General features: G+C 42.5%; 94 protein-coding genes and 1 tRNA gene (1 of these 95 running past the window's edge). 44 read left to right on the top strand and 51 right to left on the bottom strand.

The genetic code is table 11. From position 1 onward, the window contains the following. Positions 1-178, top strand: the 3' end of a protein-coding gene (locus tag JMX96_RS06080) for a type III PLP-dependent enzyme (protein WP_191115316.1). The gene continues 998 nt to the left of window position 1, outside the view; 178 of the gene's 1176 nt are visible here — the last part of the coding sequence; its start codon lies off the left edge, out of view; the stop codon is at positions 176-178. 82 nt (positions 179-260) lie between these two features. Here JMX96_RS06080 and JMX96_RS06075 read toward each other — a convergent pair whose 3' ends face one another. The 3 genes from JMX96_RS06075 to dnaJ form a co-directional block, all read right to left on the bottom strand. After that, positions 261-1187 (bottom strand): hypothetical protein, encoded by a 927-nt coding sequence (locus JMX96_RS06075; RefSeq protein WP_227676953.1) that lies wholly within the window; start codon positions 1185-1187, stop codon positions 261-263. 70 nt (positions 1188-1257) lie between these two features. Continuing rightward, positions 1258-2088, bottom strand: coding sequence for a 4-hydroxy-tetrahydrodipicolinate reductase (gene dapB, locus JMX96_RS06070; RefSeq protein WP_201568115.1), 831 nt, complete (start codon positions 2086-2088; stop codon positions 1258-1260). 173 nt (positions 2089-2261) lie between these two features. Further along, positions 2262-3398 carry a molecular chaperone DnaJ gene (gene dnaJ, locus JMX96_RS06065; protein ID WP_057757637.1) on the bottom strand — a complete coding sequence of 379 codons (1137 nt, stop codon included), beginning with the start codon at positions 3396-3398 and terminating at the stop codon, positions 2262-2264. Positions 3399-3653: 255 nt separating this feature from the next. Here dnaJ and JMX96_RS06060 point away from each other — a divergent pair, with 255 nt between their 5' ends. Next, a complete protein-coding gene (locus tag JMX96_RS06060) occupies positions 3654-4472 on the top strand; it encodes a DUF2939 domain-containing protein (protein ID WP_227676952.1) in 819 nt (272 codons plus the stop codon). A 154-nt stretch (positions 4473-4626) separates the two neighbouring features. On the opposite strand, the gene JMX96_RS06055 is transcribed toward JMX96_RS06060, so the two are convergent. Together JMX96_RS06055 and JMX96_RS06050 are read right to left on the bottom strand one after the other, a co-directional pair. Next, positions 4627-5691: a disulfide isomerase DsbC N-terminal domain-containing protein gene (locus tag JMX96_RS06055; RefSeq protein ID WP_201568114.1), complete on the bottom strand. Its 1065-nt coding sequence runs from the start codon at positions 5689-5691 to the stop codon at positions 4627-4629. A 392-nt stretch (positions 5692-6083) separates the two neighbouring features. Then, positions 6084-6788, bottom strand: a complete 705-nt coding sequence (locus tag JMX96_RS06050; RefSeq protein WP_057757631.1) for a pseudouridine synthase — start codon at positions 6786-6788, stop codon at positions 6084-6086. A gap of 197 nt (positions 6789-6985) precedes the next feature. On the opposite strand from JMX96_RS06050, the gene JMX96_RS06045 reads away from it, so the two are divergent. The 4 genes from JMX96_RS06045 (at position 6986) to JMX96_RS06030 (ending at position 10067) form a co-directional block, all read left to right on the top strand. Beyond that, positions 6986-7588 (top strand): YigZ family protein, encoded by a 603-nt coding sequence (locus JMX96_RS06045; protein ID WP_201568113.1) that lies wholly within the window; start codon positions 6986-6988, stop codon positions 7586-7588. A gap of 215 nt (positions 7589-7803) precedes the next feature. Next, positions 7804-8901, top strand: a complete 1098-nt coding sequence (locus JMX96_RS06040; RefSeq protein ID WP_201568112.1) for a YheT family hydrolase — start codon at positions 7804-7806, stop codon at positions 8899-8901. A 59-nt stretch (positions 8902-8960) separates the two neighbouring features. Continuing rightward, entirely contained in the window at positions 8961-9512 is a 552-nt protein-coding gene (locus JMX96_RS06035) for an acyl-CoA thioesterase (protein WP_057757622.1), read from the top strand. A 177-nt stretch (positions 9513-9689) separates the two neighbouring features. Next, a complete protein-coding gene (locus tag JMX96_RS06030) occupies positions 9690-10067 on the top strand; it encodes a DsrE family protein (RefSeq protein ID WP_201568111.1) in 378 nt (125 codons plus the stop codon). A 154-nt stretch (positions 10068-10221) separates the two neighbouring features. Here JMX96_RS06030 and JMX96_RS06025 read toward each other — a convergent pair whose 3' ends face one another. Next, complete coding sequence (locus JMX96_RS06025) at positions 10222-10833, bottom strand: hypothetical protein (RefSeq protein WP_134292834.1); 612 nt, start codon at positions 10831-10833, stop codon at positions 10222-10224. Positions 10834-11168: 335 nt separating this feature from the next. Here JMX96_RS06025 and JMX96_RS06020 point away from each other — a divergent pair, with 335 nt between their 5' ends. Continuing rightward, the gene (locus tag JMX96_RS06020; RefSeq protein WP_201568110.1) at positions 11169-12212 is read left to right on the top strand and encodes an NAD(P)H-dependent flavin oxidoreductase; all 1044 of its coding nucleotides are present in this window, start codon (positions 11169-11171) and stop codon (positions 12210-12212) included. A gap of 25 nt (positions 12213-12237) precedes the next feature. Here JMX96_RS06020 and JMX96_RS06015 read toward each other — a convergent pair whose 3' ends face one another. After that, positions 12238-12957 carry an aspartate/glutamate racemase family protein gene (locus JMX96_RS06015; protein WP_201568560.1) on the bottom strand — a complete coding sequence of 240 codons (720 nt, stop codon included), beginning with the start codon at positions 12955-12957 and terminating at the stop codon, positions 12238-12240. A 340-nt stretch (positions 12958-13297) separates the two neighbouring features. Between JMX96_RS06015 and JMX96_RS06010 the strand changes: the two genes are divergently transcribed. Then, positions 13298-13552, top strand: coding sequence for a DUF2798 domain-containing protein (locus JMX96_RS06010; RefSeq protein WP_102078218.1), 255 nt, complete (start codon positions 13298-13300; stop codon positions 13550-13552). A gap of 110 nt (positions 13553-13662) precedes the next feature. On the opposite strand, the gene oppF is transcribed toward JMX96_RS06010, so the two are convergent. From oppF to JMX96_RS05985, 5 genes are all read right to left on the bottom strand, one after another. Then, positions 13663-14685 carry a murein tripeptide/oligopeptide ABC transporter ATP binding protein OppF gene (gene oppF / locus JMX96_RS06005; RefSeq protein WP_227676951.1) on the bottom strand — a complete coding sequence of 341 codons (1023 nt, stop codon included), beginning with the start codon at positions 14683-14685 and terminating at the stop codon, positions 13663-13665. Positions 14686-14688: 3 nt separating this feature from the next. Further along, complete coding sequence (gene oppD, locus JMX96_RS06000) at positions 14689-15861, bottom strand: oligopeptide ABC transporter ATP-binding protein OppD (RefSeq protein ID WP_201568109.1); 1173 nt, start codon at positions 15859-15861, stop codon at positions 14689-14691. Positions 15862-15888: 27 nt separating this feature from the next. Continuing rightward, the gene (oppC, locus tag JMX96_RS05995) at positions 15889-16794 is read right to left on the bottom strand and encodes an oligopeptide ABC transporter permease OppC (RefSeq protein ID WP_201568108.1); all 906 of its coding nucleotides are present in this window, start codon (positions 16792-16794) and stop codon (positions 15889-15891) included. A gap of 93 nt (positions 16795-16887) precedes the next feature. After that, positions 16888-17808: an oligopeptide ABC transporter permease OppB gene (oppB, locus tag JMX96_RS05990; RefSeq protein WP_201568107.1), complete on the bottom strand. Its 921-nt coding sequence runs from the start codon at positions 17806-17808 to the stop codon at positions 16888-16890. A gap of 203 nt (positions 17809-18011) precedes the next feature. Next, the gene (locus JMX96_RS05985; protein ID WP_201568106.1) at positions 18012-19682 is read right to left on the bottom strand and encodes an ABC transporter substrate-binding protein; all 1671 of its coding nucleotides are present in this window, start codon (positions 19680-19682) and stop codon (positions 18012-18014) included. A gap of 902 nt (positions 19683-20584) precedes the next feature. Between JMX96_RS05985 and JMX96_RS05980 the strand changes: the two genes are divergently transcribed. Continuing rightward, positions 20585-21562 carry a zinc-binding dehydrogenase gene (locus tag JMX96_RS05980; RefSeq protein WP_201568105.1) on the top strand — a complete coding sequence of 326 codons (978 nt, stop codon included), beginning with the start codon at positions 20585-20587 and terminating at the stop codon, positions 21560-21562. Between the two features lie 174 nt (positions 21563-21736). After that, complete coding sequence (locus JMX96_RS05975; RefSeq protein ID WP_201568104.1) at positions 21737-22741, top strand: YhdH/YhfP family quinone oxidoreductase; 1005 nt, start codon at positions 21737-21739, stop codon at positions 22739-22741. Positions 22742-22820: 79 nt separating this feature from the next. Here JMX96_RS05975 and JMX96_RS05970 read toward each other — a convergent pair whose 3' ends face one another. Together JMX96_RS05970 and guaA are read right to left on the bottom strand one after the other, a co-directional pair. Further along, on the bottom strand, positions 22821-23813 hold the full coding sequence (locus JMX96_RS05970) for a hypothetical protein (RefSeq protein ID WP_201568103.1): 993 nt from the start codon (positions 23811-23813) through the stop codon (positions 22821-22823). A gap of 269 nt (positions 23814-24082) precedes the next feature. Then, a complete protein-coding gene (gene guaA / locus JMX96_RS05965; protein ID WP_201568102.1) occupies positions 24083-25693 on the bottom strand; it encodes a glutamine-hydrolyzing GMP synthase in 1611 nt (536 codons plus the stop codon). A gap of 504 nt (positions 25694-26197) precedes the next feature. Here guaA and JMX96_RS05960 point away from each other — a divergent pair. Continuing rightward, positions 26198-28066: a BCCT family transporter gene (locus JMX96_RS05960; RefSeq protein WP_265088982.1), complete on the top strand. Its 1869-nt coding sequence runs from the start codon at positions 26198-26200 to the stop codon at positions 28064-28066. A gap of 133 nt (positions 28067-28199) precedes the next feature. On the opposite strand, the gene JMX96_RS05955 is transcribed toward JMX96_RS05960, so the two are convergent. From JMX96_RS05955 to JMX96_RS05940, 4 genes are all read right to left on the bottom strand, one after another. Further along, positions 28200-29363 (bottom strand): MalY/PatB family protein, encoded by a 1164-nt coding sequence (locus JMX96_RS05955; protein ID WP_201568101.1) that lies wholly within the window; start codon positions 29361-29363, stop codon positions 28200-28202. A 355-nt stretch (positions 29364-29718) separates the two neighbouring features. Next, entirely contained in the window at positions 29719-31131 is a 1413-nt protein-coding gene (locus JMX96_RS05950) for an McrC family protein (RefSeq protein ID WP_201568100.1), read from the bottom strand. Continuing rightward, positions 31109-33259 (bottom strand): McrB family protein, encoded by a 2151-nt coding sequence (locus JMX96_RS05945; protein WP_201568099.1) that lies wholly within the window; start codon positions 33257-33259, stop codon positions 31109-31111. The genes JMX96_RS05950 and JMX96_RS05945 overlap by 23 nt, the downstream gene beginning before the upstream one ends. An 86-nt stretch (positions 33260-33345) precedes the next feature. Further along, positions 33346-34146, bottom strand: a complete 801-nt coding sequence (locus JMX96_RS05940) for a crotonase/enoyl-CoA hydratase family protein (RefSeq protein ID WP_201568098.1) — start codon at positions 34144-34146, stop codon at positions 33346-33348. A 254-nt stretch (positions 34147-34400) separates the two neighbouring features. Between JMX96_RS05940 and JMX96_RS05935 the strand changes: the two genes are divergently transcribed. Together JMX96_RS05935 and rlmF are read left to right on the top strand one after the other, a co-directional pair. After that, the gene (locus tag JMX96_RS05935) at positions 34401-35156 is read left to right on the top strand and encodes a LysE family translocator (protein ID WP_201568097.1); all 756 of its coding nucleotides are present in this window, start codon (positions 34401-34403) and stop codon (positions 35154-35156) included. 29 nt (positions 35157-35185) lie between these two features. Beyond that, entirely contained in the window at positions 35186-36244 is a 1059-nt protein-coding gene (rlmF, locus tag JMX96_RS05930) for a 23S rRNA (adenine(1618)-N(6))-methyltransferase RlmF (RefSeq protein ID WP_201568553.1), read from the top strand. Between the two features lie 106 nt (positions 36245-36350). Here the strand turns inward: rlmF and JMX96_RS05925 are convergent, their stop codons facing one another. The 5 genes from JMX96_RS05925 to dnaA all read right to left on the bottom strand — a co-directional run bounded on the left by JMX96_RS05925 (position 36351) and on the right by dnaA (position 44352). After that, entirely contained in the window at positions 36351-36974 is a 624-nt protein-coding gene (locus tag JMX96_RS05925) for a manganese efflux pump MntP family protein (protein WP_201568096.1), read from the bottom strand. A 126-nt stretch (positions 36975-37100) separates the two neighbouring features. Next, positions 37101-39716, bottom strand: a complete 2616-nt coding sequence (gene gyrB / locus JMX96_RS05920; RefSeq protein WP_201568095.1) for a DNA topoisomerase (ATP-hydrolyzing) subunit B — start codon at positions 39714-39716, stop codon at positions 37101-37103. A 510-nt stretch (positions 39717-40226) separates the two neighbouring features. After that, the gene (gene recF / locus JMX96_RS05915; RefSeq protein ID WP_201568094.1) at positions 40227-41438 is read right to left on the bottom strand and encodes a DNA replication/repair protein RecF; all 1212 of its coding nucleotides are present in this window, start codon (positions 41436-41438) and stop codon (positions 40227-40229) included. Positions 41439-41576: 138 nt separating this feature from the next. Then, complete coding sequence (dnaN, locus tag JMX96_RS05910; protein ID WP_101204766.1) at positions 41577-42752, bottom strand: DNA polymerase III subunit beta; 1176 nt, start codon at positions 42750-42752, stop codon at positions 41577-41579. 160 nt (positions 42753-42912) lie between these two features. Next, entirely contained in the window at positions 42913-44352 is a 1440-nt protein-coding gene (gene dnaA / locus JMX96_RS05905; RefSeq protein WP_201568093.1) for a chromosomal replication initiator protein DnaA, read from the bottom strand. Positions 44353-44942: 590 nt separating this feature from the next. Here dnaA and rpmH point away from each other — a divergent pair. The 8 genes from rpmH (at position 44943) to JMX96_RS05865 (ending at position 52410) form a co-directional block, all read left to right on the top strand. After that, on the top strand, positions 44943-45077 hold the full coding sequence (gene rpmH, locus JMX96_RS05900) for a 50S ribosomal protein L34 (protein ID WP_007394757.1): 135 nt from the start codon (positions 44943-44945) through the stop codon (positions 45075-45077). Positions 45078-45256: 179 nt separating this feature from the next. After that, positions 45257-45628: a ribonuclease P protein component gene (gene rnpA, locus JMX96_RS05895; RefSeq protein WP_201568092.1), complete on the top strand. Its 372-nt coding sequence runs from the start codon at positions 45257-45259 to the stop codon at positions 45626-45628. 1 nt (position 45629) lies between these two features. Further along, entirely contained in the window at positions 45630-46010 is a 381-nt protein-coding gene (gene yidD, locus JMX96_RS05890) for a membrane protein insertion efficiency factor YidD (protein WP_201568091.1), read from the top strand. Between the two features lie 215 nt (positions 46011-46225). Then, positions 46226-47908, top strand: coding sequence for a membrane protein insertase YidC (gene yidC / locus JMX96_RS05885; protein WP_160021025.1), 1683 nt, complete (start codon positions 46226-46228; stop codon positions 47906-47908). A 280-nt stretch (positions 47909-48188) separates the two neighbouring features. Further along, positions 48189-49577: a tRNA uridine-5-carboxymethylaminomethyl(34) synthesis GTPase MnmE gene (gene mnmE, locus JMX96_RS05880; protein WP_201568552.1), complete on the top strand. Its 1389-nt coding sequence runs from the start codon at positions 48189-48191 to the stop codon at positions 49575-49577. A gap of 86 nt (positions 49578-49663) precedes the next feature. Further along, on the top strand, positions 49664-50122 hold the full coding sequence (nrdR, locus tag JMX96_RS05875; protein ID WP_057762240.1) for a transcriptional regulator NrdR: 459 nt from the start codon (positions 49664-49666) through the stop codon (positions 50120-50122). A gap of 126 nt (positions 50123-50248) precedes the next feature. After that, complete coding sequence (ribD, locus tag JMX96_RS05870; protein ID WP_201568090.1) at positions 50249-51304, top strand: bifunctional diaminohydroxyphosphoribosylaminopyrimidine deaminase/5-amino-6-(5-phosphoribosylamino)uracil reductase RibD; 1056 nt, start codon at positions 50249-50251, stop codon at positions 51302-51304. 431 nt (positions 51305-51735) lie between these two features. Beyond that, positions 51736-52410, top strand: coding sequence for a riboflavin synthase (locus JMX96_RS05865; RefSeq protein ID WP_201568089.1), 675 nt, complete (start codon positions 51736-51738; stop codon positions 52408-52410). A gap of 105 nt (positions 52411-52515) precedes the next feature. Here JMX96_RS05865 and JMX96_RS05860 read toward each other — a convergent pair whose 3' ends face one another. After that, positions 52516-55281 (bottom strand): hybrid sensor histidine kinase/response regulator, encoded by a 2766-nt coding sequence (locus tag JMX96_RS05860; protein WP_201568088.1) that lies wholly within the window; start codon positions 55279-55281, stop codon positions 52516-52518. Between the two features lie 327 nt (positions 55282-55608). Here JMX96_RS05860 and fmt point away from each other — a divergent pair, with 327 nt between their 5' ends. The 8 genes from fmt (at position 55609) to JMX96_RS05820 (ending at position 65848) form a co-directional block, all read left to right on the top strand. Next, positions 55609-56679, top strand: coding sequence for a methionyl-tRNA formyltransferase (fmt, locus tag JMX96_RS05855; RefSeq protein WP_201568087.1), 1071 nt, complete (start codon positions 55609-55611; stop codon positions 56677-56679). Positions 56680-56744: 65 nt separating this feature from the next. Beyond that, positions 56745-58331 (top strand): transcription antitermination factor NusB, encoded by a 1587-nt coding sequence (locus JMX96_RS05850; protein WP_201568086.1) that lies wholly within the window; start codon positions 56745-56747, stop codon positions 58329-58331. 46 nt (positions 58332-58377) lie between these two features. Next, the gene (thrC, locus tag JMX96_RS05845) at positions 58378-59799 is read left to right on the top strand and encodes a threonine synthase (RefSeq protein ID WP_201568085.1); all 1422 of its coding nucleotides are present in this window, start codon (positions 58378-58380) and stop codon (positions 59797-59799) included. A 325-nt stretch (positions 59800-60124) separates the two neighbouring features. After that, positions 60125-61222, top strand: coding sequence for a LysM peptidoglycan-binding domain-containing protein (locus tag JMX96_RS05840; protein ID WP_413786738.1), 1098 nt, complete (start codon positions 60125-60127; stop codon positions 61220-61222). 75 nt (positions 61223-61297) lie between these two features. After that, positions 61298-62548 (top strand): DNA-processing protein DprA, encoded by a 1251-nt coding sequence (dprA, locus tag JMX96_RS05835; protein WP_201568551.1) that lies wholly within the window; start codon positions 61298-61300, stop codon positions 62546-62548. 117 nt (positions 62549-62665) lie between these two features. Then, on the top strand, positions 62666-63295 hold the full coding sequence (locus JMX96_RS05830; RefSeq protein ID WP_201568083.1) for an L-threonylcarbamoyladenylate synthase: 630 nt from the start codon (positions 62666-62668) through the stop codon (positions 63293-63295). Positions 63296-63617: 322 nt separating this feature from the next. Next, the gene (locus JMX96_RS05825) at positions 63618-64628 is read left to right on the top strand and encodes a TIGR01777 family oxidoreductase (RefSeq protein WP_201568082.1); all 1011 of its coding nucleotides are present in this window, start codon (positions 63618-63620) and stop codon (positions 64626-64628) included. Positions 64629-64714: 86 nt separating this feature from the next. Beyond that, positions 64715-65848 carry a metallophosphoesterase gene (locus tag JMX96_RS05820; RefSeq protein ID WP_201568081.1) on the top strand — a complete coding sequence of 378 codons (1134 nt, stop codon included), beginning with the start codon at positions 64715-64717 and terminating at the stop codon, positions 65846-65848. A 32-nt stretch (positions 65849-65880) separates the two neighbouring features. Here JMX96_RS05820 and JMX96_RS05815 read toward each other — a convergent pair whose 3' ends face one another. Further along, entirely contained in the window at positions 65881-67293 is a 1413-nt protein-coding gene (locus JMX96_RS05815; protein ID WP_201568080.1) for an alpha/beta hydrolase, read from the bottom strand. Positions 67294-67726: 433 nt separating this feature from the next. On the opposite strand from JMX96_RS05815, the gene grpE reads away from it, so the two are divergent. Together grpE and dnaK are read left to right on the top strand one after the other, a co-directional pair. Next, the gene (gene grpE / locus JMX96_RS05810; RefSeq protein WP_057762215.1) at positions 67727-68326 is read left to right on the top strand and encodes a nucleotide exchange factor GrpE; all 600 of its coding nucleotides are present in this window, start codon (positions 67727-67729) and stop codon (positions 68324-68326) included. A 183-nt stretch (positions 68327-68509) separates the two neighbouring features. Beyond that, positions 68510-70450: a molecular chaperone DnaK gene (gene dnaK / locus JMX96_RS05805; protein WP_057762214.1), complete on the top strand. Its 1941-nt coding sequence runs from the start codon at positions 68510-68512 to the stop codon at positions 70448-70450. Between the two features lie 228 nt (positions 70451-70678). Here the strand turns inward: dnaK and JMX96_RS05800 are convergent, their stop codons facing one another. Together JMX96_RS05800 and JMX96_RS05795 are read right to left on the bottom strand one after the other, a co-directional pair. After that, a complete protein-coding gene (locus tag JMX96_RS05800; protein ID WP_201568079.1) occupies positions 70679-71488 on the bottom strand; it encodes a methyltransferase domain-containing protein in 810 nt (269 codons plus the stop codon). Positions 71489-71559: 71 nt separating this feature from the next. Then, positions 71560-72792, bottom strand: a complete 1233-nt coding sequence (locus JMX96_RS05795) for an 8-amino-7-oxononanoate synthase (RefSeq protein ID WP_201568078.1) — start codon at positions 72790-72792, stop codon at positions 71560-71562. Between the two features lie 304 nt (positions 72793-73096). Between JMX96_RS05795 and JMX96_RS05790 the strand changes: the two genes are divergently transcribed. From JMX96_RS05790 to JMX96_RS05775, 4 genes are all read left to right on the top strand, one after another. Continuing rightward, positions 73097-73636 carry a porin family protein gene (locus JMX96_RS05790; RefSeq protein ID WP_201547565.1) on the top strand — a complete coding sequence of 180 codons (540 nt, stop codon included), beginning with the start codon at positions 73097-73099 and terminating at the stop codon, positions 73634-73636. Positions 73637-73849: 213 nt separating this feature from the next. Next, a complete protein-coding gene (locus tag JMX96_RS05785; protein WP_201568077.1) occupies positions 73850-74434 on the top strand; it encodes a porin family protein in 585 nt (194 codons plus the stop codon). Between the two features lie 211 nt (positions 74435-74645). Next, positions 74646-75125, top strand: coding sequence for an NfeD family protein (locus JMX96_RS05780; protein ID WP_227676950.1), 480 nt, complete (start codon positions 74646-74648; stop codon positions 75123-75125). A gap of 16 nt (positions 75126-75141) precedes the next feature. Beyond that, positions 75142-76002 (top strand): SPFH domain-containing protein, encoded by an 861-nt coding sequence (locus JMX96_RS05775; protein ID WP_057762202.1) that lies wholly within the window; start codon positions 75142-75144, stop codon positions 76000-76002. Between the two features lie 77 nt (positions 76003-76079). Here JMX96_RS05775 and hemN read toward each other — a convergent pair whose 3' ends face one another. Continuing rightward, entirely contained in the window at positions 76080-77573 is a 1494-nt protein-coding gene (gene hemN / locus JMX96_RS05770) for an oxygen-independent coproporphyrinogen III oxidase (protein ID WP_413786737.1), read from the bottom strand. 431 nt (positions 77574-78004) lie between these two features. On the opposite strand from hemN, the gene JMX96_RS05765 reads away from it, so the two are divergent. Next, on the top strand, positions 78005-79585 hold the full coding sequence (locus JMX96_RS05765) for a YifB family Mg chelatase-like AAA ATPase (RefSeq protein WP_201568074.1): 1581 nt from the start codon (positions 78005-78007) through the stop codon (positions 79583-79585). A 50-nt stretch (positions 79586-79635) separates the two neighbouring features. Here the strand turns inward: JMX96_RS05765 and JMX96_RS05760 are convergent, their stop codons facing one another. Both JMX96_RS05760 and JMX96_RS05755 read right to left on the bottom strand, forming a co-directional pair. Further along, the gene (locus JMX96_RS05760) at positions 79636-80319 is read right to left on the bottom strand and encodes a phosphoglycolate phosphatase (protein WP_201568073.1); all 684 of its coding nucleotides are present in this window, start codon (positions 80317-80319) and stop codon (positions 79636-79638) included. 117 nt (positions 80320-80436) lie between these two features. Next, positions 80437-80937, bottom strand: coding sequence for a DUF4385 domain-containing protein (locus tag JMX96_RS05755; protein WP_201568072.1), 501 nt, complete (start codon positions 80935-80937; stop codon positions 80437-80439). A gap of 206 nt (positions 80938-81143) precedes the next feature. Between JMX96_RS05755 and JMX96_RS05750 the strand changes: the two genes are divergently transcribed. Beyond that, on the top strand, positions 81144-81500 hold the full coding sequence (locus JMX96_RS05750) for a hypothetical protein (RefSeq protein WP_201568071.1): 357 nt from the start codon (positions 81144-81146) through the stop codon (positions 81498-81500). 124 nt (positions 81501-81624) lie between these two features. Here JMX96_RS05750 and JMX96_RS05745 read toward each other — a convergent pair. Together JMX96_RS05745 and JMX96_RS05740 are read right to left on the bottom strand one after the other, a co-directional pair. Continuing rightward, a tRNA-Phe gene (locus JMX96_RS05745) sits at positions 81625-81700 on the bottom strand. A gap of 123 nt (positions 81701-81823) precedes the next feature. After that, positions 81824-82246: a hypothetical protein gene (locus tag JMX96_RS05740; protein WP_102091078.1), complete on the bottom strand. Its 423-nt coding sequence runs from the start codon at positions 82244-82246 to the stop codon at positions 81824-81826. A gap of 387 nt (positions 82247-82633) precedes the next feature. Between JMX96_RS05740 and hisB the strand changes: the two genes are divergently transcribed. The 3 genes from hisB to JMX96_RS05725 all read left to right on the top strand — a co-directional run bounded on the left by hisB (position 82634) and on the right by JMX96_RS05725 (position 84683). Further along, complete coding sequence (hisB, locus tag JMX96_RS05735) at positions 82634-83299, top strand: imidazoleglycerol-phosphate dehydratase HisB (RefSeq protein WP_057762189.1); 666 nt, start codon at positions 82634-82636, stop codon at positions 83297-83299. Between the two features lie 175 nt (positions 83300-83474). Continuing rightward, entirely contained in the window at positions 83475-84110 is a 636-nt protein-coding gene (hisH, locus tag JMX96_RS05730; protein ID WP_057762687.1) for an imidazole glycerol phosphate synthase subunit HisH, read from the top strand. A gap of 204 nt (positions 84111-84314) precedes the next feature. Then, entirely contained in the window at positions 84315-84683 is a 369-nt protein-coding gene (locus JMX96_RS05725; protein WP_224738026.1) for a hypothetical protein, read from the top strand. A gap of 52 nt (positions 84684-84735) precedes the next feature. On the opposite strand, the gene JMX96_RS05720 is transcribed toward JMX96_RS05725, so the two are convergent. Further along, positions 84736-86058 carry a valine--pyruvate transaminase gene (locus JMX96_RS05720; RefSeq protein WP_201568070.1) on the bottom strand — a complete coding sequence of 441 codons (1323 nt, stop codon included), beginning with the start codon at positions 86056-86058 and terminating at the stop codon, positions 84736-84738. 400 nt (positions 86059-86458) lie between these two features. Here JMX96_RS05720 and JMX96_RS05715 point away from each other — a divergent pair, with 400 nt between their 5' ends. Beyond that, on the top strand, positions 86459-87604 hold the full coding sequence (locus tag JMX96_RS05715; protein ID WP_201568069.1) for a DUF3800 domain-containing protein: 1146 nt from the start codon (positions 86459-86461) through the stop codon (positions 87602-87604). Between the two features lie 114 nt (positions 87605-87718). Here JMX96_RS05715 and JMX96_RS05710 read toward each other — a convergent pair whose 3' ends face one another. The 14 genes from JMX96_RS05710 to JMX96_RS05645 form a co-directional block, all read right to left on the bottom strand. Further along, positions 87719-88426, bottom strand: coding sequence for an HNH endonuclease signature motif containing protein (locus JMX96_RS05710; RefSeq protein ID WP_201568068.1), 708 nt, complete (start codon positions 88424-88426; stop codon positions 87719-87721). A 194-nt stretch (positions 88427-88620) separates the two neighbouring features. Continuing rightward, the gene (locus JMX96_RS05705) at positions 88621-91263 is read right to left on the bottom strand and encodes an ABC transporter permease (RefSeq protein ID WP_201568067.1); all 2643 of its coding nucleotides are present in this window, start codon (positions 91261-91263) and stop codon (positions 88621-88623) included. A gap of 19 nt (positions 91264-91282) precedes the next feature. After that, entirely contained in the window at positions 91283-92002 is a 720-nt protein-coding gene (locus tag JMX96_RS05700) for an ABC transporter ATP-binding protein (RefSeq protein ID WP_201568066.1), read from the bottom strand. A gap of 12 nt (positions 92003-92014) precedes the next feature. Further along, positions 92015-92869 (bottom strand): arylesterase, encoded by an 855-nt coding sequence (locus JMX96_RS05695; protein WP_201568065.1) that lies wholly within the window; start codon positions 92867-92869, stop codon positions 92015-92017. A gap of 311 nt (positions 92870-93180) precedes the next feature. Beyond that, positions 93181-94413, bottom strand: coding sequence for a CynX/NimT family MFS transporter (locus tag JMX96_RS05690; protein ID WP_201568064.1), 1233 nt, complete (start codon positions 94411-94413; stop codon positions 93181-93183). A gap of 396 nt (positions 94414-94809) precedes the next feature. Next, positions 94810-95055: a (Na+)-NQR maturation NqrM gene (gene nqrM, locus JMX96_RS05685; RefSeq protein WP_057762175.1), complete on the bottom strand. Its 246-nt coding sequence runs from the start codon at positions 95053-95055 to the stop codon at positions 94810-94812. 200 nt (positions 95056-95255) lie between these two features. Beyond that, positions 95256-96410 (bottom strand): FAD:protein FMN transferase, encoded by a 1155-nt coding sequence (locus JMX96_RS05680; RefSeq protein WP_201568063.1) that lies wholly within the window; start codon positions 96408-96410, stop codon positions 95256-95258. 123 nt (positions 96411-96533) lie between these two features. Continuing rightward, on the bottom strand, positions 96534-97334 hold the full coding sequence (locus JMX96_RS05675) for an SDR family oxidoreductase (protein ID WP_201568062.1): 801 nt from the start codon (positions 97332-97334) through the stop codon (positions 96534-96536). A gap of 175 nt (positions 97335-97509) precedes the next feature. Beyond that, positions 97510-98745, bottom strand: coding sequence for an NADH:ubiquinone reductase (Na(+)-transporting) subunit F (gene nqrF, locus JMX96_RS05670; protein WP_102078341.1), 1236 nt, complete (start codon positions 98743-98745; stop codon positions 97510-97512). Between the two features lie 122 nt (positions 98746-98867). Further along, entirely contained in the window at positions 98868-99476 is a 609-nt protein-coding gene (gene nqrE, locus JMX96_RS05665; protein WP_011281361.1) for an NADH:ubiquinone reductase (Na(+)-transporting) subunit E, read from the bottom strand. Further along, positions 99476-100147: an NADH:ubiquinone reductase (Na(+)-transporting) subunit D gene (locus JMX96_RS05660; RefSeq protein ID WP_057762168.1), complete on the bottom strand. Its 672-nt coding sequence runs from the start codon at positions 100145-100147 to the stop codon at positions 99476-99478. Before JMX96_RS05660 ends, nqrE begins: the two co-directional genes overlap by 1 nt. A 1-nt stretch (position 100148) precedes the next feature. After that, complete coding sequence (locus JMX96_RS05655) at positions 100149-101051, bottom strand: Na(+)-translocating NADH-quinone reductase subunit C (RefSeq protein ID WP_201568061.1); 903 nt, start codon at positions 101049-101051, stop codon at positions 100149-100151. Further along, on the bottom strand, positions 101032-102267 hold the full coding sequence (locus JMX96_RS05650; RefSeq protein WP_057762164.1) for an NADH:ubiquinone reductase (Na(+)-transporting) subunit B: 1236 nt from the start codon (positions 102265-102267) through the stop codon (positions 101032-101034). The genes JMX96_RS05655 and JMX96_RS05650 overlap by 20 nt, the downstream gene beginning before the upstream one ends. A 5-nt stretch (positions 102268-102272) precedes the next feature. Then, entirely contained in the window at positions 102273-103625 is a 1353-nt protein-coding gene (locus tag JMX96_RS05645; RefSeq protein ID WP_201568060.1) for a Na(+)-translocating NADH-quinone reductase subunit A, read from the bottom strand. A 1095-nt stretch (positions 103626-104720) separates the two neighbouring features. Between JMX96_RS05645 and hisA the strand changes: the two genes are divergently transcribed. The 3 genes from hisA to JMX96_RS05630 all read left to right on the top strand — a co-directional run bounded on the left by hisA (position 104721) and on the right by JMX96_RS05630 (position 107578). Beyond that, positions 104721-105458 (top strand): 1-(5-phosphoribosyl)-5-[(5-phosphoribosylamino)methylideneamino]imidazole-4-carboxamide isomerase, encoded by a 738-nt coding sequence (gene hisA, locus JMX96_RS05640; protein ID WP_201568059.1) that lies wholly within the window; start codon positions 104721-104723, stop codon positions 105456-105458. An 83-nt stretch (positions 105459-105541) separates the two neighbouring features. Beyond that, on the top strand, positions 105542-107215 hold the full coding sequence (locus JMX96_RS05635) for a mechanosensitive ion channel family protein (RefSeq protein WP_201568058.1): 1674 nt from the start codon (positions 105542-105544) through the stop codon (positions 107213-107215). Between the two features lie 81 nt (positions 107216-107296). Then, on the top strand, positions 107297-107578 hold the full coding sequence (locus tag JMX96_RS05630) for a hypothetical protein (RefSeq protein ID WP_201568057.1): 282 nt from the start codon (positions 107297-107299) through the stop codon (positions 107576-107578). Positions 107579-107695: 117 nt separating this feature from the next. On the opposite strand, the gene rnr is transcribed toward JMX96_RS05630, so the two are convergent. From rnr to thrS, 4 genes are all read right to left on the bottom strand, one after another. Further along, positions 107696-109972: a ribonuclease R gene (gene rnr, locus JMX96_RS05625; protein ID WP_201568056.1), complete on the bottom strand. Its 2277-nt coding sequence runs from the start codon at positions 109970-109972 to the stop codon at positions 107696-107698. Positions 109973-110111: 139 nt separating this feature from the next. Beyond that, on the bottom strand, positions 110112-111356 hold the full coding sequence (locus JMX96_RS05620) for a toxic anion resistance protein (RefSeq protein ID WP_201568055.1): 1245 nt from the start codon (positions 111354-111356) through the stop codon (positions 110112-110114). A 406-nt stretch (positions 111357-111762) separates the two neighbouring features. Further along, the gene (gene infC / locus JMX96_RS05615) at positions 111763-112266 is read right to left on the bottom strand and encodes a translation initiation factor IF-3 (RefSeq protein ID WP_057762155.1); all 504 of its coding nucleotides are present in this window, start codon (positions 112264-112266) and stop codon (positions 111763-111765) included. Positions 112267-112289: 23 nt separating this feature from the next. Continuing rightward, complete coding sequence (gene thrS, locus JMX96_RS05610) at positions 112290-114224, bottom strand: threonine--tRNA ligase (RefSeq protein WP_201568054.1); 1935 nt, start codon at positions 114222-114224, stop codon at positions 112290-112292. Positions 114225-115343 lie beyond the last annotated feature (1119 nt).

The raw sequence follows: 115343 nt of genomic DNA, 5'->3' as shown, positions 1-115343 counted from the left end.
GGCAGGTCCAACTTGTGACTCAACCGATATTATGTATGAAGAAGCAGGCTATCAGCTACCCGAAGAGCTTGAGATTGGTGATAAAATCTACTGGCTGACTACTGGTGCTTATACCAACTCTTACTCATCGGTAGAGTTCAATGGCTTCCCACCGCTCGAAGTGGTTTATATTGACTAGTATTTGTAATGTTTCACAAAAAAGCGCGGCACGGTTAATACCCGTATCGCGCTTTTTTGTTCTTAATGATTTGCTTGGTGAACTAGTCAACTCGCAAAGAAATAGGCACGCTATTATTGTTATCAATAGTTCGGCTACTGTTACTGCTGCTACTGGTTGAGTTTTGTGAAATCTGTCCAATCGTTACCCACTGTCCACGTGGCACGATCATCGTACTGTTCAATCTTTGACCTCGAATAGCATTGCTAGCATTACCAGTAGAATTTTCAGCAGAACTCATTTGATTATAAGGTGAATTCAGCTGCACTAACCTTTCTTCTACTTGGGAGAGTTGTACTTCCACCTGTCCATTGGGCAGCAGTCTTGGTGTGACGGCAATGCCTTGTATCGTTGGCAATAGCATTTGCTGCTGAATCACAATCTGTGGTCTTAGGTTATCGTTAGCTGAACGATGATAAGTTGAATAGTTATTAGCATTATAGGTTTGAGTTAGCGAATAAAGCGTACCTGTGCTGATACTCGCCGCACTGCCAGATAATGTTTGTACTTGATATAGATTACTACCCTGCTGCTGGCTGCTACGCTGACTAATAACCCCTACACCTTGGATACCGCGATTGGTAATAATGACTTGACCCTGCTGAATACTACCTTGCTCGCTACTACTATTGCCAACACGTACAGCGACCGTCAATGCCTGTGGCTGACGGTCAATCTGAGACAATAACTGCTGTACCGCCTGATAATTACGTGCCGTCGTTCGCAGTACCAATTTATCTTGATACGTAGTCACCGTACCACCGTCTGCGCTACTATTTAATTGCTGCCTAACTGCAGGTAACAAACTAGCCCCACCATAAGTATGGATAACATAGGTTTGAGCAGTGCCAGCTTGTACGGTAATTGGTAGAACCGCTAGACTCAGTGCAAAGGCTGATAGGCTTGCAAGGTTGATGGTACAAACAGCACCAATCAGTCTATGACTAACATAACGTTCGATACTATTCATACCCGCTCCCTTGCTGCTATTAGGTCATCGAGCCATCAGACACAATGCTATAGTCAATCATCAATAGTCGTTAGTCACTTAATCCAAGTACATCTTGCATGTTGTACTGACCTACTTCCTGCTCAACAACCCAAGTTGCGGCACGTACGGCGCCAGCGGCAAATGTCATGCGCGCACGCGCACGATGGGTAATCTCGACCACTTCGCCATCTGCGATAAACATCACAGTATGATCACCTACGATTTCGCCACCACGTACTGCGTGAATACCAATTGTCCCCGATTCGCGCTCGCCAGTTTGTCCTTCGCGGCCATAGATAGCGACGTCTTTTAGGTTTTGTCCGCGCGCTTCTGCGACGGCTTCAGCCATCATATACGCCGTACCAGAAGGCGCATCGATTTTGTGCTTATGATGGGCTTCGATGATTTCTACATCAGCATCATTACCAAACGCTTTGGCAGCCATCCCGAGTAGCTTCAATGATAAATTAACGCCTGTCGAATAGTTGCCCGCATATACGATAGTGATTTGCTCACTTGCTTTTGCCAGTACTTGTTCTTGCTGTTCATTGAATCCTGTCGTACCGATGACCATAGCGACATTATGCTCAGCACAAACTTGCATGTTTTTTTCAGTAGCGTCAGGCAAGCTAAAATCAATCAGCACATCGATATCATTAATCACAGCGGCTAAGTCATCAACGATTTGTACATTTAAATGACCGATAGCAGCAACTTCGCCTGCATCAGCACCGACTAGGCTAGAGCCTTGACGCTCAATCGCTGCTTTTAATATAGTTTGTGGATTGTTCTGTACTGCCTCGATAAGCATACGACCCATACGCCCGCCTGCACCGATTACCCCAACGTTGATAGATTTATTATTCGATTGTTCGCTCATGTTTTTACCTTAAATGTTTTATATTTGGTGAAATTATTTTTGACTATCATTTATCGTAAGTTTAGCAAATATCATCACATGAATGGCTTTTTATATCATCAATAAAAAGCCCAAAGGTTTCATGTGAAACTTTCGGGCTTAGTTTAATACTAGCTACTTAGTTAAACTATTTCTTAATCGAACAAGTCACCGATTTTTTTGAAGAATGACTTCTTATGTGGCGACTGTTGATGCTTGCTGTCGTCATCCAACGTGTCTTGGAATTGACGTAACAAGTCTTTTTGCTCACGAGTCAGATTCACTGGTGTTTCGATAACCACACGGCAAATCAAATCACCTTTCATGGTAGTACGGACTGGCGTTACGCCTTTGCCGCGTACACGCAGTAACTTACCGCTTTGCGTACCTTCTGCCACTTTGATTTTTACTTTGCCATCTAAGGTTGGGATTTCTACTTCTTTACCCAATGCTGCATCAGTGATGCTTACGGGTACATCCATATATAGGTCAGCACCTTGACGGGTGAATACATTGTGCTGTTTGACGCGTACTTCGACATATAGATCGCCGTTTTGTACGCCAGCGCCGCCCGCTTCGCCTTCGCCTGCTAGACGAACACGATCACCATCATCGACGCCTGCAGGGATAGAGACTTCTAACGTGCGTGATTTGTCTTTTACGCCGTTGCCATGACAGTCCGAACAAGGGTTTTTGATCTGTTTACCAGTACCGCCGCAATGAGGACAAGCTTGCTGTACCGCAAAGAAACCTTGCTGCATACGTACTTGACCTTGGCCATGACAAGTCTGACAGGTAACCACATCAGAAGCATTTTTTGCCCCTTTACCATCACAGGTATCACAAGGCGCAGGAGCCGTGAAACTGATTTCTTTTTTGCAGCCACGTACGGCTTCTTCTAATGTCAGCTCAATCACATAACGCAAGTCAGAGCCGCGACGCGAACGCCCACCGCCGCCGCCACGCTGCTGACCGAAGATATCACCGAAGTTACCAAAGATATCGCCAAAGATATCTTGGAAGTTACCGCCACCTGCGCCGCCGAAGCCGCCGCCACCCATGCCGTTTTCAAAGGCTGCATGGCCCATGCGGTCGTAGGCTGAACGTTTCTCTTCGTCGCTCAATACTTCATAAGCCATTGAAGCTTCTTTGAATTTGTCTTCCGAATCAGGATCATCAGAGTTGCGATCTGGATGGTATTTCATGGCAAGCTTACGGTAGGCTCGCTTAATTTCTTTGCTGTCAGCGGTCTTGCTGACACCTAATATTTCATAAAAATCGCGCTTACTCATGCTCTCTCCTATCGTCTTTACAGCCACACCGGTTCGTCAAATCATCAGCTCAATTGATAGTTGTCTTAATCTTATTCGTGATTCTTAGCTGATGGATATGTATAACGTTTCACATGAAACACAATAATTCACCATGCTATAGAACCATAATGCTTAGACTTAACCAACAAATACGGTGAAGGCTGCTTAGCCAAATCAATTATAAAAAGTTTGCGCTATTTATGGAGATGGTCTGCTGATTTATCAAGCTCTTAAATGATGAAATTAGCAGTTGGCATCGCTGTGGCAAAAGCCAAACGATTCATTAAGGTTACTGCAAAGCTTTTCGTACCTGAGCGGTGCCCAGTCGTGCTAATATTTACCGCCACATCTACGGTCATTTATACTCATAGTGATGACGATTGCGACAAGGTATCAAGTCTTATGAAAAAGCTGGTTATTCTATTAATCATAATTGCGGTAGCAGTGTATGCAGGCTCGCCTTATTACAGCGCTTATCAGCTCAAAAACGCTTATGATGATAAAGACGGTGCCACTATCGCAGCGGCTATTGATTATGAGCAAGTGCGACCAAGCGTCCAAAATCAGCTAACCAGCCAATTTGCGACGACAATGACTAAGTATCCATTAATTTCTGAATTGGGCGGTGAGCCGTTGACCGAAGCCGCGAATAGTTTTATCGCGCAGGCAGTTGAAGGTGCCATCACTCCGCAGAATATCGAAAAGGTAATTAATACTCAAGGTCAAGCCAATACAGCAACTAAAGAACTAGCTGCAGCATGGGCCATCGCTAGCGATCAAGTTGACTTGAAAAACCTAATTCAGAGCTTAATCATTCAGCGCGGTGATGTCGATGCCGTGGTTAAAAGCCAAATGCAGCAAGTCATGAAAAAACAAGCTGCCGAACTTGAGCAGCAAGTCGCCCAAGGCAATGACAGTGAAAAGCCAACGCTTAGCTACTGCGGTATTAATTGTTTTAGTATTAGTGGCCAGGTAAAAGGCTATCCTCTCACTATCGAGATGCAGCGTGAAGGGCTTATCAATTGGAAAATCGTTGATATCGTCTTACCATAAATTATTTAAGACAGCTTTTGAGATGCAAAAATATCTGAATAGAACCATAAAAAACCGCCTTATGAATCAGTTCATAAGGCGGTTTTTTTACTTTGACTAGCAGTCCAATATCTTAAATTTTTGAATTACTGAAGCACTTAACCCTACCAATTAATTATTCAACACCCAAGAATTCTAAAAATTCTGGACTCTCAAAACTCGCCTGATATAGCACGCCATCTTCACGATAGATGGCAGGCGTCGCCATTACCGCAAGTCCAGCTGCTTTTTCACGATTAGGTGTCACATGGTCAACCGTACAACTTGCTGATGCAGGTGTCATTTCACCTGTCAGCATCGCCTTATCAAATGCCTGACGACGACTGTCCTCATTCGCTTGGCACCAAATACCACGCATCTGCTTCGGTGACGCCTCATATATCGGATAGCCGATGACATTGACCGTCACGCCTTTTGCATTGAGTGATGGCACTTGCTGATGTAGTCGGCGGCAGTAAGGGCAGTTCACATCATCTGCCACATAGATAACGGCTCTTTCAGTAGTGGTCGCTGGATAAGTAATCAGCTGGCTTTTGTCCAATGACGCAAACACAGACTGGTTTTTGCGTTTTTCAAAGTTCTCATCAAGGCCGATAAATTGACCGTTTTCGATGACTGATATTTCACCATCGGTAATGTACTGCGCATCGTCCGATAGTAAAAACGGCACGCCTTCTAGCGTTGCACCCCAGATGACACCCGGTACTGCGGTATAAAAGAATGGTGTTTTCGCGCTCATGTTCTTAAGCGCAGCCATATTTGCTAGCATGTCAGACTTGACACTCGTATTGACAGGTTCGCCTACCTGTGCACTTGTGCTACGTACTGGTGTTTTAGTGACAACTTGCTTGCTTGGGTTTTTCTGTAGCTCACCCTGTATGACGTAACGACCATCTTCGGTGATGTGCAGCGGCAACTGGCCGGCCAAATTTACTTGGTACATATTAGGCAGTTTGGACGGCACAATAGAAGTAATCTGTGTTTTGATGCCTGCTTGGGTCAATATTTGACGCAATCGCTTATCAACAGTCGCACTCACTGCTTGAGCTACTTGTGAATTTGTAGTGCTTTGCGTTACGTTATTACTGTTGGCATCCGCTGAACTTGGCTGAGCGCAAGCAGTGGTTGCTAATAGTATGACGCTGATTAGACTAGCGGACTTTAATACAGGTAATGTCACAGAGAAATTCCTATCTGGTTTTTAATAATGGCAGTTTTTAATAATGGCAGTTTTCGATATTAAGACCAATTCCAAAGCTACCACCAACTGAAAGATAGCAACTATTTTCTGATTAGTCAGATTTTTAGAGTTGGTTTAAGGGTTGTCTGTCATAAAAATATAGATAAAAAAGACTGTAGCATATGAGATAGTTTTGCAAAGCAAAAAATGGCTAATGTCGCAAAACTGCTACTTAGCTTTAAGAGATAGGCAACACAGGTAGGTAGTAGACATAAATACAATATAGCAGACCGCAAAAAGCAGCACACTGGGTAGCGGCTGCTAATGGGTTTAAAACGGTAATTTCAAGACAAATACTAATGCCAAAGCTTAATAGTTTCAGTGCTTATTTCTTAAAACTTGGCAACTTCTTCTGGCGTTAAGAAACGGCTATCGCCTTTTTCTAGGCCTTCTAGATTGATATGACCGATACTAGCGCGGTGCAGCTCAGTTACTCGATTACCGAAGTAACCCATCATACGTTTGACCTGATGGTATTTGCCCTGTTCTAATGTCAGACGTGCATGTTTTTCATCAATGAACTCAAGAACAGCAGGCTTGGTTGGCTCGTAATCCCCTTCAAGCAAGATGCCTTCAGCCACTTTCTTAACGGCTTTTTCTTGTGCATCACTATCCATTGCATCTGCCAAAGTCAGCTCGTACACCTTTGCATGCTCGTGCTTAGGACTGGTGACACGGTGCAGCCAGCCGCCATCATCACTCATGAGCAATGCGCCAGTGGTATCGACATCGAGACGCCCAGCGATACGCAAGCTGCCCAATTCTGGTACAGCAATCAGTTCGGTGACAATTGGATACTCTTTAACTTTTAGCGTGCACTCGAAGCCTTCAGGCTTATACAATAAGATATAGCGATTGCCCGCAGCGACCGACAACGGCTCGCCTGCCCACATCACATCATCATTGACCACATCGACATGTAGGCCAGGATCTTTAACCACTTGATCGTTTACGGTGATTTCGCCGGCGTGCATGATCTTTTTTGACTCTTTACGCGACAGCTCGGTGGCTTTACTAATGAATTTATCTAAACGCATACTATTTACTACCATCGGTTTTATTATACCAGCCCTAAATCAGAAACTAACGACGCCAGCACTCAGCCGTGAGCGGCTCGTTATCTTCGATGGTTAGAAATGGTACTATAATGAAAAATTAAATGAACACTGTGCTTAATACAAAAGCCAGTGAAAGTCAGACCAGTTTAACATATCCAACCTAAGCCTGATGAAATATGAGCTATCAAACGCTAAAACGTGCCGTTACCACGCGACTCGAAATTAAAAAATCTGAGTTTATCGCTTACGCCTATCCGGTGACCTCTCGCGAGCAAGCAATGTTTCACGTGGAACAACTGCGCGAGCAATACCCCGATGCACGCCATTTCTGCTGGGGATACATCATCGGTGATCCAGATAATACCACTAGTGCTGGTTTCGATGATGATGGCGAGCCTAGCGGTACGGCTGGTCGACCGATACTGAATGTACTGCAGCATAAGTCGATCGGCAATGTGATTATCATCGTGGTACGTTACTTCGGTGGTATTAAATTGGGTGCTGGCGGTCTCACCCGTGCTTATGCGGGCTCTGCTCAAGCGGCCGTCGACGAGATGATACTAAACCCTTATGTACCGATGACCCAGATTCAAATACTGGCAGAATTTGCGACCGAAGCGCAATGCCGCTATATGATAGAGAGCCTTGGCGGTCACATCGACGATGTCGCCTATAGCAAGCAAGTAACCCTAACCGCCACACTTGCTGAAGCAGATGTCGAAAATTTAAAAGCGCGTTTAGCAATGGATGGTCGAGTATTGGACAATTCAGAAGATTAAAAATTTCTGATTAACTACTTATCGGCCGTTTTAGATAGTTTTCTTTTCAATATGCTTATTTGTTAGATTTTTTCAGTAGCTGTTTTCAATAACTGTTTTCAGTAATCATGCGTTCACTGAAAATTATTGGTTTTCACAGGTACTGGCGTTATGATAAAAAACCCTTATCACACTACTCTATTTATTTTTTCACGATCATTAAATAAGACCAAAATATGTCAACTTCAACCAAACCTTTTTCTCCAGCCCCTTTTAAGCCGCCCTTTTGGCTAACCAATCCACACTTGCAAAGCATCTTGCCTAAGTTTTTTGCGCCAAAGGCACCGACCTACCGCCGTGTGGTCGAAAAGGACTCACTGGACGAGAGCGATATTGCCTATGACTTTTATGATGCGCATCCTGTAGAAGCATCAAAAGATGGCGAGCTTGAGCAAACCCCATTGATTGTTCTCTTCCACGGTATGGAAGGTAGTAGTGACAGTCATTACGCACGCGCACTAGCGTACCAAATGCACACGCAAGGCTGGCATTTTGTGGTGGCACATTTCCGCAGTTGCGGTGGTATTCCTGCTAGTGGTACAGTATTTTATAATGCCGGCGACACTGATGAAGTGCATCATGCGCTACAGAATTTGCATGAGCAGTATGCCAATATCTATGCCGTTGGCGTCTCATTAGGTGGTAATGCACTGGCCAAATACATGGGCGAATATGAGGACAAAGTCCTTTGTAAAGGTGCCGTTGTTATCTCCGCGCCAGTCGATATGTCTTCAGCTGCCATTACTATGCACAGCTTCTTGAGTCATCGTATCTATACGCCTTATCTGCTTAACCCAATTATCAAAAAAGCATTGGCAAACGATCTCACTCAAGATGAAATCAACTCTATCAAAGCTGCCAATCGTATCAGTGATTTCGATGATATCTTTACCGCGCCGCGTCACGGATATCGCTCCAAAAACGACTATTATCATACCGCATCCGCCATGCCGTATTTGCGCAACGTCACTCACCCTCTGCTATTAATCAGTGCAAAGGACGACCCTTTTATCGGCTTTACCGCTACCCCAAATGATGTCTCTGAGAGTGTCACTATCTTAGATACTGCGCACGGTGGACACATCGGTTATCTGCGCTATCGCTCAGACAATGGTCAGTCCAAAAGCAAATCGTCTGTCACCGATGATAAAAAGTCCAAGACTTCAAAATTCGATATCAACTGGATACCTGAAACTGTCAGCGCTTATTTTAATTGGATTGGTGTGGCTTCTACTAGCGAACCTTCTCAAGGTGTGATCTCTGACAATAAATAATCACTGTCATCAATGACAAAATAATAACGCCAACGTTCATAACTTTTTGAGAGTGTTTTATGTACCCATTTATCCGTTATGCTAGCACCATCGCTCATGCTGCCCTAAAAGCAAAAAAAGGCGACACACTGACGTTTAAGGACACCAGTGAAATTCAGTTTCGCTGCCGCTTATCCGATATAGATAATTTTTTGGAGATGAATAACGGCCGCGTATTTACGCTGTATGATTTGGGTCGTATGGACTTTGCAGTACGGACTGGGCTTGGCAAGCAGTTGTTAAAACAACGCTGGGGTTTGGTCATCGCTGGCAGCACTATCCAATACCGTAAGCGTATTCGCGCCTTTCAAAAAGTCACGCTCAAAACCAAAATCGTCGGTATCGACGCGCGCTGGCTGTATATTGAGCAATCAATGTGGGTCAAAGGACAGCCTTGCTCATCTGGACTACTGCGTACGGGTGTGACCAAAGGTGGCAGAGTAATTGACACGGCACAAGTACTCGCTGCGTTGGGTCAATCTGATTGGGATCTACCACCAACGGGTTACGTAGCTGAATGGATCAAAAGTGATGCTGATCGTCCGTGGCCGCCTGTCGATACAGCTGACTAACTTAACTTTATAAGCTAAAAATCCATTACTTTTATCTTGTTTAACAGATAGTACAAGCAAGCAACCTTATAGCTACTATTTCATAACAACTCATTATATAAATACATATAATAAATGTTACGATAGTGGTGAGTACATACTCAGATAAAACAAATATAGTCTTATAAGGAGAATAATATGGCTAATACAACAGATTATGTCGGCACGTTATTTGATAATAGCGAATCAAACCCAAGCAAAATCACCTTAGCGTTTACCATGGCAGGCGTGGCACTGAAAAAAGGCCATTCTGCTACTGTGATATTAATGGTGGATGCCGTACATCTAGCAAAACCAAACGCGCTAAACCATGTAGATATCGGCGATCCGTTTGAGCCAGCTGGTGAGTTACTAGAAGCCTTTATCGAAAAAGGTGGTCAAGTATTGGTCTGCGGCGCTTGTATGAAACACAACGGTGTAGAAGAGTCAGATATCGACAAGCGCTTTGAAGTAATTAGTGGTGATGATGTGGTTGAGCTATTGATGAATGCAAAGGGATCTTTGCAGTTGAATTAGTAACAAATTTTAAGTAACAAAGTTATAAGAACGGGTCAGTTTCTTAGTCATCGTTTTGGCGGCTTGGATACTGATCTTTTTTTGAGAATCTTAGTAAGAATTAATATCTTACAAAGAATTAAAACTGAGTGGTAGAGAAGCCGTTAGAACCTATTTAATTATTTTTATAACTAGGTGGGAACTTCTCTTTTCCATATATCCATAAGAACTTATCAATATCTTTCGCATTTTTCCCGTTAAGATTATAATACGTAATAAAATCTAAAATCACTTGGTGAAATTTTTTAAAACTCTTTAAATCTTTCTTCTTAAAGTCTGAAAAACTATCTCTTTCCTTGTAGGCGATGAGTGTCTTTTCTACGAAGCTGTCATATATAGAATAATCTATTTGGTTATGCCAATTGCAATACTTAGTAGCAAAAGAATAAAAATTGATTTCTTTATTATTCTTTTTAGTACGAATGTTATGTCCAGTAGCGATTTGATGTACAAGCTCCGGATTTCCTGCCTTTATGTTTTCATCGACATCACACTCTAATATATGCTGAGCCACCTTAAAAACACTATAAATGCTAGTGCTATATAGCTCATTAATCACACTGACCTTTAAAATAATATCTTCAAGAGAAGTGTTATTTGGAAAAGCTTCGAACAGTTTTATTATTGCACTATCTCCATACTTGTACCTTTCATCTAATTCGAATTTATCTATATACTGCTTTATTAAATCTTCAGTAGGCTCATCTAGAAAATCATTATTTTTCATATTCTTTCTCATATCATTTGAATTTTTGAATCATAGGACTTTTTAAGTTACAAATACGGACTTACCATAATTATTGCACTTAGCCTAATATTATTCTACAAGAGTCTAGAAGTTTTTCATTTAATTCAATTTCCTTTGGTTGGATACCTTAATCACATCAAGTATATGCATTAATGAATTTTAACGACAGTTTTATAGTCAACTATTTTAACTACAAAACTGTAGCCGAAACCCACCTCTCCTATTTCCTAACTAAATAAACACTATCTCACGTACTGTTCGCCCTGTTCTGTTAAAGTAAGTCATGCAAACACCTTAATAAAAGTCTACCCGTCATGACCTTACTTGATACTCTAAACTTAACCTATCCGATCGTTCAAGCACCAATGGCAGGAGCAACCACACCTGAACTAGCAGTAACGGTGAGTAAATTTGGTGGACTGGGCTCATTAGGATCTGGCATGACTGCGCCAAATGTTTTGACCAGCCAAATTGATACCATTAAATCGCTCACCGACCGTCCTTTTATGATTAATCTAATGGTGTTATCTGAGTATGAGTCGAGCACCTTTGATACCGCAATTCCCGCTTGGCTGAGTGAGTACTACCAAGACAATAATATCGAATTTGCACTAGCTGAATGTCCCGCTCAGAGCTTCGCAGAGCAGCTACAAGTGCTCTATGACAACCCTGTGCCTGTTGCCAGTTTTACCTTTGGCATTATCAGTGCTGAGCAAGTTCAGCGTCTGCAAAGTCTCGGCACGCGCGTCATCGGCACCGCCAATCATCCACTAGAAGCGAAAGAATGGGCAGATATTGGCGCAGATGCGGTATGTGTACAAGGGGTCGAAGCGGGAGGTCATCGCGGTGGTTGGTTACCGCAAAGTGAAAGCGATCCATTGGGATTATTGACTTTGATTGGCCAAACCCGCGCCTGTACTGATATTCCTTTGATTGCAGCAGGTGGCATTATGACAGGACAGGATATCAAAGCAGTACAAGCGGCAGGTGCTGAGCTTGCACAAATGGGAACGGCGTTCTTGACCACCGACCAATGCGGTATCAATAATATTTATAAACAAGCTTTACTCGATACTAGTCACAATAGACGCAGCTCAGAAACGCGCTTAACTCGATTGTTTTCAGGTAAACTCGCTCGTGGTTTATTGAATAATTATCTACGTGACTTTGCCAAATTTGAAAGCGCTAATGAGCTACCGCCCTATCCTCAATTAAATGCCATGACCAAATTTATGCGAGCTAATGCGTCTCAGAACAGAGATGCAGAACATCAATCCTTATGGGCAGGACAAGGGGTAACTTTGGTCAAACGAGAGAGCACGTTTGAACTGCTTGAGCGACTGGTAAAAACGTTATAGGTTTAAATGTTTTTATCAGTCCGCACTACTCTAACAAAAAATCCACCGCCGCAGCTGCATGAATAGCTGTGGTATCAAATACAGGTATAGGGCTATCAGCCTGTTTGATAAGTAGACCAATCTCTGTGCAGCCCAAGATCACACCCTCTGCCCCTTGCGCTGCCAAATCTTTAATCACTTGACGATAATACTCTCGTGAGCTGTCTTTAAACTCACCGACACACAGCTCTTTTTTGATAATGCGGTGCACTTCTGCTCTTGCCTCATCTTCTGGTATCAATACTTGTAAACCCGCATCCATAAGACGCTGCTTATAAAAATCTTGAGTCATCGTAAACTGAGTACCAAGTAAGGCTATTTTGGTAAGATTTTGTTTTTTGATAGCATCAGTAGTCGCATCAGCGATGTGAGTCAATGGCAAGTCTGTGGCGGAGCGCACGTCATCGACCAGTTTGTGCATCGTGTTAGAGGCAATCATGATTCCTTGTACGCCAGCTGCTTGTAGACGCTGAGCACTGTTAACCATTATCACACCTAGCTCGTCCCATCTGCCTTGCTCCTGTAACGTATTGATCAACGCAAAATCCACACTATGAATCAATAAATCTGCGGAATGTAGTCCGCCAAGCTGATGCTTGACACCTTCATTAATCAGACGATAATAGCTCTCGGTACTCTCCCAGCTCATACCACCGATGATTCCTAATGTTTTTTGTTGAGAGCCTCGTTGTTCTTGAACTGCGATACTATACTCCTAGTTGTTTTTGGTCTTAGTTATAGTAAGTTATCGTAGCAAAATCGACTGTTGAGAACGTGCTGTTTTTAGAGATATTCCTTTTAGCAATAACCTCTTCAAAAAGCTTTAAAATGCTGCCTTAAAGACAATAATCATATTAATAACATATCGCAAACCCTACCATTGATAATAACGATTTTACCCGTTTGACCTCACGGAGTATGATGAACACTGGTAGCCAATACCTTATCCATTTATTATGCCTGCTCACCACCTAACTATTAACTTACAACGTATGCCCGCATCATAGGCTGGGCATAGCTAACACTATGTAGGACAACCGAATACTATGGCCAACTTCCCCACTATCAGAATACGTACGCGCCGCAAATATTACCGCCTTATCTTTACAGGCCTGATGGCAATGATGATGTCACTGATTATCTCAACAGCCCTGTTGGTGGTCAAACAAGGCTTCATCGACGGGTTTTTTATGGAGTTGATGCATTCGTGGGGACTGGCTTTTATGTTTGCGTGGCCAAGTGCCTACATCTGTGCCTATCTAGTACAAGAGCATGTACTGAGTAGAATAGAGTTTTATTAAAATATACTCTACCGCAGCTAAAACCACTACATAGTGGACATCACTGACTACGCTGATGAATTATCTATACTAGTGTTCTTTATACCGATAGCATCATGGATGTAAGTTAATTAAAGCCCAACCTTATTCTTCAGACAAGCGACTCTGTGATTCAAAGTGCCTTCTAACACAGGTTTGATTTGGGCACACTCGCTATCCGCTATTGGACAGCGAGTACGGAATACACAGCCTGATGGTGGGTTGATTGGACTTGGTAAGTCGCCCTCTAATAACTGAATGACCTTATTACGTTCGGCAATAGGATCAGGTAATGGTACCGCTGACATTAGTGCTTGTGTATAGGGATGCGTCGGATTTCCATATACAGCTTCGTTTATACCTAGCTCAACGGCATGGCCCAGATACATGACCAGTACCCGATCGGCGATATGCTTAATCACGGACAGATCATGAGCGATAAAAATCAGCGCTAAGCCCATTTCTTGCTGTATGTCTTGCAATAAGTTGATGACCTGCGCTTGAATGGAGACATCAAGCGCGGATACTGGCTCATCACAGATGATGATTTTGGGCTTTAGTATCAGTGCGCGGGCAATACCAATGCGCTGACACTGACCACCAGAAAACTCATGCGGATAACGGTTAATCTGATTGGACAGCAGCCCAACTTTTTTCATCAGGGCACGTACTTCATCCTGCACTGCCGCTTTTTTCATTTCTGGATAATACGTACGTAGTGGTTCTGCGATGATATCGCCTACTGTCATGCGCGGATTAAGCGACGCTAGCGGATCTTGGAATATCATTTGAATGTCTTTGCGCTTCATTCTCATGGTTTTTTTGGAAGCGCCTACGATCTCTTCATCACCAAATTTAATACTGCCAGCATTGGCTCTCACTAGGCCGATAATCGTTCTTGCCAGCGTTGATTTACCGCAGCCCGACTCACCTACCACGCCTAAAGTCTCGCCAGCGAATAGCTCAAACGAGACGCCATTGACGGCTTTTAAGGTGTCCGGTTTTTGCCAAAAGTACGTCCCTTTTTGTTTAATATTAAATGTCGTATGCACATCTTGCACTTGTAGTAACGGGGCTTGGCTGTTTTTAACCATGTCTACATTGGGTAACGTCATGCCCTAGCCCTCCAGCGTTGATAGATGATTGGTATCAGTATCAGTATTAGTATTAGTATTGATATTAGTGTCAATATCTGTTGCCATGTCTGCCGAATCATCAATTGGCCTGTCAGGATGCCAATGGCAAGCACGTTGGCGCTCATGCGGCAAAAACTCAAGCGGCGGCGGTACATCACGGCAGATATCCATGGCATGTGTACAACGCTCATGAAAAGGACAGCCAGTCGGTAGATTGAGTAGGTTCGGTGGACTACCAGGAATGGTCTCAAGCTTGCCTTTGTCATCATCTAGACGCGGAATGGCTTTTAATAGCCCGATAGTATAGGGGTGCGTGGGTGTATAAAAAATCTCTTCCGTTTCGCCATATGCCATGGTACGACCAGCGTACATCACGAGTACCCGATCACAGATACCGGCTACCACGCCCAAATCATGCGTAATCATAATAATAGTCGTACCAAAATCACGCTTTAGCTCATTTAACAGCACCATAATCTGTGCTTGTACGGTCACATCAAGCGCCGTCGTTGGCTCATCGGCAATCAGCAACTTCGGGCGACAAAGCAGTGCCATCGCAATCATGACCCGCTGACGCATACCACCTGAGAACTCATGCGGATACATACCAATACGGTTTTTTGCCTCAGGGATTTTGACCGCATCTAGCATACGTATCGACTCCGCCCATGCGTCTTTTTTGCTCATGCCTTTGTGCAAAATCAACACTTCGGCAAGCTGATCGCCTATTTTCATATAGGGATTTAGGGAGGTCATTGGATCTTGGAAGATCATAGCCACTTGCTCAGCGCGGATTTTATTCAGTGCTCTTTGCGATAAGCCCAGCAGCTCTTTGCCTTCAAATTTTACTGAGCCTTTGGTACGGCCGTTCTTTGCCAGCAGACCCATGATAGCGAAGGCCGTCTGCGACTTGCCAGATCCTGACTCACCGACGATACCCAGCGTCTCACCGTCATGCAGATTAAAATTCAAACCATTCACGGCGGTCACGAGTCCATCTTCGGTCGTAAATTGCACGGATAAATCTTTGACTGCTAATAAGCTGCTTTCTTGATTCGCCTGATTGGCTTGGTTATTGAGCACTGAGTCAGCCCCTACTTTACGGACAGTAGTGTCTATCTTCTCAGGTGCGCTATTGATATCTTGCGTTGCCATGATGTTGTTCTCCTAGCGAGCTTGAGCCTAGCGGTCTTTGGGGTCAAACGCATCACGCAGACCATCGCCAATAAAGTTAAAGCAAAATAAAGTAATGACCAAAAAAACCGAGGGAATCAAAATCTGCCAAGGAGCGACTTGCATCGTTTGCGAGCCTTCCTGTAGTAGCGCACCCCAGCTGGTCATTGGCTCTTGTACACCAAGCCCTAAAAAGCTCAAAAATGACTCAAATAAAATCATCGTCGGCACCAGTAAAGAGGCATAGACCACCACCACGCCAAGCACGTTGGGCACGATATGACGCAGGATAATGTTAAACCCTGACACCCCGCCGACGTGGGCGGCCTCAATAAACTCTTTACTCTTTAGACTGAGCGTTTGACCACGGACGATACGAGCGACATCCAGCCAAGAGACCAATCCGATAGCGACGAAAATCAAAATAAGGTTACGACCAAATATCGTCACGAGTAAGATCACAAAAAACATAAAAGGAAAGGCGCTCAGAATCTCTAAAAAGCGCATCATAATCATGTCGACTTTGCCGCCCAGATAGCCTGACGTTGCGCCATACACCGTACCGACCAATACCGCCACCGTTGCGCCAGCGATACCCACCAATAACGATATACGCCCGCCAACTGCTGTGCGCACGAGCAAATCTCGACCAAGCGAGTCAGTACCAAAATAATGCTTGTTTTCAATCGACGGCGCAGACTGCATAAAGTTCCAGTCGGTCTCTGCATAACCGAAAGGCGCTAGCATGGGCACAAAGATGACAAACATACCGACGAGCAATAAGATAAAAAAGCTCGTCACTGCTGCCTTGTTTTGATAAAAACGGCGCCAAGCATCTTGCCAAAGGCTGCGACCTTTAATCTCTTTTACAGGCAGATTTATATGCTCGGCTGGCTGGTCTACGGTAAGGCTCATAGTCGTCCTCTTAGTCATCTGATTCAGAATCTGATATTTATTTTTAAGCAATGATTGGCAGTTAAACAAACGATGATTCGTGTTAAGTGCCCATCAATACTGAATTTTTGGATCAATAATGGCGTATAAAATATCGACAATGGCGTTAAAGGCTATCGTCAATACACCAACCAAAATGGTCAAACTAAGCACGACGCCATAATCACGATTGAGCGCCCCATTCACAAATAACTGCCCGATACCTGGTAAACCAAAAATAGTCTCGATCACGATAGAGCCAGTAATAATACCGACAAAGGCAGGGCCCAGATAAGAGATGACAGGTAACAAAGCAGGTCTGAGTGCGTGTTTCATCACGATTTGACGCATCGGTAAGCCTTTAGACTTAGCCGTGCGGATGTATTGACTGTTCATCACCTCGATCATGGAGCCGCGCATAATCCGCGCGATACTGGCAACGTAAGCCAGTGCTAAGGCGGTGACGGGCAATATCAAGTTTTTTACTGCACCATCGTTCCAGCCACCTGCTGGCAACCACTGCAAAAGAATGGCAAACACGAGTACCAACAAGGGGGCTTTCACAAAGCTTGGAATCACCACGCCTGTCATGGCAAACGCCATCAGTACATAATCCATCCACGAGTTTTGCTTCAGTGCCGCTATCACACCCAAGATAAGCCCTAACACCAGTGCCAATATAAACGCGTACATACCGAGTTCCATAGACACTGGAAACGATTGCGCCAATAGCTCATTGACCGTGTAGTCTTTATATTTAAAAGACGGGCCAAAATCGCCTAATGCCAGCTGTTTTAGATAATTGATATATTGCAGCCACATGGGATCGTTAAGATTGTATTTGGCTTCGATATTGGCCAATACCGCTGGTGACAAGCTGCGCTCGCTACTAAAAGGACTGCCCGGTGCCAAGCGCATCATAAAAAAGGACACGGTTATCAAAACAAACATGGTCGGAATGGCTTCTAAAATCCGCCGAAAAATAAGTTTTAGCATAATGCCTCTTTATAAGATTACCTGTACAACGCTACGTGATTTTAAAAGGCGCGCTTTGAGTGTTTACGCCGCTTTCAGGTTTTCTCTGATCCATAGCAGACCGACGCTATCAATCGGAATCTCTCCGTTTCATAGCGCCTGCTGATAAGACGATTGGATGGTTAGTGCTTAATGATCAGTGCTTGATGGTCAGTGCTTAATGATCAGTGCTTGGCGATAGAGATATCTTTACCTTGCCAATTATCTAGAGGGTCACTCTTTGAAAAGCCAATGACGTAAGGCTTCACCAAACGAGGGCTGACGTAATGATAGATATTAAGCAGCCCCATATCTTGATCGAGTTGTGCTTCAGCTTTTTGATACAAGCTTGCACGTTGCTCAGGTGTGACACCCGCTTTTAACGTTTGAGCCATCAAGCTATCAAAATTGGCATTGGCGTACTTACCGTAGTTACCGCTATTGTCAGATTTGACGATATTCAAAAAGGCTGAAGGTTCGTTATAATCGGCACACCAGCCAGCACGAGCGATTTGATAGTTACCGTTGCGGCGCGTATCAAGATAGGTTTTCCATTCTTTGTTGGTCAACGTCACATCGACAAAACCAAGCGCTTGCGTCCATAACGAAGTGGCGGCAACCGCAACCTTTTTATGATTGTCATTGGTGTTGTACAGCAGCTCAAACGCGAGTGGATTACTCTCGTTGTAACCAGCCTCATTCAACAGTTTTTTGGCCTCAGCAATACGCTTCTCTTTGTCCCAAGTGGACCACTCTGGATTATTCGTTACCTTGCCATTAGCCGCTGTAGGCGTGAGCTGATAAGCGGCCGTCTGTCCTTGACCCATAACTTTGTCTGCAATGGTGTCACGGTCCAATGCCAAGGCTAAGGCGCGTCGTACTTTTGGATTATCAAAAGGTGGTTTGACGGTATTAAATTCATAGTAATACGTACAAAGATAAGGAGAAACTCTGAGCTCATCGCCATTGGTTTCTTTTAAAGAAGCAAACTGCTCGGTTGGAATCTCGTTATGAGTGACATCAATTTCACCAGCCTGATAGCGCGCTACATCGGTCGTACTAGAAGGAATCGGTAGTATGGTGATGGTATTCAGCGTCGTATTGGCATCGTCATAATAGGAAGGATTGCGTGTCAAAACGAGTTCATCGTTGATCTTCCATTTGCTGACTTTGTAAGGACCATTAACGACAATATTGGCAGGATCTGTCCATTTATCACCGAACGCTTCGATGGTTTTTTGATGGACAGGCTTGACGGAGTTGTGAATCAACATGTCTGGAAAATAAGGTACGGGCTCTGACAACGTCACTTGCAATGTTTTATCATCAATGGCTTTTACCCCGAGCGTCTCGATGCCAGCAGCACCTTCAACGATTTTATCAGCACCAACTACTTTAGCATCAACCAAATAGCTTGAGTAAGGTGATGCAGTCTCTGGATCGACCAATCGGCGCATACTGTATACAAAGTCTTGCGCCGTGACTGGATCGCCATTTGACCACTTCGCGTCGCGCAATGTGAACGTCCATACTTTGTTGTCTGGACTCTCCCACTCGGTTGCGATTCCTGGAATGGTTTTGCCATCTGCATCGGTATTGGTCAACCCTTCGAATAATTGACGACCAATATTAGACTCAGGTACACCAGACACTTTATGAGGATCGAGCGACTCAGGTTCGGTCATATTATTGATGACCAGCTCTTGAGTATCCGCCAGTACATTGGGATCAATATTGGCTGATGAGCTGGCATTATTGCTTGCCGTATTGTCACTACAGCCAGTTATAAACATAGCCAGTACAAGAGCAGTAGGTAAAAATACAGCAGTACGAGGGGAGAGAATGTTGTGGGTCATATAGCATCCTAGCGGGCAGATTGATAATCTGTTAATAAGTCCATTTAAGTTTGATATTTATCGTTTTCATATCCATTATTGACGTCATTGAGGGATATGACCTGTCATGACGAACTTTAGAAAACTATTGGTAATATTAATAGTAAAAAAAAGTGTTAATGTCAACAATTTTTCAGTTCATAGAAAGAACGTAAATTTAGTCAAACATCTGCATATACTATTAGTGAGTAAAAATGAACAAAAAACATACTAATTTACGGAATTTTACAAGAATTTAACCGATTTTTTTATGAAAAACCCATCACTCGTCAAAATGCTACTCCTATGTTATAAATTGTAGCTGACATCTGTTTGACATTTTATAGTGCTTACGAACTAATACTTGGAATAATGTTCTATTATTAAGCGTAAGACATTTAATAATTTAGATAATCATATGGAAGAGAATTCATGTGATACGTTCTAATGCGACCTTGAGTAGCACGGTGATTAATTAAGATATTCTCTGTAATTCATTGAATATGTCACCAATGATTTTTCTTTTTAGTTTCTCTCTAAAAAGCCCTATTCATTAGAGAATCCTGCTGAATCCCACAAATCAAATAATAAGAACAGCTCTAGATCAGTGTGAGCAGTAACACAAAGAATATTACCGATGTAAGCCAAGCTTTCTATAACAAAATCCCGTTAGCGCAAATGTATCCAACGTCTAGACGACCAGTCTATTTTTAAGTATAGTGTCTTTGTTAGTCGATAACCTATAAGCATCATTATCATGGTATCGTTTCTACTATAAGAAAAAATACATTGGTGAATGACCTTGATGAGATGATGCTTATAGTCGGTTATTCATACTCTTAATACACTTATAAATAAACCAAATCATAAATAAAGGAATCATCATGCGTAGTGCTATTCATAACAGCTTTGGCAAACCTTCTGACGTATTGAACGTGGGCGACAGTCCGATGCCGCAGCCTGCTGCCAACGAAGTCCGTATCAAAACCATCCTCTCCCCTATTCACAACCATGACATGCTGACAGTGAGTGGACAATATGGCTATAAGCCTGAGATGCCAGCCATCGGTGGTAGTGAAGCGCTAGGCATTATCGATGTAGTAGGCGCTGACGTGACAGAGTTCAGTGTTGGTCAACGTGTGGCGTGTGCCAGTGTGCACGAAACGTGGGCAGAGTATTTTGTCGCTCCTGCCAGCATGGTATTTAACATGCCTGATAGCATCGAAGACGAGTTGGCTGCCCAGCTGATCGCTATGCCGCTGTCTGCCCTAATGCTATTAGAGTTCCTAGAAGTAGATAAAGGTCAATGGATTATTCATAACGCGGCAAACGGCGCGGTGGGTAAAACGCTTGCGATGCTAGCAGCAGCACGCGGTGTAAATACAATCAATCTCGTACGTAGTAAAGATGCGATAGAAGAGCTGACCTCACTCGGTATCAAAAACAATGTCGTCACTGCTGATGACGACTGGAAAGACCAAGTTCGCGCCATCATCGGCGATGACAAGATCACAGCAGCCGTTGATTCAGTCGGTGGTGAGTCGAGCAATGAGCTGCTATCGCTACTGGGTAGCAAAGGAACGCTGGTCTCATTTGGTATCATGTCAGGCAAGCCAATGGCACTGGACGCTGGTAGCTTGATCTTTAAGCAAGCGACTGTGAAAGGATTCTGGGGCAGCAAAACCAGCCAAGAAATGGATCTAGACAACAAACAACGCCTGATCACTGAGTTATTAGAACGCGCGTCGAATGGCGATTTGAAGCTACCGATCGAAGCTGTTTATAGCTTGGACGATATCTCAACAGCGGTCTCTGGAAAAGTACAATCAAGTAAAAAAGGCAAAGTTCTTTTAAAACCTTAATTCCTATACTCGCCTCGTAATTTCGTAATAAGGGCAAAAACCAGCGGTATTAGCAAATATAAGAAAGCCCATGTGTATTAGTGATAAGGTACGGTGGGCTTTTTTAACCATTCTGCTGTAATAGTATCGCTAAGCCAATCAGCGCAAATAATAAGATTTAATAAGGATATAACCATGTCAAACGATACAACATTCAAAGCATTAGTCGTTGAAGAAACCAGCGATGGTGAATTCAAAAAAAGCATTCAAGAGCGCAAAGTTAGTGACTTACCAGAAAATGACTTGCTCATCGAAGTACATTATTCGTCGTTAAACTTTAAAGATGCGATGTCGGCATCGGGTAATAAAAGAATCACCAAACAGTACCCACATACCCCTGGTATCGATGCAGCAGGTGTCGTCGTCAGTGACAAATCAGGCACGTTTAGCGTAGGGCAAGAAGTATTGGTATTCGGCTATGATCTCGGTATGGATACAGATGGCGGTCTCGGTCAAATGATATCAATCCCCGCAGAGTGGGCGCTGGCGTGTCCAGAAACGCTCACCCTAAAAGAAGCGATGACATACGGCACGGGCGGCTTAACCGCAGCGCTAAGTGTTCAAAAGCTAGAAAAAATGGGCGCAAAGCCAAGTGATGGTCCAGTCGCTGTAACAGGCGCAACAGGTGGCGTGGGTACAATCAGTATTGCTATCTTAAAGCAGCTCGGCTATGACGTGATTGCATTCTCAGGTAAGCCAGAGCAAAGCGAGCATCTAAAAGAGCTTGGCGCGAGCGAAGTACGTCATCGCGATACCATCAATGAAATCGGTAATAAGCCTGTCGGCCGTGAGCTATGGGCAAACGCCATTGATACCATCGGCGGCGACTACCTATCTAACTTGCTCAAACAAACCAAAGCAGGCGGCGCGGTGACGAGCTGTGGTCTAGCGGGTGGTGCTGAGTTTTCGATGACGGTCATGCCGTTTATCACCCGCGCGGTGTCGCTATTGGGTATCGACTCGGTCTATATTCCACTGGCTGACAAAGAAGCCATTTGGAAGCGTGTTGCCACTGATATGAAACTGCCTAATCTTGAGAGCTATGGCGAAGAGATTACGTTAGAGCAAACACCAGAATATTTAGATCGTTTTATGTCGAGCAAAGTGGTTGGCCGTTATGTAGTGAATGTGAAAGGATAGGATGTTTAGCTTAGCAGTTGAACATTATAAAAAGGCAGCATCTCCGTTGAGGTGCTGCCTTTTTTCAGGTCTGAACAACTTATAAAGACACATTCACACCTTTGTATGCTTTGCTTGCACCAAATACGTGTTCATGACAGAGAAACACTGTATGTTTATTATAAATTTCTAGTACAGCTAGGTCGTTGTGCCTGCTCTCAACACTAATAGATTTAGGCATCGATTTGAAAAATTCTATAGTTTCTTTTGTTATAAAATCTGGTATATAAGCATTTAAATCCTCAAAAATATATCTTATAAATGCATAAGAACATAAATTAAACTCCCACACCATTTCACCACCTTCTCCTACATATGTATTATATCCACGGTCAGAAAGAAGGCAGTTTTCATCATCGTAGGTATATACACATACTCGAACTAAGCGGTTCGGGTTCTCATAAATCCTCTTTATAAGTCGATCTAGAAAGTTTGGTTGATCTGTTCCCATAGAGTTTAATAGAAAGAAGATAGTCGCAAGCCAGTATTCATAATCGTTTTTTGTTATACCTAGCTGTTCGCATAAATAATCCTGCTGTGGCTTGTTTCCATTGAGCACGCGATTGAAGTTTGCAAAATGTATAGGATCGGTTGGAATCACACCCTTAAGCTCAGAGAAGGTGTTTAAAATCTTTTTTATAGAATAAGGATTTCTAATAAAATTTAGAAATTTAGACCTGAAGATGTTAAAAATTTCTAATTTAACATCAGTTTTAGGTGAATGTATTTTAGATAGTAAGCTTTCAGTATTAGCCTGTATTATTACTTCATAGGAATGGAATAGTTTTTCGAAATTGTACTTACTAGCTTCTTTTCCTAATACATCAAAGCTAAATAAATCATTCAAGCTTAGATTTTTGCAAATACTAACACCTATTTCTGAGTCTATGCTGACAGTGCATGAATCACGATTTTTTATGCTAAACGAGTAAATCTTTTGATTTTTACTTTTAGCTTGAGGATTAATTGCATTAAGCCTTTGCTCTACTTGAGGTAAAAAATGCTGATTTTTAGTTACATCACGCAAGTCCATTTTCAACTCTCTGTTAGGTTATATCTCATCATTCTAGCTTATCTAAAAAACTATGGAAATTTTGCATTCAAACCAAAAAAAACACCCAACCAAGTTGAGTGTTTTTTTATTGATGACAAGCTCTATATCAATTCAAAAAATCTGAGTTGAAAAGCTGTTTAGATAAGTTTACGTAGTCTAAGATGGTAACAAGGCAACCGAGCGCAGATAATACGTGTTTGTATATCTAGCGAGGTTAACGCCGTTACCGTTTAGAATACGTAAACGAATTATTCCCACTCAATAGTGGCAGGTGGCTTACTCGAAACGTCATAAGTCACACGTGATACTTCAGCGATTTCATTCATAATGCGATTTGATACGGTCTCGATCAAATCATATGGCAGATGCGCAAAGCGAGCCGTCATAAAGTCTACAGTCTCAACTGCACGTAGCGCAATTACCCACGCATAGCGACGGCCATCGCCGACCACGCCGACAGATTTGATTGGTTGGAATACCGCAAATGCTTGTGCCGTCTTGTCATACCAGCCTGAGCGCTCAAGCTCTTGCATAAAGATAGCATCTGCCAAACGCAGGATATCAGCGTATTCTTTTTTAACTTCACCAAGGATACGCACGCCCAAACCTGGACCTGGGAACGGATGACGATAGATCATTTTGGCTGGTAGACCTAGCGTAATACCAAGCTTGCGCACTTCGTCTTTGAACAAATCACGTAACGGCTCAATCAGTTTAAATGCCAAATCATCTGGCAAACCACCTACGTTATGGTGGCTCTTAATCACGTGTGCTTTACCTTGATGTGATTTAGCAGATTCGATCACGTCAGGATAGATCGTACCCTGTGCTAAGAACTCAACGACTTTACCATCGCTCTGCTCGCTCACTTGACGCGCGCTATCAGCGAATACGTCGATGAAGGTTTTACCGATGATTTTACGTTTTTTCTCTGGATCAGACTCGCCTGCTAGCGCATCTAAGAACAAATCTTCAGCATCAACACGGACAACTTTTACGCCCATGTTTTCTGCAAAGATTTGCATCACTTGGTCGCCTTCGTGCAGACGCAATAGACCGTTATCAACGAACACACAAGTCAGCTGGTCGCCAATTGCTTTGTGCAATAGCGCGGCAACGACTGAACTATCCACACCGCCCGATAGACCTAGCAATACTTGCTTGTCACCGATTTGCTCTTTCAACTGTGCGATACGCATATCAGCGATGTTGTCTGGCGTCCACTCACCTGCACATTCGCAGATTTGATGCACGAAACGACCAAGCAGCGCTTGACCTTGTAGCGTATGCGTGACTTCTGGGTGGAACTGAAGGCCGTAGTATTGCTTGTCATCATTGGCCATAATCGCGATTGGGCAGCTTGGCGTACTAGCGATGATGTCAAAGCCTTCAGGTACTTCGATGACCTTGTCACCATGACTCATCCAAACGTTTAGCTTGGCAGCCGCGCCGTCAGTCTTGCTGTCTTCGATACCGTCAGTCAGCTGCGAGTGACCATTTACTTCGATGGTCGCCGCACCAAACTCATGAATATCACTGGCATGAACTTGCCCGCCAAAACGATCTGCCATCGCTTGCATACCGTAGCAGATACCTAGTACTGGCACGCCTAGATCAAATACCGCATCGTTGATACGTGGGCTGTTTTCTGCGTGGACGCTCTCAGGGCCACCTGACAAGATGACGCCTTTTGCGCCAAAATCGATGATGCGCTGAGTGTCGATATCATAAGGAAACATCTCACAAAACACCCCAGAATCGCGCACACGGCGGGCGATTAACTGGCTATATTGCGAGCCAAAATCGAGGATTAAGATGCGATCTTCTTTGATTGCAGGAGTGGCAGCAGCAGTGGTCATAAATCGATATCCATCAATAGATAAATTGGTGCCCTATTTTAACAAGTTTACGCCCTCTATTGGCTATTAGATGTTCGATTATTAACAGTTATGCATAAATATTTGAATTTTTAGAAGGTAAGTGCTCGAAAACAACCCGACCTAAAGTAAATAATAAAGAAAACCAAAACCAGTTCATTACGGGGGTATTGCAACTAAACAAACAAAACCATGTATTTACCGCTACTATGCTCATAGTGATTATGGTCGTAGTGGTTATGCTCATAGAAGGTAGGCTTATATCTACCATGCTGACCATTACCATAAAATATGATACACATAGTAGTAATCAAGATGAAGGCTATCTAGTGAGTAGTCTTGGAAAATTAATTAGTACTTTAGAATATCCAAACATTATTTGCAGGAAATATATCAACCACGAGAAAAAGGAGTTCTAGTCTTAAAAACTGAATAAGTGATAGACAGTAGTGTCAAATACAAAGAGCAATATAAAGAGACAATGAAATGAGTAACTTTGATAACGAGCAAAATCGTCAGAAACCAGATAAGGGCACGAGTAAATCTTCAAAAGAATACCTTCCAGATTATGTAAAAGCACGATCAAAGCACCACAAGCCTCCACATCTAGGCACCTTTGATGTAGGGATGTCAGTACCCCAATGGCGACCCGACCATGTACCTGATACCCGTATCGACAAATTTACGTTTTTTATGGTGCTAGCCATCCTTTTCAGTATCGCCATACCTTTGATACTATTCCCCGAACAAGGCAAAGCTTGGGTAGGAATAGCACGTAGCTTTGTGGTTGATAACTTTGGCTTCGCTTATCTAGCGTTCGGTGTTCTCGCCATGATGTTTGTCATTTACATCGTAATATCTGACATCGGTAAGATCAAACTAGGCCGCCCAGAAGAAACTCCTGAGTTTTCAGATTCTTCTTGGGCGTCCATGTTATTTTGTGGCGGTATTGGTGCCAGCATCCTGTATTGGGGGCTGATTGAGTGGGCTTATTATTATCAAGGCCCTCCTTTTAATCTACCGGGCGGCTCACCTGATGCTATTCGCTGGGCAACCACCTACGGTATCTTTCACTGGGGTCCTGTCGCTTGGTCTATCTACTTAGTACCTGCTGTGCCTATCGCTTATTTTTACTATGTGCGTCAGACACCCATACTCAAAGTTAGCCAAACGCTCATGCCATTGTTGGGTGAAAAACTGGCTGGCAGTAACTGGGCCAAGATGCTTGATGTACTATTTGTCTTCGGTATGGTTGGTGGCGGCGCGACGACGCTAGGTCTGGCCTCTCCGCTTATCAATGAAGGCCTACACAACCTGTTTGGTTTGCCACGTAACACCACGATGCAGATTGTGGTCTTATTAATCACTACCATGATATTTGCTTACAGTGCCTATCAAGGATTAAAAGGCGGCATTCAAAAACTTTCCAATATTAATTTTTACTTAGCGGTCGCCTTCTTATTATTTATTCTGATTGTCGGACCAACTGTCTTTATTTTGAATACAGGCTTAGAAGCGCTAGGGCGTTCTATCACCGAAATGCCGCGCATGATGACGTATATCGAACCCTTTAAAGACTTCCAAGAGTTCGGCTTTGAACACACAACCTTTCCACAAGATTGGACTGTTTTTTATTGGGCATGGTGGCTAGTATTTGCACCAACTATCGGTCTGTTTATTGCCAAAATCTCTAGAGGACGTACCATACGTAATATGGTCTTGGGATCCATGTTCTATGGCTCGCTTGGCTGTGCCATGTTTATGATTATCTTAGGCAACTATGGCTTGTATTTGCAATTAACAGGTACGGTCGATGTGGTTGCCGTACTTAATAATGAGTCACCAACGGCTGCCATCTTTGCGATATTAAATAGCTTGCCGATGTCATATGTAGTCATCTCTGTGTTTACCTTTTTGGCCATTATCTTTACCGCCACAACCTTTGACTCAATCTCTTATATCTTGGCATCTGTCGTACAGGTAGAAGTAGACGATGAGCCGCATCGTTGGAATCGCCTGTTTTGGGCATTTACTTTATGTTTATTACCCGCCATTTTGATGTTCTTAGGAGATCTACAAACCTTGCAGACGGCTTCTATTATCGCGGGTGCACCGCTTATTGTTATTCTGTGTATGATGATGATGTCTGTGATTAAAGCCGCTAGATATGATCTGGCTTATCAGCCTGATTACGGTCTAAAAACCATTCATATCGAAGAGCTACCTGACAATGCACCGTGGGAAGTAGGCGAAACATCAGAATCTCTAGAAGGCTCAGTCATGCATCAACATGAAGAGTGGGAGCAAATGCGTGAGGATACTGAAAATGCTGAGAACGCGAAGAATGATAATTAATTATTACTAATAAAAATCACTATTAACGTTGTTTTAAAGCAGTCAAAAGGCTGGACTACATTGGTAGACTAGCCTTTTTTATTATTTAGATTTTTTGTTATATAGCCACTTTATAACATCTTGACGCTATCACTCAGGGTTTAACAACATCACCCAACGCTGCATGCATACGAGTCAACCCTTCTAATAGCAATGCTCTAGGACATGCGACATTAATACGCATTTTCAGATGACCTTCCTGACCATATTTGAATCCCGCACTCAGCTCAACTTTGGCAGCTCGAAGGGTGTCATAAAGTGCTTGATCGTCTTCAGCATACGCTGAGCAATCTACCCAAATTAAATACGAGGCTTCTGGGCGCATGACCTTAATCTTCGGCAAATGCGCTTCTAAAAACTGCACCGTTAAATCAATATTGGCGTCGATATAAGCAAGCGCCTGCGCCAACCACTCATCGCCTTTCTCATAAGCACTACGCATGGCTGTATACGCAAATAAATTCAGCTCGTACTCATCATTTAACTGCTGCTGCTGACCGATTTTTTTGATTAGCGCCTTATCTTTAGCAAATATCATAGAGCCTTTGATACCTGCAATATTAAAGGTTTTGGTCATTGATGTCAGGCTAACCACGTTATGCTCATAGCCTTCTGCCAGCGTCAGAAATGGCGTAAACGTATGACCAGTCAAGGTCAAATCTTGATGAATCTCATCACTAACAATCGCCACATTGTGCTTTTTGCAAATGGCCAGTAGCGCTTCCAGCTCGTCCCTCATCCATACACGCCCACCAGGATTGTGTGGATTGCATAGTAGATAAAGCTTAACGTCATGTTCGATGATTTTGGCTTCGATATCGGCCAAGTCCAGATGATACTTGCCCTCGATTTCCTGTAATGCAGAGAGCACAAGCTTGCGGCCATTTTGCTCAACCTTGGTCATAAACGGTGTATAAATAGGATCATTGACCAGTACCGCGTCGCCTACTTCGGTAAAGACGTTCATCATCAGCACCAAGCTCGGCACGACACCAGGGGAAAATAAAATATCCTGCTTTTCCAACCACAAGTCATAACGACGGCCATGCCAGTTAATAATCGAGTCATACAAAGCCTCGGTGGGATTGGTATAGCCCAATATGCCATGCTGCACGACTTGCTCAATCGCGTTTAAGATAGGCTCAGCAGCCTTAAAATCCATATCCGCGACCCATAGCGCAATCGTGTCATCGGTATAGTGCCACTTGAGCGACCCTGTATCACGCCTGTCGATTATTTCATCAAAGTTGTACGACATTGGCACTCTCCTAAAGTAAAAAAATAATGGTTTAGGGTACAACATGAATGCCATAGCCGCCAATCGCTTTATGGTGGTTGTATCGATACGCGATGTGGGTAAAGTGTGATTGAGGCGGTGAAATACTAAAAAGGTGGGTTAACAGTTGGGTTGGCGTTGAGGGGAGTAGCAGCCAATCCTGCCATCCGCTATTATCTGCTTATCTAGGCGTGGCGCGGCCACGGTTTGGGGCATTCCTGTTTGGTCACGAGACTGCCCCAAAACCTAGCCTTCGCAACACGCCTATTCAAGCAGGATAGCCGCTACTGTCAGGGCTAAACCGCGCCTCAAGGCGACTATTGAATGATAACTAACTTTAGATAGTTGAAAAAGATTCATCGACACTTTGCTTAAAAGATAGTTCTTTAATAGATGCAATTAACTTTGTCTCATTCTCAGCAATAGCTCTTTTAAACACTTGATAGCTTGTGACTTTTTGCGGAATGGAGAGCTTAAATTTGTGGATACTGCCACCAAAACCATTAAGCAATCCCATATTTAGCGCCAAGTCATCCTCTTCTGTAGGGGCAATATAACCTCCGATATCTGCTCTATACAAAAACAAGTATGACAGGACTTGATTAAGGTCATCTCTATCGATTTTGTTATCTTTCATGCGCTTATATTTAGCGTCTAAAATAATACGACTGTCTTTCACAAAGTCAGGATAACGACGGACGTTATTACCTGAAAATTTTTGAGCATAGACCTTGATACCACCTTGTCGGTTATTATTAGTGGGATGGTCATATCCGATAGGACGTAGTAGTGTGTTGAGGTACTCCTCCCATAACCACGCTCCATCAAACAAAATGCCGTGAGCCTTATCATCATTGTTAGCGTACTTCAAACCTTCATAACGTAAGATTTGCAGACAGATTTTTTGTAGGCCACTGTATTCCGTAAAGTAAGGGTGTACAAAAGGCTTACGGTTAGTATTGATAATAGTATGCCGGTCACGTACATGATATGACGGAGTATGTTGGACAATCAGATTGACGAAATCAAGTGTTTCGCTGTCGCTATGCAACACATCTCTCAGATTAGGTTTTTGTTTGATAAGCTCTATGGCGTGACGAATGAGTTGGGAAATTGGATTATCAAAACTATGTTCACGCACACTGTAGGCAACGTTGCCTCGAAAAGGCAGATTCTGTCGCAGATGGGCTTTGACATCGATAGCCCCTTTGAGACGACTGTCGTTATAGCTTTGCTTTTGATACTCTTTATACAGGCTTTGTGAGAGCGCTTTTTTAAGAAAATAAGGAAATAGATATACTAAATAATCAAATAAGTTGGTTTGATTTCGACTGTGCTTTAAATCAAACAGGTTAATACACAATACTTTTTGCAGCATATAATGTAGAAAATAATCTTCTTCAATAGCCTCTTCTTGATTGGCTTGGTCATCACTATCTACAACAGAAGCCCGAGCAAAACGGGACTGGATTTTCAACTGTGTATCTTTTACACCAATAAAGCCCATGACATTGCCTGTCTCTAAAACGGTCTGAGACTCACTAACCTTTAATTCAAAGATTGGCTTACTGGCAATATCATCTTCGTTATCTTCAAAATGTGCGGGGAAAATCAGTAAATTGGGGTGTGTGGTCACTAGCTCGCCAATATTTTTACTAGCGAGTAGTGATAAATCATCTATAACTTTATTAACGTTTGGCTCATTAGAGCCTAAAATTAATGAGGTATTATCCGTCGTTACGATCATCATTAAACCCTAACTGTAGATTATAGGCATCTTTTAATCCTTGAATCTGTTGCTCAGCATCAGGATAACCACGCAGATATTCAAAAAGTAGCGACTCTAAATGATATGTCCATAACTTATCAAAATCGCCATCATAGTTGGCAAGCTTTAAGAAGTAAGATGGGCCAACATGATAAGCTGAATTCAATCCTTGCACAGATTCGATAGCCTTGTTTAAATCCATTAGGCGTTGTTTAGCTTCCTCTGCCCAATCATCAATTTGACCTTCCCACATAGATAGTCGATCTGCTGATTTTATTTCTTTCCATGCGAAACGGCGACGCATAGCAAAATCAAAAGACTCAACACTGCGATCGATATCATTCATAGTGCCGATGATATAGACGTTATCTGGTATATAAAAACCTTCTTTAAATACATCTTCATCCGTTTGCAAATTGGCATACTGAGTAGTGACTCTACCACTCTCCCCTCGATAGCCAGGGTCAATAGAGAAGAACAGCTCACCCAATACTTTAGAGATTTCAGCACGATTAATCTCATCCAAGATAATAATGAATTTTTTGCTTTTATCGCCCGTATCAGACATTCTGAGGTCATAACTTTCTTCGATATAATCGCATACTGAAGTTAAATACGGTTTCCAGCGTAATGATTTACCTGTTTCTAAATAATTTTGTATTAAAGGCTTGGTTAAAGTGATTTGCCGCTGTGTTTCGCTCGAAAGAACTGCTGTGATATTTTCGCGTGAATTGACAATAATACTAAACGGACTTTCGCGACTTGGCGTTGTCAGGTCTGTAGAGCTTTCGGATATATCATCTATAAACCTTTGGTAAACTTCTTCAAAATTACTTAACTGTTGATTATTTTGATACTTTAGGGCTTCTTTACAGAACTTCTTAAAGCTTCCATCTCGTAGCTCAAAACCAACTTCTCCGTTTACATTTTGAATAGGACGTAAGCCTTCTACAAAGTCAGTATAGTCATAAGATGGATGAAACTGAATGAGTTCATATTTTGCACCCCATTCCTCAGCCAACGTTTTAGCTAAATAGGTTTTACCTGTTCCTGGTGCACCTGTAAGTATGAGATTTTTATTAGCAAGTAACAACTTGCTTATATCTTGCAGCAAGGGACTGGTAATCGGTTGCTGGACATCTTGTGCAACTTCATCACTGTTCACTCTTAATTTATTGGTCAACTCATAAACCTTTTTATAAACTTCAAACAAACCTCCTTTGAGGTCATTAATGATGCTGTAGTAGTCAATCAAAGAAAGATATTTGCCATTCATTTTTATCTGACGACCGTATAAATAATACTTTCCTTTCTCAAAATCGTTTATGTCTGTAATATCATTATCTAGACTGAACCCTCTATCCTCAAGCTTAGTTATCTCATCGCTCTCTCTTAAAGATATAAAAGCTTCCATATAAGGTTTTATATATTCAAAATTAGGTCTTCGTTCACTTTCTACGTAACGAGTGTTAAACCCTAGTCCATAACCAACTACACCATCTCGTAAATAGATACGATATTGCACTTCATCAGAACCACCAACGTTGACTGCCCAATCCCTATCCTTACTCTCATAAGTGAAAAATTGCTTTGCACTATTCGGACGTTTCAGATCAGCTAAATGTTGTCTTGTTTTCACAAAGCGTGTTGCAAAGTCATAAATATCATTATTAACATATTTGATCAATGCCTCTATATCGTGAATTTGAAGCATGCTTTTTTGAACATAATTTAGTTCAAAAATAGCCTCTATAAGCTCATCACGTAAACGCCACTCAAACAAACCACCAGCTATTTTTTTACCTGTCATAGTAACTAGCCACCAATTTGGCGATCCATCCTCCCTGATTATCTCAAAGCGATCTAACTTACCTTGCAAGCGAGCACTAAACTGAGTAATAAACCCACTTATTGAAGTAGGATGAGTATGATATTTCTCAGCCAAATACTTACAGGTAGCTTTATGTTCTGGTTCTAAATAAAAGATACTCAGTGCAAATTTGTAGTTGTTAGACATAAAACTATCATCCGACAGTATATCTATCCAATCTTGTTTAGTGACTTGAGGTGGGCAGTTATAATCGCCATCCTTTACAATAATTTGTTGCACTGAAGCATCCTTTTAACAAAATTTTCGCTATGACTATAAAGTAATAGCGTTCAAAATAGTGAAAACTTGGTTCACATTGATTAAAACTAACGCCCCTTAAACTCAGCCTCACGTCTCTCAACCATTGCCATTACACCTTCTTTGGCATCTTCTGAATGAAACAGCGGCGGTAGATAGCTATGGATATTAGCCAGTGCAGTCGCTGCACCATTTCGACTGGCATCTTGTGCTGAAGACAATGCCCCTCTCACACCCAAAGGTGCAGCTTTACAGATCTCTTGCGCCAGCGTCAATGCCCGCTCGTATTCAGTCCCATTTGCTACTACTTCGCTGACCAAATTCAGTCGATCAGCCGTTTGCGCATCGAACGCCTTACCCGTGAGTAGATACGGCATGGCTTTTTGCCAACCTGCCGCTGCGACAAAACGTACCGTCGCCCCACCAAAGGGCATAATGCCGCGCTGGACTTCCATTTGTGCAAAGTTGCAGTTATCACTGGCGATGACCACATCGCTGTTTAGCATCAGCTCAATAGCCACAGTGAAGCATGTGCCTTTGACCGCTACGACCACAGGTTTGGTACGCAGTTTTCCACCAATGCCCCACGGGTCGATTTGATCATCATTAAACTCAAACACGCCATCGCTTAGCTTGTCTTGTAGCTCTACCAAATCCAGCCCAGCGGTAAAATGATCACCATGCGCAAATATCAGCGCACAGCGTAAATTGTCATCTTGCTCGTAGCGTGTCATCGCATCAGACAGTTGACCAATCATATGGCTGTCAAAGGCGTTGCGTTTATTGGCGCGATTGAGCCCGACAAGGCAAACATGGCCTTGGGTGTTATAAGTGATGCGGTTTTCTGTGGCGTTACTGTCCGTAGTCATGGTGCTGTCCTTGTTGAAATAATCATTGTTATATAATGAGTGGTTATATAATAGGTTGTCATACAATAGGTATAGTCGAATCTCGGTACTTCATTCGTAGAGATTTGTCGATAAACCCACTTTTAATATAGACACCCTCGCGCGATAACACAAGCAATAGAACTGACTCGAATAAAGCGTAAATCGATAAAATTTGACCTCATTTGCGATAAGTGCAACTATGATGCAGGTCTAGATATTGTTTAGAGTATTTTATGGAATTTTGGCACGGCTTTTTACTCATCACCAGCGTTCATCTATTGGCTGCAGCCTCACCTGGTCCTGATTTTGTCTTGGTATCACAGCAGACGTTGGCGAAAGGTCGACGCACTGGTTTGATCTGTAGTTTCGGTATTACCTTGGGTCTTGCCGTACATATTATCTATTCGGTATTGGGACTGGCGACGGTCATCGCCCATTCGCAGCCGCTACTGACAGCCATCAAATGGCTGGGCGGTGGCTATCTGATTTATCTCGGTTGGCAAGGCATCCAAGCCAAGCCTAAAAAACCAGCAGATTTAGACACAGCTCACCTCTTAGAAAAAACACATGCTTTAGAAAAAGCAGATCCACAAGTAAGTTTAAGTGCTCACGTTCCACAAGATTTGCTTACTAGCCAAACCACACCTACAACCAAAGAAACCACTATCGAAAAATTGCCTAGTAATGGCGAATCTACCTTTGCTACGTTGCGTCGCGGATTTCTTTGTAATGTCTTTAATCCAAAAGCCCCTATCTATTTTGTAGCTATTTTTACTCTTGTATTGTCGCCTGACATACCGCTTTGGCAATTGGCTATTTATGGCGTATGGATGATGGTCTTACAGATGGCTTGGTTCAGTACGGTCGTGATGCTGCTTTCTATCCCTGCGATTCATCGCCGCTTTCAGCGTTTTGAACATTGGATAGACCGCGTATTGGGTACAGCGATGATAGTATTGGGATTAAATCTGATTTTACGTAGTCGATAAGACATTCGTTACTCGTGAAATCTGATAAAATGGTCGATTATATTCAAACATCAAAGCCACACACTATGACCCGTATTCCAGCAAATAGTAAACACAGAAACAGATCTCCTGCGACCGCGAAAAAACTCGGTCAGCTGCATCCACGTAACCCGCACCAAGGTCGTTATGACTTTGCGGTATTGACTCGTGCCTTACCCGAGCTTGCTGACCACACCATTACCAACCCTAAAGGTGAGTCGACGATTAACTTCTCGGATCATCAGGCTGTTCGCGTGCTGAATAAAGCACTGTTGGCGAACTATTACGGGGTTAAATTTTGGGACATTCCTGAAGGTTATCTATGTCCGCCTATTCCTGGACGTGCCGATTATATTCACTATATCGCGGATTTACTGGCGCAAACCACTCACGTAAACACCGATAACACACCGCCAACAGGTAAAGAAATTCACGCCCTTGATATCGGTACTGGTGCCAGTGCTATCTACCCTATCGTTGGTAGTCAGAGCTATGGCTGGCGCTTTACAGCAAGTGACATTGACCCTATCTCGGTCAATACCGCAGCGCTGATTTGTGAAGCCAACCCAAAACTAAAGAGTGCGGTCAAAGTAAAGCTGCAGCCTGAGCCTAAATTTATCTTTAAAAACATCATTGGTCGTCAAGATTATTTTGACGTCGTGGTTTGTAACCCTCCGTTTCATGCTTCATTAGAAGAAGCGATGGAAGCCAATAGTCGCAAGCAACATAACTTGCAGCGCCATCGTGGTAAGAATGAAAGCGAGCAAATCAGCCGCAGTTCAACCAAATCAGGCAACGCTGCGCAAAACCTAAACTTCGGCGGTCAGCACAAAGAGCTATGGAGTGAAGGTGGCGAAATTGCCTTCTTGACTAAGATGGCAAAAGAAAGTCAGAGCTTTGCAGAACACGTTGGTTGGTTTACTACTTTAGTGTCGAAATCTGAAAACGTTAAGCCATTGCAATTATTATTAAAGCAGTTAAACGTCGCTCAAATGCGTATTATCGAAATGAGCCAAGGTCAAAAAAGTACTCGTGTACTAGCTTGGCGCTTTGACAGTGACGAAGAGTAACCACTAAGCAAAATTGCCAATTTTAGTTTCACGTGAAACAGAAAAGCACCGTTTTAATATTCAAAGCGGTGCTTTTTTATAAATACTCAGTAAAAATCTAAATTAGCTAAAAAAACATTACTTTTATACCAATCGCAATAAGCACGATACCGCCCAATGCTTCCGCTTTATCCTTTAACCATGTGCCAGATCGCCAGCCCAAATAAACACCAAACAAGCCAAATATGGCAGTGACTACCGCGATAATTAAACACGCTAGCCACGCATTTAATTCTAATAAATTGAGTGTAAACCCTGCCGCCATTGCATCAATACTGGTTGCAACCGCTAACGTAAACATGGTGTGATGATTAATATGTCCATGCTTACTCGTGGCTATTACTGTTTCGCTACCAGTGTTAGTAGCATCATCATTGACGTCCAGATCATCACTGTCAGTATCTGACTCATCAGCAGTAAACACTTCATAAAGCATTTTCCCACCTAGAGCAATCAATATAGTGCCGCCAATCCAAGGTGCAGCAGCGGCCAACCAACCCAACATTGCCGCACCCAATAAGTATCCAATAAGCGGCATGACACCTTGAGCAATACCAAAGTAAAGCGCAGCATAGATAGCCAAGCGCAGTACATATTGATGACTATATTTTTGAGCCTTAGCACCCAACCCTATCGACACTGCAAACGCATCCATCGCTAAAGCAATAGCGAGTAAAATTACTTCAACCATTTGATTCCCACAAATTATAATTATTAAGTAATAGCAACGCTAACAAATGAGTTTCACGTGAAACAAAAATACCGCCTTGAATATCAAAGCGGTATTTTTATAAATTGTCAGTAACCAATTTCAAATTTAGATATCTAAGTTCGATACTGTTAGCGCATTCTCTTCAATAAAGATACGACGCGGCTCAACGTGATCACCCATCAAGCAAGTAAACATATGGTCAGCGGCGATAGCATCTTCGATAGTAACGCGTAGCATACGACGATTTTCAGGGTCCATCGTTGTATCCCATAGCTGGTCGGCGTTCATCTCGCCTAGACCTTTGTAACGCTGGATAGCTAGACCACGACGCGCATCCAGCATCATTTGTTGCCATAGATAATCGAAGTCACGTACTGGGATGTCTTTCGTTGTTCCCGCAGACGCTTCACGGCGGATAAAAGCATCGCTCTCAAGTAATGTATTCCATTCACTTGATAAACGTAGCAGTTTGCCATACTCACCCGAGTTAATAAAGCTAGCATCTAACAGATAATGGTGTGCTAGTTGATGCACATATACTGTGACGCGTGGCAGCCACTGAGCCTTGGTAGATAAAGCCTCACTATCTGACGCTTCGCCTTCTTCAGTACCTACTACTGGCGTCATACCCAATAAATCTGCTGCGGCTGCATCCATATTTTTCGGCTGCGGCGCATGGATATTAACCAATTCAATCTCAGGGCTTAGATCGCTACCGAAGTAATCCAGCTTAGTCTGCATTGCTGCTTTCCAATCCTGCATAGCAGACTCATCATAAGTCATATCAGTGCTAAGTTTTGGCGTATGCGTCAATGCGTCCAAAATCACCGCTGGGAAGCGAATCTGCAGACGCGCCTTGATCAACTGTGTCTGGTTGTAGTCGTTAAGCAATGTCTCAAGCGCTTGACCAGTAATCGCAGGCGCATCAGCACTGATATGTAGCTTGGTATTGTCAATTGTTGAAGACAATAGATACGCTTTAAGCGCTTCGTCATCTTTTAGATATAACTCTTGACGACCTTTTTTTACTTTGTATAGCGGTGGCTGAGCAATATATACATACCCGCGCTCGATTAATTCAGGCGTTTGACGGAAGAAGAACGTCAATAACAACGTACGAATATGCGATCCATCAACATCGGCATCGGTCATGATGATGATTTTGTGATAGCGTACTTTGTCAGGATTATACTCATCAGGACCAATACCACAACCTAATGCAGTAATCAGGTTACCCACTTCAGCAGACGATAGCATCTTGTCAAAACGAGCACGCTCGACGTTTAGAATCTTACCTTTTAGTGGCAAAATTGCTTGTGTTTTACGGCTACGACCCTGTTTAGCTGAGCCACCTGCAGAGTCACCCTCCACAATGTATAGTTCAGATAATACTGGATCTTTTTCTTGGCAATCGGCTAACTTACCAGGCAGACCTGCAATATCCAAAGTGGTCTTGCGACGTGTCATTTCACGCGCTTTACGAGCCGCATCACGTGCACGCGCTGCATCGATAATCTTATTGGCAATGGCTTTACCAGCACCTGGATTCTCTAACAGATAGTCATTGAACTTGTCATGCATCGCTGATTCAACAGCAGATTTCACTTCGCTTGATACTAGCTTATCTTTGGTCTGACTTGAGAATTTTGGATCTGGTACTTTTACAGAGACAATTGCAGTCAACCCTTCACGAGCATCATCACCCGTTGCAGCTACTTTCTCTTTCTTGAATAGGTTTTCGCGATCCATGTAACTGTTCAGGCAACGCGTCAATGCTGAACGGAAACCAGATAAGTGAGTACCACCATCTTTTTGCGGAATATTGTTGGTGAAGCACAATACTTTTTCGTTATACGTATCTGTCCACTGTAGCGCGACTTCTACGCTGATACCATCATCTTGCTGACTGGTAAAATGGAATACTTCATTGATACCGTCTTTACCAGCATTGATATAGCTAACAAACTCTAGCAAGCCACCTTTATGCTCAAACTCATGACGCTTATCAATACGCTCATCAGTCAAAACAATACGCACACCAGAGTTCAAAAATGATAGCTCACGTAAGCGTTTTGCTAAGATGTCGTACTCAAAGATCGTACCGGTGAACACATCACTGCTAGGATAAAAACGGATTTGTGTACCTGTTTGATCGGTTGCTTCCATCTGTTGGATATCGCTATCAGGTACGCCATCAGTATAAGTCTGATGATAATGATAGCCTTCACGCCAGATATTCATCTCAAGCTTTTGAGACAGAGCGTTAACGACTGATACACCTACACCGTGCAAGCCACCTGACACTTTATAGCTATTGTCATCAAACTTACCGCCCGCATGCAATACAGTCATAATAACCTGAGCCGCTGATACACCCTCTTCTGGGTGGATATCAACAGGCACACCGCGACCGTTATCCATCACACTGACAGACTCATCCTCGTGAATAACGATATCAATCTGATCACAGTGACCAGCCAGCGCCTCATCGATAGAGTTATCCACTACCTCAAAGACCATATGATGCAAGCCTGTGCCATCATCGGTATCACCGATATACATACCAGGACGCACACGTACGGCCTCTAACCCACGCAATACGCGAATATCTTTAGAACTATAATCAGAAGGCAATACTTCTGAAACTACAGTAGGCACAGCGGCTTCAGTAGCACTGTCGTCTATCAATTGCTCGTGGTCAATAGGTAATGAATCACTCATGTACATTCCTTAATCTAGCCATAATCAGCCATTTATAGTTAGCGCACTTGTAAAAAGTCCACTTCATAATGGCATCTTAAAATTAACGTCTATTATTCATAATCTAGAGTGCATATGAGCAGCTAAACCACTAACCACCGTTAGCCTCAAAAAAGGCTGCACAGAGATAAAATTAGTAAATTATTTATTAGTAATAGTCTTTGTTTTTCTAGACATTGTCAAAACTATTGAAATAAATAAAATACATAATTATCAAATACTTATAGATAATTGAAAAATAGAAATCTTTTCTATGATGCTATCAAATAAATTGCTGAGCACAGGACAAAAATAAAGGGTTATTTTAACATTTTTTTGCTTCTAAGTCACTGTTTACTGAGAGTTTTACGGTCTGTGAAAGGTCGTCTTAACACAGTAACTGTCAGGACAGATAGTAGTGGCTAGTGTCTGAGTAATGAGAGGTAAAAGTAGATGGGTAATCATCAAAAGTATAAGCAGAAAAATGAAATATTAGTTAATAACTAAGATTTTTCCTTGTTTCACGTGAAACACATTTGGTTGTAACCAGAGTTCATTAACTAAAGGTAAAATATCATCTGTCAGACTGGTCATAAATACTTGGCAAGGGAGTTGAGCTAGGGTCGATAGCAGTATTTCTATAGCTCTATCATCCAATTCTGCAGTGATATCATCTAGGAGCACAACAGGTGTCGCTCTCGATGATAAATCATCATTGAGTGAGTCACTGCGCTCTTTATCGTTTAGCAACAGTGGTAGTTGCGATAGGCGCAGTGCAGTAATGAGCAGTTTCTTTTCACCGCGAGACAATACATTTGCTGCCTGCTCTTTTAAAATCGGTAATTTGGTTTGAACACTATGTGCTGAAGCTGCTGTTCTGGCATCTGTCGTTTGATCGTTCACAGACTCATCAGAACGCCAATACACATGAATATCAGCGCGATGATTGCCTATACGGGTATATCCCAATTGCAAATCCTGCTCTAACCGCTCATTAAGCTGCACATCTAGCGCGACACTGGTGTCATAACCAGCGTTATAGCTCAGGCTCAGTTGCTCAGCGTAAGAAGGCAATAGCTGTACGATACTTTTGGCAAAATAAGGCTGCCATTCAGTAAATACTTGTTCGCGATAATGATGAATCAAGGCAGCATGGTTACTCAGTCCTTTATCCCATGATTTCAGCTCAGCAAGCTGTACTTGGGTTAAATGACGAGCACTTTTTAGCAAACTATTGCGCTGTTTTAGGAGGCGTTGATAAGCCATCCATTGTGGATGAAACCCTTGTTTCATGTGAAACACTAACCAATCTAGCAGCTGTCGACGGCTCGCACTTCCCTGCTCCAACATATCCATTGTCGATGGATCTATCAGTAACGTAGGTAGCTGCTCTGTCAAGATACTTTGATTGTAAACAGTGGTTTGATTGAGGCGTAGTATAGTCGTAGCATCGGCTTGCTTTTGAATAGCTAAAGTACGACTATCATTGATCCTAGCATGAACAGTCGTATTATTCTGATGATGCTGGATATAACGTTTAGGCTGGTGATGGCGAAAGCTTTTACCTCTTGATAACAAGAATATAGCTTCGAGCAACGAGGTTTTACCACTACCATTTGCACCGATAATAACGTTGCAAGCAGCAGGCTCTAAACTAATTTGAGAAAGGTTTCTAAGATGGGATATTTGTAGACGTTCAATCATGGTATCGATAGCCGCCCATTAAAGCCTGCTAGTTTAGCAGGCAAAAGTTTATTAAAAATCAATATTTAGTATTAAAAACAAAGCTCTTTGAAACGTACTATCTCTATTCGATTTTATTTATTTCCAAAGAAAAACTCACTATATACGCATTGGCATAATGACATACTGATGGAACTCATCATTTAGTTGATTGACCAATACAGAGGCATTCGATTGGCTCATATGCATTTGTAAATCGCCTTGGATGACACCTAATACATCTTGCAGATAAGCAGCGTTAAACGACAGCTCCATCGGCTCACCTTGATACTTAGCTTGTATCATCTCTACTGCTTCATCCTGCTCAGCATTATTAGCACGTACTTCGACCATACCATCGCTAGCAAAATTGAAGACCACACCACGAGATTTTTCATTACTCAAGATGGCAACACGACGTAGTACGTCTGTCATTTTTTCCTGACTGAATAAAGCCAATTTATCAGTATTGCTTGGCATCACACGGCGATAATCAGGGAACTTGCCATCAATCAAACGTGCGGTAAATGTTACCATTAGATCTTGGCTGACCTGCCCTGCACTATCTACATCACCAAACGGTAAGCTTACTTGTAAAAACTCTCGACCGAAGCTCAGAGTAACTACGTTATCCTGATCACCCAACATTTTACCAAGCTCAGAAGCTAAACGCTCAAGCTCAATCACTGCCTTACGTGGCAAGATAGCCTGCATATTGAGATCTGCGCTTACATTGATCACACTACGGGCTAATGCCAATCTATGGCCATCTGTTGCTACCGTTGTCAGTTGCTGTTGTGAAACGTCAAATAACATACCTGTTAAGTAGTAGCGTACATCTTGAATCGCCATTGCAAACTGTGTTTTGTGAATCAAATCTGTCAGACGATTACGGCTAATAGTCAGAGGGGTGATATTTTCAGGGTTACCCAAACTCGGATAGTCTTCGCTTGGTAATGTTCCTAATGTAAAACGACTCTTACCACTAGTTAACAAACAACGCTCATTTGCTTGAGTTGCTAGATTAACTTGCGCCTGTGCAGGTAGCGATTTACAAATATCTTTTAGCTTGGTTGCAGGAAGCGTCGTTGTACCTGCTTCTACACAAGCACCAGCAGGCAATTTCAATGTCGATGTCAGCTCTACCTCTAAATCTGACGCTGTTAAGATAAGCTCAGAATCTGATAGCTGTAGCTTGATATTACCCAATATAACCATATTGTGGCGTTTATCAGCGGCTTTGGCGATCAAGTTGATAGCTTTTAGTAACGATTCTCGATTGATCGATAATTGCATGCTTAGTTACTCTTATTTGAATGATTCTTTTATAAAAATTTGTCGTAATGACTCAATAATACCTTGTCTGCTGACGATAATCTACAGAGCATCTGTGCACTTATATTTTCGATATTATAAACCATCTGTCGTTACTAAAACACAATGATATCTGGCGCTTTTATCCTGCCTGTAACATTAGAGCTAGGGTTTTATAGTCCTTATCAAATGCAGGATCTGCTGCTCTTAACTCATTTACTTTATCGCAAGCGTGCATCACCGTCGTATGGTCGCGTCCACCGAACGACTGACCAATTTCAGGGAAGCTATCGCCTGTTAATTCACGCGACAAAGCCATCGCTATTTGACGTGGTCTTGCAATACTACGCGTACGTTTACGCCCTATAATATCTTTGACCGTGACATCATAGTACTCAGCAACTATCTTACGGATGTTATCCATATTCACTGCCTGCACACGCATCGCAACGATATCTTTTAGTGCGTATTGCACCATCTCAAGAGTAATCTGTGCTCCTGTTAAGTTAGCATTGGCAAACACCTGATTTAGGGCACCTTCTAAACGTCTGACATTAGACACCACATTTTGTGCAATGAATAGCGCACATTCCTTTGGTAATACCATCCCGTAGGAGGCTGCTTTTTTCTGCAGAATTTGTACTCGAGTATCAATTTCAGGAGGATCAACAGCGACTGTCAACCCCCAAGAAAACCGTGATCTAAATCGTTCATCAAATTCCGTCATTTGGGAGGGGTGTCGATCAGAGGCTAAAATAAGTTGTTTATCACCACTAGTAAAATCTGCAAATAATGTTAGAAACTCATTACTACTTTTAGTCTTTCCTGCCAATACATGAATATCATCTACAATTAATAAATCTACTTTTTTTATTTTCTTTTTAAAATCTTCTATTTTATTATTTCTTAATGAATAAACTAATTGATTTATAAATTTTTCAGAAGTGAAATAATAAAAACTTTGATTATTTTTTAAATAGCGATGAGCTACAGAATGCATTAAATGCGTTTTTCCCAATCCAGAAGGGCCGTATATAAATAAAGGATTGTGACGATTTTTTGATTGGCGCTTACCAAGCTCATAACAAGCCTTGTAAGCCAAGTTATTGGACTTACCTGTAACAAAGGTTTCAAAAGTAAATTCGGGGTTCAGATAGCTTAATGATTTTGTATCAGCAGACTCAACTGGCTCATTATGAAGCATGTTCGCGTCGATATCTGCTTTTGCGTTGTTATGATGAATAGATTCAAATTTATGTTCGGATGGGGTAGGGGAGACGTCGTCTTCTACAAACAAAGAACCTGATTGACTGTTATCTTTTGCATTGCGGCCAGCATTATCAACACGTACGACGACCTCTTCAATACTACCTTGACTGTGTTTGGTCACCAATTGCTGAATATCTTGAAGATGATTCTTCTTGATATACGTCACAAAATAATCATTGGGAGCAAGAATAATCAAAGTTTGTGCTTCTTGATGAGCTGACAGAGGTCTCAGCCACATAGTAAACACGTTGTCTTTGACGTTATAACGCAAATCGTTTAGACATTTATCCCAAATATTTGCTGTGTCTATCATGAAAAGTACTGACCTTGTAATCTGAAATAATAATTATTTTTTAGCAATATAAATTGCTACCTAAGCCTCGATATTACACGTAACAACTAACCAAAGAGTTCGTACTGATATCCTATACGAAGGTGTATATCAAGTAGCGCCTAATTTAACACAGATACCCTGTGGATAAAACCTTGTTTTTTGTGGATAAGACTGTGGACAGTTTTGTGCATAACTTTCACAAGCTAGTTATCCATATTTAACCCACAGTTTATCCACAGGCTTACCCATAGCCTAGTAAATTGATAATAAAAAGGAAAATAGACTTAACCACAGATAATCATGGTCCCAATAATAACAATACTATACTTATATTAATTAATTATTATTATAGTGTTTAAACCAAACTGTGGATAACTTTGCAAATTATAGAATATATAACTATAAAATTTGGTTAACTAGAAATAGGTTTTAAGGAAATATCTTTACTATATTCTTATGAGGTATTTCATATTTGGGGACAAAGCAAATTAGTTTATTGACCAAAACTATACTGAATGGTATAATCCTCCGTTATTACGAATTTAGTCCATTATTTTGATAGGTGAGTTATGAAACGTACATTCCAACCAAGCGTGATCAAGCGTAAACGTACTCACGGTTTCCGTGCTCGTATGGCAACTAAAAAAGGCCGTCAGGTCTTAGCTCGTCGCCGCGCTAAAGGACGTCATCGCCTTACTGTATAATCAGTAGATTGCGATAAGCATGGCTAATAGTGCTTGTTGTGTTCCTATTGTTTATAGATTGCGATAGTCAATCATCACAACTGACACTTAGCCATATATTAAAAGCGCCCGCATCGGCGCTTTTTTTGTCTCTATAATTTGTTATTATTTCTCCTATCGTTATTCTACTAGGTTGTACTATGTCCAATACTCTATCAGATACACCTGCAGCTAGTTTCACTAAACAGCAACGCCTGCTTACTCCTGCAGCCTTTCGTGAGGTATTTGACGCACCTGAGCGCAAGATTCATCAGAGTCATTTAATGGCTTTTGTACGCGCCAACGAGCATGCACAGCCGCGAGTCGGTATGGCTATTACCAAGCGTAAAGTACCTACTGCTGTCGCTCGTAATCTAATCAAAAGATATGTGCGTGAAGAGTTCCGTACCAAAGCTTTTAAGATGGAAAATAAAGATATTGTTTTTATTGTTAAAAAACCTATTAAAGATATAGATAATAAAGAAATAAAAAATCAAATAATTAATATATTTAATAAAATAGAAAAAAAATAAAATGAATATTTTATTAAAAATAAAAAATATAAATAAAATTTTATATAAATTATTTTTTAATTCAATTGTTTTTTATCAAAAAATAGTTAGTCCTGTAATACCTGCTCGTTGTCGCTATTATCCGACATGCTCAAATTATGGCAAACAAGCTTTGACATGGCATGGCACCCGTAAGGGTGGTTGGTTGTTGTTAAAACGTCTTAGTAGGTGTCACCCGTTAGGCGGGCATGGCATAGACTTTGTACCCTTACCATTAGCTTCTTATAGCTATCAATATATATCTTTTAATAATGTACCAAATACTGACACCCAGGGTTTGGGTGTCTATCGAGACAATACTAGCTATGTTTCACAGCTTAATCATTTGATGAAATCAATATAAAGTCGCTTTCTCTAGTCTCAGATAGATACTCTGTTAAGTTACCCACAAGTTATCCACACTCTTGGTATCATTTGAGACAGATTTTTAGTAAAATGATGCACATTTTATGTAAATGACTACTAATTCAGTTGCAATGTGACAGGACAGCTGTGTAGTACAGTCATGACACATGCCCTAATTTTTCATTCCCTAATTTTTTAATCTAGGAAAGGTTTATGCAAAAGATATTTCGGGTGATGATCATCATTGCGATGCTAATTACCGCTTATCTGCTGATTTTGGCATGGCGAGATGATTATGCCGATGCTCCAGCTGTAGATGCGGTGCCAGAAACTACAAGTTCGGTAGGTGCTGACATTCCTTCTACTACTGGTGCAGCAGGTGATATCCCGGTACAGACATTACCTGTGGATAATAGTGCTGTGACAGCGACTCCTGCGAAAAACGCTGGTCTAATCACGGTAACAACTGATCGCTATGATATAAAAATCAATCCAGAAGGCGGTGATATTGTTTATGCTGCACTCAAGCAGTATGACGCAACGCTCGATAGCGATAAGCCTTTCGTATTGTTAGAAAACAACAGTAACCGTGTGTATGTGGCTCAATCTGGACTTATTGGTCAGAACGGTATTGATACAGCAGAAGGTAGAGCGACTTATAACCATACTGCTAACAATTATGTGATGGAAGATGGACAGCAAACGTTGTCAGTGCCGCTTACTTATAAGAAAGACGGTGTGACGATTACCAAGACTTTCACTTTCACTGAAAATAAATATCCAATCGATATTAGCTATCAAATCCAAAACGCGTCTACCAATGCTTGGCAAGGTCAGATGTTTGCGCAATTAAAGCGTGATGATAGTAAAGATCCTGGTATGTCTGATAAAGGCGCGCTAAGCATGGCGACTTATCTAGGCGGCGCTTGGGGTACACCGGATGATCCTTATAATAAACTGAAATTTGGTGACTTTAGTGACGGCGAGTTGACGACCACTAGCGATAAAGGCTGGGTTGGTATCGTACAGCATTACTTTGTTTCTGCTTGGACACCTGAAAACTTCACTGGCAAATTCTTCACTCGTGAAACAGGTAGTGATTACTTTATCGGCTTCAATAGCCAACCAGTGAACGTAGCACCAAACAAACAAGTTACTTTAAATGCAACACTATATGCAGGTCCAAAAGTTCAATCTGAGCTAAAAGACGTTGCGGTAGGCCTTAATAAAACAGTTGATTATGGTCTGCTGTGGCCAATATCAAAGGTCTTGTTTGCTATCTTGGAAGGTGTGCATAAGGTTGTTGGTAACTGGGGTTGGTCAATTATTTTACTGACTATCTTAGTAAAAATTGCCTTGATGTGGTTCTCTAATAAGAGCTACTACTCGATGGCTAAAATGCGTGCCATTGCGCCAAGACTCAAAGTGCTTAAAGAAGAGCATGGCGATGATCGTATGAAAATGTCGCAAGAGATGATGGCGATATACAAAGAAGAAAAAGTCAATCCGATGGCAGGTTGCCTACCCATCTTGATGCAGATGCCGATTTTCTTAGCCTTATATTGGGTATTGGTAGAGAGTGTCGAGCTGCGTCATGCACCATGGATTTTGTGGATTCAAGATCTATCAGCGATGGATCCATGGTTTATCTTGCCGTTGCTAATGGGTGCGTCGATGTTTGTACAGCAGCAGTTGAACCCGCAGCCAGCAGATCCGATGCAAGCAAAAGTCATGAAGTTCTTGCCGATTATCTTTACTGCGTTCATGCTATTCTTCCCAGCAGGTTTGGTTTTATATTGGACAGTCAATAACTTGTTTAGTATGACTCAGCAATATATCGTCAATAAGAAAGTAGATGAAGAGCAAAAGCGTCGTACGGTAAAAGTGGTCGATTAATTAATTCTTTGTCAGAAATATAAAAAACCATCGCGCAAGCGGTGGTTTTTTTATAGATGGTGGATAAGTAGTAAATGTTATCCACAGCTTATCAACATTATCCACAGTTTATAAATATTGAAACGAAAATATGTCTGTTGCGGCTACCTTTCAAAGTTTGCTTTGTCAGTATGAGTCCAGACGTCTATAATGGAGCTTTTAAACATTGAGAGTCATTGTGGATTCCTTAGAGACAGCATTAGCCGTACCTAATTCTTCTGAAAAGTCTAATACATCTGGATTGGCCACAATTGCTGCGATTGCAACGCCGCTTGGGCGAGGAGGTGTGGGTGTCATACGTCTATCAGGTAGTCGTGCTTACGACATGGCATGCGCTCTAACAGGTAAGTCTACTTTTACGCCGCGGATGGCCAGCTTTTGTCGTTTCTATCAAGCTGATGGCACTGTCATTGATGAGGGATTGGTCTTGTTTTTCAAAGGTCCGCATTCATTCACAGGTGAGGACGTTATTGAGCTACAAGGGCATGGTGGTGTTATTTTGCAAAACCAGTTGCTTGCAAGAGTTTTTGAGCTAGGTGCCAAGCAAGCGAGTGCAGGAGAGTTCTCTTACCGTGCCTTTGATAATGATAAGTTGGACTTGGTTCAGGCAGAAGCGATCGCTGATGCGATTGATGCAACCAGTGCTGCCGCGGCCAGTAGTGCGATTCGTTCTTTAAGTGGTGAGTTTTCACAGAAGATTAACCAGTTATTAGAACAACTCATTCATCTTCGTTTACATGTTGAAGCAGCGATTGATTTCCCCGACGAAGAAGACGTGGACTTTTTGTCTGATGGCGTCATACAAAGTAAACTTGAGCAAACGCAAGATAAGATACAACAAGTCTTAGTAACGGCAAAGCAAGGTCAGCTTTTGCGCGACGGTATCCATGTCGTGCTAGCAGGTAGGCCAAACGCAGGTAAATCTAGCTTGCTCAACCGCCTTGCAGGGCAAGAGCGTGCTATCGTAACTGATGTCGCCGGTACTACACGTGATACGCTGCAAGAGACAGTCGTACTCAATGGTCTGACGCTACATTTGACCGATACGGCAGGCCTACGCGAGACAGAAGATACTGTGGAGCGTATCGGAATTGAGCGTGCCCGTACTGCCATCACACAAGCTGATATGCTACTAATGGTCTATGATGTGACTCGCGATGTTGAAGAAGAGAGCACACCGTTGCAGCTTGCTGAACAGTTATTTGGTGAACTGCCAGAAGCTAAACGCTTACTAATCATTGCTAATAAGAGCGATTTATTGAGCAATAATGATAGAGAAGAAAGTGCGGCTATGACCCAAGCTGAAATTAAAAATAGAGGCTATCAGCAAGTTAATGTTTCATGTGAAACAGGTGTTGGTATTGATAATTTGGTTGAAGCACTATGTGAGAAAGTAGGCTTTCATCCACCAGAGAATAGTTTAATCGCTCGTACCAGACATTTAGATGCCCTTAGACGAACTGCTAATTTCTTGGCAGAAGCTCATGAACAATTAACCGTGTTTGAAGCGGGTGAATTAGTTGCTGATAGTTTACGTCAAGCACAGCAAAGTTTGGGTGAGATTACAGGTGAGTTTAGTGCTGATGACTTATTGGGTAAAATATTCGGCAGCTTTTGTATTGGTAAATAACGGGTAAATGGTGTTTTTTATTATTTAATAAATTAGCTATCTTGAAAACACTACTCTTATTCTCAATCGTAAAATAAGGAAATGCTATGCACTGTCCGTACTGTAATGCGTCAGAGACCAAGGTTATTGACTCACGTCTTGCTGCGGAAGGGGCACAAGTGCGTCGACGCCGTTCGTGTAACAGCTGCCAAGAACGTTTTACGACTTTTGAGATGGTAGAAGTTGTTATGCCAAGGATTATCAAATCAAGCAATAAGATTGAACCTTATGACAATGAAAAGCTGCGACGTTCTATTTTACTACCCTTACAAAAGCGTCCTATCACTATCGATGAACAAGAGGCGATGATTAGTCGTATTGAAAAGCGTGTTAGGCAGATGGGTGAGCGAGAAATCAGTAGTAAGGTCTTGGGTGAAATCATCATGAGTGAACTCAAAACTTTGGATGATGTCGCCTATGTACGCTTTGCCAGTGTGTATCGCGACTTTCAAGATATCGATGCATTTCATCAAGAAATTGCCAATATTCGTCCAAATGAAAAGTAAGCGAAGTAAGCTTTTAAGTAGTCCCTAGTTGATAAGTGTTTCCTAATTACTAATCAGAATTACCAATCAGCTTTCAACGCTTATTTTCTTATATAGAACCCTCAATCATTTATTAAGCCTAGCCTTATGTCTATTCAAAGCCATGCTCAAGATGCACAAGACCGCTACTTTATGATGCTTGCTATCGAACAAGCAAAGCGCGGTTTGTATACTACTAGACCCAATCCTGCAGTAGGCTGCGTTATTGTTCAAGCAGATCAGATTGTGGGTCAAGGATTTCATCCGAAAGCTGGTGAGCCACATGCAGAAGTATTTGCGCTGAAAGAGGCTGGTACACAGGCAGCAGGGGCAACTGCTTACGTAACATTAGAGCCATGTAGTCATATGGGACGTACACCACCATGTGCGTTGGCGCTGATTGCCGCGAGTGTGAAACGCGTTGTGATTGCAGGTCTAGATCCTAATCCGCAGGTAGCAGGTCGCGGTGTGAAACTATTAGAGCAAGCTGGTATTGAGGTAACAGTCGGTGTCCTGACAGAACAGGCAGAGGTACTAAACCGTGGTTTTCTAAAAGCTATGCGCACTCAGATGCCCTATGTACGATTGAAAATAGCGACGAGTCTAGACGGCCGTACAGCGATGGCATCTGGTGAATCAAAGTGGATTACCTCGACAGTTGCTCGCGAAGATGTACAAAAATTACGAGCACAAAGTGGCGCGATTATTACAGGTAGTGAAACCGTAATAACTGATAACCCACAGCTCAACGTGCGCTCAGAACAGTTGGGAGTGCCACCTGAAAAAATACCTAATCCCAAAATATTCATACTTGATAGGCGTCAGCGTTTAAAGCACAGCTTACAGTCTGATTATCAGCTGTGCCGGCATCCAGATACTATCTATTGGCATGAAGACGATTTGTCGACGTTGTTGGCGAAACTGGTTAGTGAGCACCATTGCTATGATGTGTTGGTGGAGGCAGGTGCTAGCGTTGCAGGTAGCTTTTTGAGTCAACAGTTGGTAGATGAGTTAATCGTATATCAAGCACCTTGCTTACTTGGTGAACAGGCACGTCCCATGGTTGATTTCAATCCTATATCCCTTGCTCAGCAGTTACGGTTTGATATAGAACGTCATCAGCAGCTTGGCCCAGATCTCAAACTAACCTTATTACCTTTATAAATATTCTTCGTATAAGTAGGTTTTCCACAAATTATAAAAAAAAGCTTAAAACGTGGGTAAATACGTCATTGATTTACGTGTTTCACATGGAACTGTGTATAACTTTGTTTCACATGAAACACAAAAGATGTTTATATCTCGATTATTTTAATAAATATTTATATAAATCAATACCTTAGCATTCTATTTATAAATAAATAGGTTTCATGTGAAATTTTTGTTTGTTGTGGATAACTATGTATTTATAGCGACTTCTAGCTATACCTCTATTGATTTATCCTTACTTATCCACAATCTATCCTATTAAAGGTCAAGTCTAACGATGTTTCACTATCAGTTATTTGAACAAGTTGTGATAAAGAATTGATAGCTGATTTAATAAACTAAAATATTCGCCTATGAAGGCAATACAGTAATGAGATGAGGATAATATGTTTACTGGAATTATAGAAAGCGTTGGAAAAGTTAAATCTATGCAGACGACAGGTGGCGACATACGTTTGACGGTAGAGTCTGATGACTTAGATTTCAGTGACGTGAAGCTAGGCGATTCTATTGCATCAAATGGTATTTGTTTAACTGTGGTGGAGCTCGGAAGTAATTACTACTCTGTTGATGTCTCACGTGAAACTATTGCTAGAACAGCATTAGAAGGGTTAAAAGCAGGTCATACCGTCAATCTAGAAAAGGCCATGCTACCAACGACTCGTTTTGGTGGTCATATCGTCGCTGGTCATGTAGATGGAGTAGGGGTCGTTAGCAAATTACAACAAGATGCTCGTTCTATCTATATAGAGATTGAGATACCGCAAGAGCTAGCGCACTATACAGCGACCAAAGGCTCTATCACAGTAGATGGTATTAGCCTAACGACCAATTTAGTACGTGACAATATTGTCTCTCTAAATATCATTCCGCATACTGCTCAAGTGACGAATATTGCTAAGCATTGGTTAGTAGGTAACAAAGTGAATATTGAAGTAGATATCGTTGCCCGTTATCTAGAACGTCTACTAAATAAATCTCAATCTGGCGGTATGAACGCGTCAAGCCCGCAAAGCCAAATCACAGAAGCATTTTTGGCCGATAATGGGTTTATGAAATAACAACTAAGCTTACCGAAATATCATCCTCGCACCAAGTTTTTGACCCTATCGATATTATTTTGATTAAGTGATATCGATAGGGTATTTTTTATTTGCACTAGAGATTTATTGTATAAAACTCTGCAAAACGGATTCTAAGTCTTTTTTACTAATGGGTTTGGATAAAAACTCGTCCATACCAACTTGCATACAGGCCTCGCGATCTTCTTCTGTATTATTCGCAGTTAGCGCCACAATTGGTATTTTATCACCTTGCGAGCGAATCACTTGTGTGGCTTGTAAGCCATCCATAACGGGCATTCGGCAGTCCATCAAAATCAAAGAAATTTCTTCACGTTGGCTTTTGAGTTTCTCGAGTGCTTGCTGTCCATCTTCTGCGACAATACTACGATAACCAAGCTTACTTAACATCTTACAGGCTATCTTTTGGTTAGTAGGACTGTCTTCTACGACCAAAATCAGTGGAGACAAGATTTCTTTCTTAGGTGTATCTTCTACAAAAGATAGACTGCTGTCATATTGATGTTTGACCAATATGTCTAGTGTTTTCCTTGCAAACAAGGTTAAGCGTAGCAGTTCAGAAAGTAGTAAACTTGCGTCTAAGGGTTTGGTCAAAAATCCATCATATTGGCCTAGTAAAGTAGAAGGTATATGCCTTTCAAGTTTCATGCTAAGTAATATCTTCGGTAGTGAAGGCGTAGTGACTAGGTCGTTTAACGCTTCTTGTTGCTCGCTATACTTGTTGCTCGCATGAGCTGATAAGGTGATGGATTCGCTGTATTCATAATCTAATAACAAGACAGGAATGACGGTTTGCTCATCTTGTTTTAATTTATTTTTTAGCTGCTGTACAGTCGCTCTATCTAAAGTGCTGTAGATAGTCACGGATATCGTTAAGTACTCGCACAAACGTTGTAAATGTTCAGCAACTAGAGGCTGATTGATGATAGCGATAAGGTGAATATGGGGCAGCTGCGAACAACGATGATATACCGATTGATAAGTGGCATGAGGATAAGGAAGGTAGAGGCTAAATATCGTTTCTTTATCCACCGCATTACTTAGTTCGATGAAACCGCCGAGTAACTGAGCAAAGCTATTGGCATTACTCAATCCAATATTACTGTCTTCAACTAAGTTATGATTGGTTTGCTCACTGTTTTGATTCAAGATATTGACTAATTGATTTTGTCTCTCAGGAGTAATAGTTACTCCAGTGTCTTTTACGCTAAACCGAATCCAATAAGATGTCTGCGCAGGCATTGTCGTGTCATTGTTAGGAGTTAAATGCTGATTACTTATTCGCGTTACTTTATCTTCAGATACACGATCAACAGTGAGCGCGACATAGCCTGATGTTGTAAAACTAATAGCGTTTTTCAATAAGTTTAATAGGATATGGTGCAGTCGAATGTAATCGGTTTCGATGTAACGAGGACAGTCCGGCGCAAAGAAATAGATCAATTCTAACCCTTGTTGTCTTATTTCTTGTGTGACTAAATTGCTAACCTCTTTGCTTACCTTATAAATATCAACCGTTTCGATACTTAGACGTGTTTTTCGGACTTCAACTTCCTCTGTTGTTAGCGTCTCATTGAGCACAGTCAACATGCTTTGACTGGTTGCAATCAATGTATTTAGAGTTTTTTTGCCTTGAGCCGTCAATGTTGAAGGGTCGATGGGTTCCAACGAATCAATTATCTTCTCTAGTGGTAACCTTAACTTACGACCTATAAATGCTTGGGCTTCGTTTGATTCATCAATTTGTAATTGCAGTTGTTGGTTGTGCAGCTGTAATTGTTCAGATTGATGGAAAATCTCATCGACATTATTAAAAATCACAGTAAAACCGTGAACTTGCCCATGTTCACCGAACCATGGTGTTACGTGTAGTTGGTAGGCTTGTTTATTCTCCAAGCCATAAACCATGAGTGTGCGAGCAACGCGTAAACTTGAGATGGTTTTTAAGAGTATTTGAGTGGCCTCGTCTTTCCCTTCAACAAAATCAGTCAGCTCATAGCCCTGCTCTCTCTGGGTAGAAGGGGTAAATACTTGCTCAAAGCGCTGATTATAGAAGCTAATTTGACCATGTCGTATACTCATCAACATCGGTAAGGGTGCTTGATTAACCAAACGTTCTAAACGATGAGTCAATGTTTTTATACGCCGATAGTCATTATGCATCTGGTAGCTGACGCGACTTAGCGCATGACCTAACAGCATGAACTCGGTAGTAGATTTCTTTTGTAGAAACGGCGGCGGCGTATAAGATTCTTTTGCGCGGCTACTCAAATTATCCGTATAAACCAGTAATTGCTCCCAGTTAGTACGGCGATTGAGCATATAGAGTAATGCCATGAAAAATAGTACGATGGCGACCATCAAAGGAAGCCAGTAACGGTAAGATATCCAGTCGATAACAAAAGGTTCGTGGCGTAATACGATATAAATCTGATGTCCGCTTTTTAGATTAATGATTCCTGTTAGTTCATTGCTATTGACTGTATAGGAGCTATGGTCGCTGCTGCTAGAAGCTGATGTACCGATGGTAGGGAAAGCAACGGTAGAAAAAGCAGATTCATTAGGACGAGTATTATGATGAATGTAGGTCTGTCCAGAAGGCATCATCAAAATCAGCTGATAACTAAGGTGATCAAAAGTAGGCTGTTCTAAGATTCTTTTTATTTCACTATCTACAGGCGCTGCATGCTCAATAATACTGTGCTGTAGGGAATAAAAAGTATCTATGCTATGTTGCTCACTATGTTTTTTCATCCCATCAAACAGTGTGACATAGTACAGCAGTAACATAACCGTGAGAGACAAGGTATAGAAAATCAATAAGCGCTGTAAGGACTGAAACTGTTGCATGAAAGCGTGGCCCTATCTCGACACGAAAGAATATAGTGAAATAAAAACGAAGTTTCTACATATAGTAGGTGAATTATACGACAGTTGAATTGTCTAAAATTTTTAGTGTTACCTTCTATTTATAGCAGAATAACGGCTTACTGTTTACAGAGAGTGGTTATTAACACCAAATTGTTTTGTAAAAGATATAAATAGAACGTTCGATGCCCTTGATATTACAAAGGCAAATAATGTCATTGGTTATCATGAAGTGAGGTCATTACAATCATGGCACTGCGCCGTAAACTCACCTATAATGAACAAATAAACCTTATATAATGCATGATTATGACTACAACTGCTCCTACCTTTGATACATCCAACTCGCTTACTGACCATGATAACCCAACTACTAACCGATTAAGGGTAGTATTTGCGGGTACGCCTGAATTTGCTGCTATTAGCTTTGAGTCATTAATTAAGCAGCAAGAAGCGCTGAATATAGAGATAGTCGCTGTTTACACGCAGCCTGATCGTAAAGCAGGTCGTGGTCAAAAACTGTCAGCCTCCGCGGTAAAAGAAGTTGCATTGGCAAATGATATCGCTGTAGAGCAGCCAGTCACTTTTAAAAAGTCTAGTGCAGAAGGGTTAGCTGCTAGGCAAACGCTGCGCACCTATCAACCAGATGTGATGATTGTCGCCGCTTACGGATTGATTCTACCTATCGGTGTATTAGAGACGCCTACTCATGGTTGCTTGAATATTCACGCTTCACTGTTGCCACGATGGCGCGGTGCTGCACCTATCCATCGTGCACTTTTAGCCGGAGATGATGAGACCGGCATTACCATTATGCAAATGGACAAAGGTCTTGATACAGGTGACATGCTTTATAAAGTTAGCGAAAGTATTGCCTCTGATGATACCGCTGCTAGCCTACATGATAAGATGGCTGCACTTGGTGCGACAGCGATTAGTACGGTGCTAAAAGATTTAACTGCTTATCAAGCTCAAGCTATTGCTCAAAATGATAGTCAAGCCAACTACGCTGAAAAACTGGTCAAAACCGAAGGCGAAGTTGATTGGTCGCAGCCTGCTGCCGCTATTGAACGCCAAATTCGTGGGCTGACACCATGGCCAGGTGCTTATACTTTCCTAGCAGGGCAGCGCGTCAAAGTGTTGGCTAGCTTACCTGTAAATACATCGCAGCAAACGAATAAACCTGCTGGAACTGTTATCAGTGTCGGACGAAAAGCGATCTTAGTCGCTTGTGGTAAAGAGAGTGACGCTGAATCATCAGCCACCACTTTAGCCATTACTCACTTGCAGTTTGCAGGTGGTAAGCCAATGACAGCTGAACAAATTTGCCATGGCAACCAATTAAATGACGGCGATCAATTTACGTCAGAAACAAAATAACGTTACTTATTTTTAACCTACTTGCACAAGACGCTATCGATCATACGTCAAGGAAATGAAATTTAATGAGACAAAACAGTACTGCGCCTAGAAACAATAAGCTCAAACCATCAAGCAATCTTATTATGAATGGCAGCGTACGCGTGCGTGTGATTCGTACCTTACTGGCTATTCAAAATGGTCAGTCGCTCTCAAGCGTCCTTGATCCATTGCTGAATAGTCTACATGATGGTGACAAAGGCTTTGCTCATGCATTACTGCTCACGACATTGCGCCAATGGCATGCCCTTGCACGTTTGCTCGATAGCTTAGCAGACAACCCTATCGACGAGGTTGAAGTGCGTACCACTATTCAAGTCGGCTTAGTACAGTTGCTATATTTAGAAGTGGCTGACCATGCTGCGATTCATGAAACCGTTGAAGCAGCCAAAGAGATTGAATTCGCTCACTCGACTGGTTTGGTGAATGCTATCTTGCGTAAAGTCGCCAAGAATCCAAGCAAATTCCGTAAGAAGTGCGATAAAAAGCATAGCTTGCCGAACTGGCTCGCTTATCAGCTTAAGCAAGATTGGAGCGAGCAATATGATGAGCTGACACAAGGCTTGCGCCAACTAGCACCTATGTTTTTACGAGTGAACTCGGCGGTTACTTCGGTAGAGGATTATCAGCATGCATTGGATGGGGCAGAGATTGATGCAGATATCGTTGAGCTAACGACTGGTTTTAAGGTAGCGAACTCGTCAGAGTCTGCCGCTGCTACCACGCTATCAACCAAAGGTCTTAGACTGCATCAAAGCACTGCCGTTAACGCTTTGCCTGATTTTGCTTTAGGAACAGCTAGCGTCCAAGACATGCATGCCCAGCTCGCTGCACCGATTATTAACAAAGCATTGATGGCTAAGCTTAGCGCTGAAAAATCTGATACGGAAAATACGAATAATGAGATACATATTCTAGATGCTTGTGCGGCACCTGGTGGCAAGCTTGCTCATTGGTTAGAGCTCATAAGCGCTAACGACGAATCATCGTTGTTTCACGTGAAACAAGACAATAATGAGATATCATCTGAAACGTCACCTGCGATTACTGATATCAAGGTAACAGCTATTGATAATGAAGCACCGCGTATCGAGCGTATTCGCGAGAATTTACAGCGTTTAAATCTAAGTCAGCATGATTTGCAGCAAGCGGATAACAGCATCGCATTGAATATTGTCTGTGCAGATGCGACCAGATGGCAGCATGGAAAAAATAAAAAAGCGGCTACTAATGAACCCGTATTTGATGCGATATTATTGGACTCTCCTTGTACTGCGACTGGCGTGATTCGCCGTCATCCAGATATCAGTATCTTGCGTACTGAAGAAGACATCGAGCAAACGGCACTGTTGCAAGCAGATATCTTGCATAACTTATGGCCACAACTCAAAGCTGGCGGTTATCTGCTTTACGTGACATGTTCCATCTTAAAGCAAGAAAACGTCGAGCAAATGCAGGACTTTATCACTCATCATAATGATGCAGTAGTGATCGAGTTTACTGAAGATTGCAACTGGGGTATCGAACAAGCAATCGGTCGTCAATGCTTACCGATTGATAGTGCGAGTGGCGATGGTTTTTATTATGCATTGCTACAAAAAACTGCTGAATAAGCCATTTTTAACTATTGAATAACATTATTGTAGACAGGACAATCTAATGAAATATATCAGTACCCGTGGTCAGACAGCACCAATGGATTTTAGTGATGTGCTTTTGATGGGTCTTGCCCCAGATGGTGGTTTGATGTTGCCTGAGCATTATCCAAATATCGATAGCGCAACCCTTGATGAATGGCGTACGCTCAGCTATCCACAGCTTGCCATAGCTATTATGCAGCGTTTTGCGACAGATATTCCTGTGGCTGATTTGCAAGATATCATTGAGCGCACTTACACTGCTGATGTGTTTGGTTCTAACGAGATTGTTCCTGTCCGCAAGCTCGAAGATAACCTATATATTTTAGAATTATCAAACGGTCCGACATTGGCATTTAAAGATGTTGCCATGCAGTTTTTGGGCAATGCCTTCGAGTATGTACTTAAGAAAAAAGCCGCACGTATTACGATCATTGGTGCGACCAGTGGTGACACAGGTAGTGCAGCAGAGTATGCATTGCGCGGCAAAGAAAACATCGAAGTCTTTATGCTGTCACCACACGGCAAAATGAGTGAATTCCAACGTGCGCAGATGTATAGTTTGACCGATGCTAATATTCATAATATCGCTGTTGATGGTATGTTTGATGATTGCCAAGACATCGTCAAAGCGCTACAGCAAGATGCTGAATTTAAAGCGGCTTATAACCTAGGTACGGTAAACTCTATCAACTGGGGTCGTATCCTAGCGCAGATTGTTTACTACTTTAAAGCTTACTTTGCGGTCACGACGAGTAACGATGAAAAAGTCAGCTTTAGCGTACCATCAGGTAACTTCGGTAATATCTGTGCTGGTCACATTGCTCGCGAAATGGGATTGCCAATTGACCGTCTGATTGTCGCAACCAATGAAAACGACGTTTTAAATGACTTCTTTAATCAAGGCGCTTATCAGCCGCGTCCGACTGAAAAAACCTATGTCACTTCAAGCCCGTCGATGGATATTTCGAAAGCATCTAACTTTGAGCGTTTTGTTTATTTGCTATTAGAAAAAGACAGCGTACGCGTTCATGAGTTATTTGAAGGGGTGAAATCTGGTCAAGGTTTCGATTTGTCTGAGCTAATGGAAGCAGTTAATAATCGCTATGGCTTTGCTGCTGGTAAATCTACTCATAGCGACCGCTTGCAGACTATCAAAGCGCTTTATGAGCAGCATGGTGAATTGGTTGATCCACATACCGCAGACGGAATTAAAGTCGCCAAAGAGCTACAGTTAGATGGCGAAATCATCGTTTGTGCAGAGACAGCATTACCCGTTAAGTTTGCGGACACTATTGTTGAGGCTATTGGTCAGATAGATATCGCTCGTCCAGCACATACTGAAGGGTTAGAAGATTTATCACAGCACGTAGTGGTACTGGAAAACAAGGCTGAACTGGTTGCTGAACAAATCCGCCAACATGTCGCACCGAATCCTGCTTAAGTAACTACGGTCTTTAGACTCATCATTGATAAAGAAAAGTATCCGCGTAAAGGTTACACCATTGTAATAAAGTGTTTATGATTGTGTTATGGTAGATATAATTGTAATATTAGAAACGGCGTCAGCAAGTCATCATCGTGCTAGGCGCTTTTTTAGGAATTATTCTAGCCAATTACACTGAACAGTTACCCTATAATTTTCATAAGAATTTTATTAATAAGTTACTGATATAGTTAAATTTTTATTAATTTAAAGTGTTTTTACAGTGATAAGTTAAGTACGGTTCTTTATGACAAGCACAGTGGTACATATTGTGGATATAACGATGAAGATGAGCTTAAAAAAGATAGCAAAAGCACTGTTAATTACGACGTTTAGTAGTGCCATGTTGATGACCACAGCCCACGCAAACAATCCACCACCTACTATCAAGGCAGATGCACCCAATCGTTATATCGTGAAAAAAGGCGATACATTATGGGATATCTCAGGTCGTTATCTAGATAGCCCTTGGCGTTGGAAAGAAATTTGGGCCACTAATAAACAAATTAAAAATCCAAACCTTATTTACCCCAATGACGTGCTTATCCTTTGTGTGATTCAAGGTAAAACGCTAATTGGCGTTGATACTGGTGAAGGCTGTGCTGGTGTTGAAAAGCAGCTTACTGGAAGTGTAAGTACAAGTACGATCGCGATTACCTCGACGGCCAATAGCATCCCTCCTATTCCATTATCTGCTATTCAGCATTGGCTTGATAAAACACTTATCGTTAATCCTCAAGACTTTAATACCACGCCTTATATTTTGGCTTCTAAAAACCGTAACTTGATTACTGCGAGCGGTGATAAAGTCTATGCTAAAGGCGTACCGCTTATCGTGGGTCAGCGTTACGGAGTCTACCGTGAGGGTGAGCTATATGTAGACCCCAAAACGCAAGAAGTGATCGGCTTAGAAGTTACGCAGGTAGCGACAGGACTAGTAACTTCTACAGAAAGTAATGGTGTGACTAGCTTGCAGCTTATCGATAGCTATGGCAAAGAAGTGCGTGAAGGGGATCGCGTATTTGTAGAGTTAGACAACGCTATTCCTCCTGTTTTCTATCCAACGCCTGCAAGTGTTAGTCGCGGCGGTATGATCGTACGTGTGATGGACTCTATCAGCTCGGCTGCGAAGGGGAGTGTGGTCGCCATCAATTTGGGTAGCTTACAAGGTGCTAAGCCTGGTGATGTGCTGACGGTTTATCAAAAAGGACCTTTGGTACGTGATACTAAGGACAATGACACACCAGTCCGTCTACCAAACGAGCCTAGCGGTATGGTAATGGTTTTTAATACCTTTGACCACATCAGTTATGCTTATGTACTAGACTCTGAGCTACCACTTAATATTGGCGATCAGTTATTACCACCTCCTTATTTATAAATAGCTATAAGGCTGTATTAAGCAATATATTGAAATAAATACTAATCTAAGCTTGCCTATACGAGACAGATGACAATGACGGCAGTCACCTCTTCTTTATCCGACGATCAGCGCGCTATCTTAGCGCTGTGGTACGAGGTGAATGCGTCGTTATCTGCTTATCACAAACTGATCACTTCTTTCGGTTATCCGCAGCTTGCTTGGCAAGCCAAAGTAGAGGCATGGAAGCAGCTCGGTATTCACCATACCCATCTCAAACGTCATGAACAGCCAGAGCAAACACTCGCCAATATCGATAAGATTCAGCTAGCATTGATAGATGGGCGCTATGGCTTGCTATTCGCTGATGACGCCGATTATCCTGCCCAACTTTCACAAATCTACGACCCACCGCCTTTATTGTTTTATCGTGGGAATAGCGCGCGCCTACATCAAGCACAAATCGCTATAGTAGGTAGCCGAAAACCCACCGCGCATGCGCAAAAAATCACGTTTGATATGGCGCAGTATTTAGCGCAAGCAGGGTATATCGTTACTAGCGGTCTAGCTATGGGTGTAGATAAACGCGCACATTTAGGTGCATTAGCACAGGCAGACCCTGACTATCATGGACGGACGGTTGGTGTAATGGGTACGGGGATCGATGTGAACTATCCCAATCATCGAGATCAGTTATTTATTCAAATTGTTGAGCAAGGTGGCTGCATTATTAGTGAGCTACTACCACACACTCAGCCGCATAAACATACTTTTCCGCGTCGCAATCGTTTGGTAGCTGGGCTGAGTCTCGCGACCATCGTAACGGAAGCGACAATCAAAAGCGGCTCGCTTATCACAGCACGTCTCACGTCTGAACAAGGTAAACAGGTCTTTGCCATTCCCAGTCATATTGACAATAGCAATGCAGAAGGTTGCCATCATTTAATACGTGAAGGTGCGACCTTGGTTTATCATCCTCAGCAAGTACTAGAAGACGTCAACGGTCAGCTTGACTATGATAAAGGCGCTTATAGAACAGCGAACGCTACCAATTCTATTAGTAATCACTCTAATATTAATCAGACTTCCGATGCGTTTGATATAGAGAAAAAATCAATCAAATCTACTAGCCAGCAACCATCCTCTGATATAAAGCCTGCGCGCAGCACAGTCATTGTGCCTGAGAATTTAGCTGCAATTTATGAGCAGCTTGACTGGCATGGGCAAGATTTAGATGCGCTTATTAGTGCAACCAAGCTTGCACCGCCGCAGTTGATTGGTCAGCTAATGGAGCTTGAGTTAATGGGTCTTATCAGCGAACAAGGTGGACGATATTTACGCATTTAAAATATTGCAAATATTCCTTATTGGACACTGGCATAGATAGCCCTTAGTTATAGACTCTCCTAGACAATATCTTTCTTGTGGTATTATTAGAATTTACTTCTACGAACCATTTAAGTCATGAGCCAACCTACACCTCTTATTACTAATTCTGCCATCCAAGCTGCTAAGTGGCTAAAAGAAGGACAACTGCTCGCGTACCCCACAGAAAGCGTTTGGGGTATTGGTTGCGACCCTTATGACCAAGCAGCTGTTCAGCGTATTTTGGATATCAAACAACGTCCACAAGCCAAAGGCATGATAGTCGTCACTGATAGTGTGTCTCGCTTAGCACCTTTGCTAGCATCCTTAGATGATGTTCAGCGCCAGCAGATTATTGATAGCTGGCAGACAGACGATAGCGGAGACGAACAGCACAATCGCCAAGCACATACTTGGTTATTACCGATTTCTCAGTCGCTTGCAAGCACTGTGCCCATGTGGATTACGGGTCAGCATCAGACTATTGCTGTTCGAGTTATCTCGCACCCTACAGTTCGTCAGCTTTGTCAGCAGATGGTCAGTGAGCAGAACCCATTTGGGCTATTAGTTTCTACAAGCTGCAACCCATCAGGACAAACGCCTGCTAGTACTTTTGATACCGCCTATGCTTATTTCGATGAGCAAATTGGTTATTTGCAGGGCGATACCTTAGGTTATACCTTGCCTAGCCAAATTCGTGACGCAACGACAGGTTTCGTCGTTCGATAGCGCTATCTATAAAAACTCTTAAATTTCTCAGAAGCGATTGCTTGCAATGCAAAGTGATAGGTGTCGCTATGCCTTGTTTATGTGAACGTTTATAAATTAACCATCTACTAGCTTGCCTATTTTTCTACCTTCCTTTACCAAAAGCATGTAAAAGTCGTTTTGATAAAAACCACAAAAAAGCAGACGATGGTTATAACGGTCTGGTTTTTATTGAACGACAAGTAATTCAACAATAAGTAATTCAACGATAAGTAATTCAACGATAAGTAACTCAAAGATAGATCATAGTGGTGATATTTGAGGCATATAGGGAGTATAGGGTATGAATGTTTTGATTAGTGGCGGTTCAGGGTTTTTGGGAAGTGCGTTTAGTCGAGATCTAATGGCACGATATCGCGTGCAGAATAAAGACGTGGCGATTACTTGGCTAACTCGTAATAGCGGCCAACCACATCCCGATGATATCAATATGATGACTTATGACGAGCTTGCAACGTCTGATATGAGATTTGATGTCATATTGAATTTAGCAGGCGCTGGGATTGCTGACTCTCGTTGGAGCGATGAGCGCAAAGAGCAGTTGATGGCGAGCCGTATCAAACCTACTCAGTCGATATTGGATTTTATCGCACGTGCTAGCACAAAACCCAAGTTACTGGTAAGCGGCTCGGCAATCGGTTGGTATGGCACGCAAGGCGATAAGCCACTGACTGAAAACAGCGATTATGAGACAGATTTTGCTCATACACTATGTGATGAATGGGAGCAATTAGCGCTTAAAGCGACCGATCACGATGTTCCTGTAGCTATCGTCAGAACAGGTGTGGTTATTCACCCTGAGGGTGGCATGGTAGCTAAATTATTACTACCCTTTAAATTTGGTGTCGGTGGACAGTTGGGTGATGGACAACAAATCATGAGCTGGATCAGCCGCGAAGATTGGGTCAATGCGGTCATCTTTATTATCGAGCAGCAACTTAAACTTACTAGCGACTCAGATGTCAATCACCCCAATAGCTTAGCTCAAGATAGTACACCTATTAATGACAGCACTATCAAATCTGCAAGCGGTACCACAAATGATACAAATACAGTCGTATATAACCTTACTGCTCCGAATCCTGTGACCAATCATACTTTTACCAAAGCACTTGGCTTATGGCTACATCGCCCCACGTTCTTCACTTTACCAGAGTTCTTGCTTAAGCTGATGTTTGGCGAAATGTCCACATTACTTATCGATGGTCAAAAGGTGCTGCCACAGGCGCTATTGGGTACAGGTTATTCATTTAAACATTCGACACTCCAGCAAGCGTTAGAAAACCAAAAATAGTTATATGGGTGTTGTTTCATGTGAAACATTACAAACTATCTTCTGATAATCGCTTATATAACCATATTTATGTCTAAGGTCAGTCCATGCGTTACGCATTTTTCCTCACCATCTTTTTGCTATTACAGCTGTTCAGTCTGGGTACAGTATTAAGCATACAGTGGTGGCTCCAGCCTTGGATAACGCCAACATTACAAACAATGATATGGGTCAGTGTATTTATTATTACTAATGGTCTATTAGTATTGAGCGTAAAAAGAGCATTTGCCAACAGTTATCGCTGGGTTAGCGGTTGGATGCTAGTCATGCATTTTATGATACTGACGGCGTTGGCAGTGAGTTTACTCTACGGAGGGTATCTACTGGTCATTTCTTTATCAGGCAGTACGTTGCACCAATCGAATGAAATGGCTATAGGGCTAAGAGTACTAGCGCTATTCCTATTTATAGGACTATTTATTTATTCGTTATATAGTGCCTATGCGCCTGTTATACGTAAGCTGTCTATTAAGATAGATAAACCTTTAACCAAGCCACTGCGCATTGCAGTCGCTAGTGACTTGCATATAGGGCGACTATTTGGTGTAAAAGCCATAGATAGATTGCAACAACTTATGATTCGCTCTGGTGCAGATATGCTGCTGATGCCAGGGGATATTATGGATGATAATACAGATGCATTTAATAAATATCATATGGAGCAAAACCTAGCAGAATTGTGCAATAGTCTGCCACGTGGTGTCTATGCGACATTGGGTAATCATGACTTATATGGTCATGAGCGACCTATTAGCGAAGCGCTGCAAAATGCAGGTATACAACTGTTGAATGATGAAGTGCTCTGTATCGAGCACGAGGGTCAACCAGTATGGCTAGTTGGACGTTTTGATAATCATAAACGTCAACGTGTAGCGACTACCGATCTGCTTGCGCAAGTAGATACATCGCAGCCAGTGATATTGTTAGACCATAGACCGAGCGATATAGATAATCACAGTCAATTACCTATAGATTTACAAGTCTCGGGACATACCCACAACGGTCAAGTATTTCCCGCTAATTTCATCGTAAATGCTATTAATCGATTAGGCTATGGCTATGAGCAGATTGGTAAAGGACACTTCGTCGTGTCCTCTGGCTATGGTTTTTGGGGCATTCCCTTTCGATTGGGATCGCGCTCAGAGATTTGGTTGATTACACTATCTGGTAATACAAATTAGTTATAGAAACCGATAATTAGCTAGCAAGCGGTCTATGCAGCTAACCGCGATTGTGTACTGATGATCTCACGTACAAAGCTGCTAAAACCATGAATAATATTGTTTGTCTCTTGTCCAAGACCTTGGTGAACACTCATAAAATGAATAAAGCCATGCGGTGCACCAAGCACAGTATAGGTCTCTACAGCAACGCCGTAACCTTTCAGCTGCTTTGCATAAGCAAATGCCTCGTCACGCAATACATCGAGCTCAGAAGCTACAATGTAAGTCGGGCAAACTTTACTATTATCACCCAGCATAGGTGAGTTCAGTATATGTAAGCGAGGCAGCGGACTGTTCTCCAAGCAAGCAGCATCAAATACTGCTACATCAGCATGATCTAATAGTAGACCTTCGCCGTATAGCTCCCAACTAGGATAATCTGTCTCAATATCAGTGACTGGATACAAAGGCATCTGAGCTAAGGGTTCGGGTAGTTTTTCTAATAGATTAAACATTTTCTGTCCATCTAACCCTAAGTCTGCCCATGCGCTTTTGCTCGGTGCGGTCAGTTGCTGCGCAATTAAAGTTGATAGACCACCACCTGCGCTATCACCAGCCAAGACGATACGAGAGGGTAACGCGCCCAATGTGTGACAGTGTTCAACTAACCAAACATATGCAGTGATACAGTCTTTCAATGCTGCCGGAGCAGGACATTCAGGCGCTAAGCGATAATCGACACTAACCACAGACCAGCCAGTCTGCTCACAGACTGCATGACAGAACTCATGATGTGTATCGACATCACCAATGCAGAACCCGCCACCATGAAAAAACAGCATGACTGTTTCATCAGGATTGTGGATACGTTTTCTTCTAAAACCAGATTTTTTGCCACCGGCTTTATAACAACGGACAGTCATGTCGCCATCATCTGCATTGGCAATCGTTTCATCTTTCCAGCTAACAGGTGAATCACTTTTTTTAGTAAAGGGCTTTATATTGCTTAGCATAGTCGTATTGGCTTGCTGCCATACTCTAGGTGATTGCATGGCTACCGCATCAGCAGTAAATCTCTCACGCAATTCCGGCATTGGGGTTAGTTCTAATGGTGTTTTGAGGTAGCTGTTTACCGCAAGGATGAGACGCAGATGAGCGTTTGCATGCAAATATTGTTTTGAATTAGGACCTTTTAGGTAACCAATAACCCCTTCTAAAATAGGGTCTGGTAAGTAACCGAGACTTTTCATTGCATAGTGCAATGTATGCGGCTGATAGTTTGCTACAGGATTATAAGCAAGTATTTTCTCTTTAACGCTCAGACGTTTTTCTAATGAGTCATACGCTTGTGCATCTTGATTTGATGGCTTTTTTGACGCTGGATGTTCTTTTGACGCTAAGTGCAATGTCATCAATGCTTTATTAAGCAAAGTATTGATAGATAAATTTTTTGAATTAGACATAACAGCTCTCATAAATGATTTTTAGCGTGCATTTGAGTGTGGGCGATAATATTTATAGCAATGATAAAATAGCTAGCAGAATAATAGGGTGTCGTTTGGTAATAGCTTGATTAATAAGCGTAAAGCGATTGGAATAAATAGCGGTTTTTTGTTCTTTTTGTGAGCAAATATTGAGATTTATTGACATGGAACAAAAACGTTAGATGTATCGTATTAATGACACTTCACGAATATTTGTCATAAATGGTAAAAATTCCTTTGCTCTAGGCTTGAAATTTGTCCTTATCACCTTTATCAAGCAGCTATTGAAGCGTATTAAAAAAACAATGAGTTAGAAACATCGAGCATTTAATAATGGCATAGTAAGACCAGTAATTATTCGGTCTACTATGCCGTCTCTTAATCTTCATTATTGAAATTCCAAGGAGCTATCATGAGCGAGCAAAACCCGAACCACGAAAATCTTGACCAAAATGTGGCACATGAGAATATTGATCACAATGACAGTATCTTAGAAGAAACCATGAAAGAGTTTGATCCACAGAATAATTCAGGTGAAGAAACGACTATCGAAAACGAAATCAACCTTGATACTTTCAAAGCGCGTATTGCTGAGCTAGAAGGCGAAGTGAAACAGGCCAAAGAAGGTACTGCACGCGCTAATGCTGAAGCTTACAATGCGCAAAAACGCATGGAGCAAGAAGCGGATAAGAGCAAAAAGTTTGCACTACAGAAATTTGCTAAAGAATTGTTAGACATCGTTGACAACTTAGAGCGCGCTATCGAAAATGCCGATGCCAATGATCCAGTCGCTGAAGGTGTGCAATTAACGCACAAAGCATTGGTTGCGGTATTGACCAAAAACGGCGTAGAAGTAGTCGATCCACAAGGCGAAAAGTTTAACGCTGATTTCCATGAAGCAGTGGGTATTGACCCAGAAGCAGCGGCAGACACAGTTGGTACGGTCTTACAAAAAGGCTATAGCCTAAACGGTCGTCTATTACGTCCGGCCATGGTTCGTGTTGGTCAGTAATATTTTTAGGGCTAAACCCTACTAATATGAAGGTTTTTCACAAAAAATGACATGAAACACAGTTTTTGCGTGATTATCGCCTTGAAAAATACGACGGGTAAACCGATATATAGCAACAAGTGACCGGCTACGGTCTGGATAAATAAGTATTTATAGTTAAAAACAAATTAGGAGCAATTGATTATGGGTAAAGTAATTGGTATTGATCTAGGTACTACTAACTCGTGTGTAGCAGTAATGGAAGGTGACAAAGTTAAAGTCATCGAAAATGCTGAAGGTACTCGTACAACACCATCGATCGTCGCTTATAAAGATGACGAAACGCTTGTTGGTCAGTCAGCTAAGCGTCAAGCAGTAACCAACCCAAGCAACACTTTGTTTGCGATCAAGCGTTTGATCGGTCGTCGTTTTGATGACAAAGTCGTTCAAAAAGATATCGGCATGGTTCCTTACAAAATCGCTAAAGCAGACAACGGCGATGCATGGGTAGAAATCAACGGTAAAAAGCTTGCGCCACCACAGGTTTCTGCTGAAATCTTGAAAAAAATGAAAAAAACAGCAGAAGACTATCTTGGTGAGAGCGTGACTGAAGCAGTTGTAACTGTACCTGCTTATTTCAATGACTCACAGCGTCAAGCAACTAAAGATGCAGGTAAAATCGCTGGTTTAGATGTAAAACGTATCATCAATGAGCCAACTGCTGCTGCACTTGCTTATGGTATGGACAAGAAGCAAGGCGATAGCACTGTTGCTGTATATGACTTAGGTGGTGGTACTTTCGATATCTCAATCATCGAAATCGCAGACGTAGATGGTGAGCAACAATTCGAAGTACTAGCGACCAACGGTGATACTTTCCTAGGTGGTGAAGACTTTGACTCAGCATTGATTGACTTCTTAGTTGCTGAATTCAAGAAAGAGCAAGACGTGAACCTAAAAGGTGACTCTCTTGCGATGCAGCGTCTAAAAGAAGCGGCTGAGAAAGCGAAGATTGAGCTATCAAGTGCACAAAGCACTGAAGTAAACTTGCCATATATTACTGCTGATAGCAGTGGTCCTAAGCATTTGGTTGTAACTATCAGCCGCTCGAAACTAGAGAGCCTAACTGAAGAATTAGTACAACGTACAATGGGTCCTTGTAAGACTGCACTTGAAGATGCTGGCCTAAAAATTGGCGACATCAACGATGTAATCTTGGTCGGTGGTCAGACTCGTATGCCACTAGTACAGCAAAAAGTACAAGACTTCTTTGGTCAAGAGCCACGTAAAGACGTGAACCCTGATGAAGCAGTTGCAGCTGGTGCAGCGATTCAAGGTGCCGTATTGTCTGGTGACAAAACTGACGTATTGCTACTTGATGTAACACCATTGACCCTAGGTATCGAAACGATGGGCGGTGTCATGACGCCAGTTATCGAGAAAAACACCATGATTCCTACCAAGAAATCACAGGTATTCTCAACGGCTGAAGACAACCAGCCAGCTGTAACGATTCAGGTATATCAAGGTGAGCGTAAAATCGCTAACCAAAACAAAATGCTTGGTCGTTTTGACTTGACGGATATTCCACCAGCACCACGTGGCCTACCGCAAATCGAAGTGTCTTTTGACATCAATGCTGATGGCATCATGAACATCTCTGCAACCGATAAAGGTACTGGTAAAGCGCAAAGTATCCAAATCAAAGCGGATTCTGGTTTGTCGGACGAAGAAGTCGAACAAATGGTTCGCGATGCAGAAGCCAATGCTGCTGAAGATGAGAAGTTCGCTAACCTAGCGCAAGTTCGTAACGAAGCAGATGGTCGTATCCATGCGGTACAAAAAGCGCTAAAAGAAGCAGAAGATAAAGTCACTGATGAAGAAAAATCAACAGTAGAATCTGCTATCACTGAGCTTGAAGCTGCAGCGAAAGAAGATGACCATGACGAAATCAAAGCTAAGCTTGAAGCATTAGACAATGCATTCTTGCCAATCAGCCAAAAAATCTACGCTGATAGCGGCGCTGGCGCAGAAGGTATGGATCCAAGCCAGTTCCAACAAGGTGCTGACGATGCTGGTAGCAACAAAGCTGATGACGACGTCGTTGATGCTGAGTTCACTGAAGTAGACGAAGACAAAAAGTAATACCAAATCCAAAAACGCGATTAGCTGCGTCAAACTTGCCTAGTCTACTCAATGTAGCACTTACGCTCGTTTTCCTTGCTACTCAAGTTTTTGAAAATGGTATAGTCGATACAAATCGATAAGTAGTTAAATTAAAAAAACGCATCTTTCGGGGTGCGTTTTTTTATGGCTGTTTTTTCTATCGTTTACTATTTCTGCTAGCTATTTTTTTATGAATAAGACGTGTTCTTATAGTTTAAACGCGCTTACTATTAGCACTTCATAGGTTAAATTGACCACGAGCTGTCCTGTTTCGTCCTTTTCTGAGAATTGCTGCCAATAGTCTGACTCAAATTGCTGTAGACGCGATTTTGTCCATACAAAGGTTTGGCTATCTTCTGATTTAACTTGCGTTTGATTGGTCGATACGCCGGTGAGTTTCATATGCTTTAAGATAGCGTAGGGAGTAGGAAATGGTAAATCGAAGCGCTGAATTGAAATCTCAATGCTTTTAAAACCAGCACGGTCTAATGCTAACAGCCACTCATCACTGTCTGGATAACTCAGTCCTTGACCAGTGAGCGTCTTAATTTGCAAAAAGTTATTGGGCGTAAAAGTACTAAAGACCAGTTGTCCTCCAAGTTGTAGACGCTGCGCGGATTGCGTGACGAAACTCAACGGATTATCAAACCATTGCACGGCATTGGCACTAACTATCAAGCTATGATTTTCTGCTAAATCTATCGTTTCAGCATCACCAATCATTACGTCAGCAGTTGGCAGTATTGATTGCAATGTAGCCGTCTGCTCACTACATAACTCATTAATAAGCCAGTGCTGGCTTTGAATATGCTCAGCGAGTAGGCGCGTCATTTGACCTGTGCCTGCACCCACTTCTAGCACACTGCTTTGCCTGATATGAGCAATACTGTCTAATAAATAATGACAAACGGTCTGCTGGATACTAGCATGCTGGTCATAGTCACTTGCATTGGCAAAGTGGCGAGCGATGGTTTGTTTTCTAACACTGAGGTCATCAGCTGTGTCGAATGTTGTCATAGGCTTTATTATGTCCAAGTGCGCCAGTTATCTATCAATAGTAGAAATAAAGTTTGTGTCAAACGATAAAGTTACAACTGCTGTATCAATCGCTCGCAGTCTTCGTTAGTCAGTTTGGCATTCATAACTAAGCGAATACGGGCAGTGTTTGCAGGTACAGTAGGCGGCCTGATAGGCAGCGCGTAAAATCCTGCTGCCTGTAACTGTTGTGCTTTGGCAAGGGTACTCGCGTTATCGCCTAATATATAAGGAACGATAGGAGAGTCGTAACTGATATGTTGAGCAGTAGGTGATACACGGTGTTGTGGGTCGATAGCTTGACTCAGTGTGATAGACAATTGCGCTAAATGCATACGTTGGTCGGTCAAGGTTGGCATTTTGGCTAAGATAAATCGTGTCCATGCGTGATTGATAGGAGGAAGTGCAGTGCTGAAAATCAGTGGACGCATGGCATTAATTAGCCATTGTTTGACGACCTCATCACACATGATATAAGCACCAATTGAAGCAAATGCTTTACCAAAGGTACCCACCAAGTAGTCAATATCCGCCAAGGTATTTGTTTCTTCCGCCAACCCTAGACCTGTATCGCCAAGCACTCCAACAGCATGTGCTTCATCGACATACAGCTCAATACGAGCATCTTTGGATTTTAATTGTACTAGTTGAGGCAAATCAGCACGGTCACCATCCATACTAAATATACTCTCGGTGACAATAATGATGCGTTCGACCGTCTCGTCTGCTTGTTCAATAAACTTGGCTAAATGCTCGTAATCGTTATGACGGTAACGACGATAGGTAACAAGTTTGCTTTGGCTCAGGCGCATCCCATCGATAATGCTGGCATGTACTAGCTTGTCAGCCAAAATAAGTGTTTTGACTGGCAAAGCTGTCAATGCTGGCAAGATACCTAGGTTGGCGTGATAGCCACTGTTCAACACCAGCACCGACTTTGAATCGGCTAAACTCTGTTTTTCTATGGCGCTTTGATACCAATTTTGCAGTTCCTCTTCTAGAGCTTCTAACTGCATATCGTTGCCTGTGAGTAGGCGTGAGGAAGTGGCACTCATTTTAGGAGTGTGCGTAGTAGATAGCTGTCCCACTTGAGCTAGAAACTCAGCTTGCAGCTCAGTATCGCCGCCTAAACCCAGATAATCATTACTCGCAATATTGAGTAAAGCCTTACCATTGCTAATAACGTATCGTCCATCGTGCTGCAAGTTTGGTAATTGGCGGTACTGCTGCTTTGTTTTTAAGTCTACAAGTGCAGTTTGCAAGCGCTCAGTGATAGAATTTTGCATTTTTTCTCTCTAATTACTGTTATATAAGCCATGTTTAGCCGATTTATCTAGCAAGAAAACTGTGAAATGAGTACGGATTATTGCATAAACTGAGTGGATGTAACAAAAGGTTTCATATCTGCGCCTTTGTAACCCACACACTGATAAACGCTTTCAATTCTTAACTCTCATACCATTAAACACTGACAGAGTGTCTGAAATAGTTTGTTACTATGTATTCATCGTTAGCAGACAAGGCGATAGGGCCACAAGGCCAATATAAATAAATAACTTGTTTGTCCAAATTTCTTTCAAGGAGCTAATAATGAAAACTCTACAAAAAACAATACTTGCACTAGCAACTGGTTCTTTACTTTCTGTAGGTGCACAAGCTGCTGTTAACTATGGCAACGGCTACACAGGTCAGCCATATGTTGCTGCTAAAGTTGGTCAGTTCGATCTAGATGTTGATGGTGCTGATGACCCAACTGCATACGGTGTAACTGCTGGTTATAACTTTGATCCTAACTTCGGTATCGAAGCAGAATACGTAGGTTCAGATGATGCTGATTATAGAGGTGGCGACATCGATGCTAAGACATACGGCGCTTATGGTACTTACCGTTATGCATTCCCAAACAGCGGCTTATACGCAAAAGGTAAGCTAGGTGTTGCAAAAACTGAAGTAGAAGCTAACAACACTAACTTTGCTGGTGCTTCTGACTTCTCAGACGACGACACTAACATCGCTGGTGGTGTGGGTCTTGGTTACGCAGTAAACTCTGACTTCAGTGTCGAAGCTGAATACGACATGCTAGGTAGCGACGCTGATCTTATGACTGTTGGCGCACAGCTAAAATTCTAATGACTTAGAAAATAAGCTTTTAGCTAAATAGCTATAATAAAGAAACGATCACTTTAAGTGGTCGTTTTTTTTGCTTAAAATTATATAAAACATATGTTTACTTTATCAAACAGTTTGGTATGATACTGACACTGCTATCTAGTGAAAAATAGTTCAGTAAGATCTGATAACTAGAAAGTTGTTTTTCTACTAAACATAAAGTTGAGAAAATCTATGAAAAATCTACAAAAGGCTTTAATCGCAGTAATCGCTAGTTCAGTAATGACGATGAGCGCACAAGCAGCAATCTCTTATGGTGCTGGTCAGTCTTACGTTGGTGCGAAAGTAGGCCAGTACAACCCAGATGTAGATGCAGTTGACCTTGATGATGCAGTATCATATGGAGTTTATGGGGGATACAAGTTTGCTCCAGAGATAGGTATTGAAGCTGAATATTTGACAACTAGCGATGAAGAAGTTTTCAATGATGCATTCGAAAAGCTAGAATACAGCGCTGATGTATACGGTTTATATGCAACTTATGATTATGCATTTCCAAATACTACACTTTATGCAAAAGGTCGTTTAGGAATAGCAAAGAATGAATTAGATTTAGAATATACTGACAAAGAAGATTCTGAGTTTAGTGCAGATGATAGCTACTCAGAAACAGGTATAGCTGGTGGCTTGGGTTTAGGCTATAACTTCACTCCTATGGTCTCTACCGAAATCATGTACAACTATTATCCTTCTATAGATGTAGAAGGCGATGATTTTGATGCAAGCGGCATTACTCTAGGTGCCCATTTTAAATTCTAGTATAGAGTTAGAGTTAGTCAATAGAACGATCACTTTAAGTGGTCGTTTTTTTTTGCTTAAAATTTATGATGAGGCCTTTAAGTTAGTAATATATAAGTACCTAACCAATAACATATCATTACCGTTAAAGCGTTGTTATCCTTAAAAATGTGCTACATTAAAAACTGGAATGATAAAGATAGGAATGGTGGCAAGGATGGAGATACTTTGGATGATTGAACCTTGGCATTGGTTAGTATTAGGCTTCTTATTACTAATAGTCGAGATGTTTGTACCGACGTTTGCCAGTCTGTGGTTTGGTGCCGCTGCCATCATCGTAGCAGCGCTATCATGGCTGCTACCTATTTCTGTTTCTATTCAGATTATCGTCTGGTTAGTGCTCTCTGCTGTGTTTTTGCTAGCTTGGTTTAAGTTTATCAAACCGTTGTCAGTAGATCGTACAAAAGCTGGGCTGGGTGGTAGTGTCATAGTTGGTGAGGTTGGCATGATTATCGTGTCACCGCAGCTAGATAAAGCTGGCACGGTTAGATTTAGTGTTCCTATCGTTGGTGCGGCTGAATGGATGTGCCGTACGAGAGGGGAGCAGGTGGCAATCGGCGATAGGGTAGTAGTGACTGATATCGTTGGTAACGAGCTGATTGTGAGCAGTACAAAAGCGCAGGCAGCGATGCATAAAAGTATGCAGATATAATAATAAGGGATGAGTTATGGAAAGCTTTAGTATTGTCATGGTGGTATTGATTGCACTGGTGGTATTCACCGTGTTTAAAGGCGTACGTATTGTACCGCAAGGTTATAAATGGGTAGTGCAGAGACTGGGTAAGTACAGCCAAACGCTAGAGCCTGGACTCAACCTCATCATCCCTTATGTAGATGATGTGGCTTATAAGGTAACGACTAAGGACATCGTACTCGATATTCCGTCACAAGAAGTCATTACTCGTGACAACGTCGTTATCATTGCAAACGCTGTCGCTTATATTAATATCGTGCGTCCTGACAAGGCGGTCTACGGTATCGAAGATTATGAGTACGGTATTCGTAATCTGGTACAAACGTCATTGCGTTCGATCATTGGTGAGATGGATCTTGATAGTGCATTGTCTAGTCGCGACGAGATCAAAACCAAGCTAAAACATGCCATTTCAGAAGATATCGCGGATTGGGGTATTACTCTTAAGACAGTAGAGATTCAAGATATTAATCCTTCGCAGACCATGCAAGCATCCATGGAAGAGCAGGCAGCGGCAGAGCGTTTACGCCGTGCGACTGTAACCCGTGCTGATGGTCAAAAACAAGCTGCTATCCTAGAAGCGGATGGTCGCTTGGAAGCGTCACGCCGTGATGCTGAAGCGCAAGTGGTACTAGCCAGAGGTTCTGAAGAGTCGATTCGTTTGATTACCAGTGCGATGGGCGAGGAAGAGATGCCGATTGTATACTTGCTGGGTGAGCAATATATCAAAGCGATACGAGAGTTGGCCGAATCTGACAACTCTAAAATGGTGGTACTACCAGCAGATATCTTAAGTACCGTAAAAGGTATGGTCGGTGATAAATTAAAAGTGTAAGAAATCATAGCGCTATTAGAAAAAGACCTCGTTTGAGGTCTTTTTTATGTTTAATAATTGACGAATGACTCGCTAACTTAGATAACTTTCGAAAAGCGGTTTTGGTGTTTCTTGTCCAAGTATTCATCAAATACCATAGCGACATTACGGCCAAGCAAGCGACCTCTGGGTAAGACGCGAATACCTGCTGCATCCATATCAATCAGTCTGTCGTCTTGCATAGCGCCCAACTGCTGAATCTCATTAATAAAATAGGTGATGGCATCGATACCAAATTTTTGATTCACATCTTTAAAATCGAGATAGTCATGACATAGTAGGTTCATGATGACATATTCACGCAAGCGGTCTTTAATAGAAGTTTTTATATACTTGACCGCGGGCATGACAGTTGGATTGATTTTCGCCATATCAATCTTGGCTTGATAGCTCTGTAGATCAGTATCGTTTTGCAAAATATAGCGCGTATTGGCATTAGAAATCTGACTGATTGATGAGACACCAAAGCCTAATAAGTCACAATCACCCATGATGGTGTAACCCTGAAAGTTACGATGTAATTTGCCTTCACGCTGGGCGATAGCCAATTCATCATCAGGTTTGGCAAAATGATCGATACCGATATATTGATAGCCAGCTTCGGTCAACGTGTTAACAGTACTGCCGAGCATCGTCAGTTTGGCAGCTGGGCTAGGCAAGTCTTCATCTTTTATCTGACGTTGGGCTTTAAATCGCTCAGGCAAATGCGCATAGTTAAAGACTGACAGGCGGTCTGGTGACATCTCGATGATACGATTTACGGTTTTGTCCAACGTATCAGGCGTTTGATGCGGCAAACCATAAATCAAATCAATATTAATAGAGCGAAAACCAAGCTCACGTGCTTCTGTTAGCACGCTTTCAATAAGCTCTGCTGAGTGCACACGATTAACGGCGATTTGCACCGTTTCATCCAAGTCCTGCACGCCTAAGCTAACACGGTTGAAACCGAGATTACGCAGTATCTTTAGAGTGTTTTCACTCAGCTCACGAGGGTCAATCTCAATAGAGTAGTCACCTTCATCTTCTGGCAAAAACTTAAACTGAGTCTGTAAAAACTCCCATAATTGCACCATCTCTTCGTCACGCAAAAACGTTGGCGTACCACCACCCAAATGTAGCTGTTTGACCAATGGTTTGTCGCTGCCTTCTGGCGTAGATAACAGGCGGCGCTTATGCGTAATTTCAGCGATTAAATACTGCAAGTAATCACCAGAATCGCTATTTTTTTTGGTAATAATCTTATTACAAGCACAGTAGTAGCAAAGGTGGCGACAAAACGGAATATGAAAATATAAGGATAAGGGAGCACGCGCTTCACGGTTTTGCAGGATTTTCGTCTCAAGACCAATAGCTTCAAAGCTGTTTGTTTCAAGGTTATCTGGTATTGGCGCGAACTCTAGAGCAGTCGGATAAGAGGTATAACGTGGCCCTGAGCGATTGTACTTATTGATGATTGCCTCATCAAATGCTGGTAGCTGCTTGCTAGTAATACTGCCACGTGTACTGGCATAAGGGTTGTCAGGTTGCATAACAGGGCGCACAGTCGTGGGCGGCTCGTCCGCACGGTTGTAGGGCTGCTGAGCGTTCTGTTCTGAATAGTCTGTCATGCGATATTCCTCGTTTTTGCTTTAGATACTGCTGGTTTTTATATTATCAATGACTTCAGATTTGGTATTTATTTTTCAATTTTATGACTGATCGATAATAAGATTTGAATACGTCATCGGCAGCAGTATGTATCGCTAAATGTATAATAGATAGTATAACAAATCCTTGTTAGCAGTGGGGTGGTCGGAGAGTATTCTTAAATATTAAAATAGAGCTATCATTTACACATAAAAAACCTCAGAACGACGCTGAGGTTGTGGTGATTCTCTCTACACCAGCAATAAAACACGACGTTTGCGCGTTGATAAATAATACTTTATTATCAATGACACTCTGTATTAGGAAGATGCTGATGTCGTTTGCCCAAGTCTATACCCGTTCGGTGGTTGGTCTGCATGCACCTAAGGTCATCATTGAAGTGCATCTATCGCAAGGACTGCCTGCCTTGACCATCGTTGGGCTACCTGAGGCCGCCGTGCGTGAGAGTAAAGACAGGGTACGCTCCGCCATTCTCAATTCAGGTTTCCAGTTTCCTAACCGCCGCCTCACGATTAATTTAGCCCCTGCTGATCTACCTAAAGATGGCGCGCGTTTAGACTTACCAATTGCTATCGGTATACTGGCAGCAAGCGGACAGCTTGAGCCAGAGGTGCTATCAGGATTTGAGTTTATTGGCGAATTAGCGCTCAATGGCCAGTTGCGACAAGTAACTGGTAGTTTGGCAGTCGCCCGGGCGATTAAAGCTGAAAAATTAGCAATAGCATTGCCTCAGGTAGCAGCGAGTGAACAAGGGCAAAACAATCCAGATAGCTCGCCGCCGACAACACCGCAACTGATCGTGCCGATTGATAATGGTCGTGAGGCCAGCCGTGTTGATGGCGTAAAGATATTAGCTGCTCAGAGTCTAAAAGCAGTTTGCGACCATCTGCAGTCGCTCGTTGACCAAAGTGCAAGCTATGAGAGTTTAGCAGTAGTACAGCCTAGTCCTGTACAGCAGCATGTTGGCTATCAAGTGGATTTAGCTGATGTCAAAGGACAGCACCATGCTCGGCGCGCGTTAGAGATTGCCGCTGCGGGCGGTCATTCATTGTTATTTACAGGGCCACCAGGTTCTGGCAAAACGCTTATGGCATCACGATTGCCAACGATATTGCCAGACTTGAGTGATGAGGATGCGCTAGAAGTGGCCAGTACCTATTCGGTGGCAGACAGCGATTACAACTATGGGACGCGGCCATTCAGACAAGTACATCATACGATATCGGCAGTAGCACTAGTCGGTGGTGGTTCACGGCCAAAACCAGGTGAAATTACGCTAGCTAATAAAGGCGTGTTGTTTTTAGATGAATTACCGGAGTTTGATCGGAGTGTGCTGGAAGTATTACGTCAGCCGCTAGAAGCCAAACAAATTACCATTAGCCGCGCTAATTCTCAGATGACCTTTCCGGCGAATTTTCAACTGGTCGCTGCGATGAATCCTTGCCCATGTGGCTATGACGGCGATACATCAGGACGTTGTCGCTGTCGACCCGAGCAGATCAAACGCTATCAAGACAAATTATCTGGGCCTCTCTTAGACCGTATTGACTTACATATTACCGTACCTGCGTTACCGATTGCTGATTTGCAAAATAGTCAGGTAGGTGAAACCTCCAAGCAAGTACGGGATCGCGTAGTGGTCGCGCATCAGCATCAAATGCAGCGCCAGAAAAAGGTGAATAATGAGCTTAGCCCTAGCGAAATCGATGAATATATCCAGCTAGGCGACAATGAAAAGCAGTTATTGCAACTTGCTCAGCAGCGCTTGAATCTGTCCGCGCGTGGCTACCACCGAGTATTACGGGTGGCGCGTACAATCGCGGATTTGGCTAATAGTACGGATATCAACAGCGCCCACGTATCTGAGGCGCTGAGCTATCGCAGTAAAGCGTAATCTCTGTTTGAGCAAGTTACACTATGATGATTTGATAGGTTCTTTATAGACTAAACTCTATCTTTCATAATCCAAGTAACCAAGTCAGCAAAGTGATCAAATGCCTCAGTCGGATTTAATTCGCGAATATCTTGCCCATAGTTGTAGCCATAAGACAGGCCGAGCGTGTCCATATTGGCGTTCTGTCCAGCCAACATATCGTTTCTAGAGTCTCCAATCATAACTGCTTGCTCGACACTGATATTGAGAGTCTCACAGACATGCAGTAGGGGCGTTGGGTCTGGTTTTTTGACAGGTAAACTGTCACCACCCATCACTTCACTAAACAAATCTTGCCAGCCAAACGACTGTAATATCTTCGGTACAAATCGAATGGGCTTGTTGGTAACTAAAGCAAGCGTATAGCCAGCTGCGTGCAGTTTTTTGAGTCCGTCATCGACATCTGGATAGGCAACGGTTTTGCTACCACTAAGGTTTTGATAAGCTTCAAAAAATATTTGCTCTGCATGATCGGCTTCCTCAACCGTTAGCTCACCCTCTGCTACTTCCACTTTACCAACCAACGCGCGCTCTACGAGCAGTCGTGAACCATTTCCTATCCAATTGCGTATCGTCTCGATAGGGTAGGTATCTTTGCCCAATGTGGTTAGCATGGCGTTGGTTGCGTCGGCCAAATCAGGTACGCTATCAATGAGTGTTCCATCAAAATCAAAAATTAAAAGCTGCTTATTCATTGTTCCTCACTATTAAAAATCGTTATATTTATTATATTGGCCCTACCTTAGCACAGTAGTATTTCGAGACCAGTCAATTTAGTTACCTGTTTTGCTGAATGTCTTGAGTATTAGCAACTATTCGACATCTTTATAGCGTTCACGATGCTCTTTTTTCATTCTTAAATAATCTTCGTTCTCACGGCATTCATCCCATTTAACTTTAAAGATTCGTGCAGATTCTGCTTTGCCTGGGTCTTCCTCTTGTCGTGGCAACTCTTCGCGGCCATGAGCGCCGCTTTGACCTTTTTTATCATCAGGTACTGCGCCTTTATATTTTTTACCACTTTTATGATTGGCATAGCGACGAGCACGGGTATAGCCCATTTGGATAAACTTACGCGCCATATCTGCACCGACGAAGTCATCGTCAGCCAAGTAATCTAAAAACATCTGATAGATGGCTTCACTACTCTCGCGGGCGATATCGGGAGTCGCAAAGCGCCAATGGGGTAAAATCTCAGACTTATAAGGCTCTACCAGTAATACACCTTGCTCACCGCGACCGACACGGTACAACTCAGGCTGAGCGCGCAAATCCAAACTCTTATAATCTAAGTCGTAATCAAACTCTCTCATAGCTATGACCTATTATTTTTATCTATTCGTATATGGTTATTGAGTATACTTAGCCAAGCTGTTTAGAAAAAAGCACAAAAATGTTATGCAACCGTGACAGTAGGTATTTAGCATCAGAAGCGATGAGTGAAAATGGTTATGGTAAAGTCAACTGTGAGACGTATGAAGGCTGCAAATATGATAAATGCAATGCCACGAGAGATACTATGTTGAGAAATAAAATAAGTATAAATGAGCTGAGCCGTTTGCGATTACCCGAAAATATACTGATGGCATGGCTATTGCTAACGATAAGCGTACTAGCAAATACGACTGCCCATAGCGCATGGTTTGAACGTTTGATTCCGCAAGGGGAGACGTATACGGTACGCGAGATAGATCGCGATTTGGCATTCGTGATAGATGGCTTTATCTATGATGCGCGTACGTCTTGTTTTTTGGCAGTGGGCGACCGAGTGATATTCTTTGAGGGGCGTCACGGTATTGATTACCGCGCAACTATATACGACTTGGATTCGCGTGAGCGCTGTAATTTACTATTACGTGGTCGGTTGTACAAATAGTGGTCTGCTCTACGAATAAGAGCGATGCACGAATAGAATGAACGCTAAAGAGTATGGTAAATTTTAAACATAAAAAAAGCCCCGAACATCGCTGTTCAGGGCTTTTTAGAATTCTATTAACGAATGGTGGCTCGAGGCAGGATCGAACTGCCGACACACGGATTTTCAATCCGTTGCTCTACCTACTGAGCTATCGAGCCGTCTTCGTTGAGGTCGCTATTAAACTAAATATACGCGCTTCTGTCAAGCTGTTTTTGCATTATATCTGATAAAAGACGATAAATAATTAGATATTGGCAAAATTAACCGTTTTAGCGCTCGGTTTAGTCTTTTACACGTAATAGTTCGTACTCGCTCATGATACGGTGAATATCAGCATCAGCGGGAACAAACTCACGTACGCCTTTTCTAACTTCGCAATCATAGACCAGTTTAATAAACTTGGCATCGATAGCACGTTTACGATTCTCTGGATGCACAGTGAGATATTGCAGGCGCTTAGCATTGGTCTGCCCGTCATCAAAGCAGGCGACAGCGGCGATAGGCTTATCATTGAACATCCCGACATAAAGGTACTGTCCACGTTTAAACCCTTGCTCAACGATATTTAATACCTCGAGACCGTCAGGCTGTGCATCATCACTATCGTACAACGCTTGCAAGCGCTCTGCTAGCTCATTGTCACGAGCAGGTTTTTTGATAAGTGGCGCATCCAAACTATTAATGGCGATCGCTTCTAAAGGCATAGCAGTTCCTATAAATAGAGGGTTTCTATAGTATAAATTAGCAGTATGAGACAGCACGATGTTATAGCGTGTAGTGCCGTAAGTAAGGGTCTTCAGAGTCAGCGCAAGTCATGATTGATAATACTGAACACACTATTTTAGCAGAATGAGGTGATTTTGTGCGTGGTTTACCGCTTGGTCGTGGCAGTAAATGTTAGGGTTTGCTATGATGAGGCTATATAATATTTAGTATGTATAAACCCTAATATGTTGATATCTTTTGTATATATCATTTTCTAATATAGTTTTTGCTAAGGTCTGACCCAGACACTAGTAAAATATTTTGGGCAGGTTTTTGCCTTATTTATTGACCGCTTTTCACTGATAAAAAACTGATAGAGAGTAGCCATGACAGCCAATGCAACGACGACTGCTGCCACACCTGAGCAAACTGAGTCAAAAAACGTAAATCTATATGGTCGCCCTGAACGTATCGCGACCGTTGAACGTATCACTGCCGAAACGCAAATCACTTGTACCGTTAATTTAGATGGTACAGGTAAAGGTGTGGTAGACACTGGTGTGCCATTTTTGGATCATATGATTGATCAAATTAAGCGTCACGGTTTGTTTGACTTAGATATCAAATGTACCGGTGATACATTTATTGATGACCATCATAGCGTCGAAGACACTGGCATTACCCTTGGCCAAGCATTTAACAAAGCATTGGGTGACAAAAAAGGCATTCGTCGTTATGGGCACTTTTATGCGCCGCTAGATGAGTCATTGACCCGTGCTGTCGTCGATCTGTCAGGGCGTCCTGGTTTGCATATGGACATTCCTTTTACACGTTCGCACGTCGGCCGTTTTGATGTGGATTTATTCAGTGAGTTCTTTTACGGATTCGTCAATCATTCATGGATGACTGTGCACTTAGATAATCTAAAAGGCAAAAATAGCCATCATCAGATTGAATCAACCTTTAAAGCCTTCGCTCGTGCGTTACGTATGGCTTGTGAATATGATGAGCGTGCGTTGAATACCCTGCCATCGACCAAAGAAGCTTTCTAAGGCGCATTTAAGGCTCTTCTACGGTGTCAGTCAAGCTTGGCGTACTAATTGTACAGCCTGCGCTTGACTTCCTTGTAGCAAAACCTTATCTACACCTTAGTAATAGCCAACAATATAAATGGTCAATAATATAAATAGTACAGTAGTCAAAATATTTAAAAATGAGAACCAATCGATGACTAAAGTAGCACTACTAGATTATGGTATGGGCAACCTGCATTCTGCTAGCAAAGCCCTATCGGTAGTCGGGGCAGAAGTCTCTATCACCAATGATCCAAAAGTCGTCGCTGCGGCTGATAAAATCGTTTTCCCTGGTGTAGGTGCGATGCGTGATTGTATCGCTGGCATGCACGAGGCGGGCATTGATGAAGTGATACGCCATGCAGTGTTTAACAAGCCCGTTATGGCCATCTGTGTGGGCATGCAGGCATTGTTTGAGCAGTCAGCTGAAAATGGTGGCACGGACTGCTTGGGCATCTTAAACGGCACTGTAGAAGCGTTTGACCCTACGTGGAAAGACAAGCAGGGTGCGACAATAAAAGTACCGCATATGGGTTGGAATACCATTAGCGGTATGGATTTTGACCATCCGCTCTGGCACGGTATTGAAGACAATGCGCACTTTTACTTTGTGCATAGTTACTACTGTGAACCTGCTGATAGCTCGCAAGTGGCGGCGGTATGTGACTATGGTCAACCGTTTTGTGCCAGTGTGATCCAAGACAATCTATTCGCCACCCAATTTCATCCAGAAAAGAGCCATACTGCTGGCTTGCAACTGCTCAAGAACTTTGTAGAGTGGAATGTGTAAGTAGGTGATAAACGTGAAGTGAATATTTAATTTAGTAGAAGGTAGATTATCAATTGTATAATCTGCCTTTTTTATGCTCAGCCATCACTTTGTAGCTACTATTCTTTAGATATTATAGTTTAGCCATCATGGTTTAGTGATACGCTCAGTTATTTTCTACTCGCTTATACTTGGAATATCTCAGTGGATTTTACTGCCTTTAAAATGAATGTTGTGGAAACAACTGGCCTTGCCAAAGATGCCTTACATATCTATGTCGGTGTCGGTGTTTATCTGCTGTGTCTGGTTGCGCTGCGTCCTATTATAAAAAGCCAAGGTATTCGGTCATTTATCGCTTTGATCGTCGTGACTTGTATTGCGCTGTTGGGTGAGTATTTAGACAATCGAGATACGATTGAATCGCTTGGTTTGGCAGGCTTGAGCCGTGATCAAATACTCGCAAGTATTCGTGATTTGATTAATACCTGTATGCTGCCGTATGTGCTCTTTGCGCTGAATAAGTGGACGACTATATTTCGACCAACCAATAAATCGACTTCACTAACCAAACGCCATAAAAAAACGGACTATTAATTAGTCCGTTTTTTCGTTTTGCTATTTGAATTTATAATTCTAGTAGCTCATCTTATTTTTTGGCTTCATCATACAGCTCACGTACGATTTCACCAATGGCTTTGATACCATCAGTCAGTGTCTGCTCATCCGCGGCGATACTCATGCGGATACACTCGTGCGCATGCTGATAATCGCTAACATCGACACCAGGGAAGAAGTACTCACTTGGCACAATAAGCGTGCCTTTTTCTTTTAGACGCTCGTATAGATCCAGCGTGCTAATCGGCAAGTCTTTAAACCATAACCACAAGAATATCGCGCCTTCAGGCTTATGAATGACCAGAGGATAGTCACCCAAGGCTTCTTTTAATAGCTTCACCGCGAGGGTTGCCTGCTTTTGATAAAACGGCTTGATGTCGTTATCTGACAATTGCTTAATACGGTCATTTTCGACCAATGGCGTGGCAATCGCTGCACCAAAGCGTGTTGGTGCTAGATTGACCACGGCATTCATCGCGCTAACTGCTTCGATTACTTTGGCATCGGCCACGATGATACCGGTACGCATACCAGGCAGACCAATCTTCGATAGGCTAAAGCACAGAATCGTATTGTTATCCCACGTCAAATGCGCGTCTGAATAGATGATATTCGGGAAGGGCATACCGTAGGCATTATCGATGATAAGGGGTATGTCATAACGTTTGGCAATCTCGGCCAAATGCGCCATTTCGTCATCTGTCAGCACGTTGCCAGTCGGGTTGGTCGGGCGTGAACAGCAAATTGCACCGATACGACCTTCCTTTAGCGCTGGCAAGTTTTCTAACGCGTCAAAATCCACACGATATTTAAAGAAGCCTTCTTCGCCATCATGCGTCACTTCATCGATATGCGGTAATACGGCGGTGAAATGCTGACCTTCCACATGCACATCGCTATAGCCGATATACTCAGGGGTCAATGGCAGTAGAATAGACTTGTCGATAGACTCGCTATTCTCATCAGCGAACGCACCGCCAAATAGATTAAACAGATAGAAAAACGCATTCTGTGAGCCATTGGTCAGAGCGATATTTTCTGAAGTGAGGTTCCAATCATAATGACGGTTAAAGAAGCCAACTAAGGCGTCGATAAAGGCGGCATCACCTTGCGGATTAGAGTAGTTCGCCATGCTGATAATCGCGCTACTATTGGGCACGCCAGCGTCGTTATCCGTGCCAAGCGCCTTATAGGTCTCCAAAAACAACTCATTGACGGCATCAATTTTGGCAGGGTTACCACCGCCCAGCATGTTGACTGGCTGATCGCTTTTTAGCGCGTCGCCCAAATCGTCCATCAATTGTGAGATGCCAGTGGGCTGGGTAAATTTTTGACCGAACTTTGAGAATTTCATAAGGCTACCATGCTGTTTGGGAGGGTGTTATAAGTTGGTATTTAACCGATAAAGTTGGGCTAGTATAGCAAATGAAGGCTATAAAATAAGCAAAGTGCGGTGCTGATATTGGTTTAAATGTATAGGTAGCGAATACACAAAGAAAACGCTCGCTAAATGAATAGAGGACGTTTTGGTTCTCAGGCGATGTAAGCACCATAGTCCATCAAGCTACCGCTTCAATCAGGGCTAAAAAATCTCGTAATGGCAAAGTTCACTACGATAATAAAAATATTAAACCGAATTCAGGTAATATTTATAAGCGTTTCGGTAGAGCTAATATTTCGTTTATATAGATAGTTTGTATTGCTATTAATTTACTCTATACTTTCATAAAATAATGAACATAGGTAAATACTTAATGTCTAACAATAAAAAATCAGCAACTCTTTATTTTGATGAATCAGGATTTACAGGTAATGACTTACTTAGCCCTAATCAAACGGTATTCAGCTACGCATCTGTAGAAAGTAGCCAAGAAGAGTCTGAAAATTTTGCTAAATATCTTCTAAATAAATACCATGTACAAAATGGTGAAATTAAGAGTTCAAAATTACTTAGAGGAACTAAAGGTAAAAAATTGGTTGATGAGGTCTTAGAGCGTTATGAGGGACGGTTCAAAGTAATGGTATGTCATAAAAAATTTGCCTTATCAGCTAAATTTTTTGAATACATTTTTGAGCCAGCTTTATCACGATCGAATTCTTTATTCTATGGTGTCAATTTTCATATGTTTATTAGCAATATGCTATATTTGGAATTGTTTCTAAAACACCAAAATGCTGAAGACATCTTTTCAGATTTCGCACAGCTTATGAGAGAGGGTGAGCTTGAAGAATTAAAAGTGTTATTTAAAGGGTCTAGTAAAGATGAACCTATCTTCTTAAAGCAAATTACAGAATTTGCAATATTAAATAAGGAAGCTGTAATATCAGAGTTATCTAGCTTAGAAGGGACAATGACAGGAAAGTGGATATTGGACCTAACAAATACTTCACTTTTTAGCCTACTAGGTGAATGGGGAGAGGAATATGAAGAATTAATAGCATATTGTGATAAATCTAAGCCATTAGATGATGACCAAGATATATTTAACGCAATGGTAGGAAGAAAAGATAAAGTTCATGTGAACTACGAAGATTTTAAAGCACCAATCACTTTCAACTTAAAAGAGCCCCTAAATCTAGTAGATTCTAAAGAGTATTATGGTATTCAAATAGCTGATGCTATAGCAGGTGCATTTGCTTATGCCTTTGATGAAAGTAGGGAAGAAGATAAGTATAAATTGAAATGGCAGAAAATGGGTGAAACACATCTTTCAAAAACTAACTTGTTTCCCAATATTTCCTACTTAGACATGTCTAGTCCGGAGGTTCAGTTAAATACAATATTATTAAGAGAACTTGTCGATAGAAGTCGAAAAGGTGTAAGTCTTACAGAAAATATGGGTTTATTTATCCATTTTATCAAATCCCAGTTGGAAGAAAGCCCTATGAAAATTATTTAATAGGGCAGGTTATGTTTATTAGAAAAGTTATGACTGATCCAGTTTTCTATTGTCTAAAATGTGCGTGATCTCAAGTTAAACAAACTATGCTACTGTCACTATATCCCACTCTTATCAAAAATTTAGACCCTTTTCTCTTAATAATAGAACGGAGTGACAGAATTTATTTGCAAGGATAGAAGTTTTTTCAGAATATTCAATCCAATATTTTGTATCTTCAGGTGTTGACCCCCTAAACGAATCATTGAGGTTTATATAGTCGTAGCCATGTGGTAAACCACCAGATTGAGCTCCAAAGTAATTTAGAAATTCTTTAGCGTTATTAACTATAACTAGGCGAAGTTGTTCAAGACTTTGATCGTGGAAGCGTAAAGATGGATCAAACTCTCTTTGTTCAATTATATTGAATGGTGTGATTATCTCTCTTTTCACAAACGACCCGAAAGGTTCATTTTGTATAGCGTTAATTAAATCATAAGGCAATATTTTTTCTAGCTCGGATAAAACATTTAAATCATTTTGGCTATAGCTAGCTGATGAATTGAGCTGTAATAGATCATAACTACGTAAACCTAATGCTTTTTTGTACTCTATCAAATCTTTTCTCGACACTTTACCGCTATGCGCTAACGTATGATGTGATGGACATAGAACGATTAGGTTCTCAGGATTATTATTCTCTCTATTTTCATCAATATGATGTATTTCATAGGCTTCAAAACCACAGCGGTTAAAAGAACAGCGGTGTCCAGCTTCAACTAAAACCTTTCTTTTAACGTCTGCTGGAATACTCGGTCTAGACTCATTATATTTTTTTACCATTTCAAAGTTCCTTTATGGATATGATGCATTCTTACATTCTTCATTTTAAGTACCCAATACAATACTAGGTAGTGATCTTTAGTATATCGTTTTATGAATATGTTGTTGTCAAGATATCTTTAGATATGAACAAAATCAGGATTAGCTAAAGAATAAATATTTGTTAGCATTTGCTAATTATTCAAAAATAACCTCTAAATCATCGCCCGTACCCTAGCCATAATCCCGCGTCCAATCACCAGTCTCACATAAATAATAGCAATAGCAAACAGCAATACGATTAATGCTGCACCGCCAATAGCCAAACTCGTCCACGGCACACTAAATTGTAGATTAAACCACTGCGTGATAGCAGCCCACGCGCCAACGCTGGCGATCACAACGGCAAATGTCGCCGCACTAATTCCAAGCACCCCCAGCTCTAGGATATTGAGCATATATAGATCGCGCTTTTGCATACCGAGCAGTCTAAATGACGCGCTGTCCTTCATACGATCTTGCGAAGTAGACAGCAGCGAGCTGATCAGCACCATGACCCCAGTGAGTAGGGCAAGCAAGGTAAACACATAGACCAAGCGGCTCATTTGTACCACCAGCTCTTGAATTTGTTTCGCAATAGCCGTCCCATCAATCGTAGTGACAGCAGGGAACTCGCGTACCAGTTTGCCTTGTAGTTCTGGAATGTCATTCTCTGACACGTGGGCAGTGGCAAACTGAATCTGCGGGGCAGCGGACAGCACCGACGGCTCAAATAAGAAGTAAAAGTATGGACTTGGGCCACGCTCATAGCGCGTGCGAATACTGGTAATCTGCCCGATGATTTCGATACCTTGAATGTTAAAACGTACCTGATCGCCCATACCGACATTGAGCATACCTGCGGCAGTGTCCAAGATAGACAAGGGTTTGATTTGCTCATTTGTTGCATCGATAGGGGTATATAGCGCGTCGTCTGTGAGCGATTCAGTGATGTATTCGGTATCCATGACCGTATCTGCGTAGCTCAAATTAAAGACACGCGTGGGATCATCAAACCCATCAGCAGGCTCGATATCTTTTGCTGCCACATCATTAGCCGTCTCCACACGGGCACGAATGACGGGATAATAAGTGACGGGTGCCTCAATGATTGCATCAATATCGTTATGTTGATCGCTTTGCACATCGAGCAAAAACAGATTGGGCGCATCTTCAGGATAGGCGTTGATAAACTGCGCATTGATACTGTGATTGAGTGTGGTGATAAGCGTCAGCACTGCTACCGATAGCGATAAGGTGACAAAGAACAACGCTGATTGGTTGCCTTTACGTGCAAGGTTATGGATGGCGATACGCTGCATCCAACTGACCTTGGTATTGCTTGCCAACTTGTTAAGTAGCCACAACCACCCACGGGCCAATAGCCAAAATATCGCTACAAAGCCGATCAAGCCGCCCAATAGCTGTGCGCCTAAGGACAGTGAACCCACTTCATAAGCGAAGAAGGCATACAGCCCTGCTAGCACCAAGCCATACCATAGTAGCGGCACGCGTCGATACCAAGGCAAGTTTTGCGTTTGCGTACTCGCTCCTTGATTGAGTAGGGTAGCGGGTTTGGTCGTGTTAAGTGCGCTTAGACCACGCTGCGCAATCAGTATCGTCAGGGCTAAAGCAATCACAATGGTTTTGATGGCACTGATTGGATTGATGGCTAAGCCGACGTCGGCAGGCAAGATAGCAACCAGATACGGCTGACCGATTTTAAGCAAGCCCAGACTAAGGGCAACCGCTGCGACACAAGCAATGACGGTCGTGACGATAAGCAGTTGATAGTAGCTACGTTTGAGTGAGCCAAGCGGTTCGCCGAGCGCCAATCGAATGGCGTTATTGGACTGCTGCTTACTGACAAACGCACTAATGACGCCGTACATAGCGACCGCAGATAGTAGCAGCACCGCGATGACTAGCAGTTTTAAGAACATCAGCACATTATCAGAGATACGCGAGACCGAAGTATCTGCGGACTCAGCATCAGATAGCTCAATATCAGGATAATTGGTCAGGATATCTGTAAGCTGTTCACGCTGCGTGGTTATCAGCTCTGGATCGCCTGCCATCTCAATACGATAGTTTATTCGGCTACGTTGCCCCAATAGATTGGTTGACGGAAGTGCATCTTGTTTCATCAACACACGCCCACCAAAACCAAAGGTGGTCAGCGGACGGTCAGGCTCTTTGGTCAGTACATCACTGATCGTGAACTGCGCATCGCCAATGGTGATACGGTCGCCGACATCGGCCTGTAGACTACTGAGAACTTCTGGTGCGACGATCACACTGTCAGATGTTAGCTGATCCCACAGCGGCTGTCCTGAAGCAAGCTCCGCTGTGCCGTATAATGGATACGACGGCGAGACGGCTTTGACGCTGGCGAGCAAGGTTTGCTCATCATTGACCAGCATGGCGCTAAACTGATAGTCATACACCGTCTGTGTATTAGGGATAGTTTCTACCTGTGACAATACTTCGCTTGGCCAGTCTTGCTTACTGTTTAGGATTAGATCCCCACCAACGAGCGCGCGCTGATTGTCATTGATGTAGCTATCGACAGACTGCTGCACCGAGTCGAGAGTCAGGTAGGTTGCAAGCGACAAGGTCAAGGTCAGTAGAAACAACACGGGGTATACCCAACGCTGCCACCAGCTACGGCTGAGTGCTTGTGAGCCTAGAGTTTGAAAACCTAGAATACGGGTAAATAGTTGACTAAGAATGCCGCTAGGATAACTGGACTCTTGATGCATACTGGTATCAGTCTTTTTTGTATCAGGCGATTTATTGTCTGTGGGCTTACTATTCATTAAGATACAATCCAGTTATTCATGTAGGTACAATGCGGCCGTCATGCATGGTGATGACGCGATCTGCCATCTCGGCAAGTGCAGGATCGTGAGTCACGACCACCAGTGCCGAGCCAACCTGTTGACGTAAATTCAATAGCAGCTGCATGACTTGATCGGCATTTTGCTCATCTAAGTTGCCCGTTGGCTCATCCGCAAACACAATTTTTGGGTTCGATACCAGTGCTCGCGCCACTGCTGTACGCTGCTGCTCACCACCTGACAACTGATTGGGTAAGCTGTTACGTCTATGACCTAAGTCGACCGCATCTATCAGCTCGTCTACTCTTGCTGGGTTTGGACGTCTGGCAATATCAAGTGGAAAGGCGATATTTTCTGCGACGGTCAGTGTGGGTAGAAGATGAAACGACTGAAAGACAAAGCCCATATCCTGCTGACGAATAACGGCTAGCGCATCCTCATCCAGACTACTGAGCATTTGACCTGCCAGCGACACCGTACCGCTATCGGGATAGTCTAGCGCGGCAAGTAGTCCTAACAAAGTAGATTTACCCGAGCCGGATTTGCCCATGATGACCACAAACTCGCCAGCGTTGACGTAGATATCTACGTCTTTAATGATGGACAACTTTTGCTCACCGACTTGCACGGTTTTATTTAATTGTGAGGCGGTCAGTAGTGCTTGTGTCTTAGCGTCTGCTTGTGGCGTTGCTGTGGCAGTCGAAGATGATGATGTCATTACATTGTCTCGTTAAATGGTCTCGTTTGTCTTATTTTTTGTCGTATTGTCTTGAGCAGTCGTAGCTGTGTTATCGGTATCAGCTGTTTTTAACTCTTCTAGTTCATTTAATTTCGGCTCTAGAATAGGCAAGATGTTGTTGTTAACGATAATCTCGTAGCCTTCTTTAGTCGGGTGAATCGCATCTGCTTGGTTTAGCTCTCGGTCACCGCCGACACCCTCTAAGAAAAACGGAATAAGCGTCAGATTCATATCTTTCGCAATACGAGGATAAATGTCTGAGAATGCCGCCACGTATTCACTGCCTAGATTGTCATAGATCGACATACCGCCTAGGATGACGACACTGCCATTGTCTTGCAGGTGCTTAACCGCAGTGCGAATATTGGCTTCAATTGTCGCTACATCGATACCACGTATGGCGTCGTTAGCACCAATAGTCAATATGGTGATGTCGGGTTTGGTTTGCGATACCCAGTCCAATCGATTGACCAATCCCGTACTGGTTTCACCGCTTAGACCTGAGTTGATAACTTTGGCGTTAGCGTAGCCCATCTCTTGCAGACGATCTTCTAACTGAGCAGGGTAGTTGTCATCTTTGTCCACTCCTAGACCTTCTGTCAGTGAGTCACCAAGCGCTAGAATAGTAAGTGATGAAGATTTGACCTGCTGATCAGTCGTTGCTGCGGTTTCAGTGGCTAATGGAGCAGTGCTGGCTTGACTGTTAGTCGCTTCAGTACTGGTACTCTGCGTACCATCAGCAGGTGTCGTTTCAGCATCTTTCTGACAGCCACTGATAGCCATTACAGCCGCGAGCATGGCGATAGCAGGCAAGCGCTGCGCAAAACGAGAGGGAAGTTTCATCATGGGTGTTATGTCCTATATGCAATCAAACCAGTGTCTAGTCAAATCCTATCTAAACCAAATACAGTATCAGTTGGATAAATCGTCAGGCTCGCTCAGTCTACTATTGGTAGTACTTTCACACGCCGTCCTTATATCCGGATTATATTGAGTATCCAGCTTATATTAAGTATCTAAGTTATATTGAACTGACTATAGCAAAATAAGACAGTGACCTATATTGGCCTAAGGTTAATTTAAGGCCGCTTTATTGCGCGTTAGCAATCATAGCCTTGTAGGCCATAAAAACTGATAGAAATGAAAGCTGATAGCAATCAAATATATTTGCCATCGACCATCACTGGGCGACTAACAAGCCAAGCAATCACTACATTGACAATCATCAGTATCAGCATAATAAACAGCGGCATACTCCAGCTACCAGTCATTTCATGCAGCCAGCCTGTACCCAATGGGCCAAAAAACGCAATGACATAACCCACTGCTTGAGCCATACCAGACAGCTCACTTGCTTGATTGGTCGTATAGGTACGCATAGAGAACAGCATCATGCTCAAGGTGAAAATTGCTGAACAGCCCATGCCCATCATGCCTGACCATAGCCATGCCAAGTCAGTCGATAGATAGCTGACACCCAATATACCAACGACGTTTAGCACAGCGGCGAACACTGCCAATGCTTGAATAGGGCGGCCGCGATTGACCAACCAAGTTAAACTTAATATAGAGACTGGTGCCATAAACTGAAATACAGAACCCATTTGTCCAGCACTGACGGCAGATAGTCCCTTACTGACCCAAATCGATGGTAAAAAACTGGCGACGGTATAAAACAATAATGACTGCAAACCCATGAAAATCGCAATCTGCCACGCAAAGGTGGTTCGCCACATGGAAATATCAGAAGAGCCTAACGTCGCAGGGATAACCGCTTGATGGTTGGATGAACCCAACCGCACACGTAAAAATAGCCAGATGACAAAGGCAAACACACCTAGTATCGTCCAACCACCCAATGCCCACTGCCAACCAACTTGCTCCGATAACGGTAATACGACGCCTGCGACGATACCTGCTGCTGTGGTCATCGTCAGACTAAACAGACCTGTAATCAGCGGAATATGTTGCGGGGTACGCTGCTTAATAACAGGTGCTGCCAAAGTATTAGCAAAGCCGATGGCAAGGGTAAGCAACAAAGTACCAATTAAAAACCCACTCCATGTCGGGATAGCAGTACGGATAATCATCCCTACCGTCAATAGCCCAATCATGGCAATCAGTGTGTTTTCTAGCCCGAATCGCTTACCAATGGTTGGGGAAATTAGTGCACCAACGGCAAAGCTCAGCATAGGCACTGCTCCTAGCCAGCCTATCTGAAACTCAGAGATATCCAGCGCGTCTTTTACCACTGGGGCGATAGAACCTAGCGCGACGATAGGCGCACGCATATTGGTGGCTAGCAGAATCATGGCACACAGCACCAACCAAAAGGTAAAGCGTGAGGAGGGCAGGCTAGATGAAGCAGATAAATTGGACGAGGTAGACATAGCAGCACAACGATGACAGCGAAAAAAAACACGTTATTAAACAGCGCCAAGAAATCGCCGCTTATAAAATAACACCAGAGAGCGTTTACCCAGACACGTACCTAGACGGTAATCGATATCGTAAATTAGACCGAAAAACATATGTAGCGCGTAAGACATACAGTTTGCTGCACTGACTTTGCTAAATTGGCAGGCAGGTTGGTCGAAATGTATGGGTGGTTACTTCGAGTTACGGCTTTAGAACAGTAATAATAAGAGATGACGATAATAATGAGTCTTAAATAAGCAGTCTTATCGCACAATAAAAATAGCGCCAAGTCACCTTTGAATGACTTGACGCTATTATAAGAACATATGTCAGGTAAATGCTACCAGCGTATGGTAACCAATAGGCTATTAAACCGATTTACCCAATTGAGCAGCTCTTAATGCATTCTCTTGTTGTTCGGCGATTAATGAATCGCACTTATTGGGATCATTACCACAAAACGAGCAATTTTCGTCACCCATCAATTTGGCAACACCGCCACAAGATCCTCTAAGCGGCTTTTTTTTGACCATATAACCGACGCCCATAAAAATGAAGAATAGGACAAATACGGTAAAAGTAATGGCAAGCATAGGAAGCAGTTGGCTAAGCATAGAGGAAACCTCATTTTAAAAAATAGGGCAGTTATTAGTGGTGCTGTTTAAGTTCATGCCAGCTAAGCACCGTTAATAACAACTGTATAATAGTATAGCAAATTTTAGTGTAGCTCGTTGTGCGTTAACGTATTCTCTTGTTTCACATCTATCACTTACCAGTGGCTTTTAGAGTATGCTGTCTAGAGCTTGGAGAACGATCAGAGCTTTTTATCAGCACGTAATGCTTTCATCGCTGGTGTCTGTACCACTTGCCAGTCGTCAATATTGTCGTCAGCAGCTTCGTTGGACATATCGTCAGAACTTTTTGCTTTCACATCGTCAGCTAGTACCACGAACATAGCCGCTAGATTTTGCGTTTTAGCGAGGTCTAGTGCTTTGTGATAAGGCATCGCGGTAAGGGCGGTTGCCCATGCATCTGCCAACGCGACAGAGTCCGCTGCGACAGTGACTGAAGGTGCACCACCTGCAATAGGGTTACCCGTTGTCGGGTCGATAGTATGGCTATAGCGTTTGCCATCGAATATAACAGAGTTGCGATAGTTACCAGAGGTCGCTAGATGCATTTGGCTAGCCGTATTCTTTGGTTGGCGAATAGCAGATATGGTTTGACGTTCACTGACCGTACTGCCTTCAATAGGGGCATCAATGGCAATTTGCCATGGCTGCTGCTGATTATTCACACCAGAAGTGGCTATTTCACCGCCGATCTCAACCATATAGTTACGAATTTGATAATCATCTCTCAGTACGTCAGCGATGACATCGACACCAAAGCCTTTGGCAACGGCAGAGAAATCTAAACCCACGCCGTCTTTGGTCTTATAGATGGTGTCGTCTTTCTTTATGATGCTCTCAAAATCGACCAATGCTTTGGCTTGAGCAATCTCTACTGCGGTCGGTGGACTTTGTAAACGCTCGACAGTCATGGTGCTCCCAAAGCCCCAGGTGTTTACGAGTGGCATAACGGTAGGGTCAAAAGCACCACCAGACTGCTGATAGACAATTTGTGATACATCTAGCACACGACTAAAATCAGCATCGATAGTGATAGGTTTGTCTTTGCCCAAACGATTGAATGTAGATATCGTTGAGTCGTTTTGATAAGTAGACATGCTATCGTTAATTTGTTTCAGGCGCTCGTCTACCGCAGCTTGTATGGCAGCTTCGTCCGCATCATCAGGCAGCTGATAGCTAATATGGTAGCTCGTTCCCATCGTCTCACCGATCAGATAGTTATAGTCTGGGGTTTGCTGGCAAGCGCTGAGACCTAAAGTACTAGCAAGGCTGACGACGCTTACTAAGGTAAGGTGCAGAGATTTTTTGGAAGATAAGCTGGATATAGTGTTTTTCATAATATTTTCGGTATGGCGTAGAAATGAGTAGGGTGTAAAACAAGCCACGCTTATTTTACACCCCTTGAACCCCAAAATACTAATGAAGGCACCATTCAGCGACAATTCGTTCGGTTAAGTAGCTTATTTCACTTGTGACTCACGTATGAGCTTATAGAGTTTTGGCGGAGAGACGCGGTTGACCCGTGTGGCCAGTTTTTCTTTACGACCAGCGATGATGATATATTCCTCTCCCTTGGTGAGAGCCTTCACGACTTGTTTGGCAAACTCAGTCGCAGTTAGACCGTTATTGGTTGCTTCATCCATCGTACCCTGTGCACTACCGTCGCCTGTCAACGCATTGATAGAGATATTAGTCTGAATAAACCCGGGAAATATCGTGGCTACTTCGATACCTTGGTCGTGTAGCTCAGCACGTAAGCTATTTGCCCACATATGCAGTGCCGCCTTGGCTGCTCCATAAGCGCCACGATACTGTGTACCCAATAGGCCTGCCACACTCGAGACCATTACGACTTTGCCGCCGCCTTGTGCAATCATGTCCGGCAACGCAAGTCTAGTAAGACGCGTTTGGGCAAAATAATCTATTTCCATGATTTGGCGTTCAACTTCTTCAGCCGTGTCCATGATGAGCGAACGCTGACTGATACCAGCATTATTGATGAGCCAGTCGATTTTCCCCGCCTGAGCTTTAGCAGTGTCATAAGCTTCTTTGGCTTGATTGGCATCGCTAATATCGAAAGGAACAACAATATGCTTGTTAGCACGTTTGCAGCTGCTTTTGACCACCTCTAACTTATCACTGTCACGTCCACTTAAAATAATCCTAGCTCCGCGTTTGGCGAACGCAACGGCTAATGCTTGCCCAATACCGCTAGAAGCACCGGTAATCCAAATGGTCAAATCTTTGTATTTCGTTTTCATAAGAGTCCTTTCTCAATGTTTAGATAGTCCATCATATAGGATAATAAAGCGACTCTACTAGCTAGATTTGTAGTCTGTAACGGCATTACTATGTGTAAAAATCGCACAAAAAAAAGAGCCTCAATTGAGACTCTTTTTTATTCTTAGATTTATGCTGTTAGATTAAGTCTCTAACTTAACCACCGAAATCATCAAGCATGATGTTTTCGTCTTCCACGCCCATGCTGTGTAGCATGTCGATTACGGCAGCGTTCATCATCGGTGGCCCACACATGTAGTATTCACAGTCTTCTGGGTTTGGATGATCTTTCAGATAGTTTTCGAGCAATACGTTATGGATAAAGCCTGTTGGACCTTCCCAGTTATCTTCTGGTAATGGGTCAGACAGTGCAACATGCCACTCAAAGTTATCAAACTCTTCTTCTAGCTGATCATAGTCTTCAACGTAGAACATCTCACGAATAGAACGAGCACCATACCAGAAGCTAATCTTACGATCAGTATTCAAGCGTTTGAGCTGATCAAAGATATGTGAGCGCATTGGGGCCATACCAGCACCACCACCGACAAAGATCATTTCAGCTTCAGTCTTCTTAGCAAAGAACTCACCGTAAGGACCTGAAACTGTCACTTTGTCACCAGGTACTAAGCTAAATACCCATGAAGACATTTTGCCTGGTGGAATACCGTCAGGACCACGTGGCGGTGGACTTGCGATACGGATGTTGAATTTGATGAGGCCTTTCTCTTCAGGGTAGTTAGCCATTGAGTAAGCACGGATAACAGGCTCATCAACTTTTGAGACATAGTTGAAGATACCGAATTTTTCCCAGTCTTCTCTATATTCTTCATCAACCACAAAATCTTTGTAGTGCACTTCGTGCGGTGGCGCTTCCAACTGTACATAACCACCAGCGCGGAAGTTTACTTCTTCGCCTTCTGGAATTTTTAGTACCAGCTCTTTAATGAAAGTGGCAACGTTATCGTTAGAGATAACTTCACATTCCCATTTCTGTACATCAAAGAACTCAGGATCAATCTCAATTTTCATGTCTTGCTTAACAGCTACCTGACAAGCTAAGCGCATGTGATTGCGGATTTCACCTTGAGTAAAATAGCCTTCTTCGGTGGGCAAAATAGAACCACCACCTTCAATAACGCGGCAACGACACTGCGCACAAGTACCACCACCACCACAAGCTGAAGATAAAAATATACCTTCGCCCGCTAGCGTTTGTAGTAGTTTGCCGCCAGCTGGTGTCACCACATCATTATCGGGATTATCATTAATATGGATAGTGACATCGCCTGAACTGACCAGTCTTGAGCGCGCCGCCAAAATAATAGCGACAAGGCCCATGATGATCAAGGTAAACATAGCAACGCCACCAATCGCCGTAGCGTAATCCATGGTAGGTATCCTTAATCTATGGGGTAGGGGTGAGGGGGCATAATTTATGCTGTACCCAAACCTCTACCGAATAAATGAATTAAATAAGTCAAATAGCTAATGAAAGCTTTGAGCTTAGCGGTTTAGATGGACATACCACCGAACGACATAAAGCCGAGCGACATAAGACCAACCGTGATAAAAGTAATACCAAGACCACGCAGCGGTGCTGGAATGTCTGAGTATTTTAGCTTTTCACGGATACCCGCCAATGCTGTAATAGCAAGTGCCCAACCGAAGCCTGCACCCACACCATAGACAACAGATTCACCAAAGTTATAGTCACGCTCAACCATAAATAATACACCACCTAAGATGGCACAGTTTACGGTGATTAGTGGTAAGAATACCCCAAGCGCGTTATATAGACTCGGTACAAACTTGTCCAAGAACATCTCTAGGATCTGTACGGTGGCTGCAATCAAACCGATATAACTTAGCAATCCTAAGAAGCTCAAGTCGATATCAGGGAAACCTGCCCATGCCAGCGCACCATCTTTTAGGATGAACTGGAATAGTAAATTGTTTAGTGGAACGGTAATTGCCATCACGACAACAACCGCAACACCTAGACCAATCGCTGTAGAGACTTTTTTGGATACGGCCAAAAAAGTACACATGCCTAAGAAGTAGGCAAGCGCCATGTTCTCAATAAAGACTGAGGTTATAAATAAACTAACATAATGTCCCATTAGTGACCGCCTCCATGTGCCATGCCTTTAGACTGCGGCTTCATTACAAACTCAGCTTCTTCAACTTGTTCTGGTTTCCAGATACGGACAACAGCGATGAACAAACCAATGATAAAGAACGCTGATGGTGGTAACAGTAATAAACCGTTTGGTATGTACCAACCGCCATCAGTGACTGGCTGTAGAATCGTAATACCGAACCAAGTACCAGCACCCAATAGCTCACGGATAGTTGCAACGAATAGTAATACTGCTGAGTAACCAAGCCCGTTACCAATACCATCTAAAAAGCTTGGGATTGGTGGGTTGCTCATAGCAAATGCTTCGGCACGGCCCATAACGATACAGTTCGTGATGATCAAACCAACAAAGACAGATAGACCTTTACTGACGTCATAAGCCACTGCTTTTAGTACCTGATCAACCAAGATAACCAACGAAGCAATAATCGTCATCTGTACGATGATACGAATGCTTGATGGAATCTGCTTACGGATAATCGAGATAAAGAAGCTTGAAAATGCCGTTACCAAGGTCAATGCCACACACATGACCATAGCGTTAGCCATGCTGGTGGTGACAGCCAATGCCGAACAGATACCAAGGATCTGTAGGGCAATAGGGTTATTATCAAAGATAGGCGTGGTTAAAATGCTTTTAGTGTCAGCCATGTTATGCCTCCTTGCCGTTTGCTACTGGTAGCTTGGCTGCCAATTCGGTTTTAGGTTGAGCTGCCGGCTTTGATTGATTTGCTTGCGTGTCTGCACTTTCAACCGTTTGGCCGCTCTTTTCGCGTAGCGTATCTAGATAAGGCTTATACCCTTGCTCGCCTAACCAAAACTGAATCATGTTGCTGACGCCGCGGCTAGTCAATGTCGCACCGCTGATGCCATCAACCCAGTTCTCTTTTGGGTTACCAGCTTTGGTTACACCAGTGGCAACGTTACCATTCTCGTCATAAGACTCGATACCGCTCCACTTTGCACGCCATTCTGGCTCTTCGATACGAGCGCCCAGACCTGGGGTTTCTTTATGCTCATAGAAACTGATACCTTTGATGGTATTCATATCACTTTCGAGCGTTAAGAAACCATAGATAGTGCCCCATAGACCGTAGCCCTGAATTGGCAATACAACCGTTTCTGGCTGACCTGCGTCATCATTTTTGACATAGACCTTGGCATATTTTGGCTTACGACCAATACCAGCAGGATCGTTGTCACCCAAGTCTTCACTTAAAGCTTGGTTCTTTGTTGCTTGACTGGCGTCATAAGCATTACGATCAGGGATGCCAGCAGTTTTTAGCGCGTCGTCATCGAGATAAGTACCTTCGTTTAAATCAATGATTTTGACTTCAAAATCTTTAAAACGTTCGGCGACATCATCTGCTGTATCAGACTCAGCGTCATACATATCAGCCGCAACTAAGATGTTTTTGTTGCGGTCTAAACGTGCGTTTTCAACTTGCGCAGGCTTTAGACCAACAGCCACTGCTGAAACCAACACTGAACACACCAAGCATAGCGTCAAAGCCACACTGATGGTTTTCGCGTTATTACTTTTGGGCTTGGACATAGCGAACCCTCCGAGCGGTTTGGCGTTTGATATTTGCTTGAGTCACAAAGTAATCAAACAATGGAGCAAATAAGTTGGCGAATAGAATGGCCAGCATGATGCCTTCTGGGAAAGCAGGGTTGATGACGCGAATCAATACGGTCATAAAACCAATCAAGATACCGTAAGCCCAGCGGCCTTTGTTTGTATGCGCAGCTGATACTGGATCGGTTGCCATAAATACAGCACCGAAAGCAAAGCCACCGATAACTAAGTGCCAGTAGAACGGCAAGCTCATCATCATGTTGTCTTCAGAGCCAATCATGTTGAATACAAGAGACGTAGCAATCAGACCGACCACACAACCTGCCATAATGCGCCAAGAAGCGATACGCGTCCATAGCAACACTGCAGCGCCCATTAGGATAGCTAGCGTCGATACTTCACCGATACTACCTTGCATATTACCTAAGAATGCATCACTCCACGTGATGGCATTACCATAGACATCGACGAAGTCCTGAGGAACCACACCAAGGGCTGCAAGGCCAAGAGGCGTCGCACCTGAGAAACCATCTACTGCTGTCCATACTGAGTCACCAGACATATAGGCTGGATAAGCAAAGTATAAGAATGCACGACCCGATAGGGCAGGGTTAAGGAAGTTCTTACCAGTACCACCGAACACTTCTTTTGCGACGACCACACCAAAGATAATACCTAGGGCAACTTGCCATAAAGGAATGTCAGGTGGTAGACATAATGCAAATAGAACTGAAGTCACAAAGAAACCTTCGTTGACTTCGTGTCCACGGACGACAGCAAAGATAATCTCACAGAGAATACCTACCGCAAACGTCACAATATAAATAGGTAAAAACTGCATCGCACCATAGACAAAGCTGGCCCAGATACTGTCTGGGTTATAGCCTGCCATGCTAGTGATCACAGTACGCCAGCCTTCAGGCTGTAAGCCAAGCTGAGCGATAGCGGTTAGTGCTTGATGACCAATGTTGTACATACCCCAAAACATTGCTGGGAAGGTACATAGCCATACGGTAATCATAATACGCTTTAGGTCAATCCCGTCACGTACATGCGATGACGCATAAGTGGTTGAGCTTGGTTGACGTAAGAACGTATCAAACATCTCAAAAATAGCGTAGTACTTTTCGTGTTTGCCGCCTTTGGTGAAAGATGGCTCCATACGATCGAACATATTGTGTAAAAATTTCATCGTGGTTAGCCCTCCAGCTCAATGCGCGTTAAGTTATCACGCAAAATATCACCGAATTCATATTTGCCAGGAGATACAAAGGTGCATAGTGCCAAATCTTCTTCGTCCAGTTCAAGCACGCCCAAATCTACAGCGCTAATGATGTCTTCGACAATCAATGCACGTAGTAATTGAGTTGGTAGGTAATCTTGTGGCATGACTTCTTCATAGACACCGATTGGTACCATCGCTCGTGGTGAGCCGTTACTTGTCGTAGTAAAGTTGTATTTTTTGCCACCAAAAAACTGCGAAATATAGATAGGCAGTTTTGAGAAGCGGTTTTTACCTGGAGTAAAGAAATGGAACGCAGGACGCTCACGGCCTTCAGTCAATACACTGATCTGATTGTGAAAACGACCCAGATAGGCGATGTTTTCAAACACTTTGCGACCAGACAATACTGAACCTGAAATAATACGGTTTTCGCCAGCAGCCAGTTTACCTTTGGTCAATGCAGTAATATCAGCACCGCGTTCAGTCATAACCAAATGCGGGTTGGTGACAGCAGGACCTGCTAAGCTCACCATGCGGCGCGTATATAGACGACCTGTCGTGAACAATTTACCGATTGCAATCACGTCTTGATAACCAATCGTCCATACGGTCACACCGCGGCTGATGGGATGCAAAAAGTGAATGTGCGTACCAGCAAGACTAGCTGGATGCTTACCAGCAAAACCATGATACTCAGTGACGTTATTCGCTGCAGTTTTTGCAACTGGCGTCAGTTGAGTATCGCCATGATGGCAGACAAAGGTCTTTGGACTAAGCGTAGATAATACAGCAAGTCCATCATTGAACGCTTGTAGCTGCTCATTGATCACAAGCATCGGGTCAAAGGCAAGTGGATTGGTATCCATTGCTGTGACAAAGATAGCATGTGGACGAGCGCCGATTTCGGGTGCGCGGCTATAAGGACGCGTACGGAACGCGGTCCATTCGCCAGAGGCAATCAGTTGGGTTTCAACGACTTCAGAGTCTAGGTCAGCAAGCTGCTGTGAGTCATAGCGCTCAAAGTCTACTTCTTCACCATTTGGGTCGACCGCAATCACAAGACTCTCAAACACTCGACGTTCGCCACGTTTAACAGCGACGACCTTACCGGCAGCAGGGGCAGTGTAGATCACGCCAACACGTTTTTTGTCTTCATAAACGGGCTGACCTTTGGCTACAATGTCACCTTCTTTGACATTCATAGTGGGCTTCATACCCACATAATCATAGCCAACAAGTGCTACATGTGTCGGTTGGTGCTCAGATATCTCGCGGGAGGGTTCACCAGTGATGGGCAAATCCAAACCTTTTTTGATGGTAATCATAAGCGAAAACTTAGTCCATAGTCTAAAACGATACCAGACGTCCTGTTTGGTATATCGGTAGCATGAACATTTGTATCACTCAACAAAGCCTTCAATCGTCTATTTCCTTTATAGTGAAATAGGGATGAAAGCTCTGTGAAGACAATACATGATCATAACTACTAGTAAGAGTATTAACGCTGACCTTAGACTCCTTAACAACACGTTAATGTCTTATTCGAATTACCAAAGTGGCGACTGGCTACCAAGGTGTATGCTAAAACCGCTTCATCGAAATCAATCGCTATAGCACATGGCTAAAAGAGACTGGTTTAAATACAAATGGCTTTATCACACGTTTCATTGAAATTTAAAACTTGTAACACCAGTATGTTTGACCATCTCTCGTTTACGAATACCGTTTAAAGATATTCGATAGAATAAGAGTGTGGCCAAATAACGATCTATTAAGGTAGATGATATACTGGTTAAAAGACAAACTAGCTAAGCAACTGATAAGCAAACCTCACTTATTATAAGCTGCTATAGTTTTAATCGTAACGGTTTTAATATAGTTAGCTAGTGATAGGGACTTGCAAGACATCTAATTAAGGTTAAATACCGCAGAATCGATGGTTTAGAGACTATTGGTTGAGATTTTTCAGATAGTCCTTTTTAGCAATTTCTTGGCCAATATTTTATTGGCGTATTGAAGGATTGCTCGATCCATCCTGATCACCATGCTGTATTAGTGAGTTGTAACAACTCAACAAAAAGCGTAACACATGGTTACTATCACATAGAAACAAATAAAAATTTACCTAGGATTATACGCTAAATTGACCTAAAATTGCCAGTCAGTAATAGAATTTAACGATTGTTGGTAGTGATTCTACGTATTAAAACTTATGGTTATGATTGTCTAGTTTCGGTCTTTCTTATTTGTATTCAAACAGATTGCTAACTTAGCGATGTCTTGGTTTTCGATCTGTCCATAATTTATGCTACTTTTAAGCAGCGTTTTCTCTCGTTATTTGACGCTTCGATAACGTTTCATTCTCAAAACTTCAATTTACTAAATTTATTGCCAATCTTGTGCTTTATAAGGAATGCTATATGTGTGCTGTGCCTGTCATTATCCCGGCTATTGATTTAAAAGATGGTAAGTGTGTACGTTTAAAACAAGGCCGTATGGAAGATGATACGGTGTTCTCTGATGATCCGGTTGCTATGGCAGCGCGTTGGGTAGATGAAGGTGCGCGTCGCCTGCATTTGGTCGATTTGAATGGTGCTTTTGATGGCGTGCCAGTACATAGACAAGTGGTCAATGATATCACCAAAGCATACCCGAACCTGCCTATTCAGCTGGGCGGCGGTGTACGCAACATGAACACCATTGAGCAGTATATTACCGCAGGTTTGACGTATATCATTATCGGTACAAAAGCTGTTGAAGATCCTGGTTTTGTTGCAGAAGCTTGCCGTGAATTTGCAGGGCACATCATCGTCGGTATCGATGCCAAAGACGGTATGGTAGCCACTCATGGCTGGGCAAACGTGACAGATACCAAAGCGACCGAACTTGCTAAGCGCTTTGCAGACGTCGGCGTGTCATCAATCGTTTATACTGATATCGCCCGCGATGGCATGATGCAAGGCGTTAACGTTGAACAAACCGTTAATCTGGCGCGCGAAGGCGGACTACCTGTGATTGCATCAGGTGGCGTTACCGATATGAAAGATATCGAGCTGTTGAAGCCTTATGGTGATTGTATCGAAGGTATCATCACTGGTCGCGCTATCTATGAAGGCACGCTAAACCTGAGCGAAGCACAGCTTTACTTAGATAGCTAAATAAAGCCAGGCAGCTAAAATCAGGCAGCTAATTATCAGCAATCAGCTAAGCGAGAAAAATCCGTAAAAAATAAAGGATGCTTATGGCCACTTACATTGACCGTTCAATAATACGCAGTTCTATAAAAGCGTGGGGTCAAATGGTGTTGCTACTAAGCATCCTTTTTGCGTTCTCAGCGCATGCTGCCAGTGAAGAAATTTCTGGTATCTCAGCAGCACTAGGTATAGAGACAACTGAAGGTGTAGAGACGATAGAGGAAAGCGTATCTAACGATAATTCTGCCACATCAGAAAATGAGACATCAACAGGTGAAACCACAGAACCTGCCAGCTCATTGCCAACGCCAGCTACGCCACCAATAATCAGTGGCGAAAGCACCAATAATGCTCAAATCGAAACCACACCCACACCGCAAAAAGACAACGATATTCGTCAACGTATCAGCGGTATTTTCTCTGAAATCGAAGGCTTACAAGCCGTCAATGTTAGTGTCACCCAAGGGGTCGTTACCCTAACGGGAGAGACAGCCAACGAAAAAAAAGCACAGCAAGCGATCAACTTAACCAACCGACTAACAGATGTCGTCACTGTAGAAGACAGAATTAACCGCACGCTAGATGTTCAAGAGAATGTCTCAACGGTCTATCAAGGTTTAAAAGCACAACTGACTAATCTTGTGAAGGCACTACCACTACTATTAGTTGGCATCGTTATATTTGCCTTGGTGGCATGGTTTGGCAGTTGGTTATCTAATCGCAAAAAGATGTGGCAACATCTAACACCCAATCCATTTGTCGCTGAGCTGTTGTCACAAACGGTCAAAGTCATCTTTATTATCTTTGGTCTGATTTTAGGACTAAGTCTGATAGGTGCAGAGACGATTTTAGGCACATTGCTTGGTGGGGCAGGCGTCATTGGTATTGCGGTTGGTTTCGCAGTCAAAGACACTATCGAGAATTATATCGCTTCACTAATGCTGAGCATTCGCCAACCTTTTCGTGCTCGTGACCATATCGTGATTAATGGGCAAGAGGGCATCGTGGTTCGTTTGACCTCGCGCGCGACGATACTGATGACATTAGATGGTAATCAGTTACGTATTCCTAATGCTGAAGTCTTTAAAGGTACGATATTAAATTACACCAAAAACCCTGAGCGCCGATTTACTTTTGAATTGGGCGTTGATGCCAATGATGATCCTTTAGCAGCAATTAAAGTAGGGCTAGATGCGATACATACACTAGCGTTTGTCTTGGACGAGCCCAAAGCGATTGCGGTTATTACCAATGTGGGCGATTCTAATATTGTTTTGGAATTTCAGGTTTGGGTAGATCAATCAGAGACTGACTTTGCCAAAGCACGCAGTATCGCCATTCGTGAGACCAAGCACGCACTAGAAGATAAAGGCTTTAGCTTACCTGAGCCTATCTATCGTCTGCGCTTCAACAATAAGTTAGAAAAAGCCTTTGAGCACATGCAAAGCAGTGTCAGCAATGCTAATAATATTCAATCTGATATGACGATTACTCCAACTATCCCTAAACCTGCTGAAACAAATCAGGTCAGCGAGAGTCATACGGATGACCAAGATAAAAAACAAGCCAAGGCTCGAGCCAAGACCATTTTACAAGGTCGCAGTGCTAATGATGTTCTCGATGCCCGTCCTGACGATAAGCTGATGGAAAAAGTCGAGCAAGAGATTGCTCAAAGCTCAGATGAGACTGATTTATTGAATAATAATAGTCCTCAAGAATAGGTATTAGACGTTAAATAATATTTAGGCATAAAAAGTGCAACAGAATCTATATTTGGTGATTATTCAAATACGGGGCTTTTTATGGAAATGAAACACGTTATTATCTTTGCAGTAATTGGTATTGTGGCATTACTCGGCTTTAACATTATCAATGGTAATAGTCGCGAACAAAACAGAGAAATCGCAGCCAGTAGCGTAGCGGCTGAACAGCCTGATGCTACAATAGCTACCTCTGATACAGATATTACTAGCCAGCCACTTAGTCAACAGCCGAAAGCGATCGTAGATAGTGCGACCAGTAAAATTGACCAAGCGCAGCAAGCCGAACAAGACCGTGTAGACCAATTGGACGATGCGCAATAGGCACAATAAATAGCTATATCATTGATGATTGAAAAGTACATAGCATAAAAAAGGCTAACGATTACGTTAGCCTTTTTTATTGTATTACAACATCAGTATCCAAGTATCAGTCTAAGCTTAGCTTTTTTTGGCAGCGCCTCTGCGGTTGCTGCTTCTTTTTGCTGGGGCTTTCTTAGGCTGCTCTTTCTTCGGTTGACCTTTTTTAGTTTGGTTCATTGCACTAGATTGCAATTTAGCCTTCAAATCAAAATCAATCTGTAGCAGATCCATATTGACACCCGCAACCTTAACTTTAACCGAATCACCAAGTCCAAATAGCGTGCCTTTATCTTTACCAATAAGCTGCTGTTGCTGCTCATCGTAAACAAAGAAATCATCGCCAACGTTTGAGATATGAACCAAACCATCGATATATAAGTCAGTCAATGTGACGAATAGACCAAAGCTAGTAACCGTAGTCACAACACCTTCGAACTCTTCACCGACATGATCCGTCATATAGTGACACTTGAGCCAAGATTCTACATAACGTGATGCTTTTTCTGCACGGCGTTCTGTATCTGACGTTTGTGTACCAGCACCTTCAAGAGAAAAGTCCATAACAGGTTGCTGGCTGTTGGTGACTTTTGCCTTAATCGCGCGATGCAGCATCAAATCTGGATAACGGCGAATCGGCGAGGTAAAGTGGCTATATTCGTCATATGCTAAGCCAAAGTGACCAATATTGTCAGGTGCATAGTTCGCTTGCATCATTGAACGCAGTAGCATGCTATGAATACTGATGGCATCTGGTCTATCTTTAGTTGCTTCGATAATGCGTTGATAATCCGCTTGCGTTGGATTCTCTTCTGGGAATGGTAAGCCAAAGTTTTTCGCATATTCATGAATACGCATTGACTTCTCATTATCAGGCTTATCATGGTTACGATACAAGACTGGTAACTCATGCTTAAGCGCAAAGTTTGCCGCACAAGTATTGGCAAGCAACATACATTCTTCGATTAGCTTCTGAGAGTCGCCACGAGTGCGTGGTAAAATCGCTTCGATTCCGCCTTTCTCATTGAACTTGATATACGTCTCAACCGTTTCAAACTCCATTGCATGACGTTCTTCACGCTTTTTAAGCAGTAGCTCATACAATTGATGTAACGTATCAACAGATTTTTTAACGTCTTTATTACCTGTTAATGATTTAGGTAATCTCTTATCATTCGGGTTCACAAGATAATCATTTACTTGATTATAGGTGAGACGGGCTTGTGAGTGCATCACTGATGGATAGAACTCATATCCAGTCACTTTACCAGCGCGTGATATCTTGATATCAGCAACCATACATAAGCGATCTAGATTAGGGTTCAGTGAACACAGACCGTTAGATAACACTTCAGGCAACATAGGAATCACGCGATGCGGGAAGTATACTGAAGTACCACGCTCATAGGCATCTTGGTCAAGTGGTGAATTCGGTGTCACATAATAGCTGACATCCGCAATCGCAACCACAACACGGTAGTTACCACCAGAGCGCTTTTCAGCAAATACAGCATCATCAAAGTCACGAGCATCTTCACCATCGATAGTGACAAGCGGTAGATGACGTATGTCTGTGCGACCTTTTATGTCTTTTTCAGTTGGCTCTTGATAGTCATCAGCTTGTTTAAGCGCAGCTTCGCTAAAATCTGATGGAATATCATAGTTGAGCAGGGTAGTCTCAATAATCAATTCACGATCATTATCGTCAGACAGAACTTCAGTGATTTTACCAGTGGCAAATTCATGCTGGTTTGGCCAGTCAATGATATCGACTTTAACAGGAGCGCCTTGTTTGATATTTAGCGACTGAACATTGTCATCAGTAACCGTAATCGGTTGATGATTGTTTGGGCTACCAAGCTCAACACAATAGCCGTCTTCATCACGAGCAAGTGTACCGATAAAGTTGTTTTGACGACGTTCGACAACATCGACGATACGCCCTTCGGTACGTCCACGATTGTCTGTCGAAGTGCCGACGGCTGCTACTGTATCGCCATTGAATACCCAGCGCATTTGTTTTTCATGTAAAAACAAATCTGGCATATCATTTAGCACCACAAAACCAAAACCTTTTGGATGAGCAGAAACTGTACCTGAGACGATATCTTGCTTAGTCACTGTGCGATAGCGATAAGGACGACCATCACGATTCACCTGGCCATCACGCGCCATTGCTTTTAGGCGATTGCCCAAGGCATCAAACTGATCAGGGTCATCAATGTTAAAGGCTTTTGCCAATTGTTGATGCGTGACTTCCCCATGCTCATTAATCGTGCTAAGTATCAGCTCACGACTAGGAATCGGGTTGTCATATTTTTTTGCCTCACTTGAGGCGTTTGGATCATTCCAACTCATAAATTACCGTATCTATTTTTAAAATTATTAATAGTGGCTATCTTAACACGAACGACGTCGCAATATCTTGCGTCAATTGTCTTATGTGTATTCGGTAGCAGGAAGCGGTCAGTTTTCTGACGACCGCTATAGGGATAAATCAGATATCGATATCGACACTACTTGATTGGTTAGTGATCTTTTTACTATCCAACTCTTTTGAGACTTCTAATACCGTAGTCTGATTTGATTTATCCAAGTATTTTTGTGCTTTATCTACTTCCGTGGTCAGTGTATTGACCGTTTGCTTCATATTCTCTAGCGCTTCAATTTTATAATTACTAATCATATCCATAGTGTCATAGACATTATTGAAGGCATTTTGCAGTTTATCAAGCTCAATACTACTGCTAGTCGCCTGTTCGTGAATCTCACCTGACTGACGCTTGAGCATCGCTGAAGTTGATTCAATCAAACTACTGGTGGTTTTATTCAATGCAGTGATTTGATCTAGTACCAATTTTTGATTGGTCATTGCTTGAGCAACGACCACAGCCGTGCGTAATGCAGACACGGTAGTTGTGGTTGCGCGATCAACACCTTTAATCAGCTCTAAGTTATTGCGGCGAATGGTATCAAGCGCCAAATAGCCTTGTACATTCACTGCTAACTGAGTTAAAAAATCAGTGGTTTTTTGACGGACATAAAACAACATCTCTTCTTTAATAATGCGAGCTTTTTCAGGATCGGTTGCTTCTATCGCATAGACCTTCTGCTCAAGTTGCTCATCAATCTTTTTGCCAACGTAGACATACTGGCGAATAGACTGCATCAGCTCCCACATATTGACTTTTTCTTGCTCAATCATCGCATTGTCTTTGAGCAATTCGTCTTTACCATTGTAGAGACTGGTCACAACGGCATTAATGTGTGACTGGGCTGACTCATACTGACGGAAATAATCTTGCACCTTATTACCGAATGGAATGAGACCGAACAGCTTGCGTGAGCTGGTCAGCTCCTTTTTGCTTGGATCTAAGTCTTCGACAATCCCGCGTAGTTCCGTTAGCGATTTAGCAATAGGAGAGTTGTCGAATAAGCTGTCATTGAGACTTTTTGCGGGCAAATCTAACATTCGATTAGATACTTGTGCAGATTCGCGAATCTCTTTTGTACCTAGATTATGAATAGACTGCACGTTCTGTCGAAACTCATCGCTATGCACAGAGTTGGTAATCACATGATCAACAAAAGCATCAACCTTGGCATCGAGCTCAGGAATTTGGCTTTCATCCAATTTGACCATCTGATCTGCTTCACTTTTCTGTATTTCTTTGACAGGTTCAGGCGCTGTTAGAGAGATACTGGGAGTTGTAGCGTTTTCTGGTGGCGTCAATTCTTGCATGAAATATCCTCTGATATCGGAGAAGGGAAGTGTTTTTTGTCAACGACTCTGACAGTCGTGATATACATTGTTTTTATTTATACACTTAGCTTTTATACATTTATAGGTTTGTCTTTAGCTCGTATTAATTTTTATCAAATGATCATTAGTTACTGCTAAATACTAACTAGTAAATATAACTAGACCTTTAGATTACCGTGTAATCAGAAAGTTGAGAAGGTGGATTTTGTAAAATAGCGTCAGTCAATGATGCTAGGCTATTATGTTCAGTATAGCTATGTTCATTACAGCAGTTTTTGAGTCTGAATAATAAAAAACCATCAATATCCCGCAGCATATTGATGGTTAGAGTTATAAATAGCTATATAGACTAACAGCCACCACTCAAAGCAATCCAATAAAGAGATTACTTTTTCTTAGTGGGTCCAAGCAGCATACCCATCTGACGACCTTCCATCTTAGGGTACTGTTCGACGTTTGAGATATCAGCAGTATCTTCAATGATACGATCAAGTTGTTTGCGACCGATATCTTGGTGCGCCATTTCACGTCCGCGGAAACGGATGCTAATTTTAACTTTGTCTTGATCTTCCAAGAAGCTCACGATTTTTCTCAGTTTAACCTGGTAATCGGCCTCTTCGGTACTAGGACGTAGCTTCATCTCTTTAAGCTGAGTCTGCTTTTGGTTTTTCTTAGCTTCTTTAGCCTTTTGCTTTTGATCATAGAGGAAATGCTTATAATCCATGATCTTACATACTGGCGGCTTAGCTTCAGGAACTAATTCAACCAAATCTAGATTTTCATCACGTGCCGCTTTCATCGCGGTTGCGATATCAACCACGCCCATTTGCTCGCCATCTTCTTTAACGAGACGGACTTCTTTGACATTGATATCTTCGTTGATGTTCAAACGGTTGGACTGTTTAATAGGTATTACTCCTCATCTGTTTTTGGGGTCTGTCGGCCTTTGTTACTGACAGCGGTCTGTACTAATGTAATAAATTCAGAAACACTCATCACGCCAAGGTTCTCACCTTCGCGAGTTCGGACGTTGACACTGCCCGATTCGACTTCTTTATCCCCTAATACTAGCATATAGGGAATACGTTCTAATGTTTTCTCTCGTATCTTAAATCCAATCTTTTCGTTACGCAAGTCGCTAATAGCGCGCAAACCTGCATTCTTAAGCTCGCTAACCACGTTTTCACATGCATCAGCTTGCTTATCGGTGATATTCATGACCACAACTTGCTGCGGTGCTAGCCATACTGGCATCCAACCGGCATAGTTTTCGATCAAAATACCGATGAAGCGCTCAAATGAACCTAAGATTGCACGGTGCAACATAATAGGTACTTCACGATCGTTCTGCTCATTAACGAACTCAGCATCGAGACGTTCAGGCATGTTTGGATCAACTTGAATGGTACCGCACTGCCAAATACGTCCTAAAGAATCCTTTAGACTGAACTCAATCTTTGGACCATAGAATGCACCTTCGCCAGGTAAATAATCCCAGTCTAGTCCTGAGCTATCAAGCGCATCTGCTAGCGCTTTTTCTGCAAAGTCCCAAGACTCATCGCTACCAACACGTTTTTCAGGACGGGTAGACAGTTTCATAATAATATTCTCAAAACCAAAATCTTCATAGACGGCAAGCGTTAGCTTAATAAAGTCAGCAACTTCTTGTTGAATTTGTGCTTGTGTACAGAAGATATGCGCATCATCTTGAGTAAAACCACGTACGCGCATCAAACCATGCAGTGAACCCGATGGCTCGTTACGATGACAAGAACCAAACTCAGCCATACGCAGTGGCAAGTCACGGTAAGACTTTAAGCCTTGATTAAAAACTTGCACGTGACAAGGACAGTTCATTGGTTTTACCGCATAATCCCGATTTTCACTAGAAGTCGTGAACATATTGGTTGCATAGTTGCCCCAATGTCCTGAGCGCTCCCACAAACTACGATCAACGATTTGAGGTGTCTTAATCTCTTCGTAGCCGTTATCGTATTGTACTTTACGCATATATTGCTCAAGTACTTGATAAATTGTCCAACCATTAGCATGCCAGAACACCATACCTGGCGCTTGCTCTTGCATATGAAATAGGTTTAACGCTTTACCGATTTTACGATGGTCACGTTTTTCTGCTTCTTCAATACGCTGGATATAAGCTTTTAGCTGTTTCTTATCAGCCCACGCAGTACCATAGATACGTTGTAACTGCTCATTTTTCGCATCGCCACGCCAATAAGCACCTGACATTTTGGTCAGTTTAAATACCTTCAAAAAGCGTGTGTTTGGCACATGCGGGCCACGGCACATATCGACGTATTCTTGGTGATGATACAAGCCAAACGCTTCTTCACCTGGCATATCATTAATAAGTTTTAGCTTATAGTCTTCGTTACGTGATTCAAATATCTCAATCGCTTCGGCACGTGGCGTCATTTTTTTGATAACGTCATAATCTTGCTTGATCAGCTCCATCATGCGTTTTTCAATCGCTTCCATATGCTCAGGCGTAAATGGCGTTTCACTAAAGATATCGTAATAAAAACCATCATCAATAACAGGACCAATGACCATCTTCACATCAGGGTAGAGCTGTTTAACAGCATGACCTAATAGATGAGCACATGAGTGACGGATAATATCAACACCGTCGTCGTCTTTTGGCGTTACGATTTCAACGTTGGCATCAGCGACAATAGGATCATGTGCATCTACTAGATGACCATTTACACGTCCAGCAACCGTCGCTTTAGCGAGCCCTGTCCCAATACTTTGAGCCACTTCCATGACTGTTGTATGACCTTCAAAGTCTTTTACACTACCATCGGGTAAAGTAATCGCTACCATAATCTATTCGCCTATTATTGGGTCCGTTGGCAGTGATGATTGCAACCATCAATCATATAACCGTGAGACCACATCAATTATATCTAATCATCGTGATATGTTGTGAAAGGGACGCATTACCTAGAGTTTTACTATGACTATCTAAGCTAGAGCTGATGTAAGGCTTAAGGCCAGTTAATCAATAGCATTGCAGCAAAATGCATTTCGCTATATGAATAATACAACAGCCAACATATATAAGTAATGCAGCAAAATACCTATTATAGCAAAAACCGTCTCTCAACACTAGATATCAAGGGATTGCGCGACGACTAATATAAGAGCCATATCTTATGATAAAGGTAGTATCAAATACTGAACTATATAGGACAATATATTGAAAGTATCATATAACCCCGAATAACTTAACTTCTATATAGTGCTAGTTATATGAATATCAACATTCAAAAACATCATAGATCATCTGCTTAAGAGAAATATGTAAGAATATCAAGATGAATAAGTCCAGTTATGAGGATTAGATAAAGCTGGTCTTTAATGGAAACTGATGAACTAAATGGTATTGCACACTAGTATTAAAGAAAATAGAAATCCTCAGTTTTATAACCCATTGAAAGAAATACAGATTTATTCTCCTTCTAAAATAACTTTAAAAACATTAATAAAACGGGTTGACACAAAAGTTAAACCGTCTATAATACGCACCTCATCAAGACGAGCTGGAAGTAGCTAGTGTGTAGATTACACATTAATAACCCAGTTAACTTGTTGAAACAAATTAAAAAAAAGAAGTTGACAGACTATTAAAACATGATATGATGGTCAGCTCGCTAAATAGGATAAGCCACATTGGCTAACTTATTTAGTTTGAAATACTAGCACTGGACGACAGTGTCAGACATTATTTAAAAGCATAACTAAAGAACAACTTGTGTGGATTTTTGCTGATTCAGAATGCTAAAAAATAAAGTTGACTATCTTTTCTTTTCGGGAAGATTATTAACTATAAAAATTATCATTTAAGACAGCAGAAAAACTCAAAGTTAATTCATTACGAACATAATTTTTAGCGATTTTGCCAGATTAAATGAGCCAAGTTTAGAAGCTTCTTTAAAGAGC

Origin of the sequence: Psychrobacter sp. JCM 18900 (assembly GCF_904846625.1) — a bacterium.
Lineage (GTDB): Bacteria > Pseudomonadota > Gammaproteobacteria > Pseudomonadales > Moraxellaceae > Psychrobacter.
This window is presented reverse-complemented; position numbering and strand designations above follow the sequence as displayed.

Excerpts from the sequence above, each read along its gene's own strand:
- JMX96_RS06075 (WP_227676953.1), bottom strand. The coding sequence starts at position 1,187 with ATGAATAGTATCGAACGTTATGTTAGTCATAGACTGATTGGTGCTGTT.
- dapB (WP_201568115.1), bottom strand. The coding sequence starts at position 2,088 with ATGAGCGAACAATCGAATAATAAATCTATCAACGTTGGGGTAATCGGT.
- dnaJ (WP_057757637.1), bottom strand. The coding sequence starts at position 3,398 with ATGAGTAAGCGCGATTTTTATGAAATATTAGGTGTCAGCAAGACCGCT.
- JMX96_RS06060 (WP_227676952.1), top strand. The coding sequence starts at position 3,654 with ATGATGAAATTAGCAGTTGGCATCGCTGTGGCAAAAGCCAAACGATTC.
- JMX96_RS06050 (WP_057757631.1), bottom strand. The coding sequence starts at position 6,788 with ATGCGTTTAGATAAATTCATTAGTAAAGCCACCGAGCTGTCGCGTAAA.
- JMX96_RS06045 (WP_201568113.1), top strand. The coding sequence starts at position 6,986 with ATGAGCTATCAAACGCTAAAACGTGCCGTTACCACGCGACTCGAAATT.
- JMX96_RS06040 (WP_201568112.1), top strand. The coding sequence starts at position 7,804 with ATGTCAACTTCAACCAAACCTTTTTCTCCAGCCCCTTTTAAGCCGCCC.
- JMX96_RS06035 (WP_057757622.1), top strand. The coding sequence starts at position 8,961 with ATGTACCCATTTATCCGTTATGCTAGCACCATCGCTCATGCTGCCCTA.
- JMX96_RS06030 (WP_201568111.1), top strand. The coding sequence starts at position 9,690 with ATGGCTAATACAACAGATTATGTCGGCACGTTATTTGATAATAGCGAA.
- JMX96_RS06025 (WP_134292834.1), bottom strand. The coding sequence starts at position 10,833 with ATGAAAAATAATGATTTTCTAGATGAGCCTACTGAAGATTTAATAAAG.
- JMX96_RS06020 (WP_201568110.1), top strand. The coding sequence starts at position 11,169 with ATGACCTTACTTGATACTCTAAACTTAACCTATCCGATCGTTCAAGCA.
- JMX96_RS06010 (WP_102078218.1), top strand. The coding sequence starts at position 13,298 with ATGGCCAACTTCCCCACTATCAGAATACGTACGCGCCGCAAATATTAC.
- oppF (WP_227676951.1), bottom strand. The coding sequence starts at position 14,685 with ATGACGTTACCCAATGTAGACATGGTTAAAAACAGCCAAGCCCCGTTA.
- oppD (WP_201568109.1), bottom strand. The coding sequence starts at position 15,861 with ATGGCAACGCAAGATATCAATAGCGCACCTGAGAAGATAGACACTACT.
- oppC (WP_201568108.1), bottom strand. The coding sequence starts at position 16,794 with ATGAGCCTTACCGTAGACCAGCCAGCCGAGCATATAAATCTGCCTGTA.
- oppB (WP_201568107.1), bottom strand. The coding sequence starts at position 17,808 with ATGCTAAAACTTATTTTTCGGCGGATTTTAGAAGCCATTCCGACCATG.
- JMX96_RS05985 (WP_201568106.1), bottom strand. The coding sequence starts at position 19,682 with ATGACCCACAACATTCTCTCCCCTCGTACTGCTGTATTTTTACCTACT.
- JMX96_RS05980 (WP_201568105.1), top strand. The coding sequence starts at position 20,585 with ATGCGTAGTGCTATTCATAACAGCTTTGGCAAACCTTCTGACGTATTG.
- JMX96_RS05975 (WP_201568104.1), top strand. The coding sequence starts at position 21,737 with ATGTCAAACGATACAACATTCAAAGCATTAGTCGTTGAAGAAACCAGC.
- JMX96_RS05970 (WP_201568103.1), bottom strand. The coding sequence starts at position 23,813 with ATGGACTTGCGTGATGTAACTAAAAATCAGCATTTTTTACCTCAAGTA.
- guaA (WP_201568102.1), bottom strand. The coding sequence starts at position 25,693 with ATGACCACTGCTGCTGCCACTCCTGCAATCAAAGAAGATCGCATCTTA.
- JMX96_RS05960 (WP_265088982.1), top strand. The coding sequence starts at position 26,198 with ATGAGTAACTTTGATAACGAGCAAAATCGTCAGAAACCAGATAAGGGC.
- JMX96_RS05955 (WP_201568101.1), bottom strand. The coding sequence starts at position 29,363 with ATGTCGTACAACTTTGATGAAATAATCGACAGGCGTGATACAGGGTCG.
- JMX96_RS05950 (WP_201568100.1), bottom strand. The coding sequence starts at position 31,131 with ATGATGATCGTAACGACGGATAATACCTCATTAATTTTAGGCTCTAAT.
- JMX96_RS05940 (WP_201568098.1), bottom strand. The coding sequence starts at position 34,146 with ATGACTACGGACAGTAACGCCACAGAAAACCGCATCACTTATAACACC.
- JMX96_RS05935 (WP_201568097.1), top strand. The coding sequence starts at position 34,401 with ATGGAATTTTGGCACGGCTTTTTACTCATCACCAGCGTTCATCTATTG.
- rlmF (WP_201568553.1), top strand. The coding sequence starts at position 35,186 with ATGGTCGATTATATTCAAACATCAAAGCCACACACTATGACCCGTATT.
- JMX96_RS05925 (WP_201568096.1), bottom strand. The coding sequence starts at position 36,974 with ATGGTTGAAGTAATTTTACTCGCTATTGCTTTAGCGATGGATGCGTTT.
- gyrB (WP_201568095.1), bottom strand. The coding sequence starts at position 39,716 with ATGAGTGATTCATTACCTATTGACCACGAGCAATTGATAGACGACAGT.
- recF (WP_201568094.1), bottom strand. The coding sequence starts at position 41,438 with ATGATTGAACGTCTACAAATATCCCATCTTAGAAACCTTTCTCAAATT.
- dnaN (WP_101204766.1), bottom strand. The coding sequence starts at position 42,752 with ATGCAATTATCGATCAATCGAGAATCGTTACTAAAAGCTATCAACTTG.
- dnaA (WP_201568093.1), bottom strand. The coding sequence starts at position 44,352 with ATGATAGACACAGCAAATATTTGGGATAAATGTCTAAACGATTTGCGT.
- rpmH (WP_007394757.1), top strand. The coding sequence starts at position 44,943 with ATGAAACGTACATTCCAACCAAGCGTGATCAAGCGTAAACGTACTCAC.
- rnpA (WP_201568092.1), top strand. The coding sequence starts at position 45,257 with ATGTCCAATACTCTATCAGATACACCTGCAGCTAGTTTCACTAAACAG.
- yidD (WP_201568091.1), top strand. The coding sequence starts at position 45,630 with ATGAATATTTTATTAAAAATAAAAAATATAAATAAAATTTTATATAAA.
- yidC (WP_160021025.1), top strand. The coding sequence starts at position 46,226 with ATGCAAAAGATATTTCGGGTGATGATCATCATTGCGATGCTAATTACC.
- nrdR (WP_057762240.1), top strand. The coding sequence starts at position 49,664 with ATGCACTGTCCGTACTGTAATGCGTCAGAGACCAAGGTTATTGACTCA.
- ribD (WP_201568090.1), top strand. The coding sequence starts at position 50,249 with ATGTCTATTCAAAGCCATGCTCAAGATGCACAAGACCGCTACTTTATG.
- JMX96_RS05865 (WP_201568089.1), top strand. The coding sequence starts at position 51,736 with ATGTTTACTGGAATTATAGAAAGCGTTGGAAAAGTTAAATCTATGCAG.
- JMX96_RS05860 (WP_201568088.1), bottom strand. The coding sequence starts at position 55,281 with ATGCAACAGTTTCAGTCCTTACAGCGCTTATTGATTTTCTATACCTTG.
- fmt (WP_201568087.1), top strand. The coding sequence starts at position 55,609 with ATGACTACAACTGCTCCTACCTTTGATACATCCAACTCGCTTACTGAC.
- JMX96_RS05850 (WP_201568086.1), top strand. The coding sequence starts at position 56,745 with ATGAGACAAAACAGTACTGCGCCTAGAAACAATAAGCTCAAACCATCA.
- thrC (WP_201568085.1), top strand. The coding sequence starts at position 58,378 with ATGAAATATATCAGTACCCGTGGTCAGACAGCACCAATGGATTTTAGT.
- JMX96_RS05840 (WP_413786738.1), top strand. The coding sequence starts at position 60,125 with ATGAAGATGAGCTTAAAAAAGATAGCAAAAGCACTGTTAATTACGACG.
- dprA (WP_201568551.1), top strand. The coding sequence starts at position 61,298 with ATGACGGCAGTCACCTCTTCTTTATCCGACGATCAGCGCGCTATCTTA.
- JMX96_RS05830 (WP_201568083.1), top strand. The coding sequence starts at position 62,666 with ATGAGCCAACCTACACCTCTTATTACTAATTCTGCCATCCAAGCTGCT.
- JMX96_RS05825 (WP_201568082.1), top strand. The coding sequence starts at position 63,618 with ATGAATGTTTTGATTAGTGGCGGTTCAGGGTTTTTGGGAAGTGCGTTT.
- JMX96_RS05820 (WP_201568081.1), top strand. The coding sequence starts at position 64,715 with ATGCGTTACGCATTTTTCCTCACCATCTTTTTGCTATTACAGCTGTTC.
- JMX96_RS05815 (WP_201568080.1), bottom strand. The coding sequence starts at position 67,293 with ATGTCTAATTCAAAAAATTTATCTATCAATACTTTGCTTAATAAAGCA.
- grpE (WP_057762215.1), top strand. The coding sequence starts at position 67,727 with ATGAGCGAGCAAAACCCGAACCACGAAAATCTTGACCAAAATGTGGCA.
- dnaK (WP_057762214.1), top strand. The coding sequence starts at position 68,510 with ATGGGTAAAGTAATTGGTATTGATCTAGGTACTACTAACTCGTGTGTA.
- JMX96_RS05800 (WP_201568079.1), bottom strand. The coding sequence starts at position 71,488 with ATGACAACATTCGACACAGCTGATGACCTCAGTGTTAGAAAACAAACC.
- JMX96_RS05795 (WP_201568078.1), bottom strand. The coding sequence starts at position 72,792 with ATGCAAAATTCTATCACTGAGCGCTTGCAAACTGCACTTGTAGACTTA.
- JMX96_RS05790 (WP_201547565.1), top strand. The coding sequence starts at position 73,097 with ATGAAAACTCTACAAAAAACAATACTTGCACTAGCAACTGGTTCTTTA.
- JMX96_RS05785 (WP_201568077.1), top strand. The coding sequence starts at position 73,850 with ATGAAAAATCTACAAAAGGCTTTAATCGCAGTAATCGCTAGTTCAGTA.
- JMX96_RS05780 (WP_227676950.1), top strand. The coding sequence starts at position 74,646 with ATGATTGAACCTTGGCATTGGTTAGTATTAGGCTTCTTATTACTAATA.
- JMX96_RS05775 (WP_057762202.1), top strand. The coding sequence starts at position 75,142 with ATGGAAAGCTTTAGTATTGTCATGGTGGTATTGATTGCACTGGTGGTA.
- hemN (WP_413786737.1), bottom strand. The coding sequence starts at position 77,573 with ATGCAACCTGACAACCCTTATGCCAGTACACGTGGCAGTATTACTAGC.
- JMX96_RS05765 (WP_201568074.1), top strand. The coding sequence starts at position 78,005 with ATGTCGTTTGCCCAAGTCTATACCCGTTCGGTGGTTGGTCTGCATGCA.
- JMX96_RS05760 (WP_201568073.1), bottom strand. The coding sequence starts at position 80,319 with ATGAATAAGCAGCTTTTAATTTTTGATTTTGATGGAACACTCATTGAT.
- JMX96_RS05755 (WP_201568072.1), bottom strand. The coding sequence starts at position 80,937 with ATGAGAGAGTTTGATTACGACTTAGATTATAAGAGTTTGGATTTGCGC.
- JMX96_RS05750 (WP_201568071.1), top strand. The coding sequence starts at position 81,144 with ATGTTGAGAAATAAAATAAGTATAAATGAGCTGAGCCGTTTGCGATTA.
- JMX96_RS05740 (WP_102091078.1), bottom strand. The coding sequence starts at position 82,246 with ATGCCTTTAGAAGCGATCGCCATTAATAGTTTGGATGCGCCACTTATC.
- hisB (WP_057762189.1), top strand. The coding sequence starts at position 82,634 with ATGACAGCCAATGCAACGACGACTGCTGCCACACCTGAGCAAACTGAG.
- hisH (WP_057762687.1), top strand. The coding sequence starts at position 83,475 with ATGACTAAAGTAGCACTACTAGATTATGGTATGGGCAACCTGCATTCT.
- JMX96_RS05725 (WP_224738026.1), top strand. The coding sequence starts at position 84,315 with ATGAATGTTGTGGAAACAACTGGCCTTGCCAAAGATGCCTTACATATC.
- JMX96_RS05720 (WP_201568070.1), bottom strand. The coding sequence starts at position 86,058 with ATGAAATTCTCAAAGTTCGGTCAAAAATTTACCCAGCCCACTGGCATC.
- JMX96_RS05715 (WP_201568069.1), top strand. The coding sequence starts at position 86,459 with ATGTCTAACAATAAAAAATCAGCAACTCTTTATTTTGATGAATCAGGA.
- JMX96_RS05710 (WP_201568068.1), bottom strand. The coding sequence starts at position 88,426 with ATGGTAAAAAAATATAATGAGTCTAGACCGAGTATTCCAGCAGACGTT.
- JMX96_RS05705 (WP_201568067.1), bottom strand. The coding sequence starts at position 91,263 with ATGAATAGTAAGCCCACAGACAATAAATCGCCTGATACAAAAAAGACT.
- JMX96_RS05700 (WP_201568066.1), bottom strand. The coding sequence starts at position 92,002 with ATGACATCATCATCTTCGACTGCCACAGCAACGCCACAAGCAGACGCT.
- JMX96_RS05695 (WP_201568065.1), bottom strand. The coding sequence starts at position 92,869 with ATGATGAAACTTCCCTCTCGTTTTGCGCAGCGCTTGCCTGCTATCGCC.
- JMX96_RS05690 (WP_201568064.1), bottom strand. The coding sequence starts at position 94,413 with ATGTCTACCTCGTCCAATTTATCTGCTTCATCTAGCCTGCCCTCCTCA.
- nqrM (WP_057762175.1), bottom strand. The coding sequence starts at position 95,055 with ATGCTTAGCCAACTGCTTCCTATGCTTGCCATTACTTTTACCGTATTT.
- JMX96_RS05680 (WP_201568063.1), bottom strand. The coding sequence starts at position 96,410 with ATGAAAAACACTATATCCAGCTTATCTTCCAAAAAATCTCTGCACCTT.
- JMX96_RS05675 (WP_201568062.1), bottom strand. The coding sequence starts at position 97,334 with ATGAAAACGAAATACAAAGATTTGACCATTTGGATTACCGGTGCTTCT.
- nqrF (WP_102078341.1), bottom strand. The coding sequence starts at position 98,745 with ATGGATTACGCTACGGCGATTGGTGGCGTTGCTATGTTTACCTTGATC.
- nqrE (WP_011281361.1), bottom strand. The coding sequence starts at position 99,476 with ATGGGACATTATGTTAGTTTATTTATAACCTCAGTCTTTATTGAGAAC.
- JMX96_RS05660 (WP_057762168.1), bottom strand. The coding sequence starts at position 100,147 with ATGGCTGACACTAAAAGCATTTTAACCACGCCTATCTTTGATAATAAC.
- JMX96_RS05655 (WP_201568061.1), bottom strand. The coding sequence starts at position 101,051 with ATGTCCAAGCCCAAAAGTAATAACGCGAAAACCATCAGTGTGGCTTTG.
- JMX96_RS05650 (WP_057762164.1), bottom strand. The coding sequence starts at position 102,267 with ATGAAATTTTTACACAATATGTTCGATCGTATGGAGCCATCTTTCACC.
- JMX96_RS05645 (WP_201568060.1), bottom strand. The coding sequence starts at position 103,625 with ATGATTACCATCAAAAAAGGTTTGGATTTGCCCATCACTGGTGAACCC.
- hisA (WP_201568059.1), top strand. The coding sequence starts at position 104,721 with ATGTGTGCTGTGCCTGTCATTATCCCGGCTATTGATTTAAAAGATGGT.
- JMX96_RS05635 (WP_201568058.1), top strand. The coding sequence starts at position 105,542 with ATGGCCACTTACATTGACCGTTCAATAATACGCAGTTCTATAAAAGCG.
- JMX96_RS05630 (WP_201568057.1), top strand. The coding sequence starts at position 107,297 with ATGGAAATGAAACACGTTATTATCTTTGCAGTAATTGGTATTGTGGCA.
- rnr (WP_201568056.1), bottom strand. The coding sequence starts at position 109,972 with ATGAGTTGGAATGATCCAAACGCCTCAAGTGAGGCAAAAAAATATGAC.
- JMX96_RS05620 (WP_201568055.1), bottom strand. The coding sequence starts at position 111,356 with ATGCAAGAATTGACGCCACCAGAAAACGCTACAACTCCCAGTATCTCT.
- thrS (WP_201568054.1), bottom strand. The coding sequence starts at position 114,224 with ATGGTAGCGATTACTTTACCCGATGGTAGTGTAAAAGACTTTGAAGGT.